Origin of the sequence: Amycolatopsis sp. WAC 01416 (assembly GCF_003947485.1) — a bacterium.
Classification (GTDB): domain Bacteria; phylum Actinomycetota; class Actinomycetes; order Mycobacteriales; family Pseudonocardiaceae; genus Amycolatopsis.
The window spans coordinates 1-115,343 of sequence record NZ_QHHX01000005.1 but is presented as its reverse complement, the minus strand read 5'-3'; the positions used below and the strand labels follow the sequence as shown (position 1 = coordinate 115,343).

97 protein-coding genes, 2 tRNA genes and 2 pseudogenes (1 of these 101 running past the window's edge) are annotated in these 115,343 nt (G+C 67.2%); 58 read left to right on the top strand and 43 right to left on the bottom strand.

Features of this window, described 5'->3' with window-relative positions; genetic code table 11:
• On the bottom strand, nucleotides 1-569 hold the 5' portion of the coding sequence (locus DL990_RS17770; RefSeq protein WP_125799334.1) for a zinc-binding dehydrogenase. Its footprint begins 391 nt before the window's first position; only the first 569 of its 960 coding nucleotides appear in the window; it begins with the start codon at nucleotides 567-569; the stop codon falls past the left edge of the window.
• 99 nt (nucleotides 570-668) lie between these two features.
• Here DL990_RS17770 and DL990_RS17765 point away from each other — a divergent pair, with 99 nt between their 5' ends.
• Nucleotides 669-1,223 (top strand): QsdR family transcriptional regulator, encoded by a 555-nt coding sequence (locus DL990_RS17765; protein ID WP_125799333.1) that lies wholly within the window; start codon nucleotides 669-671, stop codon nucleotides 1,221-1,223.
• On the opposite strand, the gene rsmI is transcribed toward DL990_RS17765, so the two are convergent.
• Entirely contained in the window at nucleotides 1,220-2,056 is an 837-nt protein-coding gene (gene rsmI, locus DL990_RS17760; RefSeq protein ID WP_125782468.1) for a 16S rRNA (cytidine(1402)-2'-O)-methyltransferase, read from the bottom strand. The two genes, DL990_RS17765 and rsmI, sit on opposite strands and share 4 nt — an antisense overlap.
• Before the next feature lie 68 nt (nucleotides 2,057-2,124).
• On the opposite strand from rsmI, the gene DL990_RS17755 reads away from it, so the two are divergent.
• Together DL990_RS17755 and DL990_RS41860 are read left to right on the top strand one after the other, a co-directional pair.
• Nucleotides 2,125-3,696 (top strand): dolichyl-phosphate-mannose--protein mannosyltransferase, encoded by a 1,572-nt coding sequence (locus DL990_RS17755; RefSeq protein ID WP_125799332.1) that lies wholly within the window; start codon nucleotides 2,125-2,127, stop codon nucleotides 3,694-3,696.
• A gap of 114 nt (nucleotides 3,697-3,810) precedes the next feature.
• A complete protein-coding gene (locus tag DL990_RS41860; protein ID WP_233620502.1) occupies nucleotides 3,811-4,380 on the top strand; it encodes a hypothetical protein in 570 nt (189 codons plus the stop codon).
• Between the two features lie 78 nt (nucleotides 4,381-4,458).
• Here the strand turns inward: DL990_RS41860 and DL990_RS17740 are convergent, their stop codons facing one another.
• Entirely contained in the window at nucleotides 4,459-6,231 is a 1,773-nt protein-coding gene (locus DL990_RS17740) for a serine/threonine-protein kinase (protein WP_125782464.1), read from the bottom strand.
• Nucleotides 6,232-6,415: 184 nt separating this feature from the next.
• Between DL990_RS17740 and DL990_RS17735 the strand changes: the two genes are divergently transcribed.
• Nucleotides 6,416-8,287: a propionyl-CoA synthetase gene (locus tag DL990_RS17735; RefSeq protein WP_125799331.1), complete on the top strand. Its 1,872-nt coding sequence runs from the start codon at nucleotides 6,416-6,418 to the stop codon at nucleotides 8,285-8,287.
• Nucleotides 8,288-8,395: 108 nt separating this feature from the next.
• The gene (locus tag DL990_RS17730) at nucleotides 8,396-9,973 is read left to right on the top strand and encodes a beta-N-acetylhexosaminidase (RefSeq protein WP_125799330.1); all 1,578 of its coding nucleotides are present in this window, start codon (nucleotides 8,396-8,398) and stop codon (nucleotides 9,971-9,973) included.
• Between the two features lie 55 nt (nucleotides 9,974-10,028).
• On the opposite strand, the gene DL990_RS17725 is transcribed toward DL990_RS17730, so the two are convergent.
• Together DL990_RS17725 and DL990_RS17720 are read right to left on the bottom strand one after the other, a co-directional pair.
• Entirely contained in the window at nucleotides 10,029-10,640 is a 612-nt protein-coding gene (locus DL990_RS17725; RefSeq protein WP_125782458.1) for a TetR/AcrR family transcriptional regulator, read from the bottom strand.
• Nucleotides 10,630-11,325, bottom strand: coding sequence for an MOSC domain-containing protein (locus tag DL990_RS17720; protein WP_125782456.1), 696 nt, complete (start codon nucleotides 11,323-11,325; stop codon nucleotides 10,630-10,632). Before DL990_RS17720 ends, DL990_RS17725 begins: the two co-directional genes overlap by 11 nt.
• A gap of 40 nt (nucleotides 11,326-11,365) precedes the next feature.
• On the opposite strand from DL990_RS17720, the gene DL990_RS17715 reads away from it, so the two are divergent.
• Nucleotides 11,366-11,938 carry a TIGR03086 family metal-binding protein gene (locus DL990_RS17715; RefSeq protein ID WP_125799329.1) on the top strand — a complete coding sequence of 191 codons (573 nt, stop codon included), beginning with the start codon at nucleotides 11,366-11,368 and terminating at the stop codon, nucleotides 11,936-11,938.
• Here the strand turns inward: DL990_RS17715 and DL990_RS17710 are convergent.
• Together DL990_RS17710 and DL990_RS17705 are read right to left on the bottom strand one after the other, a co-directional pair.
• Nucleotides 11,892-12,275 carry a DUF779 domain-containing protein gene (locus DL990_RS17710; RefSeq protein WP_125782452.1) on the bottom strand — a complete coding sequence of 128 codons (384 nt, stop codon included), beginning with the start codon at nucleotides 12,273-12,275 and terminating at the stop codon, nucleotides 11,892-11,894. The two genes, DL990_RS17715 and DL990_RS17710, sit on opposite strands and share 47 nt — an antisense overlap.
• Nucleotides 12,275-13,798 (bottom strand): aldehyde dehydrogenase family protein, encoded by a 1,524-nt coding sequence (locus DL990_RS17705; RefSeq protein ID WP_125782450.1) that lies wholly within the window; start codon nucleotides 13,796-13,798, stop codon nucleotides 12,275-12,277. The genes DL990_RS17710 and DL990_RS17705 overlap by 1 nt, the downstream gene beginning before the upstream one ends.
• A gap of 105 nt (nucleotides 13,799-13,903) precedes the next feature.
• On the opposite strand from DL990_RS17705, the gene DL990_RS17700 reads away from it, so the two are divergent.
• The 3 genes from DL990_RS17700 (at nucleotide 13,904) to DL990_RS17690 (ending at nucleotide 16,793) form a co-directional block, all read left to right on the top strand.
• Entirely contained in the window at nucleotides 13,904-15,385 is a 1,482-nt protein-coding gene (locus tag DL990_RS17700; RefSeq protein WP_125782448.1) for a helix-turn-helix domain-containing protein, read from the top strand.
• A 68-nt stretch (nucleotides 15,386-15,453) separates the two neighbouring features.
• Nucleotides 15,454-16,254, top strand: a complete 801-nt coding sequence (locus tag DL990_RS17695; RefSeq protein WP_125799328.1) for an SGNH/GDSL hydrolase family protein — start codon at nucleotides 15,454-15,456, stop codon at nucleotides 16,252-16,254.
• On the top strand, nucleotides 16,233-16,793 hold the full coding sequence (locus DL990_RS17690; RefSeq protein ID WP_125782444.1) for a TetR/AcrR family transcriptional regulator: 561 nt from the start codon (nucleotides 16,233-16,235) through the stop codon (nucleotides 16,791-16,793). The genes DL990_RS17695 and DL990_RS17690 overlap by 22 nt, the downstream gene beginning before the upstream one ends.
• On the opposite strand, the gene DL990_RS17685 is transcribed toward DL990_RS17690, so the two are convergent.
• Nucleotides 16,778-18,220: an NAD(P)/FAD-dependent oxidoreductase gene (locus DL990_RS17685; RefSeq protein WP_125799327.1), complete on the bottom strand. Its 1,443-nt coding sequence runs from the start codon at nucleotides 18,218-18,220 to the stop codon at nucleotides 16,778-16,780. The two genes, DL990_RS17690 and DL990_RS17685, sit on opposite strands and share 16 nt — an antisense overlap.
• A 94-nt stretch (nucleotides 18,221-18,314) precedes the next feature.
• On the opposite strand from DL990_RS17685, the gene DL990_RS17680 reads away from it, so the two are divergent.
• On the top strand, nucleotides 18,315-19,049 hold the full coding sequence (locus DL990_RS17680) for a DUF2786 domain-containing protein (RefSeq protein WP_125782440.1): 735 nt from the start codon (nucleotides 18,315-18,317) through the stop codon (nucleotides 19,047-19,049).
• Between the two features lies 1 nt (nucleotide 19,050).
• Here the strand turns inward: DL990_RS17680 and DL990_RS17675 are convergent, their stop codons facing one another.
• The gene (locus DL990_RS17675) at nucleotides 19,051-19,386 is read right to left on the bottom strand and encodes a CPCC family cysteine-rich protein (RefSeq protein ID WP_125799326.1); all 336 of its coding nucleotides are present in this window, start codon (nucleotides 19,384-19,386) and stop codon (nucleotides 19,051-19,053) included.
• 50 nt (nucleotides 19,387-19,436) lie between these two features.
• Between DL990_RS17675 and DL990_RS17670 the strand changes: the two genes are divergently transcribed.
• From DL990_RS17670 to DL990_RS17650, 5 genes are all read left to right on the top strand, one after another.
• Entirely contained in the window at nucleotides 19,437-20,192 is a 756-nt protein-coding gene (locus tag DL990_RS17670) for a GNAT family N-acetyltransferase (RefSeq protein WP_125799325.1), read from the top strand.
• Between the two features lie 28 nt (nucleotides 20,193-20,220).
• Nucleotides 20,221-20,562, top strand: a complete 342-nt coding sequence (locus DL990_RS17665) for a metalloregulator ArsR/SmtB family transcription factor (protein WP_125782434.1) — start codon at nucleotides 20,221-20,223, stop codon at nucleotides 20,560-20,562.
• Nucleotides 20,559-20,828 carry a hypothetical protein gene (locus tag DL990_RS17660; protein WP_125782432.1) on the top strand — a complete coding sequence of 90 codons (270 nt, stop codon included), beginning with the start codon at nucleotides 20,559-20,561 and terminating at the stop codon, nucleotides 20,826-20,828. Before DL990_RS17665 ends, DL990_RS17660 begins: the two co-directional genes overlap by 4 nt.
• Nucleotides 20,829-20,938: 110 nt before the next feature.
• Entirely contained in the window at nucleotides 20,939-23,119 is a 2,181-nt protein-coding gene (locus DL990_RS17655) for an MMPL family transporter (RefSeq protein ID WP_125782430.1), read from the top strand.
• Complete coding sequence (locus DL990_RS17650; RefSeq protein ID WP_125782428.1) at nucleotides 23,112-23,834, top strand: class I SAM-dependent methyltransferase; 723 nt, start codon at nucleotides 23,112-23,114, stop codon at nucleotides 23,832-23,834. The genes DL990_RS17655 and DL990_RS17650 overlap by 8 nt, the downstream gene beginning before the upstream one ends.
• Here DL990_RS17650 and DL990_RS17645 read toward each other — a convergent pair.
• Together DL990_RS17645 and DL990_RS17640 are read right to left on the bottom strand one after the other, a co-directional pair.
• Complete coding sequence (locus tag DL990_RS17645; protein ID WP_125782426.1) at nucleotides 23,831-25,201, bottom strand: UTP--glucose-1-phosphate uridylyltransferase; 1,371 nt, start codon at nucleotides 25,199-25,201, stop codon at nucleotides 23,831-23,833. The two genes, DL990_RS17650 and DL990_RS17645, sit on opposite strands and share 4 nt — an antisense overlap.
• Before the next feature lie 31 nt (nucleotides 25,202-25,232).
• Entirely contained in the window at nucleotides 25,233-25,805 is a 573-nt protein-coding gene (locus tag DL990_RS17640) for a 5-formyltetrahydrofolate cyclo-ligase (RefSeq protein ID WP_125782677.1), read from the bottom strand.
• A gap of 218 nt (nucleotides 25,806-26,023) precedes the next feature.
• On the opposite strand from DL990_RS17640, the gene glp reads away from it, so the two are divergent.
• The 4 genes from glp to DL990_RS17620 all read left to right on the top strand — a co-directional run bounded on the left by glp (nucleotide 26,024) and on the right by DL990_RS17620 (nucleotide 29,084).
• On the top strand, nucleotides 26,024-27,295 hold the full coding sequence (glp, locus tag DL990_RS17635; RefSeq protein WP_005155621.1) for a gephyrin-like molybdotransferase Glp: 1,272 nt from the start codon (nucleotides 26,024-26,026) through the stop codon (nucleotides 27,293-27,295).
• Nucleotides 27,295-27,966: a GNAT family N-acetyltransferase gene (locus DL990_RS17630; RefSeq protein WP_125782424.1), complete on the top strand. Its 672-nt coding sequence runs from the start codon at nucleotides 27,295-27,297 to the stop codon at nucleotides 27,964-27,966. Before glp ends, DL990_RS17630 begins: the two co-directional genes overlap by 1 nt.
• 161 nt (nucleotides 27,967-28,127) lie before the next feature.
• Entirely contained in the window at nucleotides 28,128-28,940 is an 813-nt protein-coding gene (glpR, locus tag DL990_RS17625; RefSeq protein WP_125799324.1) for a gephyrin-like molybdotransferase receptor GlpR, read from the top strand.
• Nucleotides 28,941-29,011: 71 nt separating this feature from the next.
• Nucleotides 29,012-29,084, top strand: a tRNA-Ala gene (locus tag DL990_RS17620).
• A gap of 921 nt (nucleotides 29,085-30,005) precedes the next feature.
• Here DL990_RS17620 and DL990_RS17610 read toward each other — a convergent pair.
• The 4 genes and pseudogenes from DL990_RS17610 to DL990_RS17600 all read right to left on the bottom strand — a co-directional run bounded on the left by DL990_RS17610 (nucleotide 30,006) and on the right by DL990_RS17600 (nucleotide 35,947).
• A complete protein-coding gene (locus DL990_RS17610) occupies nucleotides 30,006-30,476 on the bottom strand; it encodes a hypothetical protein (protein WP_125782420.1) in 471 nt (156 codons plus the stop codon).
• A 70-nt stretch (nucleotides 30,477-30,546) separates the two neighbouring features.
• Entirely contained in the window at nucleotides 30,547-34,500 is a 3,954-nt protein-coding gene (locus DL990_RS17605; protein ID WP_233620501.1) for an ALF repeat-containing protein, read from the bottom strand.
• A gap of 66 nt (nucleotides 34,501-34,566) precedes the next feature.
• Nucleotides 34,567-34,809 (bottom strand): annotated as a pseudogene (locus DL990_RS42410) (ALF repeat-containing protein); the annotation flags it as partial.
• 73 nt (nucleotides 34,810-34,882) lie between these two features.
• Nucleotides 34,883-35,947, bottom strand: a complete 1,065-nt coding sequence (locus DL990_RS17600) for a hypothetical protein (RefSeq protein ID WP_125799323.1) — start codon at nucleotides 35,945-35,947, stop codon at nucleotides 34,883-34,885.
• Between the two features lie 388 nt (nucleotides 35,948-36,335).
• On the opposite strand from DL990_RS17600, the gene DL990_RS17595 reads away from it, so the two are divergent.
• Nucleotides 36,336-38,210: an RICIN domain-containing protein gene (locus DL990_RS17595; protein ID WP_158632633.1), complete on the top strand. Its 1,875-nt coding sequence runs from the start codon at nucleotides 36,336-36,338 to the stop codon at nucleotides 38,208-38,210.
• 1,087 nt (nucleotides 38,211-39,297) lie between these two features.
• Here the strand turns inward: DL990_RS17595 and DL990_RS17585 are convergent.
• Nucleotides 39,298-41,031, bottom strand: coding sequence for an NAD(P)/FAD-dependent oxidoreductase (locus tag DL990_RS17585; RefSeq protein ID WP_125799321.1), 1,734 nt, complete (start codon nucleotides 41,029-41,031; stop codon nucleotides 39,298-39,300).
• Between the two features lie 169 nt (nucleotides 41,032-41,200).
• Here DL990_RS17585 and DL990_RS17580 point away from each other — a divergent pair, with 169 nt between their 5' ends.
• Together DL990_RS17580 and DL990_RS42180 are read left to right on the top strand one after the other, a co-directional pair.
• On the top strand, nucleotides 41,201-41,776 hold the full coding sequence (locus DL990_RS17580) for a TetR/AcrR family transcriptional regulator (protein ID WP_233620500.1): 576 nt from the start codon (nucleotides 41,201-41,203) through the stop codon (nucleotides 41,774-41,776).
• Nucleotides 41,777-42,060: 284 nt separating this feature from the next.
• Entirely contained in the window at nucleotides 42,061-42,192 is a 132-nt protein-coding gene (locus DL990_RS42180) for a hypothetical protein (RefSeq protein WP_255431378.1), read from the top strand.
• A 44-nt stretch (nucleotides 42,193-42,236) separates the two neighbouring features.
• On the opposite strand, the gene DL990_RS17570 is transcribed toward DL990_RS42180, so the two are convergent.
• The 4 genes from DL990_RS17570 to DL990_RS17555 are packed head-to-tail and all read right to left on the bottom strand — an operon-like array spanning nucleotide 42,237 to nucleotide 45,162.
• The gene (locus DL990_RS17570; protein WP_125799320.1) at nucleotides 42,237-43,493 is read right to left on the bottom strand and encodes an MFS transporter; all 1,257 of its coding nucleotides are present in this window, start codon (nucleotides 43,491-43,493) and stop codon (nucleotides 42,237-42,239) included.
• Nucleotides 43,490-43,837: a VOC family protein gene (locus tag DL990_RS17565; protein WP_125782408.1), complete on the bottom strand. Its 348-nt coding sequence runs from the start codon at nucleotides 43,835-43,837 to the stop codon at nucleotides 43,490-43,492. Before DL990_RS17565 ends, DL990_RS17570 begins: the two co-directional genes overlap by 4 nt.
• On the bottom strand, nucleotides 43,834-43,992 hold the full coding sequence (locus DL990_RS17560) for a CopG family transcriptional regulator (protein WP_125782406.1): 159 nt from the start codon (nucleotides 43,990-43,992) through the stop codon (nucleotides 43,834-43,836). Before DL990_RS17560 ends, DL990_RS17565 begins: the two co-directional genes overlap by 4 nt.
• A gap of 9 nt (nucleotides 43,993-44,001) precedes the next feature.
• A complete protein-coding gene (locus DL990_RS17555) occupies nucleotides 44,002-45,162 on the bottom strand; it encodes an MFS transporter (protein ID WP_125782404.1) in 1,161 nt (386 codons plus the stop codon).
• A 77-nt stretch (nucleotides 45,163-45,239) separates the two neighbouring features.
• On the opposite strand from DL990_RS17555, the gene DL990_RS17550 reads away from it, so the two are divergent.
• The gene (locus DL990_RS17550) at nucleotides 45,240-45,797 is read left to right on the top strand and encodes a helix-turn-helix domain-containing protein (protein WP_125782402.1); all 558 of its coding nucleotides are present in this window, start codon (nucleotides 45,240-45,242) and stop codon (nucleotides 45,795-45,797) included.
• A 37-nt stretch (nucleotides 45,798-45,834) separates the two neighbouring features.
• Here DL990_RS17550 and DL990_RS17545 read toward each other — a convergent pair whose 3' ends face one another.
• The 6 genes from DL990_RS17545 to DL990_RS17520 all read right to left on the bottom strand — a co-directional run bounded on the left by DL990_RS17545 (nucleotide 45,835) and on the right by DL990_RS17520 (nucleotide 50,389).
• The gene (locus DL990_RS17545) at nucleotides 45,835-46,242 is read right to left on the bottom strand and encodes a VOC family protein (RefSeq protein ID WP_125799319.1); all 408 of its coding nucleotides are present in this window, start codon (nucleotides 46,240-46,242) and stop codon (nucleotides 45,835-45,837) included.
• Between the two features lie 59 nt (nucleotides 46,243-46,301).
• Nucleotides 46,302-46,589 (bottom strand): DUF1905 domain-containing protein, encoded by a 288-nt coding sequence (locus DL990_RS17540; RefSeq protein ID WP_125782398.1) that lies wholly within the window; start codon nucleotides 46,587-46,589, stop codon nucleotides 46,302-46,304.
• On the bottom strand, nucleotides 46,582-47,964 hold the full coding sequence (locus DL990_RS17535; protein WP_125799318.1) for an aminotransferase class V-fold PLP-dependent enzyme: 1,383 nt from the start codon (nucleotides 47,962-47,964) through the stop codon (nucleotides 46,582-46,584). Before DL990_RS17535 ends, DL990_RS17540 begins: the two co-directional genes overlap by 8 nt.
• Nucleotides 47,965-47,976: 12 nt before the next feature.
• The gene (locus tag DL990_RS17530) at nucleotides 47,977-48,435 is read right to left on the bottom strand and encodes a DUF6463 family protein (RefSeq protein ID WP_125799317.1); all 459 of its coding nucleotides are present in this window, start codon (nucleotides 48,433-48,435) and stop codon (nucleotides 47,977-47,979) included.
• 80 nt (nucleotides 48,436-48,515) lie between these two features.
• Nucleotides 48,516-49,160 (bottom strand): response regulator transcription factor, encoded by a 645-nt coding sequence (locus DL990_RS17525; protein ID WP_125782392.1) that lies wholly within the window; start codon nucleotides 49,158-49,160, stop codon nucleotides 48,516-48,518.
• On the bottom strand, nucleotides 49,157-50,389 hold the full coding sequence (locus tag DL990_RS17520; protein ID WP_125799316.1) for a sensor histidine kinase: 1,233 nt from the start codon (nucleotides 50,387-50,389) through the stop codon (nucleotides 49,157-49,159). Before DL990_RS17520 ends, DL990_RS17525 begins: the two co-directional genes overlap by 4 nt.
• Nucleotides 50,390-50,546: 157 nt before the next feature.
• On the opposite strand from DL990_RS17520, the gene DL990_RS17515 reads away from it, so the two are divergent.
• From DL990_RS17515 to mscL, 3 genes are all read left to right on the top strand, one after another.
• Entirely contained in the window at nucleotides 50,547-50,858 is a 312-nt protein-coding gene (locus DL990_RS17515; RefSeq protein ID WP_125799315.1) for an FmdB family zinc ribbon protein, read from the top strand.
• Nucleotides 50,859-50,973: 115 nt separating this feature from the next.
• Nucleotides 50,974-51,615, top strand: a complete 642-nt coding sequence (locus DL990_RS17510) for an SAF domain-containing protein (RefSeq protein ID WP_125799314.1) — start codon at nucleotides 50,974-50,976, stop codon at nucleotides 51,613-51,615.
• A gap of 91 nt (nucleotides 51,616-51,706) precedes the next feature.
• Nucleotides 51,707-52,111 carry a large-conductance mechanosensitive channel protein MscL gene (gene mscL / locus DL990_RS17505; protein ID WP_125782364.1) on the top strand — a complete coding sequence of 135 codons (405 nt, stop codon included), beginning with the start codon at nucleotides 51,707-51,709 and terminating at the stop codon, nucleotides 52,109-52,111.
• 6 nt (nucleotides 52,112-52,117) lie between these two features.
• Here mscL and DL990_RS17500 read toward each other — a convergent pair whose 3' ends face one another.
• A complete protein-coding gene (locus tag DL990_RS17500) occupies nucleotides 52,118-52,306 on the bottom strand; it encodes a hypothetical protein (RefSeq protein ID WP_199746443.1) in 189 nt (62 codons plus the stop codon).
• Between the two features lie 55 nt (nucleotides 52,307-52,361).
• On the opposite strand from DL990_RS17500, the gene DL990_RS17495 reads away from it, so the two are divergent.
• On the top strand, nucleotides 52,362-52,640 hold the full coding sequence (locus DL990_RS17495) for a hypothetical protein (protein WP_073846255.1): 279 nt from the start codon (nucleotides 52,362-52,364) through the stop codon (nucleotides 52,638-52,640).
• 13 nt (nucleotides 52,641-52,653) lie between these two features.
• Here the strand turns inward: DL990_RS17495 and DL990_RS17490 are convergent, their stop codons facing one another.
• Nucleotides 52,654-53,154 carry a molybdenum cofactor biosynthesis protein B gene (locus DL990_RS17490; RefSeq protein WP_125799312.1) on the bottom strand — a complete coding sequence of 167 codons (501 nt, stop codon included), beginning with the start codon at nucleotides 53,152-53,154 and terminating at the stop codon, nucleotides 52,654-52,656.
• 128 nt (nucleotides 53,155-53,282) lie between these two features.
• Between DL990_RS17490 and DL990_RS17485 the strand changes: the two genes are divergently transcribed.
• Both DL990_RS17485 and DL990_RS17480 read left to right on the top strand, forming a co-directional pair.
• Nucleotides 53,283-54,344 (top strand): NAD-dependent epimerase/dehydratase family protein, encoded by a 1,062-nt coding sequence (locus tag DL990_RS17485; RefSeq protein WP_125799311.1) that lies wholly within the window; start codon nucleotides 53,283-53,285, stop codon nucleotides 54,342-54,344.
• Nucleotides 54,345-54,416: 72 nt separating this feature from the next.
• Nucleotides 54,417-55,220: an MBL fold metallo-hydrolase gene (locus tag DL990_RS17480; RefSeq protein ID WP_125799310.1), complete on the top strand. Its 804-nt coding sequence runs from the start codon at nucleotides 54,417-54,419 to the stop codon at nucleotides 55,218-55,220.
• A 1-nt stretch (nucleotide 55,221) separates the two neighbouring features.
• Here the strand turns inward: DL990_RS17480 and DL990_RS17475 are convergent, their stop codons facing one another.
• From DL990_RS17475 to DL990_RS17460, 4 genes are all read right to left on the bottom strand, one after another.
• The gene (locus DL990_RS17475) at nucleotides 55,222-56,388 is read right to left on the bottom strand and encodes a serine hydrolase (protein ID WP_125799309.1); all 1,167 of its coding nucleotides are present in this window, start codon (nucleotides 56,386-56,388) and stop codon (nucleotides 55,222-55,224) included.
• Between the two features lie 54 nt (nucleotides 56,389-56,442).
• Nucleotides 56,443-57,492, bottom strand: a complete 1,050-nt coding sequence (locus DL990_RS17470; RefSeq protein ID WP_125782355.1) for a sensor histidine kinase KdpD — start codon at nucleotides 57,490-57,492, stop codon at nucleotides 56,443-56,445.
• A complete protein-coding gene (locus tag DL990_RS17465) occupies nucleotides 57,489-58,187 on the bottom strand; it encodes a response regulator transcription factor (RefSeq protein WP_125799308.1) in 699 nt (232 codons plus the stop codon). Before DL990_RS17465 ends, DL990_RS17470 begins: the two co-directional genes overlap by 4 nt.
• Before the next feature lie 186 nt (nucleotides 58,188-58,373).
• Nucleotides 58,374-59,726 (bottom strand): hypothetical protein, encoded by a 1,353-nt coding sequence (locus tag DL990_RS17460; protein WP_125799307.1) that lies wholly within the window; start codon nucleotides 59,724-59,726, stop codon nucleotides 58,374-58,376.
• 131 nt (nucleotides 59,727-59,857) lie between these two features.
• Here DL990_RS17460 and DL990_RS17455 point away from each other — a divergent pair, with 131 nt between their 5' ends.
• The 5 genes from DL990_RS17455 to DL990_RS17435 are packed head-to-tail and all read left to right on the top strand — an operon-like array spanning nucleotide 59,858 to nucleotide 63,234.
• Nucleotides 59,858-60,514: a glycosyltransferase family 2 protein gene (locus tag DL990_RS17455; RefSeq protein WP_125799306.1), complete on the top strand. Its 657-nt coding sequence runs from the start codon at nucleotides 59,858-59,860 to the stop codon at nucleotides 60,512-60,514.
• Nucleotides 60,511-61,155 carry a DUF2064 domain-containing protein gene (locus DL990_RS17450; protein ID WP_125799305.1) on the top strand — a complete coding sequence of 215 codons (645 nt, stop codon included), beginning with the start codon at nucleotides 60,511-60,513 and terminating at the stop codon, nucleotides 61,153-61,155. Before DL990_RS17455 ends, DL990_RS17450 begins: the two co-directional genes overlap by 4 nt.
• Nucleotides 61,152-61,760: a class I SAM-dependent methyltransferase gene (locus DL990_RS17445; RefSeq protein ID WP_125782345.1), complete on the top strand. Its 609-nt coding sequence runs from the start codon at nucleotides 61,152-61,154 to the stop codon at nucleotides 61,758-61,760. The genes DL990_RS17450 and DL990_RS17445 overlap by 4 nt, the downstream gene beginning before the upstream one ends.
• Entirely contained in the window at nucleotides 61,757-62,824 is a 1,068-nt protein-coding gene (locus tag DL990_RS17440) for a molybdopterin-dependent oxidoreductase (RefSeq protein ID WP_125799304.1), read from the top strand. The genes DL990_RS17445 and DL990_RS17440 overlap by 4 nt, the downstream gene beginning before the upstream one ends.
• Nucleotides 62,821-63,234 carry a hypothetical protein gene (locus tag DL990_RS17435; RefSeq protein ID WP_125799303.1) on the top strand — a complete coding sequence of 138 codons (414 nt, stop codon included), beginning with the start codon at nucleotides 62,821-62,823 and terminating at the stop codon, nucleotides 63,232-63,234. The genes DL990_RS17440 and DL990_RS17435 overlap by 4 nt, the downstream gene beginning before the upstream one ends.
• 501 nt (nucleotides 63,235-63,735) lie before the next feature.
• On the opposite strand, the gene DL990_RS17430 is transcribed toward DL990_RS17435, so the two are convergent.
• The 7 genes from DL990_RS17430 to DL990_RS17400 form a co-directional block, all read right to left on the bottom strand.
• Nucleotides 63,736-65,166: a S1C family serine protease gene (locus DL990_RS17430; RefSeq protein WP_125799302.1), complete on the bottom strand. Its 1,431-nt coding sequence runs from the start codon at nucleotides 65,164-65,166 to the stop codon at nucleotides 63,736-63,738.
• Between the two features lie 107 nt (nucleotides 65,167-65,273).
• Nucleotides 65,274-66,074, bottom strand: a complete 801-nt coding sequence (locus DL990_RS17425) for a DeoR/GlpR family DNA-binding transcription regulator (protein WP_125782669.1) — start codon at nucleotides 66,072-66,074, stop codon at nucleotides 65,274-65,276.
• Between the two features lie 131 nt (nucleotides 66,075-66,205).
• Nucleotides 66,206-66,724 carry a signal peptidase II gene (lspA, locus tag DL990_RS17420; RefSeq protein ID WP_125782337.1) on the bottom strand — a complete coding sequence of 173 codons (519 nt, stop codon included), beginning with the start codon at nucleotides 66,722-66,724 and terminating at the stop codon, nucleotides 66,206-66,208.
• 22 nt (nucleotides 66,725-66,746) lie between these two features.
• Nucleotides 66,747-68,171, bottom strand: a complete 1,425-nt coding sequence (locus DL990_RS17415) for a HAMP domain-containing sensor histidine kinase (RefSeq protein WP_199746441.1) — start codon at nucleotides 68,169-68,171, stop codon at nucleotides 66,747-66,749.
• The gene (locus tag DL990_RS17410) at nucleotides 68,168-68,860 is read right to left on the bottom strand and encodes a response regulator transcription factor (RefSeq protein ID WP_037340466.1); all 693 of its coding nucleotides are present in this window, start codon (nucleotides 68,858-68,860) and stop codon (nucleotides 68,168-68,170) included. The genes DL990_RS17415 and DL990_RS17410 overlap by 4 nt, the downstream gene beginning before the upstream one ends.
• Nucleotides 68,861-68,945: 85 nt before the next feature.
• The gene (locus DL990_RS17405; protein WP_125782335.1) at nucleotides 68,946-69,560 is read right to left on the bottom strand and encodes a trimeric intracellular cation channel family protein; all 615 of its coding nucleotides are present in this window, start codon (nucleotides 69,558-69,560) and stop codon (nucleotides 68,946-68,948) included.
• A complete protein-coding gene (locus tag DL990_RS17400) occupies nucleotides 69,560-70,213 on the bottom strand; it encodes a response regulator transcription factor (protein WP_034305786.1) in 654 nt (217 codons plus the stop codon). The genes DL990_RS17405 and DL990_RS17400 overlap by 1 nt, the downstream gene beginning before the upstream one ends.
• 371 nt (nucleotides 70,214-70,584) lie before the next feature.
• Here DL990_RS17400 and DL990_RS17395 point away from each other — a divergent pair.
• The 13 genes from DL990_RS17395 (at nucleotide 70,585) to DL990_RS17340 (ending at nucleotide 97,923) form a co-directional block, all read left to right on the top strand.
• A tRNA-Arg gene (locus tag DL990_RS17395) sits at nucleotides 70,585-70,657 on the top strand.
• Between the two features lie 709 nt (nucleotides 70,658-71,366).
• Nucleotides 71,367-71,741, top strand: coding sequence for a hypothetical protein (locus tag DL990_RS41275; protein ID WP_158632632.1), 375 nt, complete (start codon nucleotides 71,367-71,369; stop codon nucleotides 71,739-71,741).
• A complete protein-coding gene (locus DL990_RS17390) occupies nucleotides 71,738-74,260 on the top strand; it encodes an AAA domain-containing protein (protein WP_158632631.1) in 2,523 nt (840 codons plus the stop codon). The genes DL990_RS41275 and DL990_RS17390 overlap by 4 nt, the downstream gene beginning before the upstream one ends.
• Nucleotides 74,190-75,398 (top strand): DEAD/DEAH box helicase, encoded by a 1,209-nt coding sequence (locus tag DL990_RS17385; RefSeq protein WP_125799300.1) that lies wholly within the window; start codon nucleotides 74,190-74,192, stop codon nucleotides 75,396-75,398. Before DL990_RS17390 ends, DL990_RS17385 begins: the two co-directional genes overlap by 71 nt.
• Nucleotides 75,399-75,412: 14 nt before the next feature.
• Nucleotides 75,413-76,273, top strand: coding sequence for a vWA domain-containing protein (locus DL990_RS17380; protein WP_125799299.1), 861 nt, complete (start codon nucleotides 75,413-75,415; stop codon nucleotides 76,271-76,273).
• Nucleotides 76,274-76,278: 5 nt separating this feature from the next.
• On the top strand, nucleotides 76,279-76,989 hold the full coding sequence (locus DL990_RS17375; protein WP_370451350.1) for a protein phosphatase 2C domain-containing protein: 711 nt from the start codon (nucleotides 76,279-76,281) through the stop codon (nucleotides 76,987-76,989).
• Entirely contained in the window at nucleotides 76,986-78,617 is a 1,632-nt protein-coding gene (locus tag DL990_RS17370; protein WP_125799297.1) for a hypothetical protein, read from the top strand. Before DL990_RS17375 ends, DL990_RS17370 begins: the two co-directional genes overlap by 4 nt.
• An 841-nt stretch (nucleotides 78,618-79,458) precedes the next feature.
• The gene (locus tag DL990_RS17365) at nucleotides 79,459-85,683 is read left to right on the top strand and encodes a protein kinase (protein WP_125799296.1); all 6,225 of its coding nucleotides are present in this window, start codon (nucleotides 79,459-79,461) and stop codon (nucleotides 85,681-85,683) included.
• 24 nt (nucleotides 85,684-85,707) lie between these two features.
• A complete protein-coding gene (locus DL990_RS17360; protein WP_233620499.1) occupies nucleotides 85,708-88,599 on the top strand; it encodes a helicase-related protein in 2,892 nt (963 codons plus the stop codon).
• Nucleotides 88,599-92,738, top strand: a complete 4,140-nt coding sequence (locus DL990_RS17355; RefSeq protein ID WP_125799295.1) for a DNA methyltransferase — start codon at nucleotides 88,599-88,601, stop codon at nucleotides 92,736-92,738. Before DL990_RS17360 ends, DL990_RS17355 begins: the two co-directional genes overlap by 1 nt.
• Complete coding sequence (locus DL990_RS17350; RefSeq protein WP_125799294.1) at nucleotides 92,738-94,576, top strand: DUF4357 domain-containing protein; 1,839 nt, start codon at nucleotides 92,738-92,740, stop codon at nucleotides 94,574-94,576. Before DL990_RS17355 ends, DL990_RS17350 begins: the two co-directional genes overlap by 1 nt.
• Nucleotides 94,573-95,772, top strand: a complete 1,200-nt coding sequence (locus DL990_RS17345; protein ID WP_125799293.1) for an McrC family protein — start codon at nucleotides 94,573-94,575, stop codon at nucleotides 95,770-95,772. The genes DL990_RS17350 and DL990_RS17345 overlap by 4 nt, the downstream gene beginning before the upstream one ends.
• 9 nt (nucleotides 95,773-95,781) lie before the next feature.
• The gene (locus DL990_RS17340) at nucleotides 95,782-97,923 is read left to right on the top strand and encodes a UvrD-helicase domain-containing protein (RefSeq protein ID WP_125799292.1); all 2,142 of its coding nucleotides are present in this window, start codon (nucleotides 95,782-95,784) and stop codon (nucleotides 97,921-97,923) included.
• Here DL990_RS17340 and DL990_RS17335 read toward each other — a convergent pair.
• Nucleotides 97,920-99,551, bottom strand: coding sequence for an N-6 DNA methylase (locus DL990_RS17335; protein ID WP_125799291.1), 1,632 nt, complete (start codon nucleotides 99,549-99,551; stop codon nucleotides 97,920-97,922). The genes DL990_RS17340 and DL990_RS17335 overlap by 4 nt on opposite strands.
• Before the next feature lie 108 nt (nucleotides 99,552-99,659).
• Between DL990_RS17335 and DL990_RS41855 the strand changes: the two genes are divergently transcribed.
• Nucleotides 99,660-99,902: a DUF2399 domain-containing protein gene (locus tag DL990_RS41855; RefSeq protein WP_255431382.1), complete on the top strand. Its 243-nt coding sequence runs from the start codon at nucleotides 99,660-99,662 to the stop codon at nucleotides 99,900-99,902.
• A gap of 4 nt (nucleotides 99,903-99,906) precedes the next feature.
• Nucleotides 99,907-100,104 carry a DUF2399 domain-containing protein gene (locus tag DL990_RS42405; RefSeq protein ID WP_370451349.1) on the top strand — a complete coding sequence of 66 codons (198 nt, stop codon included), beginning with the start codon at nucleotides 99,907-99,909 and terminating at the stop codon, nucleotides 100,102-100,104.
• On the opposite strand, the gene DL990_RS17325 is transcribed toward DL990_RS42405, so the two are convergent.
• The gene (locus tag DL990_RS17325) at nucleotides 100,101-100,487 is read right to left on the bottom strand and encodes a cupin (RefSeq protein ID WP_125799290.1); all 387 of its coding nucleotides are present in this window, start codon (nucleotides 100,485-100,487) and stop codon (nucleotides 100,101-100,103) included. The two genes, DL990_RS42405 and DL990_RS17325, sit on opposite strands and share 4 nt — an antisense overlap.
• 78 nt (nucleotides 100,488-100,565) lie before the next feature.
• Here DL990_RS17325 and DL990_RS17320 point away from each other — a divergent pair, with 78 nt between their 5' ends.
• The 3 genes and pseudogenes from DL990_RS17320 to DL990_RS42175 all read left to right on the top strand — a co-directional run bounded on the left by DL990_RS17320 (nucleotide 100,566) and on the right by DL990_RS42175 (nucleotide 102,400).
• Complete coding sequence (locus tag DL990_RS17320) at nucleotides 100,566-101,144, top strand: TetR/AcrR family transcriptional regulator (protein WP_125782319.1); 579 nt, start codon at nucleotides 100,566-100,568, stop codon at nucleotides 101,142-101,144.
• A 249-nt stretch (nucleotides 101,145-101,393) separates the two neighbouring features.
• Nucleotides 101,394-101,648 carry a hypothetical protein gene (locus DL990_RS41850; protein WP_233620497.1) on the top strand — a complete coding sequence of 85 codons (255 nt, stop codon included), beginning with the start codon at nucleotides 101,394-101,396 and terminating at the stop codon, nucleotides 101,646-101,648.
• 54 nt (nucleotides 101,649-101,702) lie between these two features.
• A pseudogene (locus DL990_RS42175) lies at nucleotides 101,703-102,400 on the top strand (plasmid pRiA4b ORF-3 family protein).
• Between the two features lie 161 nt (nucleotides 102,401-102,561).
• Here the strand turns inward: DL990_RS42175 and msrA are convergent.
• Nucleotides 102,562-103,056: a peptide-methionine (S)-S-oxide reductase MsrA gene (msrA, locus tag DL990_RS17310; protein WP_125782317.1), complete on the bottom strand. Its 495-nt coding sequence runs from the start codon at nucleotides 103,054-103,056 to the stop codon at nucleotides 102,562-102,564.
• A 108-nt stretch (nucleotides 103,057-103,164) separates the two neighbouring features.
• Between msrA and DL990_RS17305 the strand changes: the two genes are divergently transcribed.
• The 5 genes from DL990_RS17305 (at nucleotide 103,165) to DL990_RS17285 (ending at nucleotide 113,394) form a co-directional block, all read left to right on the top strand.
• On the top strand, nucleotides 103,165-103,494 hold the full coding sequence (locus DL990_RS17305; protein WP_125799289.1) for a hypothetical protein: 330 nt from the start codon (nucleotides 103,165-103,167) through the stop codon (nucleotides 103,492-103,494).
• An 88-nt stretch (nucleotides 103,495-103,582) separates the two neighbouring features.
• Nucleotides 103,583-105,076 (top strand): TIGR02677 family protein, encoded by a 1,494-nt coding sequence (locus DL990_RS17300; protein WP_125799288.1) that lies wholly within the window; start codon nucleotides 103,583-103,585, stop codon nucleotides 105,074-105,076.
• Entirely contained in the window at nucleotides 105,073-106,293 is a 1,221-nt protein-coding gene (locus tag DL990_RS17295; RefSeq protein ID WP_125782311.1) for a TIGR02678 family protein, read from the top strand. The genes DL990_RS17300 and DL990_RS17295 overlap by 4 nt, the downstream gene beginning before the upstream one ends.
• A complete protein-coding gene (locus tag DL990_RS17290) occupies nucleotides 106,290-110,285 on the top strand; it encodes a TIGR02680 family protein (RefSeq protein WP_125799287.1) in 3,996 nt (1,331 codons plus the stop codon). The genes DL990_RS17295 and DL990_RS17290 overlap by 4 nt, the downstream gene beginning before the upstream one ends.
• 88 nt (nucleotides 110,286-110,373) lie before the next feature.
• Nucleotides 110,374-113,394, top strand: a complete 3,021-nt coding sequence (locus tag DL990_RS17285) for a tetratricopeptide repeat protein (RefSeq protein WP_233620496.1) — start codon at nucleotides 110,374-110,376, stop codon at nucleotides 113,392-113,394.
• A 1-nt stretch (nucleotide 113,395) separates the two neighbouring features.
• Here the strand turns inward: DL990_RS17285 and DL990_RS17280 are convergent, their stop codons facing one another.
• A complete protein-coding gene (locus DL990_RS17280) occupies nucleotides 113,396-113,824 on the bottom strand; it encodes a hypothetical protein (RefSeq protein ID WP_125782307.1) in 429 nt (142 codons plus the stop codon).
• A 149-nt stretch (nucleotides 113,825-113,973) separates the two neighbouring features.
• On the opposite strand from DL990_RS17280, the gene DL990_RS17275 reads away from it, so the two are divergent.
• Nucleotides 113,974-114,840 carry a DUF4394 domain-containing protein gene (locus DL990_RS17275; protein WP_199746439.1) on the top strand — a complete coding sequence of 289 codons (867 nt, stop codon included), beginning with the start codon at nucleotides 113,974-113,976 and terminating at the stop codon, nucleotides 114,838-114,840.
• The last annotated feature ends 503 nt before the right edge of the window (nucleotides 114,841-115,343 follow it).

Genomic DNA, 115,343 nt, shown 5'->3' with positions numbered 1-115,343 from the left:
TCAGTCATGCTTTCGGCGCGCGAGTCGATGGCGACGTCGGCGCCGAGCTCGAGAGCGAGGGCGCGCTTCTCGTCGCTGCTGGCGGTCGCGATGACCCGGCCCGCTCCCCAGGCTTTCGCGAGCTGCACGGCGATGGAGCCGACCCCGCCGGCGGCCGCGTGCACGACGACGGATTCGCCGGGTTCGAGGTGGGCGGACTTGCGCAGCAGGAGTGAGGCAGTGGTGCCCTGGACGATGAAGGACAGCGCGGTCAGGTCATCGACGCCGTCGGGCACCTCGAAGCTGGTGACCCCGTCGGCCACCGCGCGCTCGGCGTAGCCGCCGCCTCCGTTGAGCAGCGCGACGACACGCTTGCCGTCGGCGGTCCGGCCGACGACCTCGCCACCGGGCACGAGCGGAAGCTTGCTCGGTGCGAGGTAGGAGTTCTCGGCCTGGTGCGTGTCGGCGTAGTTGACGCCGATCCGGTCGACCTCCACCAGCAGCTGGCCCGGGCCGGGGACGGGATCGGGCAGATCGACGAGGTTGAGCACCTCGGGCCCGCCGAATTCGGTCACCTGTACTGCGCGCATCCGCATCCTCCTCATCGAGATGAGACATTCTTGCATATGTCTCATACCTGAGACATGGCGTGATATGTTTCACTCATCGAAACCGCACTAGAACGCCAGTTGACTTCGCCGCGCCCAGACGCTCTGCGCGCGTTCACGATCGCGCGCGCCCGGTTCCTGGAAGGGCGCCGGGTGGACATGGGCGACCTCGCGGGCGAGCTGGGGATCAGCCGCGCCACGCTGCACCGGTGGGTCGGCGGCCGGGATCAGCTGCTCGGCGAGATCCTCTGGTCGATGACCGTGGAGGTCTTCGAAGCCCGGGCCTCGGGCAAACTCGGACGCGGCGCGGAAGGGATCGCGGAGCTCGTCGGCACCTTCGTCCGGACCGTGAACGGCTCGAAACCGTTCCGGGAGTTCCTGCGCAACGAGCCCGAGCGAGCGCTGCGGATCCTGACGACGAAGGCCAGCGTGGTGCAGAGTCGCGCGATCGCGAAAATGCGCGAGTTCCTGGACGAAGAGGTCGAGGCCGGACGACTCACCCCTCCCTTGCCGGTCGAGGACCTCGCGTACCTGCTGGTGCGGATCGGCGAGTCGTTCATCTACACCGACGTCATCACCGGCGCGGAGCCCGATGCCGCGAAGGCGTATGCGGCCGTGACGGCCTTGCTGTCCTAGCTCTTACGGGAGGCGAGCACGGCGTCGTAAAGCTCCTTCTTCGACACACCTGTCGCTTCGGCGACTTCGGCGGCGGCGGACTTGAGGCGTTCACCGGCAGCGACCCGCGACGAGACTTCGGGAACCAGGTCCTCGACGCTGACCGAACGGGGCGGCGCACCCGAGAGAACGACGGTGATCTCGCCCTTCACTCCGTCGGCGGCCCAGGCGGCCAACTCCGGCAGATTGCCGCGTTTGACCTCTTCATAGGTTTTGGTCAGTTCGCGGCACACGGCGGCTCGACGGTCGGGACCCAGGACCTCGGCAGCGTCGGCGAGCGTGCTCGCCAGGCGGTGCGGAGACTCGAAGAACACTGCCGTGCGGGGCTCGTCCTTCAGCGAACCGAGCCATTTCGCGCGTTCACCGGGTTTGCGCGGGGCGAAACCTTCGAAACAGAAACGGTCACACGGCAGGCCGGACAGCGCGAGCGCCGTGGTCACCGCGGACGGACCGGGAAGGCAGGTCACCGGCACGTCCGCTTCGACACAGGCCGCCACCAGCCGGAATCCGGGATCCGAGACGCTCGGCATGCCGGCGTCGGTCACCAAGACCACCGTCTCGCCCGACTTGAGCGATTCGAGCAGTTTCGGCAGGCGAGCGGTCTCGACGTCCTCATAGAAGCTGACCACGCGGCCGACCGGCGAAACGTCGAGGGCGGCGGTGAGGGAGCGCAGGCGCCGGGTGTCCTCCGCGGCGATCACGTCGGCCGTCGCGAGAGCTTCGGACAGGCGCGGCGAAGCGTCACGGACGTCTCCGAGCGGGGTGGCTGCCAGCACGAGGCGTCCTTCGGTCATTCCCGAAGGTTAACCGGTTCGCAGATCCGGACACCGAGTTCACTCTTCCGCCCGTAGGATCATGCCCCGTGACCGCACTGCTGACCCGTGACAACGAGAGCGTGCGGCCGGATCCGGTCGACGCGCTCCGGCCACCGAGCGATCGGGAGGCCTCACTCCTCGGCCGCGGCATGCCGACCGATCGCCTGCGGGGCTGGGTCGTCACGCTGGTGCTGACGCTCATCGGCGGCATCGTCCGGATCCAGAATCTGGGAACGCCCACGGACAAGGGCACGCCGGTCTTCGACGAGAAGCACTACGTCCCGCAGGCGTGGCAGATGCTGCGCAACGGCGGTTACGAAGACAACTACGGCTACGAACTGATCGTGCACCCGCCGCTGGCGAAACATCTCATCGCGATCGGCGAGTGGCTGTTCGGCTACAACGCCTGGGGCTGGCGGATCATGCCCGCGCTGGCGGGCACGCTGATCGTGTTCCTCGTCATCCGGATCGCCCGGCGGCTCACCCGTTCCACCCTGCTCGGCGCGGTCGCCGGGATCCTGGTGATCAGCGACGGCGTCCTGCACCTGCAGTCACGCATGGGCATGCTCGACATCTTCATCGCGTTGTTCGTGCTCGCCGCGTTCGCCTGCGTGCTGTGCGACCGCGACCAGGTGCGGCAGCGGCTCGCCGTGGCCGTCCGCGAAGGCTGGATCGACGAATCCCGGTTCGGCCCGAAGCTGGGTTTCCGGTGGTGGCGGTTCGCCGGCGGCCTGATGATCGGGCTGACCTTCGGCGTCAAATGGTCGGCGCTCTACTACATCGCCGCCTTCGGGCTGCTCACCGTGTTCTTCGACGTGGCCGCGCGCCGGGCCGCCGGCGTGCAGCGACCCTGGGTCGGCACGCTGCGCCGCGACGTGCTGCCCGCGCTGTGGGCGATCGTCGTCATCCCGATCCTGGTGTACTTCGCCTGTTACTGGGCCTGGTTCGCGAGCGAGACCGCGACCGACCGCAACTACGTGGCGATCAAGGACATCGATCCGGGTTTCTGGGCGTGGATGCCGCCCGCGTTGCGGTCGCTCGGCGACTATTCGATGAACGTCCTCGACTTCCACGCGAACCTGGTGACGCCCAAGGACAAACCGCATCCATGGGAGTCGAAGCCGTGGACCTGGCCGATGGGGCTGCGGCCGATGCTCTACGCGTACGCGGGCGGCACCGACGCGACCGGATGCGGCGAGTCGACCTGCGTGCGGGCGACGATGCTGATCGGGACGCCGGCGATGTGGTGGCTGGCGCTGCCGATGCTCGGCTGGAGCGTGTGGCGGTCGTTCTTCCGCGCGGACTGGCGCTACGCCGCTGTGCTCGTCGGCTATCTGGCCGGGTTCCTGCCCTGGTTCACCAACCTCGACCGCCAGATGTACTACTTCTACGCGACGCCGCTGGCGCCGTTCCTGATACTCGGGTTGACGCTGATCCTCGGGCACATCCTCGGCGGCGCGAAACGCGGCTTCGAACGGCGGGGCACCGGCATGCTCGTCGTCGCCCTCTACGTGGGGCTCGTCGTGGCCAACTTCGCCTGGTTGTGGCCGATCCTCAACGGCAACGCGATCACCAACGAGCACTGGAACGCCGAACTGTGGCTGCCGTCCTGGAAGTGACCACCTGATCCTCAGCTGACATGGCGGCCTGGATCGACTTTCCCGATTCAAGTGTGACACTTCGACGAGAGTTGTTACTCTCCCCTGGTCAACAGCAGTCCGACAGGGGGCATCATGACGATCCGACCGCTCGGAGCGGCCTGCGCGGCCGCGGCCTTGTTCTTGATCGCGGGCTGCGAAGAGCAGACACCGGGGACCGCGTCACCACAGACTTCGGCCGTTCCGAGCACTTCCGAAGCGCCGAGTAGCAGCTCGAGCGCGCCTACATCGACTACGCGCTCCAGCACTACAGCCCCGTCGGCGACCGCCGGGACGGTCACCAAGCCCGCCACCGGCGGGGCGGTGGCGCATACGCCGGACGGCGCCGCGAGCGTGATGGAGGAGTTCCATCACGCGCTGGGCGCCAAGGACCTGGACACCGTGTGCCGGATTTCGGCGCCCGCCTACGACGGCGGGATGAAGGAGTGCCGCAGCCTCACGCCGATGCTGTTCGAGATGTTCACGCCCGCGGATCTGAAGAACCTGAAAGCCACCCGGGTCGACCGCGCGAAGGTGCAGAGCAAGGGGCCCGACCAGGTGACCATCCCGCCCAACGCGATCGCGCCGAAGGCGACGATCATGGACGGGGATCCCAAGATCTTCACCATGGGCTGGCGCGGCGGGACCTGGGTCATCATCGAGTAAGAGAGCAAGGGACCTTTGCCAGCGTTGGTTAGCGTACTAACGAACGCTAGCAAAGGTCCCTTGCTCTCTTTTCGCAGGTCAGCGCGGGTGACGCTGAGGCTGCGGCTGCTGATGGGGCTGCGGTTGCGACTGCGGAGGGCGGCGCGGGACGATCTGGGTGACCGGGCCGTCCGGCGATTTGCCCGCGCGAGCGAGCCAGCCTTCGACGTCGCGCCGCACGGCGCTGAGCGTCGGGCGGCGGCGGGGTTCCTGGTCAAGCGAAGCGATGAGGATCCGCGCGTGCGCGCTGCGGTTCGGCAGCTTCGACACCGGTTCGGCACGGGCGGCGGCCATCAGCGCGGCCATCGGGGTCTCCCGGGTGCCGCGCGGAGGCTGGCCTGACAGCGCGTAGCTGACCGTCGCGGCGAGCTGCCAAGCGTCCGAAGCCGGGCTCGCCGGCGAGCCCATCGCCTGCTCGGGAGCGACGAAGTCCGGCGTGCCGATCATCATCCCGGTCGCGGTCATCTTCGAGTCGCCCTGGCTGCGGGCGATACCGAAGTCGATGAGATGAGCGAGCCCGTTGCGGTCGAGGATGATGTTCGACGGCTTCAGGTCCCGGTGCAGCACACCTTTCTCGTGCGCCGCGGCGAGCGCGCCCGCCATGGTCGACCAGAGCCGTCCGGCGGAGATGTCGTCGAGCGGGCCCTGCGAGTCGACGATCTCGGCCAGCGAGCGCCCTTCGAGGTACTCCATGACCAGCGCGAGACCGTCGGGCTCCTCGACGAGGTCGTACACGCGGACGCAGTTGGGGTGGTTCACCACGGCCAGCGCACGGGCCTCGCGCTGCATCCGCTCTTCGGTGTCGCGGTCCGGCGCGTGCGCGATCTTCAGCGCGACAGTGCGGTTCAGCTGCGTGTCGACGGCTTCCCACACGGTGCCGAAGCCGCCGTGGCCGAGCCGCCGGACGCGCTGGTAGCGGCCGCCGCCGGAGTTGCGGGAACCCGGAGGTGGCGGGACCGGGCCGGGGACCGCGGCCAGCGCGGGAGGTTCGGGCGCCTGTGCCAGCGCCGTCGCCGGGTACTGCTTGGCGGGCGGGGGCGGCAGCTGCTGCTGCGGTTTCGGAGCGGGCGGCTCCGGGCGGTACGGCTCGACCTTCTGCCGGGGCTGCGGGTCCGGTCGGTTGATCACCGACCACGGCGGCGGGCCCACCAGCGCGACCGGGATCAGCCCCAGCACGCTGAACGGCAGGAACCCGAGCCAGAAGTGCACGGCGGTGTTCGCGCCCATGCCGATACTCGCCAGCACCATCAGCACGAACGGGATCCAGAAGAACCGCGAAGGCCACTTCGGTCCGCGGCGGAACGCGGTCCGTGCCTGCAACATCACGAAGAGCAGCGACAGCGCAGGCAACCCGACCAGCAGGATCAGATAGAAGATGTAGCTCAGCTGCATCCCGCTCGGATAGAACAGGACCTCGTACACGTTCTGGCCGCGACCGAGGTACTCGCTCTGCGCGCCGATCAGCGGGCTGTAGTCGGAGTTGAAGGTCGACAGATCGCTGCCGGAAAAGCCGGACTTACCGCCCGCCTTCGACGACGCGGCCTCCTGGTAGACCTGCGAAACACCGGTGGCCAGCAGCCACGGCAGCAGGAAGACGGCGACGACGCCGATCCCGCCGAAGATGGACAGGGTCACCACGTCGTAGCGATTGCCGGTGCCTTTGCGGATGATCGCGACGACCATCGCTCCCAGTGCGGGCAGCAGCGCGACCAGCGCTCCCGCGGTGCTCGTCGCCCACACCCAGTCCCCTGGCCAGATCCCTGGCCCGAACAGGCTGTGCGCGAACGAAAGCAGCGCGCTCGCTAGTCCCATGGACCCTGCTCCCCTCGCTCGTCGAGGCCGTTTCCGGCCTTTTTGCCCCTAGTCCAGCTTAGGACGCTCCATGCCAGCACAGGGTTGCCGGGTTGTCGCGGGCGTCTCCCCGCCGTTATCACCGGGCATCGAGGTGACCGGAAGTCCATGATGGGTCCGGTACCCGAGCGCGAAGGAGCATTCGATGCACGCCGAGACGTATCTGCGGAGCCTCGAAGACCCGGAGGGTTTCTGGCTCGAAGCCGCACAGGCGATCGACTGGACCCGTCCGCCGACGCAGGCCCTCGACGCGTCGAAGGCGCCCTTCTACCGCTGGTTCCCGGACGGGGAGCTGAACACTGCGTTCAACGCGCTCGACCGGCATGTCCGCGACGGCCGCGGCGAGCAGACCGCGCTGATCTGGGATTCTCCCGTCACCGATTCGGTACGCCGGTTCACCTACGCGGAACTGCTGGACGACGTGGCGCGCTTCGCCGGCGCGCTCGCGTCTCTCGGTGTCGGGAAGGGCGACCGCGTCATCGTGTACATGCCGATGGTCCCCGAGGCCGCGGTCGCGATGCTCGCGTGCGCCCGGCTCGGCGCGGTGCACTCGGTGGTGTTCGGCGGGTTCGCGCCCAAGGAGCTGGCGGCGCGGATCGAGGACGCGAAACCCAAAGTCATCGTGGCCGCCTCGTGCGGGATCGAGCCGACGCGGGTCGTCGAATACAAGCCGATCATCGACGAGGCGCTCGCGGGTACCGCCCATCAGCCGGACAAGGTCGTGGTGTTGCAGCGGGAGCGTGCTCGCGCCGAGATGGGAGCACGCGACGCGGACTGGACCGAACTGGTCTCGAAGGCATCCCCCGCCGACCCGGCGCCGGTCGCCGCCACCGATCCGCTGTACATCCTGTACACCTCCGGCACCACGGGGAAACCGAAGGGCGTCGTGCGCGACACCGGCGGGCACGCGGTCGCGCTGGCCTGGTCGATGGGCGCGATCTACGACATCCGGCCCGGTGACGTGTGGTGGACGGCGTCCGACGTCGGCTGGGTCGTCGGCCATTCCTACATCGTGTACGCGCCGCTCCTCATCGGCGCGACATCGGTCATGTACGAGGGCAAACCGGTCGGGACCCCGGACGCCGGCGCGTTCTGGCGAGTCATCGCCGACCACGGAGTGAAGGCGTTGTTCACCGCGCCGACGGCGTTGCGGGCGATCAAGAAGGTCGACCCTGACGCGGCCGAAATCGAGAAATACCAGCTCAGCGAGTTCAAAACGTTGTTCATGGCCGGTGAACGGCTCGATCCGGAGACCTATCACTGGGCGCACGACAAGCTCGGCGTGCCGGTGATCGACCACTGGTGGCAGACCGAGACCGGCTGGCCGATCGCGGCGAACCCGCGCGGGCTGGAGCCGATGCCGGTCAAACCCGGTTCCGCGACGAAACCGGTGCCGGGGTGGGACGTACGGATCCTGGACCAGGCGGGCGAGCCGGTCCCGGCCGGCCGGGAAGGCGCCATCGCCATCAAGCTGCCACTCCCGCCGGGATCGCTGCCCACGTTGTGGCAGGACGACGAGCGGTATCGCGAGGCGTACCTTTCGCGGTACGACGGCCACTACCTGACGGGTGACTCCGGATACGTCGACGAAGACGGCTACCTGTTCGTCATGGGCCGCACCGACGACGTCATCAACGTCGCGGGCCACCGGCTTTCGACCGGTTCGATGGAGGCCGTGCTGGCTTCACACCCCGCCGTCGCCGAATGCGCGGTGATCGGCGTCCGGGACCAGCTCAAGGGGCAGCTTCCGCGCGGGTTCGTGGTGCTGAAGTCTGGCGTGGACTTCGACGCCGAAACACTCAAGGCCGAATTGGTCGCGCTGGTGCGGCGCGACATCGGGCCGGTCGCTGCGTTCCGTGACGTGTCCATTGTGGACGCGTTGCCGAAGACGCGCTCCGGGAAGATCCTGCGCAAGACCATGCGCGGGATCGCCGACAACCGCGACGAGCAGGTGCCTTCGACCATCGAAGACGCGAGTGTTCTCGACGCCTTGAAAGCGGTTCTGCGCGGCGGGTGACCGGTGATCGGCACGGTGTACTGGTCCGATCGGGTGTTGTCGTGTTTGCCCTATTGGTCTATACCTCTATGAGCAGAGAGTCTCCAGGTACCCGACCGGAGGTGCTCCATGAGTAAACGCCTGTCCAGAACCGTGCTCGGCGTGGCCGTCCTGAGTCTCGTGACGTTCGGCCTGCCCACGACGGCGAGCGCGGGACAGCACGCGAAAGCCGAACGGACCGTCGCCGAGGTCGTTCCCGCGCCTGTCGACGCGAAGCCCGATCCTCGCGCGAACTTCCGGCTCAACCCCGCCACCGTCATCCGCACCGACCGCGAAGGCAAGCAGGTCGCCGAGTACCTGGCCGGACTGCTCCGGCCCGCCACCGGCTACCGGTTGCCCGTCGTCACCGGCCACCGCGGCGGCCCGGCCATCTCCCTCGAAACCGGTCGCGCGAGCGACCGGGTCGGCACCGAGGGCTACCAGCTCAAGGTCTCCTCTTCCGGCGTGACACTGAAGGCGAACACCGACGAGGGCCTGTTCCTCGGAGTGCAGACACTGCGCCAGCTGTTCCCGTCGGCGATCGAGGCGAAGACCGTCCAGAAGCGGTCATGGGTGGTTTCGGGCGGCACAGTGCTCGACTATCCGCGCTTCGGCTACCGCGGCGCGATGCTCGACGTCGCCCGGCACTTCTTCACGCCGGCGCAGGTCAAGCTCTACATCGACCAGATCGCGCAGTACAAGATCAACACGCTCCACCTGCACCTGAGCGACGACCAGGGCTGGCGGATCGAGATCAAGAGCTGGCCGAAGCTGGCGACCGTGGGCGGGCAGACGGCCGTCGGCGGCGCCCCCGGCGGGTACTACACGCAGGAGCAGTACAAGGACCTGGTGCGCTACGCGGCTTCGCGGCACATCACGATCGTTCCCGAAATCGACATGCCGGGGCACACGAACGCGGCCCAGCACTCCTACGCCGAACTGAACTGCGACGGGGTCGCGGTGCCGCCGCGCACCGACATCGAGGTCGGCTACAGCTCGCTGTGCATCAACAAGGACATCACCTACAAGTTCGTCGACGACGTCATCCGCGAACTGTCGGCGATCACCCCCGGGAAGTACATCAACATCGGCGGCGACGAGGCCCACTCGACCACCCCGGCGGACTACCAGACCTTCGCCACGAAGGTGCATCCGATCGTCGCGAAGTACGGCAAGACGATCACCGGCTGGCACGACATCGCCAAGACGAAACCGCCGGTTTCGGCCGTTCCGCAGTTCTGGGGCACGACCGGCACGGACGCCAACGTGGCCGAGGCCGCGGCACGCGGCAACAAGATCCTGATGTCGCCCGCGAACAAGGCGTACCTGGACATGAAGTACCACCCGGGGACGCCGCTCGGCCTGGACTGGGCCGCGCTGATCGAGGTCAAGGACGGCTACGACTGGGATCCGGCCACGTATCTGCAGGGCGTGTCGGAGAAGAACGTCATCGGCGTCGAGGCGCCGCTGTGGTCGGAAACGCTGATCACCAGTGACAACATCGAGTTCATGGCGTTCCCGAGGCTGCCGGGGCACGCCGAGATCGGCTGGTCACCGAAAGCTTCCCGGACTTGGGACGCGTACCGGCTCCGGCTGGCGAAGCAGAGCCCGCGGTGGGTTCAGCAGGGCATCGACTTCTACCGGTCCACGCAGGTCGACTGGAAGTAGCGCTCAAGTGCAATGAAAGGCTCCTTCATTGCGAAATTTGCAATGAAGGAGCCTTTCATTGCACGGCCGCGGCGTCGAGGCGGGCGGTGATGGCGGCGCGGGCCAGCGCGTAAGGCTCCGTGCCGCCGAACATCACCGAATCGGCGTTCGCGGCCCGGCCGAGCGCGTGCAGTTCGAAGGCCAGCCGGTTCACATCGACGGACTCCAGCAGGTGCCCGGCCTTCCGCGCCTCGACGACGGTGGACCGGATGAACTGGGCGAAGCCCCGGCTCGCCTTCGCGACCGCGTCGTGGACCCGGCCGGTCCGCGCGTCGAACTCGGCGCCGGCGTTGAAGAAGAAACAGCCGCCCGGGAAGACGCGGCGTTCCGAGTAGTCGAGCCAGTTCGCGCAGAGCGCGCGCAGCCGGGCGATGCCCTGCTCGGCCTCCAGTGTCGGCTCGACGACGTTCTCCGCGAAGATCGCGCTCGCCGTCTCGACCGCCGCGAGCTGCAATTCCTCCTTGGAACCGAACAGTGCGAACACCCCGGATTTGCTCAGTTCCAGCTCGGTGGCGAGCCTGCCGAGGGACAACCCGTCGAGTCCTTCGACGGACGCGATGTCGACGGCGCGCCGGAGCACGATCCGCCTCGTCGCGTCGCCGCGGGCCACCCGGCCGTCAACCGGCATTCCGTTCCTCTCGCCGCCGTTTCGCCGATTCCAGGCCGTCACGGTACTGCCGGGAAAGCGCCGGCGCCGCGAGCACCCGGTCCAGCAGCGCCCAGTACGCGTCCCGGCGGCCCTCGTCCAGCTGGGCGACATTGGTGAACGACGCGACGTACACCTCGGCGATCGTCGGGTTCACCGGATCGCGTTCTTCGAGCGTCATCCGTCCCGAGGTGGGGACCTCACCCGTCCGGAGCACCCGCAGGTACCAGCCACTGCGGCCGGAGTCGATCATCGCCGGGATGACGTCCTTGCGGCCGGTCTTCATCGCGAGTTTGAAGCACGGCGTCCGCGGCTGCGAGACCTGGACCAGCGCCTCTCCCCAAGCCCAGACATCGCCGACACGCACGTCGTACTCATCGGCGCCGGTCACCGACGCGTTCTCCCCGAAGTCGCCCGCGACCACCGGAAAACCCTGCTCCGACCAGGCCGCGTAGTGCGTCGCGGGGTAGACGTAGACCGCTTTGTCGACGCCACCGTGGACACTCCGGTCCGCCTGATCGTCACCGGCCAGATTGATCTCGTCCAGCTTCAAGAACGGCGCCTCCACCCGCGATTTCGCGATGGCGCTGTACACCGGTACGTCGCGCTTCGTTCCCAGCACGGACGGCCGCCCGACGAAGACCTCGTTCACCTCGAGTGTGCTCACACCCTAGAATATAGCACGATCGTTCGTATACTTTGACCCCATGGACTTCCTCGCACTGACGACCCGGGCACATCACGCCACCGGAACCACGATCGCCGGAATCGGCGCGGACGACTGGGACCGCTCGACCCCCTGCGCCGAATGGACCGTCCGCGACATCGTGAAACACCTGATCGACAACAACGAGCACCGCGCCGCGCAGGCGGCAGGCCTTCCCAGGAAAACCCGGCCGACAGCGGACGACGACCTCGCCACGTCCTATGAAGAGAGTTCCGCCGAGTTCCTCGCGGCCTTCGGCGCCCAGGCGCTCGAAAAGACCTTCGACTTCGGGAACTTCGGCCCGCTCCCCGGCAAGAACGCCTTGGCCGTGCTGTTCGTCGACACGCTCACCCACGACTGGGACCTCAATACCGCCCTCGGCCGTGAACACCGTTGGGACGACGAGCTCGCGGCGGCCGCGTTGAGGGTGGCGAGCCGCTACCCCGACGTGATGCCGGTGCGCGGGCCCGGCGGCGCCTTCGACCACGCTGTCGAGGCACCGCCGGGCGCCGCGCCGGGCGACCGGCTCATCGCGTTGCTCGGCCGTTCAGCTCAGCCGACTCTTCGTCGCTGAACAGCCGGGATCGGACCAGGAAGCGGACTCCTTCGGGCGCCTCCAAGGAGAATCCGCTGCCCCGGCCCGGAACGACGTCGATGGTCAGATGCGTGTGCTTCCAGTACTCGAATTGGGGGCCCGACATCCACACCGGAACGTCGTCGATGCCCTCGACGCTCAGGTCACCAAGGTGGACATCGGACGCCCCGGTGCGGAATTCGCCTGCCGGGTAACACATCGGGGCGCTCCCGTCGCAGCATCCGCCGGACTGGTGGAACATCACCGGCCCGTGGAGTGACACCAACCGCCGCAGAAGATCCGCGGCGGCCGGTGTCAAGCCGACCCGCTCGGCCATCAGAAGAACCCGAGCGCACTGTCCGAATAGGACACGAGCATGTTCTTGGTCTGCTGGTAGTGGTCCAGCATCATCTTGTGGTTCTCGCGCCCGATCCCGGACGCCTTGTAGCCGCCGAAGGCCGCGTGCGCCGGGTAGGCGTGGTAGTTGTTGACCCACACCCGGCCCGCCTGGATGTCGCGCCCGGCGCGGTAGGCGGTGTTGCCGTCACGCGACCAGACACCGGCGCCGAGGCCGTACAGCGTGTCGTTGGCGATCTTCAGCGCGTCGGCGTAGTCGTCGAACCTGGCCACCGAGACGACCGGGCCGAAGATCTCCTCCTGGAAGATCCGCATCTTGTTGTCGCCTTCGAACACCGTCGGCTGCACGTAGTACCCGCCGGACAGTTCGCCGCCGAGGTCGCTGCGCTCGCCGCCGGTGAGGATCTTCGCGCCTTCCTTCTGGCCGATGTCGATGTAGGAAAGGATCTTCTCCAGCTGGTCGTTGGAGGCCTGCGCGCCGATCTGCGTCTCGGTGTCGAGCGGATGGCCCTGCTTGATCTTCTTGACCCGCTCGACGGCGTCGCCGAGGAACCGGTCGTAGATGCCGGACTGGATCAGCGCCCGCGATGGGCAGGTGCAGACCTCGCCCTGGTTCAGCGCGAAGAGCGCGAAACCTTCCTGCGCCTTGTCGTAGAACGCGTCGTTGGCCGCGGCGACGTCGTCGAAGAAGATGTTCGGGCTCTTGCCGCCGAGTTCGACGGTGACCGGGATGATGTTCTCGCTGGCGTACTGCAGGATCAGCCGTCCGGTGGTGGTCTCGCCGGTGAACGCGACCTTCCGCACGCGGTTGCTCGACGCGAGCGGCTTGCCCGCCTCGACGCCGAAACCGTTGACGATGTTCAGCACGCCAGGCGGGATCAGGTCGCCGATGAGCGACATCAGCAGGTGGATCGACGCCGGGGTCTGCTCGGCGGGTTTGAGCACGATCGCGTTGCCCGCGGCGAGCGCGGGCGCGAGCTTCCAGACCGCCATGAGCAGCGGGAAGTTCCACGGGATGATCTGGGCGACGACGCCGAGCGGTTCGTGGAAGTGGTAGGCGACGGTGTTGTCGTCGATCTGGGAAATGCCGCCCTCCTGAGCGCGCAGGGCGCCGGCGAAGTAGCGGAAGTGGTCGATCGCGAGGGGGATGTCGGCGGCGAGGGTCTCGCGGACCGGTTTGCCGTTCTCCCACGATTCGGCGACGGCGATCGCTTCGAGGTTCTGTTCCATCCGGTCGGCGATCCGCAGCAGCACGTTCGACCGCTCGTCCACCGACGTCCGGCCCCAAGCCGCGGCCGCGCCTTCCGCCGCGTCGAGCGCGCGGTCGATGTCGGCGGCGGTGCCGCGGGCGATCTCGGTGAACACCTGTCCGGTCACCGGGGTCGGGTTCTCGAAGTACTGACCGCTCGCGGGCGGTACGTACTCGCCTCCGATGTAGTGGTCGTAGCGCGACTCGTAGCTGACGACGCTGCCTTCGGTGTTCGGTGCCGCGTACTTGGCCATCTTTCCTGCCTCATCGCTAGGGGTGACGGATGGCGGCGAAGCTAGGCCGGGTGAGGTTGCACGCACGTTGCAACGAAGTGAGCGCGGTCACCTATCCTCGGAAACGTGGCGGAGCTGCCCGGAGGTGAAGCGTCGCCGCGTGACCCTCAGGCGTACGCGCGGCTGCTGAAGGACGTCCACGACGCCGTCCTCTCCGGTGTTCCCGCGCCGCGTTCCCCCAGGTCGATCGTGTCGGCTTCGTGGAATCGCTCGCTCGCCGCGCGTGTCGACCCGGACAAGGGCGTCGCGCCATTGGTCTACGACTCCGGCGAAGTGCACGGGCTGCGCGACGAGCATCCGCTGGCGCCGGTGCTGCCGATCCTGCGGCAGACGCTGGTGAGCATCGCCGACGACGCCGAGCACATGATGATCGTGACCGATGCGGCCGGGCACATCCTGTGGCGTGAGGGTGCGGCGGGTGTGCTGCGGCGCGCGGACGGCGTGATGCTCGCCGAAGGCACCCGGTGGAGTGAAGACGTCATCGGGACGAACGCGATGGGCACCACGCTCGCCACCGGGGAACCGGTGCAGATCTACTCGGCCGAACATCTGGTGCGGACCTATCACGGCTGGACCTGCGCGGCGGCGCCCGTGCGCGATCCGGAGACCGGTGCGCTGCTCGGGTCGATCGACGTCAGCGGTCCGCTGCGGACGGTCCATCCCGCGATGCTCGCGCTGGTGACGGCGGCCGCGCAGCTCGCCGAAGGCCAGTTGCGGGCGCGGCTCGCGATGCGTGACGAACGGCTGCGGGCCGCGAACATGACTCACCTGGAAGCGTTACGCGGCGCGCCGGGAGCCCTGCTGTCGGCGAAGGGTCGCGTGCTGGCGGCCGAAGCCTGTGGCGATCTTCCCTCCACTGTGGACATCCGGCCCGGCGGCGGCGCGGTCACCCTGCCCGACGGACGGCTCGGCACGGTGGAGCCGTTGACCGAGGGCTACCTGCTGCGCCTCCGGAACCGGGCTCCGTCGAGGCGTCCCCGGCTCGCGCTGGAGTTCCTCACCGATGGGTTTCCATCGACCACAGTGGACGGCCGCGAGGTGCCGTTCACCTTGCGGCACGCGGAGATCCTCACTCTGCTCGCCCTGCATCCGGGCGGCCTTTCGGCGGAGCGACTGGCCTTGCTGCTCTACGGCGAGAGCGGCAACCCGGTGACCGTGCGCGCGGAGATCCACCGGCTGCGGACACAGCTCGGATCGGACATCGTGCAGACGCGGCCGTACCGGCTTTCCGCCGAGGTGGACGCCGACTTCCTGCGGGTCCGCGCGGCGCTCAGGACGGGCGACGTCCTCGGCGCCGCGAAAGCGTTCCGCGGTCCGCTGCTGCCCGAATCGGAGTCGCCCGCCGTGCGCGAGGAGCGCGAGTCGGTCACCGCGTCGGTCCGCCGCGTCGCGCTCGGCAGCGGGGACGCGGCGGCGCTGTGGTCGTACTGGGAGACGCCGTGCGGGGCCGACGACCTGGAGATCGTCGACGCGCTGTGCCGGGTGCTCCCGGACGGCGATCCGCGGCGCGCCGTCGCCTTCACCCATCGTGCTCGCCTGGAGCACTGAGTAGACAGCGTCTACATCAGTTTGATAGACAGTGTCTACAAGGTGAACTCGCGGTTACGGAGATCTGGATGGGCTACCAACGTTTCGTCGCGCTCGGCGACAGCTGCGCCGAAGGGCTGGCCGATCCGCATCCGTCGGGTGGTTTCTACCGCGGCTGGGCCGACTTCGTCGCGGCACGTCTCGCCGAGGAAGAGCCCGTTTTCCGCTACGCCAATCTCGCGGTCCGCGGCCGCAGGCTCGACCAGATCCACGCCGAGCAGACCCCGGCGGCGACCAGGCTCCGGCCGGATCTGATCGCGTTGTTCGGCGGCGGCAACGACGTGATGAGCCGCGGCTGGGACGCGCGCACGGTCGCCCGCCGCGTCGACACGGCCATCCGCGCCTGCACCGAGATCGCGCCGATGGTCGTCACCTTCACCCTCAGCGACATCTCCCACCGCATGCCGATGGGTCACCGCATGCGCCCGCGCCTCACCGCGCTGAACGACGCCGTCCGCGAGGCGTCCGTCAGCTACGGAGCGACCCTCGTCGACCTGTGGCCGGACGACGCCGCGCACGATTCTCGCTATTTCGGGCCGGATCGGCTGCATCTGTCCGAGCAGGGCCACCGACGCCTGGCCGGGCACGTGCTCGGCAAACTCGGCGTCAGCCACGACCCGGCCTGGCTCGCGCCGCTGCCCGGTTCGGCCGGGCGCCCCGGCCTGCGCGCGGATCTGCGGTGGCTGACGCGGGAGGTCCTCCCGGTCGCGGTCACCCGTTTCCGCAACCGGCTCGTCGGCCGCCAGCCGGGCGACGGTTTCCTGCCGAAACGCCCCGACCTCCTGCCCGTCCACGAGGAGACCCGGTCGTGGGCGCCCGAACCCGCCTGATCGACACCGCGGCGAACCTGCTGGCCGAAGAGGGCGTCGGCGCCGTGACGCTGCGCGGGATCGCCAAGGCCGCCGGCGTTTCGCACGGCGCGCCGCTGCGTCATTTCCCCGGCCGCGCCGCCCTGCTCTCGGCGGTCGCCACCCGCGGCTACACCGAACTGCTCGATCGCGGCGCCGGGCTGCCGGACGGGACACCACGCGAACGGCTCATCGCGGCCTGCCACGGCTACCTCGATTTCGCGCTGGCCAATCCGGCGATGTTCGAGCTGATGTTCCGCCGCGATCTGATCGACGCGGACGATCCCGAGCTCACGCGGGTGAGCAGCGCGGTGTTCGACTTCTTCGCCGCGATGGTCGCCGAACTGCAGGAAGGCGGCTGGCATCCCTCGACCGATCCTCGGCTGCTCGCGTCCTCGCTGTGGGCGTCGCTGCACGGTCTCGCCCAGCTGTGGCTGTGGGGCGGGCTGGCAGGCGCGAGCTTCGCGCCGACACCGGAACGAGCGCTGGCCGTCACGCTGGACGCCTACCTCGGGTCGTGAACCAGACGCTCGAAATCCTTGCCCAGCACGGATTTCGCGGCATGCCAGCCGCCCATTCCGTGCACGCCGGGCCCCGGCGCCGTCGCTGCCGAACACAGGAAGACGCCGCCGAGCGGGGTCCGATGTGGATTCCAGCGCGGGACCGGCCGTCCGAGCATCTGCCGCAGGTCCACCGCTCCGGCGGCGATGTCACCGCCGGGATAGTTCGCGTTGTAGGCCTCGAGTTCCGGCGCGGTGACACAGCGGCCCGCCAGGATCGTGTCGGTGAACCCCGGCGCGAACCGTTCGATCCGCCGCCGGACGAGTTCGGTGACGTCTCGCGGATCCCCGTGCGGCACATGGCAATACGCCCAAACCGGCCGTTTGCCCGGCAACCCGCGGGACGGGTCGATCGCCATCGGATCGGACACGAGCACGAACCGGTCTTCCGGATCTTCCCCGCGCAGGATGGCGTTTTCGGCGGCGTACACCTGGTCGCGCGTTCCGCCGAGATGGACGGTGCCCGCCTTGCCGACCTCCGGTACCGCCCACGGAACCGGTTCGGACACCAGGAAATCGACCTTCGCCACGCCGGGACCGTAGCGGTAGGACTCCAGCGCCTTCCGGTATCGCGGCGGCAGCAGGTCGCGGGCCATTTCGAGGAAACCACGCGGGGCGATGTCGAGGATCACCGTGCGCGACTTCGCCAGCTGCCGCAGATCCGTGATCCGGCTGCCGGTGTGGATCCGGCCACCGTGCGCGCGGACGTCGGCGGCGAGAGCCTCGGTGATCGCTTGGCTTCCGCCGCGGACGATCGGCCAGCCCGTCGAATGCGCGAGATGGCCGAGCAGGAGCGTCGCGCCCGCGGCGGCGAGCGAAGGCTGACGGCTCATCACATGCGCGGAAACACCGGAGAGCAGCGCGGGCGCTTCGGGACCGGTGAACAGGCGCCGCTCCAACCCGGAAGCGAGCATCGCCATCCGGGCCGGGAGAAGGGCGGCGACCCGAGGGTCGCGGGGCGGCCGGCGCAGGTCCCCGAGCAGCAGATCGGCCAGTTCACGGCTGTGCCGGGCCAGCGGTCCCAGCAAGCGGCGCCACCGCGGGCCGTCCGTACCAAGGGCATCACAGGTCCGGTCGAGATCTTCATAGGCGAGTCCGGCCCGGTTACCGTCGAGCGGATGCGCGTACGCGATCTCCGGCCGCAGGAGGTCGACTCCGTGCCCGGCGAGACCGAACCAGCGGAAGAAAGGCGACGCCGCCGCCAGCGGATGTCCGGTGGCGCAGATGTCGTGACGGACTTCGTCGTCGAACAGCGACGCCGTCCTCGTTCCGCCGCCGATCTCGTCCGCCGCTTCGTGCACTTCGACCGACAGGCCCGCCCTGACCAGCAAGACCGCCGCCGCGAGCCCATTCGGGCCCGCACCGACCACCGACACGTCGATCGACATACCGCCCCCTTGCCGGGATGCGGACATCCCGCCCGAATATTGTCGGACCTCTCTCCTAGATTGATCCGCTCCAACCCAATCAGGAAGGAGGGCCATGCCCGACCATGACACGCTGCTCGCGCGCGTCCGGAAACTCCTCGCGAAGGCGGAGGACCCGGCGGTCACCGAGGCCGAAGCCGAGTCGTACAACACCAAGGCCGCCGAACTGATCGCCAGGTACGGCATCGATCAGGCGTTGCTGGCCGCCTCCGGGGCGACGGCGGACGAGATCACCCAGATCATGATCCCGCTCGACAACCCGTACAGCCGGGACAAGGCGGGACTGCTCACGAACATCGCGCATCCGCTGCGCTGCCGGGCCCTGCTCCACCGGCTCGGCCAGTCGGTCACCGCGGTGACGGTGTTCGGCTTCCGCTCCGATCTGGAACGGACGGAACTGCTGTACACGAGCCTGCTGCTGCAGGCGACCACCCAGCTGACCCGGGTCCGCCCGGAGAACCGGGTGTTCGCTGGCGAATCCCTGGCCGCGTACCGGCGCACCTGGCTGCACGGATTCTCCGGCGCGGTCTACGAACGGCTCCGCAACAGTGAAGACACCGCGGCCCGCACCCACACCACCGCGGCAGGCCATCGCTCCGCCGAACTGGTCATCCAGGACCGGACGGCGATGGTCAAACAGGCGTACGACGAGCAATACGGAGACCTGCGCTCGGCACCGCCGAGGCGGTTGTCCGGCAGCGGCTACCTCGACGGTCACTCCGCCGGCGAGCGCGCCAACCTCAACACCACCGGCATCACCGGACGGCGCCGCGCGCTGCCCGTACGCTAGTTCAGTACCGCATCCGCTTCACCCGCTTGACCTTCGCGTCTTCGGGCAGCGGACGAGCGCTCCCGCCGGGAGGAATCTCGTCCGGTTCCGGAGGACGGACATTGTGGATATGCGCCTCTTCGCAGGCACCGTGAAGATCGAAGTCGAGCCGAGCCACCGTGAGCGACAGGCGCCCGTTGGGCCCGCCTCGGACGACGTTCGCGTCGTGATCATCCTGCCCGTCGTCCTCCCAGAAGCAGACAGGGCAGATCTCGTACACGCCGCGCTCGCCCACCGTGAGATAGCCACAGCAAGGACAGGCGTGCACCCCGCCGCCTGGTCCGCACTCGGCTCGCATGGCTGAAATCCACCTCGTGAGAATCGCGTGTCCTCGGCTCTACTGAGGACATGATCGTAATCGAAGACCTGGCCACCCGGCCCGACCTGCGCGAGCCCGCGCTCGCCCTCGGCGGTGTCGGCGGTGAATTCCTCCGGCACGACCTGGCCGGTCTGCTGGCGAAGTCGTCCCACCTCGCCGCCCGCTGGCCGGAATACTTCCTCGTGCTGCTGAAAGACGATGTCCCGGTGGCGAGAGCGGCCGCCGTCCCGGTCGGCTTTCCGACGCCCGAACGCCCGGAACTGCCGGACCACGGCTGGGACGCCGCCTTGATCTGGGCCGCGGAAGATCTGCTGAGCACCCGTGAGACGAAGACGCTGATCGCACTCGAAGTAATGGTCGCGCCAGGCCGTCGTGGCGGCGGCCTGGCCACAAAAGCGTTGGAGGCATTGAAAAAGCGCGCCTCGGAAACAGGTATGCGCAAGCTCGTCGTGCCGGTCCGCCCGGCCGGGAAGGAGAATGCGCCAGGACTGTCCTTTGAGGACTACATCGCGCGCCGTCGCGCGGACGGGCTGCCGGAAGATCCGTGGCTGCGCACTCATGAACGGGTCGGCGCCCGGTTCGTGAAGGTGGCGCCGTTCGCGATGACGGTCACCGGCATCTTCGCCCAATGGAAGGCGTGGACCGGCGTCGACCTCCGGGACGGTCTCACGGCCGTGCCGGGCGGGATCGCGCCGGTGCTCGCCTCCTCGGCACTGGACCTCGGCGTCTACGTGGAGCCGAACGTCTGGCTGGAGTACCTGGTAGATCAACCCGGCACCTGCTAGATTTCTTTGGCATGTGCAGGAGCGCGGCATGACCGCCACCGGACCGTCCGGCGACGAGCTGCTGCGACTGCTGGGGGCGCTGGCGAATCCACACCGGCTGCGGATCGTGGCGGCGCTGCGTGCGGAGCGCGCGTATGTGAGCCAACTGGCGCGAGCGCTCGGCATCAGCCGCGCGCTGTTGCAGCTCCACCTGCGCAAACTGGAGGCGGCCGGGCTCGTGTCGGCCGCACTGGAGCTGTCGGAGGACGGGAAAGCGATGAAGTTCTACGAGGTGAATCCGTTCTTGATCGAGCTGAGCCCGGACACCATCGCCGCCGCGGCGCCGACGCTGAGCACACCGGCACCGGGTGACGAGGGGGAACGACCGTGAAGTGGCATCAATGGCAGGAGGTCGCCGGGCTGATCGGCATCTTCGTGTTCCTCACCGTGGTGATCACGGTGGTCGTGTGGCAATTCGGCGCGACCATCCGGGCCAAGGGCGCCCTCGCCCGCGAGCACGAATACCGCAGGCTCGCCGAAAAAGCCGTCCAGGCGCAGGAAGAGACCGAACGCAAACTCACCGAACTCGACGGACGCCTCGCCGATCTACGGAAGAGCGTCGGCACGGTCGAGCGGATCCTCAAGGAGGTCGACTGACCACCGGTGAAAGACCCTGGGCCGCCGAGCGGCAACTCGACGGCCCAGGAAAGAAGAAGCAAAAACCTCGCCCGAGGCATCTCACTCCTTCACGCAAAGGACTGTAGTTCATGCTGCCCGAAAAGATCGCCGCCTGGTCTCTGCGGCACCGCGCAGTCACCCTCGTCGGCTGGGTCGCCCTCGTGGTCCTCGCCCTGCTGTCGGGAATGCTGCTGGACGGCGAAAGCCGTCGAAGCACCGATCCCGGCGAGTCCGGTCGCGCACAGACCGCTTTGAATGCCCAGGACACTTTCGAACCGTTACGCGAGAACGTTCTCGTCCAGGCGAATGAACCCGGCTCGCGACCGTTCGCCACCGACGAGGAACTCCGGCGAGCGACCGAAGACCTGGTGACGACACTCACCCGATCCGGCTCCGTCACCGACGTCCGCTCACCGCTGGCCACCGACGGTGCCGAGCGGATCTCGGCCGACGGCTCGTCCGGCCTCGTCGGCTTTTCGATCGCGGGCGGGGAGAAGGACATCCGCCCGAACTTCGAAACCGCGTCCGCACTGGTCGACAAGGTCGCTTCCCGGCATCCGTCCGTCCGGCTGGGCCAGTCCGGGGATCTCAGCCTGTCGACCGTGGTCGACAAGGGCATCCGGGAGGACGTGAAGCGTTCGGAACTCCTTTCGCTGCCGCTGACGCTGGTGATCCTGCTGATCGTTTTCGGCGCGCTGGTCGCGGCGTCGGTGCCGTTGTTGCTCGCGGGCACGACCGTCGCGGCGACATTCGGCTTCCTGTCCGTCGTCGACGACTTCACCCCGATCAACGGCGCGACCACGGTGATCACGCTGCTCATCGGGATGGCGGTCGGCGTCGACTATTCGCTGTTCTTCCTGAGGCGGCAACGAGAAGAACGCGCGCGCGGCCACTCCGTCGACGACGCGATCCGCATCGCGGCGCGGACCTCCGGGCACGTCGTGGTCGTCTCCGGCGTCACGGTGGTCCTGTGCGTGAGCGGGCTGGTGTTCACCGGACTCGACAACTTCACCGGCCTCGCGATCAGCACGGCGTTCGTGGTCGGGCTGGCCGTGCTCGGCGCGGTCACCGTCCTCCCGGCGCTGCTCTCGCTGCTGGGCGGCAAGGTCGATCGCGGCCGGATTCCCTGGCTGGGCAAGCGCCGCACCGCCGCGGAGAAGTCACGGTTCTGGTCCGCGACGGCCCGCGTCGTCACCCGGCGGCCGTCGCTGTGGGGCGGACTCGCGGTGGCGCTGCTGATCCTGCTCACGCTCCCCGCCCTCGGCATGCGGCTGCAGGATCCGACACCGGCGGAGAGCCTGCCGCGGTCGGTCGCGACGATCGACGTCGCCGTCCGCACCCAGGAAGCCTTCCCGGGAGCCGTCTACCCCGCGACGGTGGTGCTGACGGCCGAAACCGGCGGCCCGGTCGACAGCCCGGCGCTGCGGTCGGCGATCACGGATCTCGACCGGCGGATCGGGGAGACCTCCGGCGTGCTCAACAAACCCGTCACGGTGGCGAACGTCGACGACGCCGTGGTCGTCCGGGTCCCGCTGTCCGGCGCGGGCCGCGACGCGGAAGCCGATGCGGCGCTGGCGAAACTGCGCAACGAGGTACTCCCGCAGACGATCGGCGAGGTGGACGGAGTCGAGTTCGCGGTTTCGGGGCGCACGGCGAGCGCCCGCGACTTCGCCGACCGAGTGGTCGAGCGGATGCCGCTGGTGTTCGGGTTCGTCCTGCTGGCGGCGTTCGTGTTGCTGCTGCTGGCTTTCCGGTCCGTGGCGGTGGCGCTCGGGTCGATCTTGCTGAACCTGTTGTCGATCGGCGCGGCGTATGGCGTGCTCACCTGGATCTTCCAGGACGGCCATTTCGCTTCCCTGCTGGGATTCACCCCGTACGGCGGGGTCGTCGGCTGGCTGCCGATGTTCATGTTCGTCCTGCTGTTCGGGCTGAGCATGGACTACCACATCTTCATCCTGAGCAGGATCCGCGAACACCGGGCCGAAGGCGCCGTCACCGCGATCGTCCGCGGCACCGGCACCAGCGCGGGGGTGATCAGCGGTGCGGCGGTGATCATGGTCGGCGTGTTCAGCGTCTTCATCACACTGAGCGCGATCGAGTACAAGATGATGGGCGTCGGGATGGCGGTCGCCGTGCTGATCGACGCCACGCTGGTCCGCGGTGTGCTGCTGCCCGCTCTCCTGACCACGCTGGGAGAACGGGCCTGGCGGCGCGACGGTAAATCCGTGGCCCTCGAACGCGTCCCGGAACTATCGTCGCCGAATGCCTGACGCGCTCTTCGCCCACGCCCGGCTCGCGCCGATCTACGACGCCTTCGACGGCGCTCGCGACGACCTGGACCACTACCTCGCCATCATCGGCGAGCTCGGGGCGAAGAGAGTGCTCGACGTCGGCTGCGGCACCGGCTGTCTGGCGGTTCTCCTGGCCGGTCGCGGGATCGAGGTCGTGGGGGTCGATCCGGCCGAGGCGTCGTTGGAGATCGCGAGGGCCAAGGACCCTCAGGGGAAGATCACCTGGGTCCACGGTGACGCGAAGGCCGTGGGCGCGGCGGGCGCCGAGCTCGCGGTGATGACCGGGAACGTGGCACAGGTCTTCCTGTCCGACGGCGAATGGCGCCGGACGCTCGAAGGCGTCCGCACCGCGTTGGTGCCCGGTGGTCACCTGGTGTTCGAGATCCGGCGCCCCGGTCGCCGCGTGTGGGAGGACTGGGCCGCGGACACCGCGCACGACATCATCGACGTTCCCGGCGTCGGCGAGGTCGAGCAATGGCGTGAGGTCACCGAGGTGGACCTCCCGTTCGTGTCGTTCCGGTACAGCTACCGGTTCGCCGACGGCGAGGTCGTCACCTCGGACTCGAAGCTGTGGTTCCGCGAACGTGAAGATCTCGAATCCTTGCTGGCCGAACACGGCTTTCGCGTCCTGGACGTCCGGGACGCCCCCGACCGTCCAGGACGCGAGTACGTGTTCATCACCCAGCGGGACTAGAGGACTTCGCCGTCCGGAACGGTTTTCGGCCCGGTGATCTTCACGTCGCCGCGGACGACGACGTTCTTCCCGAAGGTGACGTCGCCGTCCACCGAGAGGCTCGTGCACTCCTTCAGCGAAGGGGCGGAAGGGATACGCGCGTCGAAGTCCGGCAGGAGCTTGTAGAACTCCTTGCTCAGCGACACGACCGGCGGGGCGGTGAACTCCGGGATCATCTCCCCGCCCTCGTCGAGCACGTACGCGTCGGACCGGACGACGAGCAGGTCGTCGGTGGTCTTCACCGGCGCGAAGCGGCTCCGCGGGATCTCGATGGCCCGCGCGCCCTCGACCGAGCCGATCGCCGCGCCCATCGCCGTCTCGAGCTGGATCACCGGCGTACTGGCCGAATCGGCCGGATCGACGGTCTTCCGGTTCACGATCAGCGGCAATTGCGGCGCGGCCGGGTCGGCGTCCTGCAGGGCTTTCAGCCGTTCGAGGTCGACCCAGATGTTGTTGGTGTTGTAGAAACGCCATTTGCCGACATCGCCGAACGAGTCGTCGCCGTCGGGGACCTGCGCGGATTCACGCAGGACGATCCGGCCCGCGCGCCGCGCGAGGTGCCCGCCCTTGCGGTCGGCAGCGGTGCCGAGCACGGTCTCCATCGCGAACGGGACGTTCTCGCTCGCGAGCCACGCGGCGATCCGCGCGTCCGGCAGCGCGCCGAGGTTGTCGGCGTTGGACACGAAACACCAGCGGATGCCCTCCGCCAGCAGCGTTTCGAGCATCCCGCTCACCGCGAGCGCGATGTAGATGTCGCCGTGTCCCGGCGGGCACCATTCGAGTTCCGGGTTCGCGGGCCATTCGGCGGGCCGCCCGTCGGCGGTGATCTTCGGTTCGCGGCCCTGCAGGAAGTCGGCCGGGATGACGTCGTCGGCGAGATCGGGGTACTTCTTCAGCAGTTCAAGCGAAGGTTCGCGGGTGCCCGCCGAATTCATCAGGATCAGCGGAAGCCGCGCGTTGTACTTCTCGCGGGTCGAAAGCACCTGCATGGCGATGACGTCGAGGAACGTCTTCCCCGGCTTGATCTCCAGCAGCGACTTCGGACCGGTGAGCCCCATGCTCGTGCCCAGCCCGCCGTTGAGCTTCAGGACGGCGGTGCGGTCCAGCACCCGGCGCGCTTCTTCGGCGTCCGGCTCTGGCAGGTCGACGAGCCTGCTGATGTCTTCGAGGGGTTCGAGTTCGTTTCCCGGCAATTGACCGGCGCCGGGTTCGGACAGCTGCTCGAGACGCCTTCGCAGGGCGGCCAGCTCCATGGCGTGGGCCCCCGCGGAACGCATTTTCGACAGCGTTTCGGCGAACTGATCGGACAGGTGCGCGTCAGAGCTCATTGTGCCCTTTCTGAACCACTGCGTCGGGGCGTCAGTCTATTACCGGTCGCGGCGCCAGGCCGTGCTCCGGGGTCAGTACCCCGGTCATGCGGACGTCATGCGGTTCCGCGGGCAACTCACGCACGAGTTCGGTGTCGCGGACTACCGCGATCAGCGCCGCACCGGGCGCGGCGAAGGCGAGCGACCGGTCGTAGTAGCCGGCACCCCGGCCCAGCCGGACGCCTTGATCGTCGACGGCGAGTGCGGGGATCAGCACCAGATCCGCCGTCCCCAGCGTGTCGGGACCGAGGCGGCGCCCCGTCGGTTCGAGCAGCCCCCGCAGCCGGCCGGGCCCGAGGCTCGGCGGGCCTTCGTAGACGGCCCACTCCAGCGGCCCCGGCGCTTCGGGGACGACTGGCAGCAGCACACGTTTCCCCAGGTCGAGAAGTTGATCAAGCAGTCCCGTCGAGCCGGGTTCGGTACCGAACGGGACGTAGGCGCAGACGACCTCGCCCGGCAGCCGAGCGGCCGCGACGGTGAGCGCCGCGGCCTCCCGCAGCCGCTCTTCCGCCACCTGCGAACGTCGTTCGGCGGTTATCCGGGAACGCCACTCCGCTTTGCTCAGGTGTTCATTGCCGGGCTCGACCACGCGGTCAGGTTAGGCTTCACGCCTATGACAGGCGCAGCGACCACCCCGGCGGCACGGACCACGAGGAGCTTGCCCGATCGGGCGATTTCCGCGGCTTCGGACCGCATCACTCCTGGTAACGGTGGTGAACTTCAGTTCACCGACGGGCCTTCATCGCGTGCCTGGTCGAACGAACGGATCGAGATCCCCCAGTCATGACGGAGCCCATCGCCGAAGCGGCAGAGACCGAAGACGCGGGACAGTTCCGTTCCGTCGAGGATCAGATCGCGCTGACCCTGGACGCCGCGGTACGCCCGCGTCCGGTCCGGGTCGCCATCTCCGAGGCCCAAGGCCTCCTGTGCGCCGAAGAGGTCGTCGCCGAACACGCGCTGCCCGGTTTCGACCAGGCTGCCGTCGACGGCTACGCGGTACGAAGCGTCGATGTCCGCACCGCGGGCCAAGAGCCGGTGCAGCTGCCGGTGGTCGGCGAGATCGCGGCCGGTTCCCGCCAGCCGCGGCGGCTACAGCCGGGCCAGGCCGTGCGGGTCGACACCGGCGCGCCGCTGCCGACACTCGCCGACGCCGTCGTCCCGACCGCCTACACCGACGGTCACCAGGCCAAGGTCACCGTGCACAAGTCCGTGCCGTCCGCGGGCTACGTGCGCAGGACCGGCGAGGACGTGCAGATCGGCGACGTCGCCGTACGCAAGGGCGACACCATCGGCTCGGCCCAGGTCGGCCTGCTCGCCGCGGTCGGCCGGGCGAAGGTCCTGGTCTACCCGCGGCCGCGGGTTTCGATCGTGTCGGTCGGCGACGAACTGGTCGACATCGACCGCACGCCGTCGGTCGGGCAGGTCTACGACGTCAACTCCTACGCGCTGTCCGCCGCCGCGCGCGACGCGGGCGCCGAGGTGAGCCGCGTCGGCATCGTCCCCGGCGATCCGAAACGGCTGCGCGAGATCGTCGAAGGCCGCCTGCTGATGTCGGAGATCGTCGTCGTCGCGGGCGGCGCCGGCGGAAGCGCGGGCGACGAGGTGCACGCGGCACTGTCCGACCTCGGCCACATCGACATGACCCGCGTCGCCATGCATCCCGGTTCGGTGCAGGGCTTCGGCAGGCTCGGCCCCGATTCGGTGCCGACGTTCCTGATCCCCGGCAACCCGATGAGCGCGCTGGTCGTGTTCGAGGTCCTGGTCCGCCCGCTGATCCGCGCCGCGCGCGGCACCCGCAACCCGCACCGCCGGATCGTCGGCGCGCGGCTGCTCTCCCCGATCACCTCGACCAAGGGCCGCAAGGGTTTCCTGCGCGGGCAACTCCTGCGTGACGAGGGCAACGGCGAGTACCTGGTGCAGCCGCTCGGCACCTCCGGCGCGCATCTGCTGGCGTCACTGGCCGAGGCGAACTGCCTGATCAACATCGACGAAGACCTCACCGAGGTCGCCGCGGGCGAGCAGGTCAAGGTGACCTTCCTGGCCCAGCGGGCGTAATGGGCGCACCGATTTCCGGCGTCGCGTATCCGATCGAGAGCAGGCATCCGGGCTGGCCCGCGAAGCTGGGGCCGCTCCGGGTGCCCGCCGGGATCCTCGCCGTCCGGCCGATCCGGCTACGGGACGCCGGCGAGTGGAGCCGCGTCCGGCTGCGGGATCGCGAACACCTCGAAATGTGGGAACCGACCGGTGTCGGGCCGTGGCCGGACCGCAACGCGTACTGGTCGTGGCCGTCGCAATGGCTGGCCCTGCGCGGGCTGGCCCGGCGCGGGCAATGTCTCCCGTTCACCATCACGGTGGATGGACGCTTCGCCGGGCAGATCACTGTGGGTAACGTCATCCGGGCGTCGCTCCGGTCCGCCTGGATCGGCTACTGGGTGTCATCGGACATCGTCCGCGGCGGCGTCGCGACCGGCGCCGTCGCCCTCGTCACCGACCACGTCTTCGACTTCGGCGGGCTACACCGGCTCGAGGCCACCGTCCGTCCCGAAAACACCCCCAGCCTGCGGGTTCTCGCCAAAGCGGGGTATCGCCAAGAGGGCCTTTTCGAGCGATATCTCGACGTCGCGGGCGGCTGGCGCGACCACTTCTGCTACGCCGTCACCAAGGAGGAAACCGGTGACGGACTGGTGTCGCGGCTCGTCGCGAAGGGCCACGCGGAGCGCGTTTGACCCCGTCACCGGGTCGTTTCGGTGACCGCGTTACCACATGCTGTGAGATTCACCTAATTTGGTGATGCATTTTCCGTGATCGAAACCGGCGAGTCTGCGCGGCGTGTGTGACTGTTGTGGCTAGCGTGACTACAGCAGTGGATCGGGGGAGGTGACGGGAGATGCCCAGTTCGGTGATCATCGTCGCGCTCGCAGCGGCATGGCTCGTCGTTCTCGTGCCCATGGTCGCCCGCAAGCGCCAGCAGGTCGCACGGACGACGGACTCGGCCTTGGCGGCGCGAGTCGTGCGGAGCGGGAGCACACGCCACGAGGGACCGGAGGAGTTCGCGATGGCGGAGAACACGGAACCATCGGTAGAAGACGACCTGGCCGAACTCGAGGCGGAGCTCGACGCCGACCTCGAAGACGAGGAGCCGGAAGCCGAACCGCTTCCCCAGCCCTCGCACGCGGCCCGTCCCGAAAGAGAACGCCAAGGCGCCGGCTACCGGCCGGGCCGGGGCGGATTCGACCCGGAGGCGGCGGACATGGCCGCCCGCGCCAAATACGCGTTCCGGCAGCGGGTCGTCATCGCGCTCCTGGTGCTGGTCGTCACCACCGCGGCCGTCGCAGGCTTCCTGACCCCGACGGTCTGGTGGGCGAACGGTGTCGTCGACGCGGGCCTCATCGGCTACCTCGCGTACCTGCGCCGCCAGGTGCGCATCGAAAACGAGATCCGGCAGCGCCGCCTCGCCCGCTTCAACAACACCCGCGCCCCGCGCCGCCCGGCGAACGCGGGCGACGACGAGTCCCATGAGTCCCACGAGGACGTCGAGGTCGTCGCCGCCGAACGCCCGGCCGTCGTGGAGCGCAAACCGTCCCCGATGTCCCGCCTCCGGCGCCAAGCCGTCGTCGTCGACCTCGACGACGAGGATCCGGCCTTCCACGAGCTCGATGAGCCCGGGACCAGGCCTTTCCGCCGGGCCGCAGGAGAGTGACCCCCGGATTTTGGGGCTCCATGAGCCACTGATAGGCTCATGGAGCTCCAAATGAGGGGCAAGCTTCACCAGGGGCTGTAGCGCAGTTGGTAGCGCGTCTCGTTCGCATCGAGAAGGTCAGGGGTTCGATTCCCCTCAGCTCCACCGAAAGTTCGATTTTCGCGGTTTGACCTGCGGGTTTGCATGCCACAGTACCCTCTCGCTCATGGCACGAGCGAGAGGGTTTTCGCTGTTCAGGACATGTTTGGTGTTTTAGTCCAGTACTGTGCGGGCCTGGTGGGCTGACGTTGTTCAGGTCACAGCGTGGCGGGCCACAGCTCATGGTTGGTGATGCGGTCGTCGGCGAGGGGAGCCGACGGAAGAGCATGCGTTTGAGTAGTCGCTGGTGGTTCTCGGTGCAGCCTTGGTAAGCCTAAGCCAGTATCACGAAGCTATCGACGGCATGAACTGACTGTTCCGTGGCTCACCTCGCCAAGCGCCGAAGAAGGTGCCGCACCGGCGGAGGTCCAGACTGGCCGCGAGCCTGCTTGCCGATCTTGTCGTGTTCAAGCAAGGAGATCAATTGGAGCGGACCGTCGGCGACAGGTCGCCGATCGGCACCACAAACTCAGCGGTAGGCAGTCTCGTTCGAACGGGCTTCCGTACTGCGCTACAGGTCCGCCGTCAGTTTCGCGTTGCGTCCCTGACCAGCACCATCCCGCCCTGGTGGCGATCCCATGCCGCCTCGTCGCGCCCGGCGAGGCGTAGGTTGGACGCCTCCAGTGCGCGTTGCACCGCCCAGCCGGGGCGAGCTGAGCGAAATGCCGTACTCGTCGTTGCCCGCGTAGCCGTCATAGCCGAACCGCAGGCCTTATACGCGGCGAGCAGGCGATCGGTGGCACGCGTATCGAGCCCCTAGTCGCCGTCGGCGATTATCGTGCTCATGCCCGCCACGATGCGTGCGACGGTCTAATCCAGCGTTTCGCTCATCCGGCAACCTCTCTTGGTGAATCCCCGAACGGCAGCGACTTTCGGCGAGCCGGCCCGTCAACCGTATCGGGTTCTTGATCTTGCGTTGGCGGGAAGTCACAGGCCCTCGGCTTCCTCCTGCGTGATCGGTATGAGATCGCCGCCCATGCTGTCGCGTTCGAGCTTGCTGCGGACGTAGCTGCGCCGCCAGCCGGACGAAGTGTGCGTCTCCTCCAGGTTGTACCCCTGAGGACTGATCCACGTCCGGATCGCCAGAACCGTCCTGCCGAGCTCCACGAGCTTGAAGTACTCGTACTTTCCGTCAACTGGGTCGAACATGTGGACACGGGCGTACTGGATGGCCTCGAACCCGAGCCCAGCCTCCTCGGTGATCGGGCGAATCTCAGCGCTTCCATCGGCCTCGACATCGCTTAGTTCCCTCGAAGGCTCCCAGGCGAGCTCGTCGGTGAAAGCCTCCTCATGCAGGACGCCCTGCGCGTCAACCCATCGACGGCAGACCAGCGCAGGTTCCTCAACACGAGGGAAGGCAGTTGTCATGATCGCGTAGTACAGATACTGCCATTCCATAGGATCCTCGTTCCGCAACGAGCCGCGCCCCTGGCTGTGGCCACCAGGGGCGCGTCCGTTGTGACTGTCGTTAAGGTTTGGTGGGCGAGATGTTGATCGCGCCCACGGGTGTCTCGACCGGACCGAAGATGAGCGCGGACTGCCGCTCGAATTCTTCGATCTCCTCCAGGATCCTGATGCGCACTGCCGCTCGCTCACGTTCAGGGTACTGGTTGAAGTCGACCGCTTCGAGCGCTCGCTTCTGCTCGTAGCCCCAGTGCTCGACTCTGTCCTTGGCGTGGAAACTCTCCGGCGTGTGGAACTGGACCTCGAACAGCTGTCCGTCCTTCGTCCTGTACGTGACGTTGATGCCGGGATAGTTGCCCTGGCCCGCTTCCTTCTTCACCCAGAAGTTCTTGACCTTGACCTCTTCGAAGTGCTTGGCGAACTCCCACAGCGCGTTCTGGGCGCCGAGCGCGTAGGTGCCCTTGGGGAAGTTGATCGTGTACCGGACAGCGTCGTTCATCTTGTCCGCGACCTGGTCCGGCGATCGCTTCGGCGGCGTCGGATCTCCGGGCTTGTCCGCCTTCGGGTTCATCTCGTCGAACAGCTTGCGCTTGTACGAAGGGTAGGGGGCCTGCCCCTTGTCCTTCAGCTCGTAGCTTTGGCCCACGCGCTCCGCCGTCGGGATCTTCTTCGCGACCTCGTCGACCTTGGCCGTGATCGCCGGCTCCCGGGCTTTGGCTTCGTCCATCTTTCGGTTGGCCCAGGCGTTGTCCTCGGGCGAGAGCCGGACCTTCAGCGCACCCAGCGACGTACCGGCTTGGTATCCAAGGTCAATGTCGTGCTCGTAGGAATTGTCCGGGTTGGTCTTCGGTCCCTCATTTTTTCCGCAACCCGCAGAGGCCACCGCCATGGCAGCGACTGGACAGTACTTCGGTGGCTCGACCTTCAGCTTGGCGCCGTCGAGTCTCGCCAGGCCGTTCTCGATCCGCAGCGTGCCGCCTTCGAGGCGGATGATCGCCCCGTCAACGAGATTCGGCGAGCCCTCCGGCCGGACCGTGAACGGCTCCATCCGGTACAACCGCTCGTCGACGACCGCGATGGCGCCGTCGAACTTGGCATCTCCGTTGTCGAAACGCGCCTTCAGGTTGAGGAGCTCACCGACCGCATTCGGCAACTTGTCGCGGACGGACTCGTGCAGCTTGACCGCATAACGCTCCAGATCGGCCAACTGCTTCGACAGCGGGCCGGAGCCGCCGTCGATCTTCTTGGAAAGTGTTCGGACGGTCTTCCACGCCGCACCGCCACTGCCACCAGCGTAAATGGTGGCTACGGTGGCGGTGATGTCGAACGCGAGCCCGCCGAACGCCTTGCCGGGGTTGGTCTGCCACTCAGGCAGATTGATCCACATGTACGGGTTCTCGATGGCGTAGATGGCGCCGTCGAGGATCTCCTTGCACTTTGACCAGTTACCCGTGTCCACGCCGGAGATGACGCAGCCGCCGACCTCCCACACGGTGACGAACGGGCTGACTGCAGCTGCGGCGAAACCCTTGATCGCTTCCCAGGAGAATTCGAGGGCCTTCTTCGTTTTCTCGTGATATCGCGTGCAGGCGTCCGCATCGACGCCGGACGAGCACCAGAACCAGTCTTCGATGTAGTTGCCCAGGGCTTCAAGATCCGCCCCGATCCGCTCCTTGATCTTGCCCAGCAGCTCCTGGCATTTCGGATCCAACGTGTCGGACTTGCACTTGATGGCCGTCATCAGGGTGTCGAACGTCAGCTTGTTCAGCTCTTGCCGCTTGCGCTCGGCCTCCCCCGCGGCCAGGCGCACAGCTTCGTCGTACCGCTTGCGGATGTCGATGACCTGCTTCAGGCGGTCGCTGACCGACTGCTCGAAGGCGTCGAAGCCCTTGGTGACTTCCAGCGCGGCGCTGCGGATCCTCTCCGCCGCTCCCGCTGCTTGGCCCGCCGCCGCTGCGGCCGAAGATGCGGCGTTGGCGGACTGGCTTGCCAGTGTCGCGTCGGACCGGGCCGAGTTCGCCCACTGCGCGGCCGTGGCCGCCGAGCCCGACGCAGCAGTCGCGTGCTGCGCCGCCGTGTTCGCCGCGTCGTTGGCGGTGAGTGCGTCCTGTGCGGCCGCGTTCGCCGCGGCGACGGCGCGGGCGGCCGCCTCATAGGCCGGTTTGATGTCGGCGACGGCCTCGTCGGCCGCTTTCTGCGCACGGACCGCGGCCGCTGCCGCTTCTGTCGCCTTCCCCCGTGCCAGACGGGATTGTTCCTCGCTGATGAGCAGTGCTTCGGCGGCGCTCGCCAGCGCTCTGCGGGCGTCGGCGTTGATCCCGGCGAACGGCTTGAGGATGCTTTCCGCCGCCCGCACGGGATCGATGACCAGTTCGGCGGATGCTGCCGCAGCTGCTGCCGCTCGGTCCGCGATCATGGACTGGTACACGGACTGGTTGGCCTCACGCACTGCGGACTCGGCCTCGCGCTGCACCATCTCGGCCGCGTTGTTGGAGGCGACTGCCGCGTTCGCGGCCTCCAGCGCGAGGCGGTGCGTTTCGTCCGCAGCACGGCGTGCCGTCACCGCTTCCTGGTTCGCGCGCATCGCCGCCTGGTGCGCCGCGTTCGCCGCGTTCGTCGCCTTCTGCGCCTCGGCACGCGCGGTGGCCGCAGCGGCCCTGGCCCGGCTCGCCCACGCCTCCGACTGGGCGGCGGCGGCCTTGGCCTTGTTGGCCTCGGCCTCGATACGCCGGTACTCGTCCCAGGCCTCGCCACCGAGCTGCTCGGCCTTCCTGAGCGCGTCCAGCAGCTTCGGCTCGTACTCGTGGTAGAGCGCGGCGTACTGGCCGTAGACGGTCTCCGCGTCCTTGAGCTCTTGCCCGAGCTGCGCGGCCTTCTGGACTGTCGCGTCCATGTCGGCCTTGTACTGGACAGCGTTGTTGTAGGCGGTCGTGGCGTCCTTGGACTTGGCGATAGCGTTCTTGGCCGCGCTTTGCGCGTTCGCCCGGGCGGTGCGGGCGTTCGCGGCGTGCTGCTTGGCCTGCGCCGCCTTTTGGGCGGCAAGGTTCTTCTGCTGTTCGGCGCGGTCGCGGGCTGCGAGGGCGATGTCACGCTGAACCCTCGCCGCCGCGGCCAGGTCGAGTGCCCGCTGCGCCTGGCGTTCGGCTTCCGCGCGGTACTTGTGAGCGTTGTTCGCGTGCTCCTGCGCGTTGCGGTCCGCATCGAGCGCGCGGCTGTCGGCCAGCGTCGCCTCGATCGCGTGCTGTGAGGTCTCCGCAGCGAACGCGGTCGCCTCGACGGCATGACTGATGCCGATGGTGACCTTGGCCCAGTCCAGGCCGTTGGTCAGACCTGCCTCGACGAGGCGGGCCGCGGCGTTGTGGACCTGGGTGTTGATACCCCGGGCTTCCCCGGCGACGCGGCCGCCTCGCGCGGCGTACTCCGTCGCCTCGGCACGCAACGCGTCGATGTCCTGGTTTCGCCCCTTGGCACCGTTCACCCGGCCGGGCTTATCTTCCTGGAAGATCTTGTCGGCCTTGTGCGCCGCCTTCACGGCCATCTGCATCGCGAACAGGCCGTCTTCCATGACCTTGACGGCGTTGATGTTCGCACGCATGATCTCGGCCCGTGCGTCCGCCGCCGCTTCCGCGCGTCGCGCCAAGGCGTTGAGCTCGGTGATCGCCTTGTTGCGATCCTCCAGCGCCTTCTCGATGACCTGCTGGAAATCGTGATCGCGCTGGTTCGCCTCGGCGTAACCGGTCAGGTAGAACTCACGGATGCGGGCGTAGTCGCCGGTCAGCAGGATCGCTTCGCCCTCGACCTGCACTTGTGGTCCACCCTGCGCGACCATGTCCCGCACGCGCCCGGTGATGCGATCCTGTTCGGCCTTCGAGTCTTCGGCGTCCTTCTGGTCCTGCTTCTCGGCGATTTCCTTGCCGTAGGCGACGAAGTCGGCGATCACCTTGTCGTCGCCGGAGTCGAGTGCTGTCTGCGCCCCGGCCCGGACGTGCGGTCCGCCGGTCTGCGCCCAGCCCTGCACCAGTTCCCGGTTCTTCGCCGCAGTGACACGTTTACGTTCCGCCGCCTTGGCCTTGGCCTCCGCCTCGCCGTAGTCGAGGAACCAGATGATCCTCGCCGGATCGTTCGAGTCCAGCGCCGCCTGCGCGGCCTCCCGGACCTCGATGTCGGGCGCGTGCTTGGCGATGTCCTCGACCAGCTCACGGTTGAACTGGTCCTCGTCGTCCAGGGGAGGGGGATCCTCCGACACGACGGTCGTGGCCGCGACAGCAGGCGCCGTCGCGGGCGCCGCAGCGGCCTGGGCGGGGACAAGGCCGCCCAGCAAAGCCATGATCATCGTGAGGACTACGGCCGTCACCGGTCTGCGCCACAGCGCGGCGCCAGTAGATGTCTTGTTCATGCGGTTACTGATCCCCTCGGTCCCGCTCGGTGGCCGCTGTGGCGTTCGCTCGTGCTTGTGCGGCGATCGCCTGCCAAGCGCTTGCCTGCTGGATGGCCCACTCGGCCTCATCGGCCCACGACGTGTTGCCCTGCTCGGCGCGGGCGAGGACACTTGCCCAGTCCTGTCCGGTCGTCGCGGCACGGGCGTGCGCGGCGACCTCGGCCCACGCCGCGGCCTGAGAAGCCGCCTTGTCCCGTTCGGCCGTCCAGTCCACAGACGACTGACTTGCTTGGTCGTCGATCGAACGCCACGCCGCGATCGCGTCGGCGCGCGCCTTCCGCGCGAGCTCACCGCTCGACTCACGCTCGGCCTTCTCAGCAGCAAGCGCGGCCTCGGTCAGCAGCCGGATCTTGCTGTGCCACAGGGCGTTCAGATCCGCCGCGGTGCGACGGAAGGCCTCGTCGTCCAGCTTCGCGGCGCTCGCCCAGTAGTACTTGAAGAACAAGCCGATCGCGACATCGTCACCGACCGACAATGCGCGCCCCGCGGCGGCCCGTACCTGCGGGCCGGGATCGTGCGCGGCGAGCTCAGCGACGTAGTCGCGATCAGCCCGTGCCTGCGCGGCGATCTTCTCCTCGTACCTGTTGTCGTTGATCTGGTCCAGTTCTTGCGCTTTCGCGAGGCCGCTCTGGACATAGTCGACTTTTTCACTGTCCGAGCCCAGCAGAACGCGGGAAGACGTAGCACGCACCGCGCTCCCGGGAATCGAAAACCTGTTGACATCCAAAATGTATCGGGTATTACGGGCGACTGTCTCCGCTGCCCGGTTCTTCGCTTTCTGATATCCGAAATCCAGGAATTCCCTTATCGCCTCGGCTCCCCTGGAGCTGAGTATCGCGTGCCAGGCCTCAGCCGTTACTTCCGGCCGGTAATCCCGCGTCGCTATCCGCCGGACACGACTGCGTTCCACCTGTTCCACCTGGTCAGCCGCATCGGCGACGGCGATGACGTCTCCGTCTGCCGCTGCGGGCGAGCCGGCCGAAACGATACCTCCGGCAGCGATTGCCGCGACCAGTGCCGTGCGCATGAGTACATGACGGCCCAATTTGTTCCCCCTAATGAATCCCCCGAACAAACAGCCTGGCGAGCAAGAATGCTCGCCTAAGTCTTAGCACGCCTCGAACGCAGGCGATCAGTGATCTAGACCACTCGTGGTTGCTGGCCCCGTGTGAGTCATGTCAATGTTCAAGAAACATTGACCAATGGTGTCACGACACTACTTACGACATAGTCCATATGGGCGTATTGCATTGGTCTCAGAGGGGGAGAATTCTTTGTCCAGATTCAGTCTGGTCCGCTGCGGCGTGCGCGGAATAGCCGCGCTATCCATCGCTGCGACGCTGGCCGGTGGCGTCGCAGCGGCTCCGGCACAAGCGACCGAGCCCACTCCGTCTTCGGCGGCGTCCACGCAGGCCGTGCCGGAGTCGACCACCGACGAAAAGGCCGCGGCCGCGCGTGAGCTCAACCTCCTCCTCACGCCCGAAATGGCGGTGATGAGCGATAAGAACTTCGTGATCACGTTGTGGCAGAAAGCCCGCGAGGGCAGTCAGGTCAAGTCCGCCGCGCTCAAGGCGTTCACAGACACGACTGACGAGAACGCCTGCTACACGTTCATCAAGACCGGCATTTTCGAGGCCGTCCGGCTGGACCAGATCGAGCTGGCGAAGAAGGCAGAGCGCGACCGTCAGCGGCTTGCGGCCGCTGCCGAGATCGGCTGGGTCACCGTGCCGCAGGCGCAATTGGACGGTTCGCTGGAGAACTTCGTCTTCAAGCTGTGGGAGATGTCGGAAGAGGGCAGCGATGTCAAGAAGGGGGCCGCGGCTGTCCTGAAGACGGGTTCTACGGACGACCAGCGCCAGGAGTTCGTGGTCACGGGGATCTACACTGCGTCTGCAGCCGACAAGAAGCGCAAGATCGAGGAAGCCGAACGTCTCGAACGCGAACATCTCGAGCGCCAGGCGAACCGGACGGCGAAGGAACGCGCCTGGGCGGCCGCGACGAAGTCGACGGCCACCGAAGAACTCAAGAACCTGCCTGATCACGAGTTCATCTACGAGGTGATCAAGCGCGCCATCGGCCCCAAGGTGAAGGCGGCGGCGCAGGTTGCCTACGACAGTCGTGACGCGGCGGCGTGGAAGGCGTTCATCTTCACCGGTGTGCACGAGGCACACCAGGCGGACATCAAAGAGCAGGAACGGCTCGACGCAATCGAGGCCGAACGTCAGATCCGGGTTATCCTCGACAGGGCCGAACGCGACGGCTATCAGCCGAACCTGGTCGCCGCAGCCCGCGCCGCCCTCGCAGGCACCACCGCCCAGCGCAACGAGTTCCTCCTCACCGGCCAGCACGCCGCGGCCAAACTCGACCTGATCAAGCCGGCCGACAAGCGGGTCGTCGAACTGCAGGGCATCCAGTCCGGCCGCTGTCTTTCGGTCGCCGGCCCGTGGGACACACCGGGCCGGGGCGCGCTCGCCGCCGGCGCAAGCGGCGAGCTCTGGGACTGTGCCCGCAGCCCGAAGCAGGTCTGGGAGCTGCAGGCCACCGGCGGCAGTCAGTACCGTCTGCAGAACCTCGCGTCCAAGATGTGCTTGGACATCAGCGGCGACAACGTGATCCAGAACCCATGCAACGACCACCCGAACCAGCGATGGGAATTCCTGGAAAACGCCGACGGCACGTTCCAGCTGAAGAACGTCGGCTCCGGCCGATTCGCCACCGCGGCCGACTCGGGTACCGGCAACGCGACCTTGATCGTGCAGTACACCAACACCAACTCGATTGACCAGCGGTGGCGCCTCATCGATCCGACCCACGTCTCGTGGACCGTCGAGATGCGACTTGGCACCATTCAGATCAAGGGTGTTCACTCCGGCCGGTGCGTCCAGGTTGCGGGTGTCTGGGGCACGCCGAATCAGGGCGCCAATGCCGACCTCGCCGGCACCGAACTCTGGGACTGCGCTGGCGGAGTCAAGCAGGTCTGGGAACTGGTCCCCTTGGGCGACAAGAAGTACGGCTTGAAGAACAAGAACTCCGGAAAGTGCCTCGACGTGCGCTACGGCGAGGTCGCCAACGGCACACCGCTGATCCAGTTCGGCTGCCACTACGGCGGCGCCCAGCAGTGGGTGTTCGTCCAAGGTGACAACAACACCCTCGGCCTCGCCAGCGCCCTGACCGGCAAGTTCGCCGACGTCACCGGTTGGCAGACCGGAAACGGTGCGGGCATTTCCCAGTACGACGGCACCGGCAGTGCCAACCAGCGCTGGACGATCATCCAAATGACCACCGCGTAACCGACGGTATCTCTTCGAAGGCCGCCATCAGTGAGAGCGTTCCTGGTGGCGGCCTTCACTATTCGGCTGATCACTGCTTTCGGAGCGGCCTTGGCCGAAGGGCCCAGTACTCCCACGGCAGATAGAGCCGGGACAGCGCACTCGCGATGGCAGCGAATGATCTAGGGGAGATGCCATGCGCGATCAGCACTACGCCAGTCGCGAGCACAGCGATGAACGAGTCAGTTCGGAGGTTTCCACTGCACGCGCACAGCGTGGCGCATCGGTGCCGCCGCTGTTACCGAGCATGTTTGCCTGCTGTCGTCGAATGGCTTCGAACCCGGACAGTCGCCCATCGTTGCCGAGGCAGGCGGGGCCGCCCGTGAGTGTCATGGGTCGGGCCACCGCGCTCCCGCAACCTAGTCAAGACCGTCGCATGGTCGACGTTAAGGTGTTCTCCGACTCGAGCCAGGGACCAGCCGAGATTGTAAAGATGGATCGCTTCATCGACCTGCTCAGGTGACAACCCCCGTCGGCGTATCTGCACACCATTGCGATGAAGAATGTCGCTGACCGTTCGACGATCGATGCCAAACCGGGCGCCCAGATCGTAGGTCGTGGCCCCCTCGAGATAGCCATCGATCAGCGCTTGGATCTGGACCGCGTCGAGTTGCCGCGCCCGCCTCGGTTTCGACCGGTCGACAGACGACGCAGCGAACTCCGACGGGTCAGGAAGCTTCCGAAGCAAGGTCTCCATGGCTTCTACCTGGGGTTTTGTGTTGTAGCAAGCTCCCCCAGGGTCCACCCTAGAGTTCTTACTAGAACAATTGCCTGAATGAATGCGCAGCGGGCTGGTCGGCGTTCGCGGTTTCGAGCCCCCCGCTTTCGGCGCTCGCTCGCGACGTCGCGGAGCTTCTCGACTTCGGTCCGAGAAAGAATGCTGTCCGCTCGCGCAACCGGCGTGCGCACTTTTCTGATCACCGATTACGGCACGACCTGGTCGCGCATTTCGGGGCTGAAGCGAATCGCCGTGTAGTGCGGCCCTGCCGGCGCGGCCCAGGAGAGGTTGCCGATCTCGTCGGCGTGGCGCCGGACCGCCCGGGCTGCTCTAGCGGACGGGGGCCTTCCCGGTAGAAGTGCGGCGGGTGCGGGTGGCGAGTGACTTGACGGTGGCGAGGGTGTCGAACTCGCCCGGCGGGTCGGCGGGGATCCGGGCGGGGTCGCCGAGAACGGAGCCGCTGAACACCTCGGCGGCGATGTCCCTGCCGAGGACGGTGCCCGCGGCGTGCAGGCCGGACAACGCGGCACCGGTGACGCCGGGGCCCCAGGCGGTGCTGACGCCCGCGATGAACAGCCCGGGGATCTCGGTGCGGGGGCGTGGCCGGAACGGGCCGAACTGGCCGACCGAGCATTCGATGCCGTAGGGGGTTCCGTCACTGACCCGGGTGTAGCGGGTCTGGGTCATCGGGGTGGCCGCCTCCACCCAGCGGATGTGGTCCTCGATTCCGGGAAAGGTCTCCGCGACCCGCGCCACCATGGCATCGGTGGCGAGCTGCTTCATCTCGCGATAGGTCTCGCGGTCGCCGTAGGCACCGTCGTCGGCCGAGTCCAGACCCCAGAACTCCGGGTCGGCGGGCACCATGCTCATCGCCTCGATCACCGATCCACCGCGCGGCGCGTACCGCGTGCTGTGCGGGTCCTTGGTCGTGGTGACGGTGATGAAGGCCGGCAGCCGCCGGTGTGCCTGCCGGGCTCGTTCCTGCCGGTCGTAGCCACCGGCGTTCTCACCGAGATCGCGGATCAGCGCGCCGACGTCCTCGCCGGTCGGGCAGGCGAAGTAGTTGGTGTTGGGCATCCGGTCGGCCAGATCGATGTCGACCCCGAGATAGACGTTGAAGAACGGCATCGACATCCGATACGCGCGGATCCTGCGCAGTGTCCGCGCGCGCAGGTGCTCCTCGCCGACCAGATCCAGGTAGGTGCGTTTGATGTCGGCGGTGGACACGACCACCGGTGCGCGCAGCGTCTGGCCGCCGGCCAGGCGCACGCCGGCCGTCCTGCCGTTCTCGATCAGGATGCGGTCCACCTCGGCGCGGGTGCGGATCTCGCCGCCGTGGGCGACGATCGCCTGCGCGAGGCGTGCGGAGAGCACCTGGCCGCCGCCGCGCGGGTACCAGCCGCCGCTGCTCAGGAAGTACTGCAGGAAAGCGGCGTGCAGCACTACCGGCGTGCGGCTGGGCGGGGAACCGTACGCACCGCAGTGCACCGACAGCACCGCACGCAGCTTCGGGCTCAGCCGGTGGACGTCGAAGAGCCGGGCCAGTGGCACCATCGCCCAGGGTGCGTACCGGCCGCAGCGGGCGGCGAACCTGGCGATCTCGGTGAGCGAGGACGGGGTGGCGCTGAGGTCGACCTGCCGCCCGATCCGCTCGAACACGCGGACGATCCGGGTGATCTTCCTTGCCTCATCGGGGAAGGCGTCGATCAGGTTGCGCCGGTACCCGTCCCAGCCCCGGGGGACGCGCACGGTGAGATCGGGGAAGGTGATCGTGTCGAACCCGTCCGAGTCCATCGGCAGGAACTCGACCCGCCCGGCCTGGCCGAGTCCGTTGAGCAGCATCGGCAGTTTGCCGCCGGGCAGGCAGTCGCCGAGGTAGTGAACGCCGACGTCGAATTCCCACTTGCCCGCCCGGCGGAAGACGTGGGTGTTCCCGCCGATCACGTCGTAGGACTCGAGGACGAGTACCCGCTTTCCGCTCACGGCCAGGTATCCGGCCGCGGTGAGCCCGCTCATGCCCGAACCGATCACGAGCGCGTCCCAGCCGTTCTCCGCTACATCCATGACAACCTCCACCCTTGCTTCCTGTTACCGGAAGTCATAGTTACTTATGACGGTCGGTATAGTCAATGCCAGCGTGAGGAACACGCGAACCGGATGAATCGAGCGAAGTAGCAGGTCTCATGCATGAGCGCGACCCAGAAGGTATGCCGAGCGATATAGGATGTCGGCTATGGCAGACCCTGACTCGGCGCGCGAGCGCATGATCGGCGGCGCGATCGACCTGTTCCGCCGGCGTGGCGTCGCCGCGACCTCGCTGGCCGACATCGTGGCGCACTCCGGCGCGCCACGCGGATCCGTGTACCACTACTTCCCAGACGGGAAGACCCAGCTCGCGAGCGAGGCGACCGAACACGCCGGGCGGGTGATGGGGGCGGCGATCAGCGGGCTGGTCAACACCAAGGGGCCGGTCGCGGCGCTGGACAGCTTCGTGGCGTTCTACCGGGACCAGCTCGTGTCGAGCGAGTTCACCTCAGGCTGTCCGGTCGTCGCCGGCGCGCTCGGAGCCGGTGAGTCCGACGGCGTCCGCGCGGCGGCGGACGCGGCCTTCACGTCATGGGAGGAGACGCTCACCGCGGCACTGTGGCAGCAGGGACTGCCCACGCAGCGAGCGGGCAGTCTGGCCACCCTGGCGATCTCGGCCATCGAAGGCGCCTTGGTGCTGGCCAGGGCCCAGCGATCGACGCGTCCGCTGGATCGCGTCGGCGAGGAACTGGCCGCACTCGTAGGCGACCTACTCGGCCGGTGACCGCGGTCAAGGTCAGCCGACCGGTCGGAGGAGACGTGCCGATTCACCGTGTGAAGGCGTGGTGGATGCCGGTATCTCGATCGCCAGGGTCTGCACGTCGACCACGCCGGACGGCCGAGTCCGGCAGGGCACGGGACACTGCCGCGCCGGGCTGATCGCGTTCGCTGTCCGAACAGCCGTGTTGTAGGAGTGTGAACAACCTTCGATCGGGCCGAAACCCGACGAAGGTGAGCGCTCATGCCCGAACAAGTGCCCTCCGATCCCCGTTCTCCCGACGTTCGCTGTTGCGCGCCGACGGTGGTCTCGCCGGGCCGGCTTCGGCCGCGGTGCCGACGTCCAAGCGTTTCGACCTCACCAAGCCGTCCTACGACGAGTTCCGCGGCAAGATCCTGCAACGGCAGGACCGGGCACGCTGATGGGCAGGCGGTCGAGCCGCGGCGCCATCTTCGGGCCAGCTGACTCATTCCCGGCGCGCCGCGGCGTAGGTGGCGGCCGCCAGCGCGGCCGCGAAAAGTGTGTACGAGGCGAGCAAACCGGTGCCGGAGGAGCTCAGTGCGCCGCCGATGGCCCGGCCAAGCAGCTGCCCGACGCATTCGGCTGTGATGACGGCGGTCGCCAGCTCCGCCGCGGTGAAACCGCTCGCGTCCGCGGTCGTCGCTCTGAGGTAAAGGCCGGGATAGGCGAGTCCGACGCCGATTCCGGCGACGGTCCAGGCGACGAGGGCCACGGTGAAGGAACTTCCGAAGGCAACAACAGCGGTGCCGAGGGCGGTCAGGCCCAAGCCCACGACGGGAAAGCGCGCCGAGGTGATCTTCGCGGCCACCAGGCTGGTCACCGCCCAGCCGAGCGGGGCGGCGCTCAGGACGATCGCCGCCTGCCCGAGGCTCACCTCGAGCTCGCTCGTCAGAAGCACGGTGATCAGGCTGTCCGCGCCGAAATAGCCGATCGCGAACAGCACCATCGCGCCGAGCGCGGCGGGGGTTCCGGACCGCAGCCGTGCGGTGCCTGGAGGCAGGATCGCGATCATTCCGGCGACGGCGATCACCGCCCCGGCGAGCGCGAGCGGCCAGAAGCCCTTGCCGAACACGACAAGCGCCGCTCCGAGCGGCACCGACAACGTCCGCAGCAAGGGCCGGGGCGCGTCGTCGCGTGTGTCGTCGCGGGCAGCGCGTACGACCAGCAACCGTCCGAAAAGGACGAACGGCACCGGCAGCAGCAGAGTCCATCGCCAGCCGACGAGCCGTTCCAAGCCGAGGGTCGCCGCCGGGCCTGCCAGGGCGGGCACGATCCACATCGCCGAGGACGCCGCGATCACGCGGATCCGCAGCCGGTCATCGAGATGCCGGATCGCCGAGCTGACACCGAAGATCGCCAGCAGGCCACTGGCGAGCCCGGCGGAGAACTGGCCGAGGGCGAACATCCACGCCGCCTGCGCCATCGCGGCCAGGAAGAGACCGCCGAGGTAGGCGATCATCCCGATGGCGAGAGTGCCGCGCGGCCCCAGGCGGGCGAGAACCCGGCTCGCCAAGGGAAGTGCGACGAAGAGTCCCAGCGTCGAGCCGGCGATCAGGAGCCCGAGGTCGCTCCGCGCGCCGAGATCGCCGGCGACGACGGGCAACAGGGTGGAGGCGACGAATCCGGTGACGGCCGCGGCGAACTCGAGCGCGACGATGCCGACCGCGAGGAACAACGGGCTCGCGCGCCGGGTTCCGATCACGTGTAGAGGTCTCGGTCGTACAAGTTGAGCTGCACCCAGACACCGTCGGGATCCTGGACGCGCATCGAATGCCCGAAGCCTTCGTCCATCGGCGGACCCGGCTCGAATCCGGCGGCCCTCAAGCGCTCCGCGACGTCCTCCAGGGGTTCGTCGACTTCGAAGGCCAGTTCGCATCGGCCCACGTCGTCGCCGGAAGACCGGTGGACGGCCAGCATCCCGCCCTCAGCGGGCATCTCGACCCAGCCGCCGGGGCGCGACACCGGCCCGACCCGCAGGCCGAGTACCTCGTAGAACCGCGTCATGGCCTCGACGTCCGAGCTGTACCGGATCGGCATAACCTTCATCGTGCGCGTTCCTCACTGGTCCGCAGGTACTCCTCCAGCACCCGTTCGACGAACGACGAAAGCGATTCGTCGGCGTCGACGGACGCGTGTTTCACCCGCTTGATGAGGTCGTTCGGCAGATAGACGTTGAATTGCCGTTTGGCGACCTGGGTCATGCTCGCATGCTAGCAAGTGAGCATGCGGTCATGCGAGCGATCGCGGAGCACCAGCGGGACCGTGGCCAGCGCCAGTGCGGCGCCGATCCAAGGGATGGCGGTCAGCGAAGCTCCCAGGTTCAGTGCCCCGGCGGCGAAGGCCGGGGTGAGGCTGATGCCCAGCTGGAAAGCCGAGACCGTGGTCGCTCCGGCGAGGGTCGGGGCGGAAGAGGCGATGGTGAACACCCGCCCGTAGAGCGCCGGGTTGAGCACGAAGGCCGCGACTCCCAGCAGGAACACCGTAGGCACGACAACCCAGGCGGAATCGGCGAAGAAGGCGAGCAGCGCCGAAAAGACCGCGATGCCGACGGCGCCGCCGAGCAGGGCGTCGTGCGGGCGCCTGTCGGAGATCCGGCCGCCGAGGGACAGCCCGGCGAAAGCACCGATTCCGAACAACGCGAGGACCGCGGGGATCCAGACCGCCGGAAGGACGTCCGCCAGCATCGCCGCCAGGTAGTTGAAGGACACCATGTACGCGGCGGTGCTCAGGATCGTGATCGCGTAGATGCCCCAGAGGCGTGGCGTCCGCATGGCGAGCAGTTCCCCCGAAAGGCTCGGCGCGGCGGACGCGGTGGCGGGCAGGCCGACGGCGCACGCGACCACGCCCAGCACGGTGAGCATTACGACGCCCCAAAAGCCGCCGGTCCAGTCGGTGAGGTTGCTCAGCAGGGTGCCCGCCGGTCCCCCGGCCACCATGGCGACGCTGAGTCCGGCGACGACGACGCCGGAGGCGCGGGCGTTGCGGTCGGGAGTCACCAGGCTGATCGCCGTCACGGCCGCGACCGCGAAGAAGCCGGCGTAGGCCAGACCGGCGACGAACCTGGTGACCAGCAGGATCCAGTAGTCGTCGGCGAGCAGGCCGGTCGCGATGGCGGCGGCGAAGACGGCCTGCGTGGTCATCAATGCCGTTCGCCGCGGCCACTTCAAGCTCAGCACGGCGAACGGCGGGCCGCCCAGCACGACGCCGAGGGCGAACGCGGTGATGAGCGCGCCCGCGGAGGACAGGGAGACGCCGAGATCGGCGGCGGCCGAGGGCAGGACCCCGGCCATCAGGAACTCGGCGCTCCCCATCGCGAACAGGCTGAAAGCAAGGAGATAGACCCCGAGGGGGAGGCGTTTGGTCTCGATCATGGCGCCAGCATCGGCGGCTTCTGGCTGTTTCGGCAAAGAACTTTGCCGGAACCGGGACGACCTGCTGTGCTGGCGATATGGAGAGCGACCCCACTGTCACCGCGGCGATCGAACTGATCGCGCCCCGGCTGCGCCGCGCCCGGGAGAAGAAGGGCACGACGCTGATGGAGCTCAGCCGCGCCACCGGCATCTCCACCAGCACCCTGTCCCGGCTCGAATCCGGACAACGCAAGCCGAGTCTCGAACTGCTGCTGCCGGTGATCGCCGCGCTGGGCCTGCGCGTCGACGAGATCGTCTCGTCACCGAGAGTGCTCGAACCGCCCTCGGACGGCCGTGTTCTCATCCCGCTCACGCGGCACGAGAACGGGCCGCGCGCCTACAAGATGACGATCCCGGCGGGCGACGACGAGCCCCGGCCGCGAACGCACGCCGGCCGCGAATGGCTTTACGTGCTGCGGGGAAGGCTCCGGCTCGTCCTCGGCGACCAGGAGGTCGTGCTCGGTCCCGGCGAGGCCGCCGAGTTCGACTGCCGGACGCCGCACTGGTTCGGCGCCACCGGCCGCGGGCGGGTCGAGGTGCTCAGCCTGTTCGGCGAACAGGGCGAACGGGTCCACGTCCGCGCCCGCACCCGGTGATGTCAGTGCCTTTGGTGGAACCCGCGACTACCAGCGCTCAGACGCGCTGCTGGATACGGATCAGGTTTCCGGACGGGTCGCGGACGGCGCCGTCACGCAGGCCGTACGGCTGATCGGTGGGCTCCTGGATGACCTCGGCGCCCGCCTCTTGGAGGTGTTTGAAGAGGCCGTCGAGGTCGTCGGAGGAGAACAGGATGCTCGCGTAGGTGCCCTTGGCCATCATCTCGCCGATGACGCGGCGCTCGTCCTCGGTGATACCCGGGTCGACGGCCGGCGGGTGCAGCACGATCGACACGGGCTGCCCCGGCGGGCCGACGGTGATCCAGCGCATGCCGTCGTAGCCGACGTCGTTGCGCACCTCGAAGCCGAGGGTGTCGCGGTAGAACGTCAGTGCGGCTTCGGGGTCGGTCTGCGGGAGGAAACTCCCGTGAATGGCGATGTCCATGACGGTCACGCTAGGTGAGACCGGTTCGCCGCGCTTCTCGATTCCTGATCGGTCCTCGGCTAGGAGATCCGCTTGGTCAGATGCACGGTGACCCGGTCGCCGATGTCCTTCTTGATGATCTTCCGGAACGGCTTGCGCAGCGGCATCATGTGCACTCCGCCACCGATGGGCAGCATGCTCACCTCGTAGTCGTGGCCGTCCACGGTGCCACTGACCTTGACGGCCTTGCCGGTACCGAAGAACTCCGCGGAGTCCGGCATGTTCACGCACGGCCAGCCGCTGTTCGAGTCGGGGATGACCTCGGCGGTGAACGTCACGTCGATCGCCCGCGGTGTCGTGTCAGCCATGCTTTTCACTCTTCCTTGCCGCCTGGATCGCGGCGACAGCGCGGTCGACGTCGGCTTCGGTGGTGCTCCAGTTGGACACGGAGATGCGCATCAGGCGCCTCCCGTGCCAGGTGGTCGCGCCCATCCAGCACTCGCCGGAACGCTGGACGGCTTCGACGATCCTGTCCGTTTCGTCGCCGAAGCCGACGAGGACCTGGTTCAGCACCACGTCGTTCACGACGGTGATGCCTTCGCTCGCTTCGAGTTTCTCGGCGAACCTCCTTGCCAGCGCGCAGCATCGTTCGACCATCTCGGCGATCCCGGCGCGGCCCAGCTCGCCGAGCGCCGCCCACGTGGCGAACCCGCGGGCCCGGCGGGAGGACTCCGGCACGAAGTCGCTCGGCGCTCGCACCCCGCCGTCTCCCTGGCCGGTCAAGTACGCGGCCGTGAGCGCCATCGCGGCCCTGTGCGACTCGGGATGGGCACAGAAGGCGTAACCGCTGTCGTAGGGGACGTTGAGCCACTTGTGCCCGTCGACCGCCCACGAGTCGGCCGTTTCCAACCCCGCGGTCAACTTCCTGAGCGAGGGGGCGGCGGCAGCCCAGAGCCCGAAAGCGCCGTCGACGTGGACCCAGGCTCCGTGCCGGTGGGCGATCTCCGTCGCGGCGGCGAAATCGTCGAAAGCGCCGGTGTTCACGTTTCCGGCCTGGAGGCAAACGATTGCGGGCCCGTCGAGCGCCTTCGCGAGGTCCGCGATGTCGATGGCGCCTTGGCCGTCCGCGCGCACCGGCTTGACGGCGTCGGTGCCCAAGCCGAGCAAGCGGAGGGACCGGTCGATCGTCGCGTGCCGCTCTTCACTGGCGATGACCCGCAGCGGCGGCGCCCCGTGCAATCCACGGCGTTCGACGTCCCAGCCGGCCCGCGCCAGCACGTGATGCCGGGCGGCGGCCAGGCCGACCGTGTTCGCGCCCTGCCCGCCGGTCACGAACCCGAAAGAGGCACCGGACGGGAGGCCGAGAACGTCCTTGAGCCATTCGCCCGCCACTTCCTCGACGATCGCGGCGGCAGGCGAGGTGACCTTGTTGAACGCGGGCTGATCCCAACCGGTCGCCAGCATGTCGGCCGCCGTCGCCGCTTCGAGCGCTCCCCCGGTGACGAACCCGAAGTACCGCGGCCCGGTGTTCGCCACCAGCGCCGGCTCGACGGCGTCGGCCAGCCGCCGGATCACGTCGGCGGGTGGGACCGGTTTCTCGGGCAGGTCACCGAGCTTTTCCCGGACACCCGTCGTGTCGTGCGGGAAGACCGGGCCGTCGGCGACGCTTTCGCGGTAGCCCGCCACGCGGGCGGCGACCTCGGCCAGCAGACCGCGTAACTCTTCTTTGCCGCGGGGCTTCATTCGCTCATGCTTTCACGACCGCGGCCGTGAGGGCTCCTTCTTGAACCAGGCACCGGCCAGGAACAGAGCGCCGATGAGCAGCAGGATGATCGTTCCGGCGTCGAAACCACCCAGCAGTCCGAGCAGGACCGCCCACGCGACGACGCCGCAGCCCAGCCAGCCGGGCACGCGTTCGCCGCGCCGGGTCGACCGGACCACCAGAGCGCCGAGCAGCAGCAACGGCACCCCGAAACTGCCCGGGCTGAGCCAGAACGCCTCGGCCATGGGGAGCCGGTCGGGCGAAGGGTCCAACGTGACCGTGTTGAAGAATCCTTCGTCGAAGATCTGCGCCCAGACTTCCTGGCGCATCGTAGCGGCGACCACGGTGTGGAAGAGGCCACCGCCCAGCGCGAGAATCCCGCCCCAGGTGGCAGGGTCGCGCCACCGGACGCGGATGGTGGTCGCTTCGGTCGTCTTGTCGATTGTCGTCATACGCATCAGGCTGCTCGCCTGCTCGACGGGAATCCTCGGCCCGAGGTCGCCGGTGCCTCCACCGAAATGATGAGATCGGCTCAGCTCGGACGCACGAGTCCGTTCTCGTACGCGAAGATCACCGCCTGCACCCGGTCACGGACCCCGAGCTTCGCGAGGACGTGGCCGACGTGCGTTTTCACCGTGGCTTCGGAGAGGAAGAGCCGCTTCGCGGTCTCGGCGTTGGAGTATCCCTGCGCGATCTCCAGCAATACGTCGCGTTCGCGCCCGGTGAGCCGGTTCAGCAACGGAGAAGTTTCGCGTGCGACCGCGAGCTGGTCCAGCATGCGACGGGTCGTGGAGCGCGCGATCACGGCATCGCCCGCATGGACGGCGCGGATGGCGTGCAGTACTTCGTCGGCCGACGCGTCCTTGAGCAGGAAACCGCTCGCGCCGGCGCGCAGGCCGGCGATGGCGTACTCGTCGAGGTCGAACGTCGTCAGCAGGATCACTTTGGGCGCGTTCTCGCGGGCAGCGACCACTCCGGTGGCCTCGACCCCGTCCATGCGCGGCATCTGGACATCCATCAGCACGACGTCGACCCGTGTCTCGGCGAGCTTCGCGACCGCCTCCACCCCGTCTGCGGCCTGGAGGACGATCCGGATGTCGTCGGTCGCGTCGACGACCATGGCCAAGCCGGTCCGGACCAGTTCCTGGTCGTCGACCAGTGCGACGTCGATCGTCATCCCGAAGCTCCTTGTTCGCCGACGCGGAACTCCGCGCGCACCCTGAAACCGCCGTCGACGGGACCGGCCTCGAACGTACCGCCCGCGGCTCGCACGCGTTCCCGGACACCGTTCAGGCCGGCGCCCGTGCCGGGAAGCGACGGCCGCTCGCCGGCACCTGCTCCGTCGTCCTCCACGACGAACACCGACGCGTTCGGGGTGTGCGTGATCGTGACCGCGACAACCGTGCACGGGCCCGCGTGTTTGACGCTGTTGGTCAAGCCTTCCTGGACGAGCCGGAACGCCGCCATGGCCGCGCTCGCCGTCAGCACGCCGGGCCTGCCCTGTTCGGTCAGCCGGACATCGACGCCCGTCGCGCGGACACGCTCCACCAAGGCCGGGATCCCGGCGAGCGAAGGCCGCGACTCGGTCTCCCGCAACACCCGCAACGTGTTCCGCATGTCGGCCAGTGCCTCGCGGGCGGTCCCGGCGATGACGGAAAGCGCCTGTGCCGCGCGGTCCGGCGACTTGGAGGCGATGGCGGAGCCGCCTTCGGCCTGGCGCACGATGACCGCCAGGGAGTGGGCGACGATGTCGTGCATGTCGCGAGCGATGCGCTGACGTTCGCCTGCCGCGGCACGCTCGGCGGTTTCCGCGGCCTCGTCGGCAAGGCGTCGTCGCCGGTCGAACCGGAAACGGCCAACGGCCCAGGTGCCCGCCACCGCCGCGACCAGGGCGAGAACGGCCAGCAGCAGGGTGAGCCACCCCGTGGGGAGCGCGCCGTAGGCCGTCGCCGTCCGAGCCGTGCACAGCAACGCTCCGAGCACGCTGATCTCGAGGGCGAGCAGGCTTTCGCGCAGCGGCCGTCGTGCGGCGACGGCGTACAGAAGCACCAGGTACGCCGCCGACGTCGGGAGAAAGAACAGCGGGATCTCCATGCTGTCGCTCGCGCTCGCCAGCCCCAGTGGCGCGGGCCGGACCGTCGTGTTCGGCAGCGCGACGGTCACCGCCATCCCGAGTCCGGCGGAGATGAACGCGGCTTGGGTGGCGATCCTCCGCAACGCGACGGTGGCCAGCACCGTGAACCCGCAGAGGCCCGCCACCCACAGCGTCCAGGCCGGGGAGTCGGCCACCAGGAGGATGTCGAGCGAAGGCGGCCCCAGCAGTGCGGCGATGGCCACGGCGAAAAGGGCGTCCAGAACGGTCGGGTGTGTCCGCGTCCACCGGTCCACGCGGTCGGTCCACGTCACGGCCACGATCGTAGACACCGCTCACCGCGCGGTACAGATCGCTGACCAGGCGGGGATGTGACGTTGGGAAACCTTGTTTGACCTGCGCCGGAATGCCCCGGTACCGTGTTGTGTTAGCACTCTTGTCGGCTGAGTGCCAGTGCACGAAGGAGCAGCAGTGCCCACCTACCAATACGCCTGCAAGGAATGCGACCACGCTTTCGAGGCCGTGCAGTCGTTCTCCGACGCGAGCTTGACCGTGTGCCCGCAGTGCTCGGGCCCGCTTCGCAAGGTCTTCAGCTCGGTCGGTGTGGTCTTCAAGGGCAGCGGTTTCTACCGCAATGATTCACGCGACTCGAAGGCCAACACGACCACGGCTCCGGCCAAGACCGAGACCAAGCCGGAGTCGAAGACCGAGTCGAAGTCGGAGACCAAGAGCGCGGCATCCTCCTCCACGGGTACGACGAAAACGGCCGCCGCCGCTTCCTGACGCCCCGAGTTGTCCACAGGCCCCCGGTTATCCACAACCGGGGGTTTTCGTTCTTCCAGGGCACCTCACCGGCCCCTAGCGTCGTGATCATCACCGATCGACGAGGGGGAATCCCGTGCTCCACCATCTGCCCGTCCTGCGAAGACTCCACGGCAGGCCCGCGCGGCTGCTCCGCCGCTGGCTCGCCCTGTCCCTGCTGCTCAGTGGCGTGGTCACGCTGTTCCTGCCCGCCTCCGCCCGCGGCACGCCCGGCACCGCGACCGTGGCCTCCGCGCGTGACCTCCCGGCCGGGACGGTGCTGCGCGCCGGGGATCTCAAGCTCGTCGACCTCCCGGACGACGTCCGTCCACAGGGCGCCCTTGGCCGGTCCGACTCCGCGGAAGGGCGGATGCTCATCGGTGCGGCACGGGCGGGTGAGCCGCTGACGGACGTCCGCTTGGTGGACGCGGCCATCCCCGGATCGGGTGATCCGGAGAGTTCGACTGTCCCGGTGAGGCTCGCCGACGCCGGGGTCGCGGAACTGCTCAGGCCGGGTCAGCGGGTCGACGTCGTCGCGGCCGCCGAAGCCGGGCGAGAGGCGTCTGTGCTGGCCAGCATGGCTGTCGTGGCGGCGGTCGGCGAGCAGGACGACCGCGAGCCGAAGACCTCCGGTGCCGGGAGCAGGGGACCTTTGGTGCTGCTTTCCCTGCCCTCCGCGATCGCGACACGGGTCGCTGCCACTTCGCTGGAGCGGTCCATAGCGGTTACCCTCCGCTAGCTCGCGCCCTGCCCTGTGGAGGCGGGCGCCTGCGTCCCCCCGGTATGGAAGGGACGGTCGGCCAACCGTCCCAGGTGAAGAGGAGAGCGTCTTGATCAAGGGCTTCAAGGACTTCCTGATGCGCGGGAACGTCGTCGACCTGGCGGTCGCGGTGGTCATCGGCGCCGCGTTCACAGCGATCGTCACGGCCTTCACGAACGGCCTGATCAAACCACTGATCAACGCCATCGGCGGTTCGGACGCCGCCAAGGGGCTGGGGTTCAACATCCTCAGCGCGAACGACTCGACGTTCATGGACTTCGGTGGCGTGATCAACGCGGCGATCAACTTCGTGATCGTCGCCGCCGTCGTCTACTTCGTGATCGTGCTGCCGGTCAAGCACATCCAGGAGCGGCGCAAGCGCGGTGAAGAGGCGGGCCCGGCGGAGCCGACCGACGTCGAACTGCTCACCGAGATCCGCGACCTGCTGCGCGCGCAGCAGAACCGCGCGAGCTGATCCGGATCACCGGTCGTGATGAGGCGGCCGGTTCTCCAGGAACCACGAGTCGGAGTCCCGGGGACGCTGCCCCGGCTCTCGCTCGTCGGAGGTGGTGTCCGGCAGGACGTCGCCGAAGATCTCGTCGACCCGGCGCTGTTTCTCCGCGCGAGAGGCCGTCGCGGCGGGGCGCTTGTCTTCGTCTTCACCTGGCATGACGTCCATTTTCGCACCGGTCGCGGGGTAGGCCGCCCGGTGGGACCATCAGCGCATGAGCATTGTCGACAAAGCGAAGGGGCTGGCCGCGCAGGCCATCCACAAAGCGGAAGAGGTCGCGGGCGAAGTCCGCGAGAAGGCCGGGCCGCTGGCCGAGAAGGCCGGCGACGTCGCGGCCAAGGGTGTCTCGGCGGCGTCGGCCGGGGCGAACAAGGTCACCGGCGGCCGGTTCGAGGACAAGATCGGCCACGTCACCGAGAAGGTGGAAGGGGTGTTGCATCAGGACAAAAAGGGCGAGCCCGGGACAGAGCCCGGACCCGCTCCCAAGAACTAGGCCCTCACAAGAACTAGGCCTCTTCGAGACCGGACAGCTCGTCGATCACGTACGGCACCAGCGACGAGAGCGTCGCCATGCCGTCGCGGACGGCCGCGCGTGAACCAGCCAGGTTGACCACCAGCGTGCTGCCGGAGACGCCGACGAGCCCGCGGGAGATGCCCGCGTCCACCACGCCGGCGGCGAGACCGGAGGCGCGCAGTGCCTCACCGATGCCCGGGATCGGGCGGTCGAGCACACCGGCCGTCGCGTCCGGCGTGCGGTCGCGCGGGGAGACCCCGGTGCCGCCGACGGTGATCACCAGGTCGGCGCCGCCGATCACGGCGGTGTTGAGCGCGTTGCGGATCGCGGCCGTCTCGGCCTCGACCACCACGACACCGTCGACGATGAATCCGGCCTCTTCGAGCAGCTCTGTGACCAGCGGTCCCGTGTTGTCCTCGTGTTCGCCGTGGGCGACCCTGTCGTCCACGATGACCACCAGTGCGCGGCCCAGCCGTTGTGCGCTCCGTTCCATAGGCACACCGTATCCGGTTTCGGCTGATCTTCGCTCCCGTGGTGCCGCGGGCCACGAGTTGTGACGATTCCCTGACGTGAGCCGGGGATCCGGCACCGCCGTCGCGGATCGCCCCTAGCGTCGGGAAGGTGCGAACACTGGTAACCGGCGGGGCCGGGTTCATCGGCTCCCACATCGCCGATCTGCTGTCCGATCAAGGTCACGAGGTCGTCGTCCTCGACACCCTCCTGCGCACCGCCCACGCTTCGTCGCGTCCGCCCGCGTACACCGGCCGCCACCGGTTCCTACGTGGCGATGTCACCGACGCGGAGCTGGTCGCCGAGTCGCTGGACGGTGTCGAGGCGGTCTGTCACCAGGCTGCCGTCGTCGGGCACGGCATCGATCCGTCCGACGCGCCGTCGTACACGCTGAACAACGACTACGGGACAGCCGTGCTGCTGGCCGGGATGCACCGCGCCGGGGTTCGGAAACTGGTGCTCGCCTCGTCGATGGTCGTCTACGGCGAGGGCCGCTACGAATGCCTCGGCCACGGGATCGTCCCGCCGTCGCCGCGGAAACAGTCCGATGTGGACGCCGGACGCTTCGAGCCGACGTGCGCGACGTGCGGCGCGGAACTCGAGTGGCGGCTCGTCCCCGAGGACGCGCCACTTCGGCCGCGAAGCACCTACGCGGCCACCAAACTCGCGCAGGAACATCTGGCGGCGGCGTGGGCCCGGCAGACCGGCGGGACGGTCTGGGCGATGCGCTATCACAACGTCTACGGGCCCCGGATGCCGCAGAACACCCCGTACGCGGGCGTCGCGTCGCTGTTCCGGTCCTCGCTCCTGCGCGGTGAGGCGCCGATCGTGCTGGAGGACGGGAAACAGCAGCGCGACTTCGTGCACGTCCATGACGTGGCGAGGGCGAACGTCCTGGCGCTGTGCACTGACGGGCCCGAAGGTGACCTGACCCCGCTGAACATCTGTTCCGGGCAACCGCACTCGGTCGGTGAACTCGCCGAAGAACTCGCGAAGGCCTGCGACGGACCGGCTCCGAAGGTCGCCGGCGGCGCCCGTCCCGCCGACGTCCGGCACGTCGTCGCCGATCCCGCCCGCGCCGAACGACTGCTCGGCTTCACCGCGCGAACCGGTTTCGCCGAAGGCATCGCCGGTTTCGCCACCGCTGAGCTGCGGGAACCGGTCGGTCTCTGAAACCGGGAACAGACCCGGCCTCCACCGGGTTGTCGTTCCCGGCAACGGAAATCGACTTTTTTGGGGGTTTTGGTGGGCATCACCGTCGGAGACATCGAGATCGAAGCGCTCGGGGACGGCCTGATCAGGTTGCCGCTCGCGTTCTTCCCGGGTCTCGACCCCGAAGCCCACCCGGACGTCTTCGACGAGGACGGCACCGTGCACGTCCCCACCGGCGCGTACCTGATCCGAGGCAACGGCCGCACGATCCTCGTCGACACCGGCCTCGGCCCGCGCGAATTCGCCTTCCCGCCGGGGATGACGCCCGCCAAGGGCGACCCCACCCCGCCGATGGGCACGGGTGGTGACCTCGCGGCCGCGCTGGACAAGGCAGGCTGCCCCATCGACGAGATCGACACCGTCTTCCTCACCCACCTGCACAACGACCACATCGGCTGGATCGCCCCCGAAGGCGACCTGACCTTCCCTGGTGCTCAGGTCGTCTTCGGGCAACTGGACTGGGACGCCCTCATCGCGCCCGCCGGGACGGGCGAATGGAGCCGTGTCGGCATGGAGACCGCTCGCGCCGCGGGGCTGACCGAGGCGATCAGCGGCGACGACGTCGAGATCGCGCCAGGGATCGTGGCGCGGCACGCCCCCGGTCACACGCCCGGCCACTACGTCCTCGACATCACCGCGGACGACGAGCGCCTGCTGCTGCTCGGCGACGTCCTGCACACGCCCGCCCAGCTGACGGACACGCGGGTGAGCTTCCTCGGCGACGTCGACCCGGATCTCGCGCTCCGCACGCGGCAGCGTTTCCTCGCCGAAGCGGAAGAGACCGGCGCGATCATCGCGCCTGCCCACTTCCCGGACATGGGTTTCCTGCGGCTCTGAACTACTTTCCGCAGAGCACCTTGTCGGTGAGCAGCTGATCCGCCTTGAAGTAAGCCTGCCCAAGGTCGGCCGCGGAGTCCCCGTAGGTCATGGACAGCTCGTATGTCCTGCTGCCATCCGGGGTACTGGCCATCAGCGTCCCGTAGCCGTGGAAGCCGCCCATGCCCTTGAGGACGGTGCCGCAGCTCGCTTCCTGGACGTACACGCCCAGGCCGTAGCCGCCCTTCGGGTGCGGTTTGCGCATCTCGGCGAGCAGCGGGGCGGGCAGGAGTTTTCCGCCCAGCAGCGCGGAAAAGAACGTGTGGAGGTCCTTCGTGGTCGAGATCAGTTCACCGGCGCTGGACGCCCACGACGGGTTCTGGTTCGTGATGTCGACCGTCTTCCACTGCCCGGGCTTCTCCTCGTAGCGGTAGTAGCCGTGCGCGTGCGACCCGGGGATCCCCGGCCACGTGCCCGGTACGACGGTGTCCCGCAGTCCGAGCGGCCGCAGGATCCGACGCTGGAGTTCGTCGCCGTAGGGGCGGCCGGCGACCTTCTCGATCACCAGTCCGGCCAGGACGTAGTTGATGTTCGTGTAGGTCCAGTCCGTTCCCGGCTCGAACAGCGGCGTCTTGGACAGCCCGAACCGCACCAGCTCCTCCGGCCGGTACGTGTGATAGCGGTTGTCCAGGAATTCCTTGCCCACCAGGGAAATTCCCGGTACGACGGTGCCGTCCGGCCGGATCGCGCCGGTGTAGTCCACCAGACCGCTGGTGTGCTGCAACAGCATCCGCACCGTGATCCGCCGGTCGAGGCCGAACTCGGGCAGGTAGCCCGCCACCGGCGCGTCCAGGCCCACCTTGCCCTCCCCCACCAGCTGCAGGACGACGGTGGACACGAAGGTCTTGGTGTTGCTGCCGATCCGGAACCGCCCGTTCGTCGGCGGCTTGGCGGCCGAGCCCAGCTCGCGCACCCCCGCGCTGCCGGTCCAGTCGCCTCGCGCGTCGTGCACCCGCAGCTGCGCCCCGGCGAACCCGGAGGCCGCGATCTCCTGAACCATCGCTCGCAGATCCGGGCGATCCCGTCCGCTGTCCGCGGCGGCCACTCCAGGGATGGCCCCGGCCAGTAGCGCGGCCGCCACCGCGGTGATCCCGGCCCGCCGGAAGAATGTGCTCGCTGAAGTCGTCATGGCGGCAACGATCGCCGTCCGCGCTGACACCGCGGTGACACGCCGCTGACACGGTCAGGGCATGGACAGCGGCAGCCGGACTTCGAACCGGCAGCCGGGACCGTGGTTGCGGACGCCGATGCGGCCGCGATGGGCTTCGACGAGGCCTTTCGCGATCGCCAGCCCGAGTCCGCCGCCGCTCGCCAGTCCGCCGCGTTCGGGGGTGCGCGCCGTCGTCCCGCGGAACGCGACGTCGAAGACCCTGCCGATCTCGTCGTCGGGGATCCCGCCGCAACCGTCGGAGACCGCCAGCAGCGCCTCGCCGCCTTCGATGCCGATCTGGACCGCGACCGTTCCGTCCGGCGGGGTGTGCCGCACGGCGTTGGACACCAGGTTGCGCACGATCCGCGCCAGTTCCGGGTCGCTGCCGGAGACGACGGGCCACACGTCGGCGTATTCGATCATCCGCACGCGTTTCTGCTCGGCGAGCGGCACCTGCGCGGCGACGGCGTCGCTCACGACGTCGCGCAGCGGCACGGCGGCCATGGTCAGCCGCAGCGCGCCCGCGGTGATCCGCGACAGTTCGAACAGGTCGCCGACCATGCCGGACAGCCGCATGGTCTCGCCGCTGATCCGCCGCGCGTAGCCGGTGATTTCGACCGGTTCGGCGACGACGCCGTCCGCGACCGCCTCGGCCATCGCCTGGATCCCGGCCAACGGGCTCCGCAGATCGTGGCTGATCCAGGCGACCAGTTCGCGCCGCGACGCCTCGGCCGCGCGCTCCCGTTCCCGCGCTTCCCGTTCCCAGACGCTGCGGCGCGCGATCGCGCGGCCGAGCACGAGCGCCGCGGGCACGGTCACCAGCGCGACCAGCAGGCAGACCAGTGTCATCGTGGTCAGCGCGGGGGTGAACATGAACCCGCTGATCCCGAGCACCGCGATCAGCGTCGCGAGTACCGGGATCAGCACGAGGATCGTCATGGTGCTGGCCAGCGAACCGCGCCTGAGCAGGTACAGCGCCAGAACGCCGAGCAGCACCACCGGCACCGCGAACATCAGCGCGAACGGCAGGATGTGCCAGGCGTGCGCCAGCATCTCGCCGAAGGACTCACCTGAGCCGATCATCGCCGCACCGGGTCGTATCGGTAGCCGACGCCCCATACGGTGGCGACGCGGACGGGTTTCGCGGGGTTCTTCTCGATCTTCTCGCGCAACCGTCTCACGTGGACGGTCACTGTGGACTGATCGCCGAAGTCCCAGCCCCAGACCTTCTCCAGGAGATCGGCGCGGGAGAACGCCATGCCGGGATGGGTGAGGAAGAACGCGAGCAGGTCGAATTCCCGGCTCGTCAACGGAAGTTCCACGCCGCCGATGGCCGCCTGCCGGGCGCTCATCTGCAACGCGAGGTCGCCGTCGGTGATCACACGTGCCGCCGGTTCGGGCCTCGGCATCCGTGCCCGCCGCAGGACCGACGCCACGCGCAACGCGAGTTCCTTGGGGCTGAACGGTTTCGTGACGTAGTCGTCGGCGCCGAGCTGGAGCCCGGCGATGCGGTTCTCCTCCTCGCCGAGCGCGGTCAGCATCACGACGGGCACCTGGCTCACCTGTCGCAGGCGGCGGCACACCTCGAGTCCGTTGAGGCCGGGCATCATGACGTCGAGGACCACGAGATCGGGCCCGGTCGCGGAGAACAGCCGCAACCCCTCGGTGCCGTCACCGGCGACGTCGACGTCGAAGCCCGCGACCTCCAGGTACCGCCGGACGACGTCCCGTACGGTCTCGTCGTCGTCAACGACGAGCACCCGTCCTTGCTCTGTCATGTCGTCCACCTCATTGTCTGTCAGTGCACCCGCGGCCGCGATCGACGTCGGCAGGACGCTGCCTGGTCGACCGACTCACGTCGGGTCGCAAGGGCGCCCTGCCACCGCGATAGCGGGGCCTTCGGCCGGGCGGGTTCACACGTATCGTCACCTTTCCGAATTCGTCGCAGCTCCGCCACCAGGTACTCACCAGCTCGTCAGCACCAGATGGTTCACCACCAGCGCCGTCGCCGCCGACGCGGCGAGCCACCACCGCCGTCCCTTCGGCGGCAGCAGCGCCACCGCGGGCAGCAGCCACACCTCGAACGGTAGCCAAATGCGTTCGACCTCCGCCTTCGACAGGCCGGACAGGTCGGCGAAAGCGATCGTGAGCACCGCGGCCGACACGATCAGGGCGACCGGCTCGCGGAACGACCGTCTCGGCTCGGCGAGGAACTCCGCGCCCGCCCGCCTTGTCCCGGCGATCACGGCCGGGCCGACCGCGATGAGCACGGCCGCGATATCCGCCCACACCCAGTAGGAGTACGGGCGCAGGGTCGCGATCCCCTGGTAGTAGCGCTCGACCACCAGGTGATAGCCGTCGAGCCACCAGAACCCGGCCAGCGCGAACGCCACGACGACCATGGTCACGCCTGCCGTGGCGAGCAGCAGGATCCGCCACTGACGGGTCAGCAGGACGACAGCGAGCACGATCACGCCCAGCAGCACGAGGCCGTAGGAGAGAAACAGGCCGAACCCGAGCAGCAGACCGCCGGGGAGCGCGAGGATCCGCCGCCGTGTGGCGAGCGCAAGCAGCGCGATGCCGGTCGCGGTGACACCCGCGAAGAGACCGTCTGCGGACACGCCGATCCAGATCGCGCCCGGGGTCAGGACGGCGAACGGCAGGACCGTCCTCGCGGCGTCCTGCCTGCCCAGCGCGGAGAGCGTCACCGGCACCGCGACCACGGCCAGGCAGCCGATCAGCACGACCAGCGTCGACGCCCATGCCCCGCCGTGCAGGCCGAGCCGGTCGAGCCAGACGAAGACCAGCGTCGCGCCCGGCGGATGCCCGGAGACGTGCGTCGTCCACGAATCCGGCTGGAAATCCAGGATGCGCGAGGAGAACTCGTTCAGCATCTTCGGGATGTCGGTGATCTCGGGAACCTCGTGCAGGTACTCGTGTTCCGTGGTGAGCCTGCCGGTGAACCCCCGCGTCCAGCCGTCGACCATCGCCAGCGAGAACGTCCAGAGCAGCGCCGTCACGTAGCCGAGCGCGAGCAGCGGACGCCAGCGCAGCCGCGCGGCGAGCAAGGGACCTTTGGTGACGACCAGGAGCGCGAGGACGACCGCCGCGACCGAACCCGGCCCCACATGCGGCAGCCACAAGCCGAACAGCGGAGGCGCGAAGGCATAGATCACCACCCCGGAACCGGGACGGTTGTAGTGGAGGCCGACCGCGATCGCGGCGGCGACCACGAGCATCGCCAGCCCGACGGCGATCAGATCGGCCCGGCGGCCGGTACGGGAAGGGGCGGTGACGGTGGACATCACCGGCACCATAACCGCGTTCCCACTCTCCGGCGGACCGGAAAAAGATACCGTCAGAACTCGGTAAGAACTCCGCCGACGTCAGAATTCGGTAAGCAGCACAAGGGTTTTCGCCCGTCCAACCCGGACTTAACGTGCTGTGCGTGAACGATGACCAGGTTGACGTCGTGCTCCCCTGTCTCGACGAGGCCGGTGCCCTCCCCGGCGTACTGGCAACCCTGCCCGAGCGATATCGGGCGATCGTGGTCGACAACGGCTCCGCGGACGGTTCCGCCGAAATCGCGGCCGGGCTCGGGGCGAAGGTCGTCCACGAACCCCGGCGCGGCTACGGCGCCGCGGTGCACACCGGGCTGGAGGCGGCCACGGCGGACGTCGTCTGTTTCGCCGACGCCGACGGTTCCCTCGACCTAGCCGAACTCCCGAAGCTGGTCGACGGCCTCGCTGACGCCGAACTGACGGTCGGCCGGCGCGTGCCGACCGGCCCCGGCGTCTGGCCGTGGCACGCGAGAGCCGGCAACGTGCTGATCTCGTCCCTCTTGCGGCACAAGGGATTGCCGGTCCGCGACATCGCGCCGCTGCGCGCCGTCCGACGGCAGGCGCTGCTCGACCTCGACGTCACCGATCGCGCCTTCGGCTACCCGCTCGAACTCCTGATCAAGGCGAGCCGCGCGGGCTGGCGGGTCGCCGAGTTCGACGTGTCCTACCGCGAACGCGCCAAGGGCACGAAGTCGAAGGTCTCCGGCTCGCTGCGGGGAACCCTGCGGGCAGCCCGGGATTTCGGGCGGGTGCTGAGCCGATGACCTTCTGCCTGTTGATCGTCGCCAAAGCACCCGTGCCCGGTTTCGCGAAGACGCGGCTCTGCCCGCCCGCGACGCCGGAGCAGGCCGCCGAGATCGCGGCCGCCTCGCTGCTCGACACTCTCGAAACCGCCCTGCTGACCCCGAAGGCGCGAGTGGTCGTCGCCATGACCGGCGAACTCGCCCACGCCGCCCGCGGCACGGAAATCGCCGCCGTACTCCGGAAAACGGAGGTGCTCCCCCAACGCGGGGAAGGTTTCGACCTGCGGCTCGTCAACGCCCACGCCGACGCGCCCCGTCCCGGCGAGCCGGTGCTGCAAATCGGGATGGACACCCCGCAGGTCACCCCGGCGCTCCTGGCCGAAGCCGCGAACCGGCCCGAAGATTCCGTCCTCGGACCTGCCGAGGACGGCGGCTGGTGGGCGCTGGGACTCAAGGACCCGTTACACGCCAAGGCACTCGCCGGGGTCCCGATGTCGTGCGACGACACCGGACGGCAGACGCTGCGCGCGCTGGCCGACATCGGGCTGCGACCCGGCATCCTGTCCACACTGTCCGATGTGGACACGATCACGGACGCGCGCCGGGTCGCTTTGGCGGCACCCCGCGGCCGGTTCGCCCGAGCGGTGGCCGAAGTCCGGTGACCGCCTTCGACCGCGGCCTGCTCGGCCACCGCTGCTGGCTGGAACTGGCGACCGGTGAACGTGTCGACCTGCCGGTGGACCGCTGGACGGCCATCCCCTGCGACGGCGACGACGTCCTCCTCGGTGCCTGTGACGGTCCGACGCTGGACGTCGGCTGCGGCCCCGGCAGGCTCACCGCCGCGCTGTCCGAACGCGGTGTCGCGTCGCTCGGCGTCGACATTTCGGCCACCGCCGTACGGCTCACCCACGCCAGGGGCGCCGCCGCGCTCCACCGGGACGTCTTCGACCGGCTCCCCGGCGAAGGGCGCTGGCGGCATGTCCTGCTCGCCGACGGGAACATCGGCATCGGCGGCGATCCGCACCGCCTCCTCACGCGGATGGCGGAACTGATCGGTGACGGCGGGACGGTGCTCGTCGAACTCGACCCGCCGGGCCGCGGCCTCCGCCAGGACCGGGTCCGGCTGCGCCCCGACGACGGCGCCTGGTTCACCTGGGCTTGGGTCGGCGTCGAAGCGATCGCGGACCTCGCCGCCCGCACCGCGTTCCGGGTCGCGTGGGCCACCAGCCACGGCCACCGCTGGTTCGCCTGCCTGGAGAAAGCATGAACACACCTTCGGAGCGCGTGACGTCCCGGATCGGCCTCGCGCTCGCCGTCACGTTCACCCTGTGCTTCGTCACCGGCCTGATCAGCCATCTCATCCAGCATCCGCCGTCGTGGTTCGGCTGGCCGAGCCGCCCCGTCTGGCTGTACCGGGTCACGCAGGGCACGCACGTGCTCTCCGGGATCGCGTCGATTCCCTTGCTGCTGGCGAAACTCTGGAGCGTCTACCCGAAACTGTTCGAGCGCCCGGTGCTCCGTTCGCTGCCGCACGCGCTCGAACGCCTGTCGATCCTGGTGCTGTCCGCGGCCGCCTTCTTCGAACTCGTCACCGGCCTGTTCAACGTCGCCCAGAACTATCCGTGGACGTTCTACTTCCCGCAGCTGCACTACGCGGTCGCGTGGGTGGCGATCGGCTCGATCCTGGTGCACATCGCGGTGAAACTCCCGATCGTCCGCCGCAGCGTCACCAGGCCACCCGAACCTTCACGCCGCGCCTTCCTCCGCACGACCTGGCTGGCCGCGGGCGTCGCCGTCGTCGCGACGGCCGGGGCGACGGTTCCGTTGCTGCGTACCGTTTCCGGCCTGTCCTGGCGGAGCGGCAAGGGACCGCAGGGGCTGCCGGTGAACCGGACAGCCGCGGCGGCAGGCGTACTGGACACGGCGAACGACCCGGCCTGGCGGCTTTCAGTGGTGACCCCGAACGGCACGAAGACCTATTCGCTGGAAGAACTCCGCGCGCTGCCGAGGACTTCGGCCGAGCTGCCGATCGCCTGCGTCGAAGGCTGGAGCGAGTCCGCGCGGTGGAGCGGTGTCTCGCTGCCGGAGTTGCTGCGGCACGCCGGAAGCACACCGGGCACGCCGGTCCGCGTGTTCTCACTGGAGAAGGCCGGCCCGTACGGGATCAGCGAACTCCCCGGCGAGCACACCGCGGACGAGCTCACCCTGCTGGCGCTGGAACTCAACGGCGAAGTCCTCGACGCCGACCACGGCTTCCCGTGCCGGATCATCGCCCCGAACCGGCCAGGCGTCCTGCAGACGAAATGGGTCGCCCGGTTGGAGACGCTGTGAAGACGTTGCGACTGCTGCTGTTCCTGCCCGGCCTCGGCGCCCTCGCGTGGGGCGCGGTGCTGTTCTCCAAGTACGCCTTCCCGCTGCGGCCGGACGTTTTCGGGACGCTCGGCTGGCTCGTCGGCGGTCCGCTGGTGCACGACGTGCTGCTCGCGCCAGTGGTCGGTGCCGTGGGATTCGCGCTGAGCAGGTTCCTCCCGGAACGCGCACAGACTCCGGTGAAGACGGGCGCGGTGCTCACGGGTGTGCTGACACTGGTCGCGCTTCCGTTGCTGTGGCGGCCTTTCGGCGGAGCCGCGAACCCCGGCCTGCACGACGCCGACACCGTCACCGGCCTGCTTGTCAGTCTCGCGGTCGTCTGGCTCGGCGTACTCGTGGCTGTGCTCCTCCGCCGAAAAGCACGTTATTGAGGGGGTAACGCAAAGGTGCCGGGTCGCGGGCATTCACTCGCGGCCGTGGGGCGACCGTGCCGCGAAAGCCCCCTCCTCGCCACCGCACCCCTGCACCCGACGTTGCGAAAGCCACTTTCGCAACGTTGAACGTTGCCAACGTGGCTTTCGCAACCTCCCAACTTTGCCCCTACCCCTCAGAAACTCGCGTGTTTGGACGCCGGACACCCGAGTGCGGCATCCAATCACGCGAGTTACGTGTCCAAGCACGCGAGTCACGGCTTAGCTCCGCCCGCCCCCGGGACGAACGGGCTCGCACCGCAGACCAAGGGCGAAGGCGTCCTTCACCTCACCGCCGGCCCCACCCCACGACCACGCCATATTTGCCTTACCCCTCAATAAAAAGGGCCACGCGCGACCGGGATTGGCAGCCGGTCGCGCGTGGCCTCTGGTTCCGGCCCGCTGGGGGTTCGAGCCGGGGTTTGGTCTCGGCCGCGCACTGCGGCCGAGCGTTGGGGAGTGCTAGTTCGGCGTGACCGGCTGGCCGCCGAGGGTCACCTCGATCACCTTGCCGTCGGCGAGGGTGAACTTGACCTTGTCGTTCGGTGCCCTGGTGCGGATCTCGGCGACGAGCGCGTCCGCGTTGGGGATCGACCGGTCGTCCAGCTTCGTCACGACGTCACCGGATTTGAGGCCCGCCTTCTCCGCGGGGCTGCCCGGCGTGATCTCACCGAGCTGCGCGCCGCCGGTCGGCGCGGTCTGCACTCGTGCGCCGATGAAGGTCTGCTTCGCCTGGCCGGTGTTGATGATGTCGTCGGCGGTGCGGCGTGCCTGGTCGATCGGGATCGCGAAACCGATGCCGACGTTGCCGCCGCTCTCGCCGCCCTGGCCCTGCGCGGACTTCGGGCTGTAGATCGCCGAGTTGATGCCGATGACCTGGCCCGCCATATTCGCGAGCGGGCCGCCGGAGTTACCCGGGTTGATCGCCGCGTCGGTCTGCACCGCCGACATCACCGTGGTCTGGTCGCCACCGCCACCGGCGCTCACCGGCCGGTTCAGCGCGCTGACGATGCCCGACGTGACCGTGCCCGTCAGTTCGAACGGCGATCCGATGGCCACCACCGGCTGCCCGACCCGGAGGTCGTCGGACCGGCCGAGCTCCACCGGGGTCAGCCCGCTGACGCCGCTGACCTTCACCACGGCGATGTCCGTCGTGGGGTCGCGGCCGACGACGGTCGCCGTGCCCTTCTTGCCGTCCTGGAACACCGCCTGGATCTGCCCGCCACCGGCGGCGACCTCGACGACGTGGTTGTTGGTCAGCACGTAGCCGTCGGTGCTGAGCACGAAGCCGGAGCCCTCGCCCGCACCCGACCGCCCGGACACCTGGAGCTCGACGACGCTCGGCGACAGCTTCTGCGCCACCGCCTCGACCGAACCGGCGGGCAGATTGCCCGTCTGCTGGGCGGGCTTCGGCGCGTCGAGCGCGTTCACGGAAGAGCCGCCGGACGCGTCACCGGTCAGATAGCCGACCGTGCCGCCCGCGACCCCGCCGACGACCACGGCGATCGCCGCGACACCGGCGAGCAGCTTGCCCGAAGTGGACTTCGAGGCCTGGCGCTGCTGCGGCACCGCGTACACCGACGGACCCTGCTGCGTGTACGGCGTCTGGTGGCCCGGCACCTGCTGGCCCTGGGTGTACTGGCCCTGCGTCTGGTGCTCCTGTGCGGGCGCCTGCTGTGCCTGGGTGTGGGGCGACCACGGGTTGTACTGCTGTTCCGGGGTGTAGGCCTGCTGCGCTCCGGTGTGCGGAGTGGCATGGCCGCCGAGCCCGGTCGCGTCAGTCTGCTGCGGGGCGGGCTGCGCCGCCCAGCTCGCGCTCTGCTCCGCGTCCGGCTGAGCGCCGGCGGGCCGCGCCTTCTCGGCGTCGTGGCCGCTGGGGTCGTTCTCGGTCATGTCTTCACCTTGCGGGATGGTCCTGAGAAGTTCCTGAGCCAAAGCTGTGCATCGCACATGAGTATGGCCCTGTCAGCGGGTGGCGCGCAGTCTGTCGGCGGCCGGCTTCACGCTTCTTCGGCCTCAGCCGTCTCCGCCGTTTCGGCGATCATCAGCTCACCCGCCTGCTCGGTGAGCGTTTCCCTTGCGCTGTCGGACAAACCGTCGTCCGAGACGACGACGTCGGCCTCTTCGAGCCCGGCGATGGTGGAGATGCCGACAATGCCCCACTTGGTGTGATCGGCGAGCACCACCAGTTTGCGGCCCGCTTCGACGAGCGCGCGGTCGGTCTCGGATTCGGTGAGGTTCGGCGTGGTGAAACCGGGACCGTCGGCCATTCCGTGCACGCCGAGGAAGACGACGTCCAGGTGCAGCGATCGCAGGCTCTGCACGGCGACCGGCCCGACCAGCGCGTCCGACGGGGTGCGGACGCCGCCGGTGAGGACCACCGTCCGATCGGGCTGGTTCGCGCCGCGCAGCACGTCGGCGACCTGGATGGAGTTCGTGACGATCGTCAGGCCGGGGACCTCGTCGAGCGCCCTGGCCAGCGTCCACGTGGTGGTGCCCGCGGAGATGCCGATCGCGGTGCCCGGCCGGACCAGTCCGGCGGCGAGGGCGGCGATGGCCTCCTTCTGCGCTCGCTGGCGCACGGATTTGGCTTCGAAACCGGGTTCGTCGGTGCTCTTGCCCACGACGGAAGTGGCTCCGCCGTAGACCTTCTCGACCAGTCCTCGGCCCGCGAGCACGTCGAGGTCGCGGCGCACCGTCATATCCGAAACGCCGAGCCTCGCGACGAGATCGCTGACCCGGACCGCCCCGGTACGGCGCGCCTCCTCGAGGATCACCGCCTGTCGCTGCCGCGCGAGCACGAAGCCTCCGATAACTACACTGGATCAACTACACAAAATCCTACACGATCAAACATGGCGCGACGAGCGAATCAGCCTGCCGCCATGAGGCGTCGTGCTCGCGGATCCGGAAGGAAACGAGTTCTGCCTCGTTACTCCGACGCCGTCTCCTTGACGCCGTCGATCGGGACGCCGCGGAAACTCAGCACGAAAAGCGAAACGGCACCGAAGAACAGTGCGATGTCGGCGACGTTCCCGACGAACCAGCCGTTGTAGTCGATGAAGTCCACGACGTGACCGCGCGCGAAACCGGGCTCGCGGAACAGGCGGTCTCCCAGATGCGTCGTCGCGCCGCCGAGCAGCAAACCGAGCGAGATCGCCCAGCCCGCCGAACGGACCTTGCGCGAGATCCACAGCAGCGCGACCACCGCGGCCGCGGCCAGGATCGCGAAGATCCAGGTGGAGCCGGCGCCCAGCGAGAACGCCGCGCCCGGGTTGTAGAGCAGCCGGAACCGGATGAAGTCGCCGATCACCGGGATCGGCGCGCGGTCGGTGAGGGCGTCGACCGCCCACCATTTGGTCAGCTGGTCGGCCACCAGCAGCACCGCGGCCACCAGCAGTGTCCACAGCAGACGACGGGGCGGCAGCTCAGGCTCGTTCTCGGTGCTCATCACCCGTCAGAGTAATCACCTGTCAGGCAGGGGCTCCCGGGAGCCGCAGGGTCATCAGCGCGCCGCCTTCGGGAGCTCGTCCCGCGTAGACGTCTCCGCCGTGCCGCTGCGCCGCGTGCTGGACGATGGCCAGGCCGAGCCCCGAACCGGGCAGTGTCCGCGCCTCCGACGAACGGTAGAAGCGGTCGAACACCTTCGGCAGGTCCTCGTCGGCGATCCCCGGCCCCGCGTCCTCGACCTCGAGCACCGCGGTGCCGTCGCCGACCGGGTACAGCCGGACCCCGACCGTCGAACCCTCCGGCGAGAACTTCACCGCGTTGTCCAGCAGGTTCAGCACCGCGCGTTCCAGCGCGGTGGTGTCACCGGTCAGCACCCACGGCTGGAGCGAGACGTCGAACTCGATCTCGCCCGCGCGACGGCGCGCCCTGTCGAGCGCGCGCTCGACGACGTCGACCATCTCGACCCGTTCGTGCTCGATCCGCGGCTCGTCCTGGCGCGCGAGTTCGACGAGGTCGCCGATCAGCTGGGTCAGCTCGTCGAGCTGGCCGCGGATGTCGGCCTCGATGTCACTGCGGTCCTCGTCGGACAGCGTCCGCGCCCCCGGCCTGCTCGCCGAAAGCAGCAGCTCCAGGTTCGTGCGGAGCGACGTCAGCGGGGTCCGGAGTTCGTGCCCGGCGTCCGCGACGAGCTGCCGCTGCCGTTCCTGCGATTCGGCGACCGTGCCCAGCATCGTGTTGAAACTCTGGGTGAGGCGGGCGAGTTCGTCGTCGCCGCTGACCGGGATCGGCCGCAGGTCACCCGTGGTGGCGACGCGTTCCGCCGCCGACGTCAGCCTGTCGACCGGCCGCAGGCCGGCTCTCGCGACGGCCGTCCCCGCGGCAGCGGCGACCAGGATCCCGGCGCCACCGATCAGGAACAAGACCACGGAAAGCTCGTTCAGGGTGCGCTTGGTCGGGCCGAGCGACTGGGCGAGCACCATCGCCTGCCCCGCCCCCTGCGGGAGGGCGACGACCCGGCTGTCGGTCTTCGGGTCGGTGCGCAGGGAGAACGGCGACTCCCCGGTGGCGACCGCGATCTCGTCATGGCCGTAGGGCGGGCGGCTGCCGGACTGCGGGAAGGTCAGCCGGATCTTCTCCCCGACCGTCAGCTGGCCGATCTGCAGGTCCGCGCTGGCCAGGAAGGCGCCGGGCACCTGCTGCAGCTCGGTCTGCACCTGCGGCGAGTCGACCGCGGCCTGCGCGCGGGCGAGCAGATTGTCGTCCACCTGCTGATAAAGGTTGTCCTTCACGACGAGATACGCGCCGAGGGACACCAGCGCCACCGCGCCCGCCACCGAAGCGGCCGCGAGCAGCGTCACCCGGCCGCGGAGCGAGAAGCGCCGCGTGCTCCAGCGGTCGCCGCGCGGATCCTTTTCGGACACGTCGACGACCGGGACCGCGTCCGTCACGGCGGGGTTTCCCTCAGCACGTAGCCCACTCCCCGGACCGTGTGGATCAGCCTCGGTTCGTTCCCAGCCTCGGTCTTTCGGCGCAAGTAACCGACGTAGACCTCCAGCGCGTTGCCCGACGTCGGGAAGTCGTATCCCCACACTTCCTCCAGGATCCGGCTGCGGGTCAGAACGTGCTTCGGGTACGAGAGGAACAGCTCCAGCAACGCGAATTCGGTCCTGGTGAGACTGATCTCCCGGCCCGCCCGGCGCACCTCGCGCGTCCCCGGGTCCAAGGTGAGGTCCGCGAACGAGAGGACCTCGGCGTTCTGTCCGGCCTGCGGATCCGGGATGGCCCGGCGCAGAAGCGCGCGAAGGCGAGCGAGAAGCTCTTCGAGCGCGAAGGGCTTCGGCAGGTAATCGTCGGCACCGGCGTCGAGACCGGACACCCGGTCGGAAACGGTGTCCCGCGCCGTCAGCACGAGAATGGGCAGGTCGTCACCGGTGCTTCGCAGGCGTCGAGCGACCTCCAGGCCGTCGAGCCGCGGCATCATCACGTCGAGGACCATCGCGTCGGGTCTGTTGGCGATGATCGCTTCCAGGGCCTGCGCGCCGTCCCCGGCCAGTTCCACCTGGTAGCCGTTGAACTCAAGGGATCGCCTGAGTGATTCACGGACGGCCCTGTCGTCGTCCACTACGAGGATGCGCATGGCGACAGTCTTACGCAGAGTGCTGAGACTCGCCTAAGAACACACACAGAACCAACAAAGGAAATCCGGCAGTCCAGAAGACGTTTCAGCCGGTCTCGGGCCCTTTCGCAACGGGTGCGTTCCATCTGCGCCACAAAGCGAGCATCCGGACCCCCACCACCGCCGCGGCTGCTACGGCGGTCACCGGGCCCGGCGGCAGTCGCAGAGCGTGACCGAGCACAACCAGCACGGCCCCTGCGAGCGCGGCGACCGCATAGATCTCCTTCCGCAGCACGAGCGGGATTTCCCGGAGGAGGAGGTCACGCACCGCGCCGCCACCGATACCCGTCGTCATCCCGATCAGGCACGCCGCGTAGGGAGTCGCCCCCGCGTTCAACGCGATAGTGGTCCCCGCCGTCGCGAACACCCCGAGCCCGAGCGCGTCGGCCAGCAGCACGGCGCGCCGCAACTTCGCGATCTGCGGATGGAAGACGAACACGACCAGCGCCGTCCCGCCGCAGACCGCGAGATACGGCCAGGTCCGCAGGCTCGTGGGCGGCGTGATCCCGAGCAGGACGTCACGGATGATCCCACCGCCGAGCGCGGTCGTGAGCCCGACGACGACCACCCCGAAGACGTCCAACCTGGACCGAACCGCCGCGAGCGCCCCAGAAGCCGCGAACGCGATCAAGCCGAGGAACTCGAGCGCGGTGAGGATCATTACTGGTCGAGCAGGCCACCGCGGTAGGCCAGCAGCGCGGCCTGCACCCGGTTCGCCGCGCCGATCTTGGACAGGACGGCCGAGACGTAACCCTTGACCGTGGCCTCGGACAGGTGCAGGCGTCCGCCGATCTCCGCGTTGGACAGCCCCTGCCCGATCAACCCGACGACCTCGCGCTCCCGATCGGACAGCGACGCGAGCAGCTTGCGCGCCGGCTGCGCGGCCCGCTGCTCGTCCCGATGCGACTGGACCATGCGCGCCGCGACCCCAGGGTCGAGCACCGCGCCTCCCCTGGCGAGGTCTCTCACTGCCCGGAGGAGAGCCGCCGGGTCGATGTCCTTGAGCAGGAAGCCGTTGGCCCCGAGCCTGAGCGCGAGACTGACGTAGTCGTCGATGTCGAACGTGGTCAACATGGCCACGGTCGGCGGATCCGGCAGGGCGAGAATGGCCCTCAGCGCGCGAATACCGTCGTCAGGCGCCCGCATCTTGATGTCGAGCAACGCGACGTCAGGGTGGTACCGCCGGGCGACCTCGACCGCTGATCTCCCGTCGCTCGCCTCGCCCACGATCTCGATGTCGGCAGCGCCCGACATCATGGCACGCAGGCCCGAACGGACCAGTTCCTCGTCGTCGGCGAACATGAGCTTGATCAACGAAGCCCTCCGGCAGCCGGGGGAGCGGCGTCTCGCGTCCCGTTAACGAAGATTACCTACTGTTGTTCAGGGTTTCGAAACCAGACACGTACGAGTGACCCTCGCGGGTCATCTGTGTCGATCTAGGCGTCGATTCAGACCCTGGTGTGCTGGTGCAGAGTGTGGCTGCTCCTGGGCGGATCCGCAGGTCGAGTGTCACTGGACGGCCAGTGGCGCTGTCCGGCCACTTCCTCCTTCTCGCGCTTGCACACAACCGCCGTTCGGGGGTTTCGCGGTGTTCACCTCGCCGGCCGCTCGGCGCGCTCCGATGTGACGACGCCCTCCCGTGCTCGTTCGCGTGGCTACACGGTAGGCTGCGCGTGGCAGTACATGCCCTCGTAGCTCAGGGGATAGAGCACCGCTCTCCTAAAGCGGGTGTCGCAGGTTCGAATCCTGCCGGGGGCACTCTCACCGGTTTCCTGCACTTGAGTCTCCAAAGCGTTCGGTCTCTCCAGCAAGAGGAACGAGCCGCTTAGCGAACCTTACGCAAAGTCCCCGCGTCGGCTGCATAACGAGCACTGCGACGCCGCCACCGTGACTGCCCGCTGTGCCGCGCCGGTCCACGCGTACCGGCCTCTGCCGCTTGCGGGTAGGTCAGATCCCGAGGTCCGCGCGGATCTTCCAAACCAAGGTTCAGCGGGCCTCGACGCATTGATCCCCAGCCGCCGACGGTAAGCGGATGCTTCTCCTGCAGCCAGAGTGTCGGCGGCTTCGAACTGGATCGCGCCACGGGCGAGGAACGAACAATGCAGATAAGGAGTCCCGGGCGGTCGCACCGCCCGGTTTGGCATCAGCCGGGCGCGTGCATCAGGTATGCACGAACTGCTCAAGAACGCGCACGACTGACACTGGGCACCACGAGAATCCGGCTGGCCCCGATCGTGACGTTGGTACCGAGCCCGTCGCCGATGGCCCCGCATGCGAAACGGGCGACCCGACCGAGGCAGCCGATTCAACTGGAGTCGAAATATGGCCATACGGTTTGTTCGGTGTTGAACACTACCCAAGGCCGCAACCACTTCCAGGACCCGAATACACTCGGACGGGTGACCTGAGTATGGTTTATCGTCACAGTCAAAATTGGGATGGTTGACAGTCAGCCCGAGGGGGGCCGATGAGCGACTCCGAACCAACGCTGGAGCTACGCGTTCACCGCGGCGGAAACGCGGTCCTGACGGAACGACTCACTCGCGAGCTATACGCCGAGCTCAACGAGTTCGAAGACGTCGTCATGCGATACGCCCCGCCTGCACCACCTGGAGAAAACTCGAAGAGCGCCGTCGCCGATGCAGTAACGCTGTGGGCCTTCCTGAGCACGGCGGCCACCGTTACCGGAACAGTGCTGGTTCAGGCAATCAAGACCTGGGCAGAGGCGAAACGCTGCACAGTTCGCCTGACCATAGGAGACGCGGAGATCGAGCTCCCGCAGGGCCTCGACGACGCGCAGGAACGCGTCATTGTGAAACTCTTGGAAGAGCGCCGCTCGTGACGACGCGGGGTCGCAAGTGCGCCCTGCTCGTCGGAATCGGGACCTACCAGTCTGGCGACTTCACCGCGCTCCCGTTCGCGACAATGGACACCGCCGCGCTGCGGCGCGTCCTCGCCGACCCGGCGATCGGACAGTTCGACGACGTTCAGGTCGTCGACGACCCGGACTCGACGCAAATGCGCGAGAGGATAAGCCTGTTTCTCGATGACCTCGCCGAAGAAGACCTAGGCCTGCTCTACGTGAGCGGTCACGGCTATCGGCACGTGCAGGCCACTAGCGAGTTCTTTTTCGTCGCCTCGGATACCGCCCTGCCCACGATCGACCGAACCGGGGTAAGCGCCACCTTTGTCAACGAACAACTCGAGGAAAGCCTGGCGGGCCGGAAAGTAGCAATATTCGACTGCTGTTTCAGTGGCGGCTTCAGCCTTGGGTTCCGTACAACAGCCGCGAAATCCGCTGGACGTCCGGCCGGACCACCTCAACCCCGCGGCGTCTACGTGATGTCATCGAGCGGGATGACAGAAGCATCCTGGGCCGACCCACGTATGACTTCGGCGCCCAGATTGTCCCTTTTCACCGCAGAGCTGGTAGAAGCGCTACGTACCGGGAAAGGAGATACCGGCGGAGACGGGATCGTCTCGGCGGACGAGCTGTTCCATTATGTCAACGATCGCGTTCGCCAAATACCGGTAGGAGACCAGCAACAGGACTATCAGGTGCCGGTGAGCTCATCGGACAAGGTGAACAGCCGGATCGATCTGGCCAGGAGCACTGCAGGCTTGCCTCTGCAACCCGTCAGGCCGCCGTCGCAGCCTGGAGTACCACCGAGCCGCCGGGAGTCGGCCGGAATGATGTCTCCAGATCCGTGGGGTTCTCTACTCGACTACTACCGTGAGTGTCTCGAGCTCGGATCGATACGTATGCCATTACTGGGGATCAACGAAGTTCACGAAAGCTATGTCTGCATTCCCGGCGAGGAACGTTTACTATCTCACGACCTGGACACCTCTGGGTCGATCCCACTCGATGCCGACGCCTCCGACCTCATCGAACGATCCGAAGACGAGAACACCCAGCTTTGGTATGGATACCCGGCCGTCGTGTTACTGAAGGATCGGTCGGGCAGCAGCTACCGCAACCCACGTTTCGCGCCCCTCTTCATCCGCCGAGTCGAAGTTGTCACCGATGAAGCGGGAGATCGGCTCGAACCCTACGGCGAAGTGGTGCCTCATCCGCAGCTGGTTCGCGAGCTACTGCCTTCCGCGCAGGCGGAGACGCTGCTCAACACCTACCGGTCGAGCTGGCAGGCCGGGATGCACAGTCAAATGGTTGCTGAAATTCGGCACTTTCTTCGCGAAGACTTTGGCCTGGACGCCGTCCAGGAGTTACGTCCGGGAACACTGACACCCACGATCGACGCCCGAACCCCCAACTCCGGGGCTCGCAACGCAGCCGTGCTCTTTCTCGTCACCCCAGGCAATAACGCCAACGCACAATTGCTGAAGGATCTCGAACACATAGCCGGCTCGAACGGAAGGTTCAGCGATACAGCGCTGTCCGCATTGACGGGTGCGACCGGACCAGCCGACACGCGGGCCTGGCAACCGGTAGCACCGCTAGCACTGAACGACGCCCAGCGCACCGTCCTCGAATCGGCGATGAGCCTGCCGTTGACAGTAGCCACCGGTCCACCGGGAACCGGGAAGAGCCAGCTGGTGGCGAATGTCGTCGCCACAGCGGTGGCGAATGGCCAGTCCGTTCTCGTTACGTCAACCAACAATCGCGCGGTCGACGAGGTCTGGGAACGCTGCGAACGGCTCGTGCCGGGCGCACTCATCCGCACAGGCAGTAAAGGTGATCCAAGGCGAGGCAGGAAAAACTACCGCGCAGAAGAACAGCAGTCGATCCAAAGCCTCATGGCCGATTCCCCGCCCACGTTGAATGAGCAGACCGCGAGAGCCACCCTCTGGCGAGCAACGAAGGAACTTGACCAATTTCTTGAAGTTGTCACCGAGAAGGCCGAACAAGAACGTAATCTGGTCCGGATCGCCGGAGATCGGCAGAGGCACGCGTCTGACCTTGGACACGAACCAAACCAGCTGCGTAGCCTTTTCGCCGAAGCGAATCTGATCGAATTGGCTGCTCGCGCACATCGAGTAAGCAGGGCAAGATTATTCGGTTCGCAGCGACGGAAGCGATTCTGCCGACAGATTTCGTGGCAAGGCGACCACTCGGCGAATACCTGTGCCGCGCTTGGCGCATGGGCACGACAGGAAGCGGCGTGGGACAACGCGCGGGCAGCCTTGGCGAACAGTCATGACGACACCACGATCGAAACATCATTGGCAGCACTTACGAACAAGGTCCGTTCGCAGTCGAAACAGCTGCTGGAAGCCACCGTCCGGACGGCCGCCCATAATGGCCGGAATACCATTGAAGCACTGACGCGTGCCACCTTCGACGGTGGCCGGGATTCGATCCCTCCCGCATCTGCGCGCTTGGGCGGTCACCAACCATAGCATCAGGCGATTTCCGACCGCGCCAGGGCTGTTCGACCTGGTCATCGTGGACGAGGCAAGCCAGTGCTCGATTCCTCAGGTCATTCCGGCCCTTTATCGTGCAAGACGAGCGCTGATCATCGGCGACGCGATGCAGCTGTCCCCTGTGATCACGGCGACGCCCGCGCGAGAAGCATCCATCCGGCGTGCCCATAGGCTGGACGCGGCCTGGCTGGAGGCCCGGCAAATGAGTTACCACCGGCATTCCGCATTCGACGCGCTCTCGGCCGCGACCAGCGGCGAACTGCTGCTCGACGAGCACTACCGGTGCCATCCTGATATCGCAGCTGTCGTCAACGAGCGATACTACTTCGGTCGGCTCACCGTACTTACGGATGTGCGGCAGCTCCGCCGCCGCCAGAGCGAGGCCATAACGTGGTCACACGTCAAAGGTTCCGCGGTCCGGGATGCTCGCGGCTCGTGGCGCAATCCCACCGAAGCCGAGCAGGTGACACGAGAAGTCTCGGCATTGCTTCAGCAGTTGCCATCGGACGGCGATATCGGTGTGGTGACGCCATTCGCGTCCCAAGCCGCACTGTTGGCGAAGCGCTGGGCCCAGGAGCCACGTGTCCGAGTCGGCACAGTGCATACGTTTCAAGGCGGGGAACGCGACGCCATCGTCCTGTCGCTTGTAGCCGACGGAAATATGCCGGCCAGCACCCGATCCTGGCTCGGCAGGCAACGGAACCTGTGGAACGTCGCCATCACCCGGGCGCGGTCAACTCTGGTCCTGGTGGGTGATCGCGACGTCTGGCAGGGTATCGGCGAAATCGACGACGTCCTCGATGCGGCCGACACCAAGGCATCGAATCGGCGCTCCGCATCGGATCTCGACGATCTCCCGCTCCGCCTGTACAGCTGGTTGACCCGCGACCCAGCGAATCAGGTCGCACTCTCCGTGAGCCGCGACGGATACCACGCCGACGCGGTCGTCCGGCACGGGACCGACGAAGCCGTCATCCTTCTCGACCGCGGCGCGGCCGCTGACGCTTCACCGAGCCATCACCTACGACTCCAACTCGCTCGAACACGGCTGCTCGGCCCGAAGGCTCGCCGGGTTCCAGCCTGGCAGCTATTCAATGACGTGGATGCCTACTGAAAGAAGGACTTGAGATGTACTCGGCAGAGGTCAACCGTGCGCAACCCGCTTGCCTGCTCTTGCTCATCGATCAGTCATTCTCGATGTCAGACCCTTGGTCGGGGACGGACACCTCCAAAGCTCAAGCACTCGCACTCGCAGTCAACAAGATTCTGTCCACCGCCGTAGTCTTGTGCAGCAAGGGTGATGATCGCATACTTGACTACTTCCACGTCGGCGTGCTCGGGTACGGCTCCGAAGTAACCGCAGAACTCGACGGCACGAGTATTTCGAGCCCCTTGCTTCCAGTCAGCCTCGTGAATGATGCCAAGAAGCGCGTCGATCGGATCACGAAGAAGATGCCTGACGGTGCAGGCGGCGTGTTCGAGGCACAAGTGCACATGGCGATCTGGGTGGACGCGGTACACAACGGCCGGACCGCGATGGTCCAAGCCTTCACGACAGCGGAGAAGGCCCTGGCCGATTGGTGCGCCAAGAACCCCAGCAGCTTCCCTCCGATACTCATCAATATCACCGACGGCGTCAGCACCGACGGTGATCCCAGCCCGGTCACCGAGCGTATCCGCAAGATCGAGACCAGGGACGGTCAGGCGCTGGTGTTCAACCTCCATATTTCGGGCGCGGCGAACGGTGGCATCTGCTTTCCCAGCACGGCGGATGGGATGCCGGACGAGTACGCATCGTTGCTGTTCGGCATGTCGAGCGCACTCCCGCCGTCAATGGCCGAAGCCGCGTCGAGTTTGAACTACGCGATCAAGCCTGGTGCCCGCGGATTCCTGTACAACGCCGACGCGGCGAGCGTCATCGAGTTCCTCGACATCGGTACTCGAGCGGTCACGCCCGGCGGCCTCAAGGAAATCACCGACGGGAATTGACAAACGTGACTGCGTCCCCCCGCGATCGGCTGCGTCTGACCGTGTCAAAGCACACGGCAGTCAAGTATGGCCGAAGCGAGGACGAGAACGAAGACAGCGTGACTGTCAACAAGGCAGCTGGCCGCTTCGCGATATCCGACGGCGCCTCGACTGCCGCACGGCCAGAAGTCTGGAGCAGGGTCCTTACCGAGGCCTACGCCACCGAACTTCTCGATCCTTTCGACCAGGCCGTGCTACGCGAGTTGCGGCATCGGTGGCGCCACGAGGTGCTCAAGCCTGATCTTCCTTGGTTCGCACAAGCGAAACTCGCCCAGGGGAGTGCGGCCACGTTCACCGGGCTCCAGGTATCCGAATTCAGGTTCAGTGTCATCGCAATCGGCGATTCATGCCTGCTGCATTTACGCGACGGCGAAATGCTGTTTTCGGCACCGCTCTCAAATGCGGATGAATTCTCGAGGTTTCCAGTACTCGTCCGCACTCTCGACGAAACGCCGCCGGCTCAGGAAATCTGGTCCGGCGGCGGCCAGCACCAGGCTGGGGACGTCTTCATACTCGCCACCGACGCTATCGCGAAGTATCTTATTCAAAACCACATTTACCTGTCCTTGTTCTGCCGTGAGCCGATCGTGGATGCGTGGTTTGGCGACTTCGTGACCGAACACCGAGGCCAGGGACTCGCCAACGATGACACGACAGTCTGTGTGGTGCGGACATGAAGCTGCCGACTCTCGACGACTATCAAACCGCGATTCAGGTACCGGGCCACACGCTCCTCGATCCCGTTCTGCATGCCGGGAAAGTCGAGATCAACTCACAGAGCATGCCTTCGGTGGTCTCCGGCGGGTTCGCCCTGACCTACAGCATCACCGCAGGCAGCCGGCGGTTCGCGGTACGTTGCTTTCACAAGCCGGGAAATCGCCTTGACGAACGCTACGCTCACATCTCGCGCTTCATACGGGGCCGACCGGATCTCCGATTCCTGATCGACGTCGATTACGTCGCCGAGGGCATTCTTGTCAACGGCCGACGGCTACCCATCGTACGGATGCCATGGGTGACGGGCACCCGGTTGAACTACTGGATCGAGGACAACCTCGACACGACCGGAGCGCTGGAGAAGGTCCGGCGCGCCATCGCTTCCGCGACGGAGAGCATGAGCCAGGCAGGCATCGCGCATGGCGACCTGCAGCATGGCAACATTCTCGTCGAGCCGACCGGAAAAATCAGTCTTGTCGACTACGATGGCATGTTTCTTCCAGAGCTTCGCCCACTCGGCACCATCGAATCCGGACACCGAAACTATCAGCACCCGGAACGGGTGGAGGACTACAACAGTTCACTGGACATCTTCAGCGCATTCGCCATCGATCTCGCTATCGACGCCCTCAAGCTGAACAAGACATTGTGGGCAAAGTTCAGCAACGGTGAGAACATCCTCTTCACATCGGACGATTTCGCATTTCCGGATTCATCCGATTTGCTCGCCCGACTGGAGCAGATGAGCCCGCTCGCGGACCGGGCACGAAGGCTGCGGATCGCCTGCGCGGCATCACTCGCGGACGTACCCACAATTCTCGCAGGGCAAGCATCGACGACTACGCGATCCGGCAGGGTAACTCCCCGGCAAGTGCGGAGGGCACTGAGCATCGACGCCCTCGACACGGCAACCCTGTTCGCACATCAAGGCGACGAAGCCTCTGTTTTCGGGCAGATCACCTACATCAAGGTCTTGAAAACGAGATATGGCCAGAGGATGACCCTCATCAACATCGGCGATTACAACAACTCAGGGTTCATCATCGTCGCCTTCGAGAAGGCGACCAACGAGCTGATCGCAAAATTTGGCCCCGACCTCAAGAAAATATGGAAGGCCAATGTCTCCTTGACCGGCCTGTTGACCAAATATCAGAACCCGAATCGCAAGAAGCCGAATCCGCAGATTGAGATGCAGCGGGCGGCTTCCCTGCAAATTCTGTCCAGCGATCAGCTTCGAGCGTTGAAGACGTCGGCAACGGAAGCGACGGCACCTCCACCAGTCAAGCCTCGACACCCGGCCCAGAGCGCTCCCAAGATCCAGCCACGCCGAGCGATGTCAGTCGATGAGCGGATAGACAGCTTCTTCGCACCGAAATACACCGGCCACAAAAACCTTTCCTCACCGCCGAAACAGGCGCCGCCACCCCCTGCGAATCCCAGCCCTGCGCCCATTCCGGCGCGTCGCGTCACACCGACACCACCCACGCCGCCTCTGCCCCCGCCACAGCCGCCGTTGTGGGCACCGCCACCCACACAGCGCCGCCCCAGCCTCGCCGAACGCATCTCCGCCTGGTGGCGAAACCTCTAGAAGTTGTGCCACGGACAACCTGGGCGGCGGCTGGGGCGAACAACTGTGGTCTTCGAGCGACGTACCGATCGTTGCGCCGCATCCAGCGGACCATTTGTCGGACGACGACGCAGCTGCAAAGGGGAGGAACGCTCGTGAGCACGACGGAACCGACGCAAGGCCACCGCTCCGCAGCCTCCAGCGCGCCAGCCATCGATATTTCGGCACTGGTGCCGGCGCGACGCTCGAGCGTGTCCACCCATTCACCCAGCGAGCCGCGGACCTGCTGCGCGCCTCCGAGTGGCTACGTGAACGCGCGCCTCAGCAAGTCGGCATACTTGCTGATCAAGAGGCTCATGCAGTACCGCGAGCCCGTCGGATCACTGATCTCTGGAACCTCACGGGCACCGGCGTCCGGCTCGGCGCACTCACATTCTTGTCGTCTACCCCGCCAGCGTGCAGATCAACCACTCGGTGATCCGGCCGCGTTCGACCGCCCACCCACGCGTGAAGTCTTCCGCAACGGGCAGAGTCAGGAACGAAACGACATACAGAACGACGATGAGCCTGATCGGAACCGCCTAAGCGCGAGGACGGGCCCCCGGCAGGCCGGCCGTCTCCCACCCGGCGTCGGCAGTGCACTCTCGTTGGAGTCGGGCCGCAGGGAACCGGCGATCGGCAGGCCTCAACGCCCACGACGCGACGGCGAACATCAGCGGCCCACGACCAAGACATGCGTTGACTCTGTCAACGCATTACCTCGGTCCCAAATTTAGATCCTCGTGTACCATGTTGCACAAAGCACGTTCCCGGCGACGTACAGCGTGCGGGAACTTGTCGATCACCGCGCAGGAGGACGGAAGTGCCAGCGAACCCCGATGCCGTCGCAGGCCGGTTCAAGCTGCTCAGCCCCATCGGCAGGGGCAACATGGGCGAAGTCCACCGAGCCGCGGATCTGAACGCCGATGGTGACGACGAGGTCGCGGTGAAGCTCATCTTGCGTAGCCGCTCAGGCACGACAATCGACTCGACGGCTGTCGGCAAAGCGACTGAGCGCTTCGCCCGCGAGGTTCTCATCATGCGCAGGTTGGACCACCCCAACCTTCCTCGCCTCATCGATGGGGGTGTGGACGTCACCGGGCTCCCGTATCTCGCCATGGAGCTCCTTGACGGGCGGTCTCTGCGGGATCTCGGCGTCGAGCATCCGCAACTGCCGATCTCATGGGCCGCCGCATTGGGCGCACAGATCGCGGACGCGTTGTCCGCGGCACATGCCCACAAGGTCGTCCATCGCGACCTCAAGCCGGCCAACGTCATGGTGCTGAACGGAGGCGCCGTCAAGGTCCTCGACTTCGGCATGGGCCGGATCATCAACAGCACCGAGGACGACAGGATCACCAGCACCGGCGTCACGGTCGGCACGGCCCGCTACATGGCTCCCGAACAATTTCGAGCCTCCACCGTCGGTCAGGCGGCCGATCTCTATGCCCTCGGGTGCGTGCTGTTCGAGCTCCTCACCGGGGTGCCACCGTTTCACAGCGCGTCTTCGCACGAACTCGGGCAGAAGCACCTCGACGAAGTGGCTCCGTCGGTCAAGCTCATTCGCAGCGATGTGCCTGATGAACTGGCACGGCTGATCACGAGACTGCTGGCGAAGACACCGGCCGATCGCCCAGACGACGCCGTCGCAGTGCGCGAGGAACTGCTGCCTTTCGCCGTGGGGTCGGATCCCGTGCAAGGTTGGGAAGCCTTCAACCCGGTCAACTGGCTGACCCAAGGCCACACGGCGAAGCCAGTCACTTTGCCAGACGTCTCCGTTGCCCGTCCGAGCACTTCGAGCATGGACGTCTTCGGCGTGCACCGGAAGCTCATCGAGGACTACCGCGACTTCACCGAGGGTGGGACCATCATCCGCGACGAGCGGATCAAGGAGTTCGTCGAAAGCGATCTGGACGCGAAATCGCAGTGGCCGGACCCCTGGCTTTCGCTGAACCCGTTCTTCGCCTCGGGTGGAACTCTTCTCGAGCTTACGGCCGACGGGGTATTGCACAGCGAGTGTGCCCGAATCTTCCAGGCGGGCAAGACCGAAGGCAGCGCGGTGTGCGACGGACGTCCGCTCACACTCCACCGCCACCAGCGTGAGGCGATCGACGTCGCACAGTCCGGCGCGTCATATGTCCTCACCACGGGTACAGGGTCTGGAAAGTCTCTTTCGTACATCGTGCCGATTGTCGACAAGGTATTGAAGGACCGCGAACGGGGTGGTCCTCAAGCCCGCAAGCGTGTCCGCGCGATCATCGTGTACCCGATGAACGCCCTCGCCAACAGCCAACTCAAAGAACTCGACAAATTCCTTCTCGATGGCTACGGCAAGGGACGCGAGCCAGTCAGCTACGCGCGCTACACGGGGCAGGAAAGCGACGAGCGGCGCAAGGAGATCCGCGATAATCCACCGGACATTCTGCTCACCAACTACGTGATGCTCGAACTGATGCTGACCCGGCCCGACGACCGGCGCTCGCTGATCAAGATGGCAAAGGGCCTGGAGTTTCTTGTCTTCGACGAACTCCACACTTACCGTGGCCGTCAAGGCGCGGATGTGGCCCTGCTCATCCGCCGGGTACGCGAAGCCTGCCAGGCCGAGCATGTGCAGTGCGTGGGTACTTCCGCCACGATGTCCAGCGAGAACACTTTCGAGGATCAGAAAAAGGTCGTCGCGTCGGTAGCGACCACCCTCTTCGGCACCGACGTGAGCCCGGACAACGTCATCGGCGAGACGCTCGTGCGCGCCACGAACGAAGCACCCGCCACCATCCCGATCGAACGGCTCAGCACTCTCGAAGCCCCACAGGCCTACGCGGATCTGGTGGCGGATCCGCTCGCGCGCTGGATTGAGACACGTTTCGGCCTCGCTACCGACGAGTCGGGCCATTTGGTCCGGCGGAAGCCCGCTAAGATCGAGCAGGCCGCGACCGAGCTCGGGCAGGAAAGCGGACTGTCGGAGGACGTCTGCGTAGAAGCCATCCGCCGCACCTTGAAGGCAGGTTCGGAGGCACGGAACCCCACCACTGAGCGCCCGCTCTTCGCCTTCCGGCTGCATCAGTTCCTATCCAAAGGCGACACGGTTTACGTCACCTTGGAGGACAAGGAGACGCGGCATCACACGCGTGACTACCAGCGCGTCCAGCCGGGCTCGAACGGCAAGATCCTGCTGCCCCTCGCGTTCTGCCGCGAGTGCGGCCAGGAGTACCTGACCGTTTGGCGCAAAGAGAAGGACGGTGGCTTCCATTACGAACCACGCCGGGATACGACCGCGACCGGTGGACGCGCCGGCGACGGCTACCTGTACCTCGACACGGACCGCCCATGGCCGAAACGACCCGATGAGGCAATCGCGGACCGCCGGCTCCCCGAATCCTGGCTGGACATCGACGACCACGGGCAGGAAGTCGTCCGGGACTCGTTCCAGAACCGGCTTCCCCTCGCGGTCACGGTGGATCCATACGGCAACGAGGGCCTCGGCGAACTGGCCGCGGCGTTCATCCCGGCACCGTTTCTGTTCTGCCTGCACTGCAACGTGAGTTACGAACAGACCCGCGGCAAGGACTTCGCCAAGCTCGCCACTCTCGACCAGGAAGGACGCTCGTCGGCGACTTCACTGGTCTCCACGTCGATCGTCCGCTCACTCAAGGAAGTTCCCGCCGAGGCCCTCGACAAGAAGGCGCGCAAGCTTCTCACCTTCGTCGACAATCGCCAGGACGCATCCCTTCAAGCAGGTCACTTCAACGATTTCGTCCAGATCACCCAGTTACGGGCCGCTCTCTATCGTGCAGTGGTCGAGGCAGGCGAAGACGGTATTCGCCATGAGGAGCTCGCATCGCGGGTCTCGGACGCGCTTGGCTTGGAAATCTCCGACTTCGCGCGCACCGAGAGCTTGAGCCCGGGCCTGAGGCGCAATGCCGCCAAGACGCTCCAGGATGTCATCGCGTTCCGGCTCTACACCGATCTGCAGCGGGGCTGGCGGATCACCATGCCCAACCTGGAGCAGACCGGCCTCCTCGAAATCCACTACGAGGATCTCGATTGGCTCGCCAACGAGGACGACCGATGGGCCAAGACCCAGGTGAGCCTGCGCGGCGCCGACCCTGGGCAACGCTCGGAGATCATGCAGGTGCTGCTTGACCATATGCGCCGCGGGCTCGCCATCGATGTACAGCATTTCCGGGATGATTTCGACAACCTTCAACGAGCCAGCGAAGAACGCCTCATCGACCCCTGGGTGCTGTCGTCACACAGCGATCGTCCCCAGGTCGGCACCACCTATCCGAGGGGTTCCAAACCCGGGATGGACCGCGCCGGTCTCTTCGTTTCCGGCCGCGGCAAGTTCGGCAAATACCTCCGCCGCGTGCACTTCAGGGAGCTGTCGACCGACGACACTCAACAGGCGATTGCGGATCTCCTCAAGGTACTGAAGGACGCGGGACTGCTGGCGGAGGTGGAGGCGGCACCGCAGCGCGCCCGTCGATTCCAGCGTTCAGCGGACTCGACCGTCACCGGCTACCGCGTCTCCGCCGGAAGCATCATCTGGAAAGCGGGGACTGGAGAAACCGGTGCGCACGACCCGCTGACACGGACCTACGCCAGTGGTGACGGACCGCGGGTCAACACCTTCTTCCGCGACCTCTACCGGAGCGCCGCCGGCGCGCTGGGTGGACTCGCCGCCCGGGAGCACACCGCGCAGGTCGATCCGCTGGAACGAGAACGCCGGGAAGACGCCTTTCGCAAGGGCGATCTCAAGCTGCTCTACTGCTCTCCGACGATGGAGCTGGGGGTCGATATCGCCGAGCTCAACGCAGTCATGATGCGGAATGTGCCACCCACGCCCGCCAACTACGCGCAGCGCAGCGGTCGGGCGGGCCGGTCCGGTCAGCCTGCCCTGGTCACCACCTACTGTGCCACCGGGAACAGTCACGACCAGTACTACTTCCGCCGCTCAGACCGGATGGTCGCCGGTATCATCACCCGGCCGCGCCTTGACCTCACCAACGAGGACCTGGTGCGCTCGCACGTCCAAGCCATCTGGCTGGCCGAGTCGGGCCTCAAGTTGGGGCGCGCCATCCCCGAGATCATCGACGTCAGCTACGACGAAGACGCGCGGATGCCCGACCCGGCCCTTCCACTGCACGAGCACATCGATGTGACCCGGCGTGACCCGGAGGCGCAACGGCGCGCCGCAGCGGCCGCACGGGAGGTATTCGGCAAGTTGCGGACTGATTTCGCGGATACGACGTGGTGGCACGACCAATGGCTTGAAGACACCGCTCGTGGTGCGGCTGAGCAGTTCGACCGGGGATTCGGGCGCTGGCGCAAGTTGTTCAAGGCCGCGTTGCGGGACCAAGCCGAACAGAACCGCCGGGTGCTGGACCACACTCTTTCCGAGCGTGACCGCAGAATCGCCGTCGGTCGCCGACGGGAAGCCGAGACTCAGCTCAATCTGCTCAAGAACGAGAGTGTCGACAGCAATTCCGTGTTGTCCGATTTCAACCCGTACCGCTATCTCGCCAGTGAAGGTTTTCTGCCCGGCTACTCCTTCCCACGGCTGCCGCTGGCCGCTTACATCCCTATGTCCGGCCGCCGCTTCGGCGATGGCGACTATCTCCAACGCCCACGTTTTCTCGCTATCCGCGAGTTCGGGCCCGGTGCGCTGATCTACCACGAGGGCGCCCGATACCAGGTCACCCGCATCCAGCTGCCCCCGGACGCCACCGGCGATGTGGTCACCACCAGCGCCAGGCGCTGTGTTGCATGTGGATACCACCACGATGAGCGTGAGAACGCCGACAACTGCCAGATGTGCAACGAACCGTTGCGCGAGCGCACGATCGGGCTGCTGCAGCTGCACACGGTCTACACCAGGAAACGAGAGCGGATCTCCTCCGACGAAGAGGAACGCCGGCGCGCGGGGTTCCGGTTGGTCACGTCCTACCGGTTCCACGACCACGGTGCTCGGCCTGGGCGGCGAGACGCCTCGATCACCGATGACGACGGCAAGCTTGCCACCGTGACCTACGGCGACTCGGCGACGGTGCGGATCACCAACGTCGGCCGCTTACGCGCGAAAGAGGACGAACCGGACGGATTCTGGCTCGACCCGGCGGACGGCCGCTGGATGAACGAACGCGACGCCGCCGACGCGTCCGGCGACTCGAGTGAAATGCCGGTCATCGATGCCGACGACAACAAGTCGCGCCGGAAGAAGCGCGTGCTTCCCTACGTCGAAGACCGCCGCAACATCCTCGTGGTCAAGCTAGCTGATCCGTTGGATGAGCCCGTCGCGCTCTCACTCATGTACGCACTCGAGCGCGGCGTCGAAGCGGCCTTCGAGCTGGAGGACTCCGAGCTGACCAGCGAGCTGCTGCCGCCCGACGACGGCCCTCGCGACAGGCTTCTGTTCACCGAAGCCGCCGAGGGCGGTGCAGGCGTACTGCGTCTCTTGCAATCCGACCATGATGCACTGAGCAAGGCCGCCGCTGTCGCACTTGACATCTGTCACTTCGAGCCCGATGGCACCGACCGCGGCGGCCCGCACCCTGACCGGCTCTGCGCACGAGGCTGCTACGAGTGTCTGCTCACTTACGGGAACCAAGCCAGCCACGGAGCAATCGACCGGCACTCTGTTCGCGAACTACTGGTGCGGCTCGCCGGGGCGCGTGCCATCACGACGGGCCGCGGCGAATCCCGTTCGGAGCAGCTGACGCGGCTGGCCGGTCAGGCGGAAACCCGGCTCGAACGCACCCTCGTCGAATGGCTCAAGGAACACGGCCTGCGGCTGCCCGATGAGGCACAGACCTTCGTACCCGAGGCTTTGGCCCGGCCTGATTACATCTATCGGCTTGACGGCGGCCCTATCGCGGTCTTCGTTGACGGTCCGGTGCACGAAGATTCCGTGATTGCACAACGTGATCAGGACGCGGAAGAACGTTTGTACGACAAAGGCTGGGATGTGGTGCGGTTCCCGCACAACGGCGACTGGTCAGCGGTCGCCAAGCAGTACCAGCGTGTCTTCGGGCCCGGCGTGGGCGTCTGAGTAGCGAAAGAGACCATGACACTGATGACCACCTACACCGCAGGTTCCCTGGTATCGGCTCGCGGACGCGACTGGGTAGTCCTGCCGGAGAGTGACGCTGACATGCTCGTCTTGCGACCATTGGGCGGAGCGGACGACGACATCGCGGCGGTCTTTCCGGCGTTCGAGGAAGTCCGCAGTGCCGAGTTCGAGCCGCCGTCCGCCGACGACCTCGGTGACGCCCTCGCAGCGGGCCTGCTTCGCTCAGCGCTGCGCATCGGCTTTCGCTCCGGCGCCGGGCCGTTCCGTTCGCTGGCCAGGATCGCCGTCGAGCCGCGGGCCTACCAGCTCGTCCCGTTGATGATGGCTTTGCGTCAACGAGTCGTGCGACTGCTGATCTCGGATGACGTGGGCATCGGCAAGACCGTCGAGGCCGGGCTGATCGCGAGCGAGCTACTCGCCCAGGGAAGCGCACGAGGACTTGCGGTGCTGTGCTCTCCCGCATTGGCAGAGCAATGGCAGGAGGAACTGCGCACCAAATTCGGCATCGACGCAGAGCTGGTACTGGCTTCCACAGTGTCCAAACTGGAACGCGGGCTCGATCTGGGGCAGTCGCTGTTCGACAAGCATCCGCACGTGGTGGTCTCCACGGATTTCATCAAGTCGACCCGGCATCGGGACGACTTCGTGAAGCATTGCCCGGACCTGGTCATCGTCGACGAGGCACACACGTGCGTCGTCGCCGACGACAGCACTTCGACCCAGAACCAGCTCCGCTATGAGTTGCTTCAGAAGGTCGCGGCCGACGCCGAGCGACACCTGCTCCTCGTCACCGCGACTCCTCACAGTGGCAAGGAAAGCGCCTTTCGCGCACTGCTCGGCCTGGTCAAACCACAGCTCGCGGCGGCCCAGTTGGACACCGACGCAGGTCGTCGAGTGCTTGCGGCGCACTTCGTGCAGCGTAAACGAGCCGACGTTCGCCAGTTCCTCACGACGCACGACGGCCTGGCTGACGACAGCCTGCGTGAGGACACCACGTTCCCGTCCGACCGCTACTTCAAGGACGAGACTTACAAACTGTCACCTGCCTACCGGGCGTTGCTCGACGACGCGATCGCCTACGCGGGCGAGCGCGTGACCGCCGCCGGCGACCGAGGCAAACGTGAGGCAAGGATCGCCTGGTGGTCGGCGATCGCGTTGCTGCGGTCCCTGGTGTCGTCACCGCGGGCCGCCACCCAAACGCTGCGGACCCGGTCGGCGACAGCGACGGCGGCCACCGCCGAAGAGGCCGACCGGCTGGGCGCCCCGCTGACCCGCGACTCGTCCGATGCCGACGCGTTGGAAGGTCTCGACGTCGCTCCCGGGGCCGAGACGGAGGACGCCGGAGCCCGACTCGCCGAATTGGCGGAACGCGCAGCCCTGCTGGAGGGCACCGACGAGGATCGGAAACTTGCCGCACTGATCAAGCACCTCAAGGCGCTCCTCGCCGACGGATATCACCCGATCGTCTTCTGCCGGTACATCCCGACCGCTGAATACGTCGCCGAACATCTTGAGGGCAAGCTCGGCCGAAAGACCGTCGTGCACGCCGTGACCGGCACTCTGTCTCCACAGCAGCGCCTCCAGCGCATCGAGGAACTGGCCGAGGAGGCAGGCGAGGACGCCGCCGCTCGTCGCGTGCTGGTGGCGACTGACTGCCTGTCCGAAGGAGTGAACCTCCAGCATCACTTCGACGCCGTCGTCCACTACGACCTGGCCTGGAACCCGACGCGACACGACCAGCGGGAAGGCCGCGTCGACCGGTATGGCCAGAAACGGGACACCGTCAAGGTCATCACCCTGTACGGCAATGACAACGGCATCGACGGCAAGGTCCTCGAAGTCCTGATCAAGAAGCACCGGCAGATTCGCAAGGACCTGGGAATCTCGGTTTCGGTCCCCGACGCGGCGTCTTCCGGTGTCACCGACGCGATCGTCGAGTGGCTGCTGATGCGCAACGAACGCTCCGAGCAGGCGAGCCTGTTCGACGTCGAGACGATCAGCGAGAGGGCCGTAGCGCTGGAGGCGGACTGGAAATCGGCCGCCGAAAGGGAAACGACTTCGCGTTCGCGCTTCGCCCAGCGCACGATCCGTCCCGACGAAGTCGCCAAGGAGGTCGTGGCGATCCGGGAGACCCTCGGGCGCGCGGACGAGGTCCGTGATTTCACCCGGCAGACTCTGACCGCACTGGAAGCCGTCCTGCGGGACGACGACAATGGCTTCACAGCGGACATGAGCGGTACGCCCATCGGCTTGCGAGACGCCCTCGCGCCGGTGGTCGGCGGCAACGCCATCGAACGAGGGCGTCCAGTGCCCTTCCGAGCCACCGCAGCGGTGGCGCGCGGCGAAGCTGCCTTGGTGCGCACCGATCCGGTGGTCGGCGCGATCGCGGGCCACGTCCTCAACGCCGCACTGGACGACAAGGTTGGCGGTCCCCGCCCAGCTCGTCGATGTGGCGTGATTCGCACGAAGGGCGTCGAGACCCGCACTACGCTGCTACTCGCGCGCTTTCGCTTCCATCTCACGCTGCCTTCCAGAGCGGGTGAGCGACAGCTGGTCGCCGAGGACGCTCGGCTGGTCGCTTTCCAGGGAGCGCCGACCGCGGCGACCTGGCTCACCACGGAGGACGCGCTCGCGTTGCTCAACCTGTCCGCTGACGAGAACACCGACCGCGAATTCGGTGTCCGCACCATGCGTCGGGTGCTGGACGCGATCGACGCCACCAAGCCGCATCTGGAGGCTTACGGGGACGAACTCGCGGCCGAGCTTCTCGCATCGCATCGTCGAGTCCGAAGCGCCTCGGGCGAGATCGTCCGAGGCGTGAACGTCATCGCGCAGAAGCCGGCCGACATCCTCGGCGCCTACGTGTACTTGCCGGTCTCTGGAGGAGTCGCCTGATGTCCGCCGTCGCCCGAAACCAGGTCTTCTCCGCAGTCCACACCATCGGCGGCCTGCTGCCCGCCGACATGCTGGTGCGCATCTCCGAAGGCAAGGACGTCCAGGGATGCCAACCGGCTGACTACCGCGTCATCGGCTCGCGCTCGGTTCGTGACGACGCTGAACGCCACTGGGACTATCTCAAATCGATCTGGGCCGACCTGCGCGAGCAACTCCCCGCAGCACCGGAGGCCGACACGCCGGCGGACCCCACGGGGTTGGCTGCCGCGCAGTGGCTCCTGCCGCTGTTCCACGAGTTCGGTTTCGGCGAGCTGATAACGCTCGGATCCGGGGGCATCACGTCCGACGACGACACCAAGACGTTCGCGGTCAGCCACCGCTGGAATCACGTGCCTGTCCACCTGACAGCATGGAGCGCTTCGCTGGACAAACGTCCAGGAGGCGCCGGGACCGTGCCACCCCAGTCGCTGGTCCAGGAACTCCTGAACCGCACGGATTCTCATCTATGGGGTGTGCTCACGAACGGCCGCCAGCTGCGGCTGCTTCGCGACTCCAGTGCGCTCGCCACAGCTTCGTACGTCGAGTTCGATCTGGAAGCGATCTTCGACGGAGAGCTGTTCAGCGAGTTCGTCCTGCTATACCGGCTGTTGCACGTCACCAGGTTCGCCGTCGCCGAAGGAGCGGCGCCGTCGACGTGCTGGCTCGAGAAATGGCGCATCGACGCCATCGCTTCGGGAACGCGTGCGCTCAACCATCTTCGCGACGGAGTTCAGCAGGCGATCACCACCTTGGGCACCGGTTTTCTGAAGCATCCGGACAACGCTCAGCTTCGAGAGACCCTCGACGTCCACACTTTCCATGCTGCGCTCCTGCGCCTCGTCTACCGTTTGATCTTTCTGTTCGTCGCGGAGGATCGCGGTATGCTCCATCCTCCCGAGACGACCGAACAGACTCGTCGGCGCTACGCGACCTACTTCTCCTCAGCTCGACTGCGCCGGCAAGCAAACTACAGGCGCGGCACAGCACACACCGACCTCCATCAGGCGCTGCAGATCGTTCTGGATGCGCTGGGCCGGGAGAGCGGACGTCCGGAGCTCGGTTTGCCCGGACTCGGTGGTCTGTTCGACCAGAGCGATGCCGACGCTCCGCTGCAAGGGATGTCCTTGGCCAATAGCTATTTGCTTGAGGCCGTACGCCACCTGTCCCGGGTTCGCGACGACACCCGCTGGCGCGCGGTCAACTACCGCGGAATCGGAGCCGAGGAACTTGGCTCGGTCTACGAATCCCTGCTTGAGCTAGTACCTAAGCACAGCGCCGTGGACAGCAGATTCGAACTGATCAGCCGCATGGGCAACGACCGGAAGAAGACCGGCTCTTACTACACGCCGGCATCGCTGATCGAGACGCTGCTAGACGCGACTCTGGATCCGGTCATCGACGACGCACAGAAACTCGGCGAGCAGAAGGCATCAGCCGCCGGTTTCGCCGACCCCGCCGAAAGCATTGTCGCCGAACTGCTTTCGCTCACTGTCTGCGACCCGGCCTGCGGCTCCGGCCACTTCCTCGTCGCGGCCGCCCGCCGGATCGCCAAGCGCGTAGCCGCAGTACGTGAGGGTAACCCGGAACCGACAATCGAGGCGGTCGAGCACGCACTGCGCGAGGTCGTCGCGCGCTGCATTTACGGCGTCGACCTGAACCCGATGGCCGTCGAACTCGCCAAGATCGCGCTCTGGCTGGAGTCGCTGGAGGCCGGGAAGGCCCTTGGCTTCCTCGACGCTCACATCAAGCGCGGCAATGGGCTGATCGGCGCGACACCGGCTTTACTCCGAAGCGGCATCCCCAGTACTGCGTTCAAGCCGGTCGAAGGTGATGATAAGTCTTATGCTGGAGCCCTCGGCAAGCAGAACGATCAGGAGCGGCTGGGTCAGCACAGCCTGTTCGACCTGACCTCCGGCACCAAAGTGGCCAACGCGACCTTCGCCAGCAGTCTGCGCAGGATCACCGCAGGGCCCTCGGACACACTGGCGGAGATTCACCGGCAGGAAGATGCGTACCGCGGATGGGAAAGCTCAGCCGAGTACAGCCATGCTCGTCACGTGGCTGATGCCTGGTGTGCGGCGTTCATGTGGCACAAGACCAAGACCGCGCCACCCGCGATCACCCATGACGTCTTCCGTGCTCTGCAGGACCCCGACGGGTCTGCTGCTCTACAAGCCACCCACGACGAGATCGTGCGACTACGGGAGCAGTATCAGTTCTTTCACTGGCATCTGGCTTTTCCCGATGTCTTCACCGTTACGGACGACGGCTCAGCGGTGGACACCAGTACCGGCTGGACGGGTGGTTTCTCCTGCGCCCTTGGCAATCCGCCGTGGGATCGACTTGAATTCGAAGATAAGAAATACTTCAGTGTTGCTGAGCCGTCCATTGCCGAGATCTCCGGAATAGCCCGAGAGCGACGCATAGAAAAATGGGAATCGGACAACCCTGAAGCGGGGGATCAGTATAGGGTTGAGCGACGCAAACTAAAGGCCACTTCATTCTTTGCGGCAGCCTCCGGCACCTTTTCACTTTGCGCAAGAGGCCTCAGCGCGGGCGGCGTCACGAAGCTCCAAGTAGACCAACTATTTGTCGAACAATTCTGCTCGATCACCAGATCAGATGGTCGCATTGGGTGCATTATCCCGACCGCCATTGCAACTAGCGCAGGCGCCCAGTATCTGTTCGCCGACTTCACTCGACGTGGCGCCGTAAAACTACTCTACGACTTCGAGAATCGAAGTAAAATTTTCGAGAGCGTCCACTCGAGCCAAAAGTTCTGCCTGCTTTCATTGACTGGCATCGAAATTCGCGAACCCGAGGCTGAATTCGCCTTCTTCCTTTCAGACACTAGCGATCTCGACGATCCCAGCCGCGTTTTCACGCTAGCACCCGAGGAGATTCATCTACTCAGCCCTAATACAGGGTCACTTCCCATCTTCCGCAGTCGCAGGGACGCCGAGCTCACCATCGCCATTTATCGAATCCTTCCAGTTCTAAGCGACGATAAACTGATAAACGGAGGGCTTTGGAACGTTGATTTCAAGTACCTCTTCCGGAATGCCAACGACGGCGACCTTCTCTTTACACGAGAGCAACTGATCAGCGAAGGCTGGGAACTTCACCACAGCACCTTCATGCGAGGCAGCGACCAAATGCTCCCGCTGTACGAGGCAAAGATGGTCGACTTTTTCAATCATAGAGCCGCTGATGTTATCAAGAGTCCAACAGCGGTAAATCGGCAGAATCAGCCGCGATATCTAACCGCGGACGAACTGCGCGACCCGAGTAAATTTGTCACCGCAATCAACTGGGTCGACGCCAGCGACCACATTAAAACTCGCCGAAAAGGCAAAAACGTTGAAGTTCCAGGCATTGGCCCAAGACTAAGAGAAGTGAAATGGGAACATGATTGGCTTTGCGGGTGGTGCGATGTCACCGCATCTACCAATGAGCGCACTTCGATCCCTGCCTTCATACCGCGCACAGCTGTTGTACACACGTTCCCACTCATGTTTCCGCATGTGCCGCCCACCCTCGTGGCTACCCTAGTCGCGGCACAGAGTTCACTGGTCTTCGACTACGTGAGCCGCCAGAAGATCGGTGGCATTCATATGGCGCTGATGACCTGGAAGCAGCTTCCTGTACCGACCCCGGAGATGATGGAGCCGCACACATCGTTCATCACTCCGCGAGTTCTCGAGCTCGTCTACACCGCCTACGACATGTCCGGACTCGCTCGCGATCTCGGCGACGAGGACGCCCCCTTCCAATGGATTGAAGAGCGTCGCGTACAGATGCGAGCCGAGCTGGATGCCTATTTCTTCCACCTCTATGGCATCGACGAACCCGACGTGGACTACATCCTGGAGACCTTCCAGTCCGACTCGGGAGGCGGGCTCAAGAACAACGAGATCGCCAAGTACGGCAGCTACCGCACCAAGGACCTGATCCTCGCCGAGTACGACCGGATGTCGGCGGCTGGACTCACCCTCACCAGCCCACTCGTCGACGGCGAGAACTACACCTCCACTCTTACCCCGCCGCCCGGCCATGGTCCCCGCCATCCCGCTGCAACCATCACCGGCGAGGAGACCTGATGACCGAGGCCTATCCAGAGTTCCAGCTCCGTCTGCCCCGCGGCGGCCCGATCGCGCGGGGGGAGCTGCTCGAAGACAAGGGCACCAACGGCAGCCAGAAGTTCTTGGTACGCACCGGTTCCCCGGCTCGGCGTGATGTGGTGCCTTCGTTCCAGGTCCACATGTCCTCTTCTCACGGGCTCCGCGAGCAGCTCATTGCCGATGGCCGGATCACCGAATCGAGCAGCTGGCCTGACTACCTCGAGACTACGAAGGACATCACCTGCAACTCCCCATCGGCCGCCGCCGAGATCCTGCTCGGACGAAGCGCGAACGGCTGGCTCGAATGGAAGACGGCCGAAGGACACCCGCTTGCCGACTTCCTCCAGACGCAGCCGCAGGGCGCCAACCGGACATGGCTCGTTCGGGGGTCCAATGTGGCCGGTTTCGACCTGGTTCAGCGGCTGTGGCTGCCAAAAGACCTGGTCAGCATCGCGGCCACTCGCCTGCGCGATGACATCGGGCACGACCTTACCAAGGACCAGCTGCGCACCCTCGTCGATGAAGACTACGAGTCGACGTTGACCTACGGCCAGCGGCTGACACTCGTCGACGAGCTGCACGCGTTCTTGTCCAAGATGAAGCCAGGCGACACGGTCTGCACCATTTCCAACGGCGTTCTGTACGTCGGGGAAGTTACCGGCAAAGCCAGCCAGGTCACTTCGGACGGTGGACGATCAAACCTCCAGCGGCCGGCCGAATGGCAAAGCGTCGGCTATCCGTACGACGAGCTGCCCGAGGAACTGCAGCAGAAGCTCTCGATCCAGCAGGACGTCGTCGACCTCACGACGGTAGCGGCGCTGGTCGCCGGGCTCGGCCGCAGCGACCAGGAGCTCGCAGAGGAAGCCAAGGAGTCGGGGAGCGAATCCAGCATGGATGTCGCTGCTTTGGTGGCCAGACGAGAGCTGGAACTACCCGAACCCACGCTCGGCCTCGCCAACGACGTTCTGGCGCACGACATCGAGTGGTTGCGGGAAGTCCGGGACCTGCTCTGGGACGATCGCCAGCTCATCTTCTACGGACCACCGGGGACCGGGAAGACCTACCTGGCGCTCAAGCTGGCCGAGTTCTTCGGCGGCGGCCCGGAACAGGTCAAGCTCGTCCAGTTCCATCCCTCGTATGCCTATGAGGACTTCTTCGAAGGCTTCCGCCCTCAGGAGGACTCGAAGACCCGCGAGGTCGCCTTCCGGATCACAGCCGGACCATTGCGCGAGCTCGCCGACATCGCGTCACGCGAAGGCAACCGGCACGTGCCGCACTTTCTCGTCATCGACGAGATCAACCGGGCCAACCTCGCGAAGGTGTTCGGTGAACTGTACTTCCTACTGGAATATCGCAACAAATCAGTCCGGCTCACCTACTCGGGTGACAATTTCGCCCTGCCACCCAACCTTTTCGTCATCGGCACCATGAACACGGCCGACCGTTCCATCGCGCTGGTGGATGCCGCGATGCGCCGGCGTTTCTCCTTCGTCGAGTTGTCCCCACGGCTCGAGCCCACAAGCGGGTTGCTACGCCGCTGGCTCGCGCACGAAGGCCGGGACGCCGAGCCTGCAGACCTTCTCGACGCACTGAACGCCCGTATTACCGACCCTGACTTCAGGGTCGGCCCGTCCTACCTTATGAAGCGGAGTGTCTACCGCGACGGTGGCTTGGAACGCACCTGGCGCACGAAGGTTCTTCCGCTCCTCGAAGAACATCACTACGGCGAGGACGTCAATATCGAACGCCGGTACGGTCTACACGCACTGCGTTCAGCCATCACACCCCCGCCCGACGCCGATCCGGCACCATCGTGACGTTCCTTGAGCTCGACGAGTACGGCGCCGCGATCTCGGTGCCACTCAGCGACGCCGAGGGACGCGCATTGACCCTGTCACGCGTAGTCGAAGCCGCACCGGACCCCTTCACCCCCGGACAGTGGCGCATTCGGGCTGAGGGCAAGGTCGGGGCGGCAAAGGTGCACCTGCCGGACGGCGGCACGATCTCCCTCCGGATCTCTCCCAAGATTCCGGTCGCCAGGCTGCTTTTCCTACTGGGCTTCAGCCGGAGCGGAAAAGGATGGCGTACCGAGAACGTACAGGTGAGCGAGGATCGAGGCCTGTTGCCCGCGCTCGCCCGGCTGTTTGCCACGCAAGCCGACAAGGCGCTACGCCAGGGCTTTCTCAAGGGCTACCGCAGTATCGACGAGACCGCCATCGTGATGCGTGGCCGGGTCCGGATGACCGAACAGTCCCGCCGGCATCACGGAAGACTGGTCCCGCTGGAACTCACGCGCGACGAGTTCACCGACGACATCGCCGAAAATCGGTTGATCCTGGCCGCCTGCGAAAGGCTGCTCCGGCTGCCGGACGGGATTCCTGCCGCCGCCCGGGGACAACTACTCAGGTTACGCGCCCGGCTGAGCGGGATCACACCGCTCCAGCGCGGCGGCAAGCCGCCGACGTGGTATGCCAGCCGGCTCAATGCCCGATATCACCGGGCGCTCCGGCTGGCTGACATCGTTCTTCGCGGAGCATCAGTTGAACACCACCCCGGCGATGTGACGGTGAGTGGGTTCATTTTCGACATGGCACGAGTATTCGAAGACTTCGTCACTGCGGCACTTCGCGAGGCACTGGCCGAACGCCAAGGCTATTGTGTACTCCAAGCCCGGCACTTCCTCGACGAACACAAGGCTGTCCGCATCATTCCCGACTTCGTCCGTTATTCCGCCGATGGCACACCGCTCGCCGTGGCCGACGCCAAGTACAAGGCCGAGCGGCCAGCCGGCTTTCCCGACGCCGATTTGTATCAGATGCTGGCCTACTGCACGGCACTCGATCTGCCGACCGGCCATCTCATCTACGCCAAAGGCAACGGTGCCCGCGCGTCGCACCGGATCCGGCATTCAGGCATCACCGTCCATCAGCACGCCCTCGACCTCGACCAGTCACCCGCGGAGCTGCGCCGCTCGATCGAAACCCTGGCCCGGTTCCTGACCTCGGAGATATGATCCCCGACCATGCCACAACTTGCCTTCGCCAACAGCTTCTGGGATACCTACGACCAGCTGGAAAAGCAAGTCAAATCCGGCGCTCGCAAGGCAATGGCGAAGTTTCAGCAGCTGACGGTCGCCGAGCTGTACGCGGACAAGGGACTACATCTGGAGTCGGTCGACAAGGCACGTGATCCGCGGATGCGTACCATCCGTATCACGGACTTCTGGCGTGGCATTGTGCTGGCACCTGATGACGGGAGCGATATTTTTCTCCTGCTCAGCGTCGTGCCACATGACGATGCGTACACGTGGGCGGCCAAACGCGTGTACACGGTCAACACGGCGACCCGCGCCCTCGAAGTGCGGAACGTCGTGGCGATCGAGCAGCTCACCCCACCGTTGGAACAGGCCGCGACCGAAGCACCGGCCCACTTGTTCGCCAAACATTCCGACCGGGTACTGCGCGATCTCGGCATCGACGACCAGGTACTCCGGGCTGCGCGAGCGATCACCGACAAGGCTCAACTGGAGGCATTCGGCGGTTTGCTCCCCGAGGACCAGTTCGAAGTCCTGCAGTTCCTTGTCGAAGGTTTCACGCCCGAAGAGGTCTATCGCGACGTCGTTGTCGTACGCCGGCCCGCAGACGTCGCCGACGAAACCACGGACAGCCTCGCGCGGGCGATCATCAACACCACCAGCCGTATCACGCTGGTCACAAGCCCCGACGAACTCGCCGAGATCCTGGACAAACCGTTCGCGGCCTGGCGCGTCTTCCTGCACCCGTCACAACGGCGCGTCGCCTACCGCGTCTCGTTCAACGGGCCTGCCCAGGTGACCGGTGGACCGGGTACAGGAAAGACCGTGGTGGCACTGCATCGCGTGAAGCATCTGCTTTCCCGATCACCGAAGACCCGCGTGCTATTGACCACTTTCACCAACGCGCTTGCCAGGACGCTGCGTGAGAATCTGGCGCTGCTACTCGACGACGACAAGCTATTGGCCCGAGTGCAGGTAACCACTGTCGACGCCTTCGCGAATCGAGTCGTCCGCGACCGGACGGGACAACCGCTGTCCCCTCTCACCGACATCGACGAACGTCAGATCTGGCGTCGGCTCACCCGCCGGCTCGACCTGCCGTGGTCCGAGCAGTTCCTGATGCAGGAGTTCCGCCACGTGGTACTCGCGCAACGCGTGAAGACCAAGGACGATTACCTGCAGGTCGAGCGTCGGGGACGTGGTTCGGCACTCCGTACGGTTCACCGAGAACAGCTGTGGCAGGCAGTGGAAGCCTTTCTCGCAGAGCTACGGTCGGCAGGAACCACAACACACCTGCAGATCTGCGATCAGGCGGCTGAGCTTCTACACACCTCCGACGAGTACCGTTTCGATCACGTGGTCGTTGACGAGGCCCAGGACCTTCACCCCGCGCAGTGGCGGGTTCTCCGGGCCGCGGTCCCGATCGGAGCGGACGACCTGTTCATCACCGGCGATCCGCATCAGCGGATCTACGACGCACGCGTCTCACTCCGCGCGGTCGGCATTTCGGTCACGGGGCGCAGCAGCCGGCTACGCATCAACTACCGCAGCACCGCCGAAATCCTCGCGTGGTCGACCAGCGTGATCGACGGGACAGCCATCGAAGAGCTCGGCGGCGACGGCAACGACAACCTCGCCGGCTATCGCTCTCTGCTGCACGGCAAACGGCCGCGGAGCTCAGGCTATCCCTCCGAGCAGGCCGAAGTGGCAGCCCTGTCGGCACGCGTGCGAGATTGGCTCGGCCAAGGTGTACTTCCGAGTGAGATCGCCGTCTGCGCCAGATTCAACTTGATGTTGGACAAGGTGCACGATCAGCTCGCGGCCGACGGCGTGCTCTCGATCCGAGTCAGGGACCAGCCCGGCTCGAAAGGCGACGGCGTCCGACTGGCGAGCATGCATGCCATGAAAGGGCTGGAATTCCGCTGCGTCGCGGTAGTCGGTGTGACCGAAAAAGCCATGCCGTTCGCGAAGGAGATCACCCCCGCCGAGGTTGATCGCCGGCAGCACGAAAGCGACACGCTGAAGGAACGCTGTCTGTTGTTCGTGGCGTGCACCCGAGCCCGCGACGCACTGGAAGTTTCCTGGAGCGGCACGCCCAGCTCGTTTCTGCCCACCCGGGAAGGCCGCTAGCTTTCCGACTCAGGCAGGAGAGTGCCTTGGGTCAAGCCGTCGCGGGCGAGCGAAGCAGCCAGTCCGCCTAGCTTCGCCAAATCTCTCAGGCACAGCTCGAACTCGTCGATCGTCTGAAAGGCGGAGCCATACCTGCGCTGGTCGTCGATACTCATCTGAGGAACGCGTGAGCCGCGAACATCAATCTGGAAAGTGCCGCTCCTACTAGTAGCTCGTTTGACATTCGCGGCACTCCGCAGGAAGCCGTTCAGGTAGCCGGTGTCGAGCTGGTCACTGGCAGACTTGACTGTTCCCTCGGAAATTTCGACAAGTCCGGCCCGCACCAGATCGGCTATCCGCACGGACACGCCGTCCAGCGTCCCCGGCCCGGAATCGAGAGGCGGGAGCAGGTTCTGCAGTTCCTGAAGCCTGCGACTCAACGCTTCGCAGGTTGCGATGTACTCAGCCAACTGGTCGGTACTTGACGGGACAATATGACGGCCAGGTGTGAAATCCACCTCTTCGTCGAGTAGATCGACCAAGGGCACGTCCACGACCTGGCTCGGGTTCGGCTCGAAGGGGCCGTCCGGACTGTTGTCCGCCAGGTCGATCATACGCACGGAAGCGCTACCCAAGTTCGGCTTGACCGGCCGCGCCAACAGCCACAAGTGCACGGGCTGCGTATGCGAAATGGCCATCCCGGCAGGCAAAGCGATAACATGTGTGAGGACTCCGCGACGAATCAGTTCTGCACGGATCCTTCGACCGGCCTTACGGTATGCGACGGACGGCGGCATCACGACGATCGCCCTTCCGCCAGGAGCAACGTGGGCATAGCAATGCTGCAACCAAGCCAGCTCACCTTCCGCGCGAGTCGGTACACCGAATTCCCAGCGAGGATCGAGGAGCAGGCCCTCACGGCCCCAGTCCGGGACGGCGACCGGCGGGTCGCAAACGACGAGCGCCGCACGAAGCCCCGGCCAGTGATCTTCACGAAGCGAATCGCCCACCTCGATCTTCGCGCCGACCGCCCTGTCGAGCGCCGCCCGTGCCGATGCGAACCTTGTGGCCTCAGGATTGACCTCCTGTCCAGCCAGTGTCACACCCGGCCGGTCCCCGACCGAGAAGAGCAGTGAGCCGATTCCGCAGGCTGGATCGAAAACGACACCCGTGATCTCACCTGCGAAGTGGCGGATCGCCTGAACCAGGCGTGCCGATGTTCCCTGTTCTACGCCCGCTCGGCCTGGAGAACCGAGAAATCGCTCGATGAGCCCGGCGACAACGTCGGCTTCTGAGCTCTCCTCGGCGAGGCCAAGCACCAACGTCCGAAGGTCCGGCCCAACCACAGTGGAGCCACCCGACACGAGCAGCTCTGTGACGTCGGCGAGGCCCGTGAGAATCTCGTCGCCGTATTGATCACGCACCGCCTGCCAAACGAGCACCTCGGCTGAGACGTCGTCGCGTTTGCCGTGCGTGCCCAGCCAAAGGTCGATCTCGGACAACGCATATAGAGCCCGCCCGCCCGCGCCGCTCGCGGGCTCGGGGAAATCCGGATATCGCTTACGCCAATTGGACACGGCAGCACGCGTCACGCCAGCCAGCTTGGCGATCTCCGCTGCAGTTACCAGCGCTGAAGTGTCCGAGCCCATACCCGCAACGGTACACGTCGACGCATACTGATCACATCAATGGACTGTTAGCGCTGTCAACGTCTCACTCCAGTTCGGTAACGGCTCGCCTCCGGCGAACCGTGTGTCCTGACGCTACGCCAGCTGACCACCGCGTGGCTCGGTGTCGGAGCCGGGATGGTGTCGGTCTGCGAGAACCCGATCGTCCTGGCGTCGGCGGCCGATGAGCTGGGCCCCGGCTGTCCTCCGCTCGTCTGCGTGAACGGCCAGCCCTCGGCCGCGGTGTGGCGGCTGCTCGATCTCCTCGCGGCGAAGGGAGCCGGTTTCAGGTATCACGGCGACTTCGATTTGGGGCGGTATCCGGATCGGTAATACCTTGCGAGACCGGATTTCCTGGCAACCGTGGCGATTCGATGCCGCGACGTACACCGCAACGACCGCGGCGGGCGGTCCGCTGACGGGAAAGCCGGCGGACGCCGCCTGGGATCCGGACCTGAGACCGGCGATGGAGGGGCGCGGGGTACGCATAGAGGAGGAACTCGTCCTCCCTGCCTTATTGGCGGATCTTCGCTAAGCCTCGTGGAAATCGCCGAGGCGATGGGCTTCGGCTGACGCTTCCGTGGCGGCCAGCCAATGCGGATAGGTCACGTACACCAGTTCCGTGTCCTCATCGGCCACGTAGACGACCTCGGTCCCTGCCCGCAGGTAGATCACCTCACCCGCCCGAGCCGTCACCGACCCCGAAGGTCCCTCGACGGTGAAAGTGCCGGAAGTGATGACGAGGGCCTCGTCGTAGGTCATCTTCCACGGGTTCTTCTCGCCCTTCCCGTAGCGGGCGAAGCCGACCGACATCGACGCGCCACTGTCTTGCGCGAGGACGTCGGCGAGGAAGATCTGCTGGTCGAGGCGTTGGAACCAGGTCGAAGCGTCGTCGCTCGTGAAGTGTTCGACAGACATCCGAGTCTCCTTAAGTGGAAGTTTCTCCGCTTAGTTAACTGGAGAAAGTTCCACTTGTCCACCGGTTAGGCTCACGAGGTGCTTCCCATCGCAGGAGCCGGGACTCCAGAGCGGGCGGACGCGGCTCGCAACCGGCAGAAGATCGTCCAGGCGGCGGCCAGGCTTGTGGCGGCCAAAGGGATCGACGGACTCGCGTTGGACGAGGTCGCGGCGGAGGCGGGCGTCGGGATCGGAACCGTGTATCGGCGGTTCCCGGACAAGGGCGCGTTGGCGCAGGCGTTGCTCGACGAGAACGAGCGCGAGTTCCAGGAGGCGTTCATCAGCGGGCCGCCACCGCTCGGGCCCGGAGCGCCACCAAAAGAACGACTCAGGGCGTTCCTGGAAGCGTACGTCGATAGGCTTGAGACGCATGGCGAGTTGCTCATGGTCGCGGAGACGGAGACGCCGATGGCGCGGTTCGTCACGGGCGCGTACCGGCTGCACCACAGTCATCTGGTCGCGCTGATCAGCGAGATCGAGCCGGAAGCGAACGCGCATTTCAAGGCCGACGCGCTGCTCGCGCCACTGGCGGCGGCGCAGTATGGCTATCAGCGGCGAGGCATGACGCCGGAGCAGATCAAAGCGGGTTTGAGCGACCTGTGCCGGCTGGATGACTAAGCCTGGAAGGGGTGGCATGGATCTCGCGGTGAAATCCGAACTGGTCGAGCAGGTGCGCGCGTTCACCGAATAGGTGGGCGCGGGGCGCAAACTCACTCAGACCGGGCGGCTTACCATGGCTGACGCCAGGGCACTGGTGCCCTTACTGGGCACTGGCGACGTGCTCGACCAGGCCATCGGCGACCGCGTGTACAAACCAGGTCGAGCGAGGAGCTGCTCGACCTGACGCTCGTCGTGGAGTGCGCCAAGGTGGCGCAGCTGGTCCGCAAGACGGGCCAACGACTGGTGCAGGTGAAGAAGAACCAGGCACTCCTCGGGGACCCACAAAAGCTGTGGCTCGCGCTGTTCACCGAGTTCGACAAGCTGGGCGAGGCGTTCCTGCGCTCGGGATTCGGCGAGTCACTGCTGCGCCCGGAGTTCGCGCACGGCAGCCGCGCCGCGTTGGCGGCGTTGTACAACACCGACGGTGCCGTCGGCATCGGGAGCTTGCGCGCGATCGTGTAGGATGTCGTCAGCGCGCCTTGGGTCTTGGACGATCTCACCGAACTACAGTTCGAGATGTTGCGACGCTCGAATGACCGCGACACCAAGGAGACGCTCGAGGTCCTGCAGCGATTGGGAGCGGTGACCCTCCGGGGCGAATCGGCTGAGCTGACCGAACTCGGCCGGTTCGGCATGCGGCGGATCTTGGGCGAGCCGGAAGCAGGCGATCCGATCTACCAGGTGAAGATCACCTTGCTGGAGATCGAAGGCCTTCCGGTGTGGCGACGGGTATTGGTTCCGGCGGCCATCCCGCTCGACCGGCTGCACGTCGTCATCCAGGCCGCGATGGGCTGGGAGAACTACCACCTGCACTACTTCCTCGACGGGCAGACCTACTACGGCGAGGCCGAGCCTGAGCTGCAATACCGCGACGAACGGGAACTGCGGCTCGATGACTTGGTGAAGCCAGGTGACCGCCTCGAGTACAACTACGATTTCGGCGACAGCTGGGACCACGAGATTCTGATCGAGAAAGCCACGGTCGCCACGTCCGATGGGGTTATACGCGGTGTATCGCGGGTCAAGCGGCGTGCCCGCCGGAGGACGTCGGCGGTACCGGCGGTTACGCGAGGTTGATCCAGATACTCGGCGAGCCCGGCCACGAGGAACACCACGACGTACTCGGCTGGCTCGGCCTCGATGACCCTGGCCGGTTCGACGCCGCGCGCTTTGACGTCGACGAAGCCAACCAGCGTCTCGCCGCAAGGGCATAGGCAGGCTCGGCTTGGAGAAACCCGGCGTCCTGAAGGGTCCCTTTGAGACCTTCAACGTCTCAAAGGGACCCTTCAGGACACGCCACGTCTCATGTTCGCCTACCGCCACCTTAAGATCCCGACCTGCCCTGAGGCCGGCTCAAGGCTGGTCGGGTCCGGTATCAGCGCTCGCCCAGTTGCCATTCCGGCCGCACGTAGTGGCAGGTGTAGCCGTTGGGGATGCGCTCCAGGTAGTCCTGGTGTTCGGGCTCGGCTTCCCAGAAGTCACCGGCCTGGGTCACCTCGGTGACGACCTTGCCGGGCCATTTGCCGGAGGCGTCGACGTCGGCGATCGTCTGTTCGGCGACCTGCTTCTGCGTGTCGTCGGTGTAGTAGATCGCCGACCGGTAGCTGGTGCCGATGTCGTTGCCCTGGCGGTCGCGCGTCGTCGGGTCGTGGATCTGGAAGAAGAATTCCAGGATCTGGCGGTACGAGAGCTGCGCCGGGTCGAAGACGATCTCGATGCCTTCGGCGTGCGAGCCGTGGTTGCGGTAGGTCGCGTTCGGCACGTCGCCGCCGGTGTAGCCGACCCTGGTGGAGACGACCCCGGGGTGCCGGCGGAACAGGTCCTGCATGCCCCAGAAGCAGCCGCCCGCGAGAACAGCTTTTTCCGTCACGATTGATCTCCTCTGGTCGTTGACATCCAGTACAACGTGCCGGACCGCGCCTGTCATCCCCGTCCGGGTGTGACGGAACGCTTACGTCCGCCGTGCGTCTCACGCTAGGTGAAAACCACCCTGCTGGCGGTCCTCGCCCTCCTCCTGGCCGGTTGCGCGGCGACACCGGATACCCCGAAACCCGAGGACGCCTTCCGGTTCGGCGGGATCTCGATGCCGGCGAGCGGGAAGGTGCTGGAGACGAAGTACGACCGGGGCATCGACTCGAGGTACCAGGTCGTCCTCACCCTTCCGGCGGAGGACGTGCCCAAGCTGCTCGAGGCCTCGGACTTCGCGCCCGGAGTGATGAACGACGACCGGATGGTCGACGGCCGCCGCGTGGTCCGGAAGGTCACCGTCGAGGGGACCACCGTGCGCCTTGAGCTGTTCACGACCTGAGCACTCTGCGTGAAAAAAGACGGTCCGTTCGGACTCGTCTGGGTGACCCCCTAACGTGTAGCCCCACGCACCATCCGCCGGAGGACGCATGGATCCGCTCCGTGTTCCGCCCGAACTGTTCCGTTTCACCGACGGCAGCAGATCAGGGCTTTCCCTGGCGATCCTGCACGCCTTCGGTGAGGCGAACGAGCGGCTCGTGACGGCGCTCGGCATCGACGACGTCCGCACGAGGCTGCGGGAAGTCGGCTGGCTGGAGACGCTCGACGACGAAGACCTGGTCAAGGCGCTGGATCAGCTGAGGAGCCAAGGCCACCTCGACGTCGTCCAGAACCACGCGGGCGACTACCGGACGGCGTCCGAGTACGAGCGGCGCAATCTCCAGTACTCGCTCACTCGGCAAGGCGAAGCGGCGTACGCGGGTGTGGTCCGCGCGAACGAGGTGCTCAACGCGACCGGCGCCCTCCAGACCGCGACGCTCGAAGCGCTGGGTGAGCGGCTCGGTGAGCTCGCGAAGCAGCTCGAAGACGGCACCGACAGGCGCGTGTTCAGCACGCTCGCCGAAGTCGAGAGCCACCTCGAGGCGTTCCGCGACAACACGAAGCGCTTCAACGGCGACCTCCAGCGCCTGCTGCACGCCGAAGCCGACCTCGCGACATTCCACGAGGTCAAGGCATCGACGGTCGCGTATCTGCAGGAGTTCCTGAACGACCTCGAGCATCACACCCACACCATCGCCACCCGCATCAAGGAGATCGACGACCACGGCGTGGAGCGGGTGCACCGGCGCGCGCTCAACGGCGCCGCCCTGCCGAGCCCGGATCAGCGGTGGCTGGAGCTCCGCAAAGCCCGCTGGGACGGGCTTCGCGCGTGGTTCCTGCCCGAAGACGGGGCGACGCCGCGGGTCGAGGAGCTCCACAAGGTCGCGCGGCGGGCGATCATCACGTTGCTCCAGGTGCTGGACCGGATCACCGAATCCCGGCGGCGCGCGAGCAGCGCGGTCGCCGATTTCCGTGAGCTGGCGCGGTGGTTCACCGTCGTCCCGGCACAGGAGGACCTGCATCGCCTGTGGTCCACGATGTTCGGGCTCAGTTCCGCGCGGCACGCGCACCTCGCCCACGCGGATCCGGAAGTGGTCAGTACGACGGCGTCGTGGCTCGACGCGCCGCCCGTCGAAGTGTCGGAGCTGCTCCGGTCGGCGGGCCGCACCGAGCGGTTCACCCGGACCGGGCGCGTTCGCGACGTCACCGAGATCCGGGCGGCACGGGTCCGGCAGGCGATCGCGGAACGCGCCGAACTCGAGTCGGCGTGGAGCATGCTCGACACCGGCGGGGTCGTGCGGCTTTCGGCGTTCGAGAAGCTGGACCATACCGTTTTCGAGCGGCTGCTGGACCTGCTGGGCCAAGCGCTGGGCAGCAGCCCCGGCGCGGACGGCACCCGGCGGAGCACAACGTCCGACGGCCAGATCGAGATCGTCCTGAGGCCGTCGCGAAACGGCGCTGTCGCACGACTGACCACCACGAGCGGTGTCTTCCGCGGCCCCGACTACGAGATCGAGATCAGTACGGCCGGAGGCGGTGCGTGAGCCTCACGAACCAACTGGTGATCGCGGAGCGCGAAGAAGTCGCGCGCGGGATCCGGGCGCTGCTGGCCACCCCGCTGATCGGCGAGCGCGGCTCCCCCGAGACCTTCGACCTCATCCGGCGCCGCCGCGAACCCATCCGGCAGTGGTTCGACTACTACTGCGGCTGGACGCTCACCGTCGAACCACGGCTCGGCTACGCCCGGCTGGTCAAGATCCGCGCGGCCGCCGATCCCACCCGCCCGGCGCGACGGGTCCGTTCCGGGCGCGCGGCGTTCGACCGCCGTCGCTACGTCCTGCTGTGCGTGGTGGCGGCCGAACTGCTCACGGTGCCGGTGACCACGATCGGCCTGCTCGCCGGCCGGGTCGCGAAAGCGAGCGCCGCCGATGACCTCGTGACCACCTTCGACGTCGCCACCAGGGCGGAACGTCTCGCGTTCGTGGACGTCCTGAAACTGCTGGAGTCCTTCGGCGTCCTCGAAACCGCCGACGGCGACCCGGAGTCCTTTGTGGACGAAACCACCGCGAAGGTGCTGTTCCGGGTCGACGCGACCCTGTTGCTGCGGATGCTCGCCGCGCCGGTCGGGCCGTCGCAGCTGGCCGTGCTCACCGACGACGTCGCGCTGCGGTTCGAGGAGCTGCTGGAGGCGGTGTCGTACGAGCAGCGCTACGGCCTCTCGTCGGGCCGCCACGAGGACACGCCGAGCGCGTCGGACGTCCAGCGGAACCTGTGGCTGCGCCATACGGTCTTCCGCCGTCTCGTCGACGACCCCGTGCTGTACTTCGCCGAACTGACCGCGGAGGAGCGCGCGTACCTCGGTTCGCCGACCGGGCGCCAGCTGCTGCGGCGTGCCGCGGAGCAGGGCGGTTTCGTCCTCGAAGAACGCGCGGAGGGCGTGCTGCTCGTCGACGTCGACGGGCTGGCCACCGACGAGCGCTTCCCGGACGACGGCAGCAACGCCAAGGTCGCCGCGCTCCTGCTGCTCGACGCGCTCGACGAGCCGCGGACGACCGACTACCTGCGCAACGCCACCGCGAAACTGCTGAAACGGTTCCCGCGCTGGGCCAAGACGTACCGGGGCAAGGACGGCGTGCGACGGCTGACCGTCGACGCGCTCGCGGTGCTGACCGGCTTCGGCCTGATCCGCACCGAAGGCGAACTCGTCCGGCCACTCCCGGCCGCCGCGAGGTACACCGACCGAAACGAGGAGGCGCCGTGACCGTGACGAGGTGGATCCCGTCCCGTGCGGGCATCCTCAACATCTGGCGCTACTACGACGAGATCTTCGAGTTCCACGACGGGCGGCTGCTGCTGCGCGGCCCCAACGGGAGCGGGAAGTCGAAGGCGCTGGAGCTGCTGCTTCCGTTCCTGTTCGACGCGAGCCTGCGCGCCAACCGGCTGTCGACCTTCGGCACCAGTGAACGCAGCATGCACTGGAACCTGATGGGCGAAGGCGCTTCCGGCGCCACGCGCGTCGGATACGTGTGGCTCGAATTCGGCATGGCCGGGGACAAGTGGTTCACCTGCGGCGCGCGGCTTCAGGCGAGTACGCACACCAGCACGGTGCACGCCGACTTCTTCACCACCGGCCTGCGGGTGGGCGACGGCTTGCCGCTGGTCAACGAGGCAGGCCAGCCGCTGACCAAGAACGCACTGGAGGAAGCCCTCGGCGAGCACGGGACGGTGCACGCCGGCGCGGCCGAATACCGCGCGGAGATCCGCGCGAAACTGTTCCCCACCTTGAGCGAACAGCGGTACGACGCGCTGATCACCGCGCTGCTCCAGCTGCGGATGCCCAAACTCTCGCAGCGGCTCGACCCGAGCCTGCTGTCCAACCTGCTCTCCCGCGCGCTTCCGCCGTTGGGGCAGCAGGAGATCGCGGACCTCGCCGAGGGATTCGAGCGGCTCGACGCGCAGCGCGAACGGCTTGGCTCGTTGGAGACCGAGGTCGACGCGACCCGCGCGCTGGCCGCGCGGCAGAAGACCTACGCCCAGCGTGTGCTGCGCGCGGGCGCCGCGAACCTCATCGCCGCGACCACCGAACTCGACGAACTCGCCGCGGCAGCCCGTCGTTCGGCCGAGGAGTACGACGAGGTCGCCGCGAAGAAGGAAGCCGCCGAGGCACGGGCGGCGAAGCTCGAAAAGGACGTCGAAGAGGCCGAAGCCCGCCTCGCCGGGCTGACCGAATCCGACTCGTACCGAAAAGGCCAGGAACTCGACAAGCTGCGGCAACGGACGCTGTCCACGCGCGAAAAGGCGGAAACGCTGCGCGCGGACGCGGATCGGCTCCGCGCCGAGGCGGACGCCGACGAGGAGCGGTCGCGGGCGGCGAAGCAGGTCGCGAAACGGCAGGCCGACCTCGTCCGCTCGATGGAGACCGAGGTCCGTGCCGCCGCGACCCGCGCGAATCTGGCCGGGGTGCACGACGAACTCGTCTCCGGGCTGAAGGAATCGGAACCCGCCCGGCTCCGTCCGTTGCTGCAGGCCGCCGTCCGCGGCAAACGTGACCAGGTCGAGAGCGTCGGCCGGGCACTGGACACCCGCGATCGCGCCGTCGGCCGCCGTCACCAGGCGGAAGCGGATCTCGACCGGGCGAGGTCGGATTTCTCGGCCGCGCGGGAAAGGGTGGACCTCACGACGGCGACCCGGGAGCTCGCGCTGAGCGATCTGCGCACCCGGCTCGCCGAATGGGCCATCGGTTGCCGTGAGCTGCGATTCCCCGACGTGGAAGCGCTCGTCCGGGACGCCGAGGCCGAAGTCTCGTTGCTGGGCAGGATCAGCGCGGTCGCCGAGACCGTGCTGGAGGACATCATCAGGCGGGAGGCGGCGACCGGTGCCGCGCTGGCCGCGGCGCGCGCCGAGCACGACGAACTCCTCGTCGAGGCCGGTGTGCTCGAAACGGAGGACGTCCTCGCGCCCGAGGCGCCGCGCACCCGCACGGCGGACCGCGCGGAGATGAGCGGCGCGCCGCTATGGCGGCTGGTCGATTTCGCCGGCTCGGTCCCGGAGAGCACGCACGCGGGGATCGAGGCCGCGCTCGAAGGCGCCGGGCTGCTGGACGCCTGGGTGAACTCCCACGGTGTCGTCGAAGGACACGACGTCCTCGCGGAGACCGGGACGCTGCCGGTGGTGGCCTCCGGCCGTTCGCTCGCCGACGTCCTCGTGCCGGAGCCCGACGCGGAACTCTCCCCGGCGAAGATCCGCCGGATCCTCGAAGTGATCGCCTTCGACGACGTGCTTCCCGCCGGCCCCGCCGCGATCGGCGCGGACGGCGCCTGGCGGATGGGCGGCCTGTCGGGCAGCTGGACGAAGGAAGCCCCGGCGTACATCGGTGCCGCCGCCCGCCTGCGCGCCAGGGAGCGCCGGATCGCCGAGCTGCGGGACGAGATTTCCCTCCGTGAAAAGACGATCGCCGAACTGGACGGCGAGCTGGCCGCGTCGCGCGGCAGGCGCGAGCTGATCAAGATCGAACGCGCCGCCCGCCCCGGCCACGATGATCTCTTTGCCGCGACCGGGGAATCGACCGCGGCCGAGGCGGAGCTGACCGCCGCCGACGCGGCCGTCCGGCACGGGGAGACAGCCGTCTCCGCGCTGGAGATCGAGGCCAAGACCTCCCTGCACGAGCTGACCGCGCAGGCTTCGGAGAGCGGGCTGCCGACCGAACGGGCGCCGCTGACCGCGCTCGCCACGGCCCTGCGCACCTACTCCGACCAGGGCGAGAACTGGTTGTACGAGCACGGAAACCTGGTCACCGCGCAGCAGCGGGCGGAGCTGTGCGCCGAGCAGGCGGACCGGTCGGAGGCGAACGCCGCCCGGCGTGAGGACGAGGCTTCCGAAGCCGAGGCCGAACGCACCAAGCTCACCGCGATGCTCGACGCGATCGAGGGCAGCGTCGGCACCGGCCAGCGCGAGGTGCTCGCCGAAATCGACGGCCTGCGCACGAAACTGCGGGAACTCGCCGTCGAACTCCGCGCCGCGAATGCCGAAGCCAAGGAACTCGCGGTCCGCCTCGGCGCGCTCGGGGTCCGGCGCACGACCGACGCGGCCGCCCGCGAGGACGCCACCAAGAAGCAGGACGCCGCCGCGCTCCGGTTCCGGAAGCTCGCCACCGGCGTCTTCCCCGCGGACGGCGGGATCGAGGACCTGCCGAAGTTCCAGGCAACCCTGTCCGCCTCCGACGGCGTGCGGTCGGCGCTCGACACGGCCCGGCTGGTGGCCGCGGCGTGGCCGTCCGTGCCGCATGCGCCGAGCAACCTCGGCGAGGCGCTGCACCGGCTGTCCGAGGCCGTGCACACCTGCCGGAACACGCTCAGCTCGCGGGCGGAACTCGATCTGGAGACCGACGAGGACGTCCAGATCTTCACCGCCGTCGTCGACGGACTCCGGGTCGGCGCGGCAGAACTGCTGAAGATCCTTTACGCCGAAGCGGAACAGAGCAGGCACGAGATCACCGATCGCGAAAGCGACCTGTTCGACAAGACGCTGACCGGTGACACCCGCCGTCATCTGGCGGCGCGTATCCGGCAGGCCAACGACCTCGTCGACGGCATGAACGCGCGCCTCGAACGCGTGCGGACCGCGTCCAGGGTGGCCGTCCGGCTGGTCTGGCAGGTCTCCCCCGATCTGCCGCCGGGTACCAAGACCGCGCGGGACCTGCTGCTGAAGGATCCGGACCAGCTGACCGCCGAAGACCGCGTGTCACTGCACAAGTTCTTCCGCGAGCGCGTCGAACAGGCGAAGGCGGACGACACGGCGACCAGCTGGGAACAGCAGCTCGCGCAGGTCTTCGACTACACGTCCTGGCACCGGTTCGTGGTCAAGGTCGACCGCGCGAACGGGGCGGGCTGGCAGCTGCTGACCAAGAAGCTGCACGGCGCGCTTTCCGGTGGGGAGAAGGCGATCGCGTTGCATCTGCCGCTGTTCGCCGCCGTCGCCGCGCACTACCAGGCCGCGCCCGAGGCGCCGAGGGTGATCCTGCTCGACGAGGTGTTCGTCGGTGTCGACACCACCAACCGGGGGCAGGTGTTCGGCCTGCTGTCCGCGCTCGACCTCGACCTGATGCTGACGTCGGACCACGAATGGTGCACCTACGCCGAACTCGGCGGCGTCGGCATCCACCAGCTCATCACCGGCGGTGACGGCGACGACGCGGTGACCACGGCGCGGTTCACCTGGAACGGGCACGACCTCCTGCCCGCCGAACCGCGTTAGCCTGAGCGGACCCAAAGCCGGGCGCAGCGGGGCCCTTTCCGGCGTTCGTCCTTGTGCGACGGCGGAAGGTGCGATTACGTTCCCACCGGTGGCGCCGACGGCCGTACGGATCCAGGTGCTGGGGTCGCTGCGCGTATGGCTCGACGGGACGGAAGTCGACCTCGGCCCGCCGGGCCGCCGCGCCGTGCTGGGACTGCTGGCGCTCGCCGGCGGCGAGGCGATGGCCAAGCAGGACCTGGTGGACGCGCTCTGGGGCGAACGGCCGCCACGCAGCGCGGTGAACGTCCTCCAGACCCACGTCAAACATCTGCGGCGGCTGCTGGAACCCGGCCGCCCGCCACGGTCCGGCAGCGAGGTCCTGCCGCATGTCGGCGGCGGTTACGCCTTGCGCTGGGACGCCGTCGAGATCGACCTGCCGCACGTCCGGGGTCTCGTCGCCGAAGGCACCGACGCCCAGCGTGACGGCGAGACGGGCCGCGCCGCCGCCTTGTTCGGCGAGGCCCTGCGCTGGTGGCACGGTAAACCGCTGGCCGATATCCCTTTGCTGGCAACGCATCCGAAGGTCGTGTCACTGGTCGCGGAACGCCGTTCGCTGCTCGCCCGGTACGGCGACGCGATGCTCGCCCTCGGCGCCGCGGAAGAGGTGCTGACGGAGCTCGTCGAGGCCGCCGCGGACCAGCCGCTGGACGAACCCGCGCAAGCGCGGCTGATCCGCGCCTATCACGGTTCCGGGCAGCGGGCCACGGCTTTCCTTCTGTACCAACGGGTTCGTGAACGGCTCATCGAGGAACTGGGCGTCGAACCCGGGCCCGAACTGCTCGCCGCGCACGCCGCCCTCCTCGACGACGGCGAGCCGATCGGGATCGTCGAGGCCGGCCCGGCGAAGCGGATCCCCCGGCAGCTACCCGCCGAACCGCACTGGTTCACCGGCCGGGCCACCGAACTGTCCATTTTAGACGAACTGCTGCCGCGTCCCGGCGGACACGGCGGCACAGTGGCGATCGCGGCCGTCTCGGGGAGCGCGGGGGCCGGAAAGACCGCGCTGGCCGTGCACTGGGCGCACCGCGTCTCCGACCGGTTCCCCGACGGGCAGTTCTACGCGAATCTACGCGGCCATTCGGCGGGCCCGCCCGCGTCCGCGCTCGAAGTACTCAGCCGGTTCCTGTCCGCGCTGGAGATCCCCGCCGAACGCGTACCCGCCGACACGGAAACCGCGTCGGCGCTGTACCGGACGCTGATGACCGACCGGAAAGCCTTGGTAGTACTGGACAACGTCGCCGGCGCCGATCAGGTCCGGCCACTGCTGCCTGCCGGCCCCGGCTGTCTGGTGCTGGTGACCGGCCGCGACCGGATGACCGGGCTGATCGCCCTGCACGGCGCCCGGCGGCTCACGCTGGACATGCTCGATCCCGGTGCGGCACTGGAGTTGCTGGGCCGGGTCATCGGCACGGAACGAATCCGGGCCGAACACGAGGCGGCCGCCGAAGTCGCCGGACTCTGCGCGTATCTGCCACTGGCGCTGCGGATCGCGGCGGCCAATCTCGCCGACAACCCCGGTTACGGCCTGGAGGACTACGCCATCGAGTTGCGCAAGGGCAATCTTCTCGCCGCGCTCAGTGTGCCGGGCGACGAACAGATCGCGGTCCGGACCGCCTTCGACCTCTCTTATGCGGCCCTGCCCGCCGAAACGCGGCGTCTGTTCCGGTTGCTGAGCCTGATACCGGGCAACGACATCGGCGTCGAACCGGTCGAAGTCCTCACCGGTCTGCGTGAAGCACGACCGATGCTGGACACACTCGCGGGGGCGCATCTGGTCGAGCAGCATGCTCCGGATCGGTATCACTTCCATGACCTGCTTCGCCGCTATGCCGCAGATCGCCTGGAGGCGGAGGAAACCCGGGCCGAACGTGAAGCCGCCCGGCGGCGGTTGCACGAGTGGTACCTGCGTGCGGTCGACCGCGCGGCCCGGCTGGTGTACCCGCACATGTTCCGCGGCCATCCGGTCGTACCCGACGGCCGGATCCCCAGCACCGTCACGGAAACACCGGCGGCCTGGCTGGAGACGGAACTGGGCGCCATCGTCGCCGTCGTCCAGGATGCCGCCAGGTCCGGGCCACCCGCGGTGGCCTGGTCGCTGTCCGATGCCCTGCGCGGCTATTTCTGGATGTCGTTGCGCCAGGTGGAATGGCGGGCCGCCGCCGAAGCCGCGCTGTCCGCCGCCGACGAGGACGGCGATCTCCACGCTCGCGCGTCCGCCCGGTTCAGCCTGGCCGACCTGAGTTTCCGCCAGGGCCGGTACCGGCAGGCCGTCCGGCGCTACACGGGCGCGCTCGCCCTGGCCCGGCGGGCGAAATGGGTGGAGGCGCAGGCGGCGGTGCTGGGCAATCTCGGCTGCGTGTATTGGCAGTCCGGACGGCTTCCCGCCGCCGCGGCGCGGTTCTCGCGAGGCCTGGAACTGAGCAGGAGCAGCGGCAGGCCTGCCGGTGAGGCGGTCGCGCTCGGCAATCTCGGGCTCGTCCAGTGGGAGATGGGCGATCTGCCGCGTGCGGCCGAGCATTACGCGCAGGCGCTGCGCCGGTATCGGCGGCTCGGCTCGCGCTACGGCGTGGCGATCAACCTGAGCAATCTCGGGCAGGTGCAGCACGCTCGCGGCTTCATCACCGAGGCGGGAGGGCTGCTCGCCAAGGCGCTCACCCTGCATCGCGACGCCGGGAACCGGGCGGGCGAAGCGGAAACGCTCGGCAGGCTCGCGTCCGTGTACCGCGATCTCGGCAGGCTCACCGACGCCCTCGACCACGCGCGCGACGGCCTGCGGCTGGCGCGGGAGACCGGCGAACCGCGTGGCGAAGGCGAAGCCCTCGTCGCGCTCGCCGGCGTGCATCACCGCGCGGGGCGGCACCAGGACGCCGCGCGCCGCTATCGGCAGGCTTTGGCCCTGCTGAGGGAAACCGGCGACCGGTATCCCGAGGTCGACGCGCTCATCGGCCTCGCGACCGCCACCGGGGACATCGGCAAGGCCCGGCAAGCTCTCGCGCTGGCCGAGCGGGCGGGTTACCGGGCGCTGCGAAGACGGGCGGCGCTCGTCGTCGACGCCATCCTCCGAGCCTGAGTCACGTCGCTTCGATGCCGCTTCGAGTGTCGTACGCGCCGACCGGGGCGAACGTGACGACGACCCACGGATTCACGCCGTGTTCCTTGCCGTCACTGGCCAAGCAGGAGAACTCGCTCATGTCGAACGCGCTCCACCCCGGACCGCCCGGCACCGGGTTCACCGCTTCCTCGATCCGGCCGGCCCACCGGCAAGCGGTATCGAGCACCCGAGGGGTCACCGACGCCTCGGCCCAGCCGATCGTCCCGCCGTCCGCGCACCAGGAAAGCCCGTAGGTGTAGGTCCACCTCCCGGGGTCTTCGAGGACGACGGGCTTGATGGTCTTGACGCCGGAAGCGCAGTCGCGCGCCGCGTTCGCCTCACCTTCGGCGACGAACGTGAGCCCCGCGCAGAGGAGCACCGAACCGGCCACGGCATTCCTGATCGTCATCGTTCCCCCTCGTTCCGTTGTCCTCCCACTGTTCCGCCGGCCCCGTCCGTCCGCAATCCGCCGTACGCCGGGTCCAATCGACGTCCAATCGGTGTCCAGTGCCGCCGATTAGCTTGTGGCCGCACAGTTTCCGTTGAGGGGAGCAGGAGATGAAGACAGGACTCAAGAAGGCCATGGTCGCGGCGGCCACCACGGTGACCGTCGCGGCGGCGCTCGTCGTCGGGACCGCCGGCGGGAGTTCGGCACAGGTCGCCGGGCTGAAGACGTACGCGATCTCCACGGACGGCAGGCTCATGGCGATGTTCTCCACCGACAGACCCGACGTGCTCGACTGGGTGCGGCTCGTCAACGGACTCGTCTGCGGGGAGACGAACCTGATCGGGATCGACTTCCGCGTCCAGAACGGCGTGATGTACGGGGTGGGGAACAAGGGCTGCATCTACACGATCCAGACCCCGCCCGCGACCCCCGACGTCGTCGTCACGAAGGTCTCGCAACTGAGCGTTCCGTTGTACGGCACGTACTTCGGCGTCGACTTCAACCCGGCGGCCGACCGGCTGCGCGTCATCAGCGACAACGGCCAGAACCTCCGCCACAACCTCGCCACCCACAGCACCACCGAAGACTCGACCCTGACCACCCCGCCGCTCACGGCCCCGGCCAAGGGCGTCACGGCCGCCGCGTACACCAACAACGACCTCGACCCCGACAGCGCGACCACGCTGTTCGACATCGGCACCGGCAGCGACCAGGTGCTCATCCAGTCGCCCGCCAACAACGGGCTGCTGGCCCCGACCGGCGCGCTCGGCGTCGACGCCGGCCCGAACGCGGGCTTCGACATCTACAGCGACCTGAACGGCGGCAAGGCGACGGCGGTAACCGGGTTCGCCGTGCTGAACCCGGCGAGCGGCGGCTCGGCGTTCTACACCGTCAACCTGCTGAACGGAGCGGCGACCAAGGTGGGTGACTTCCCACTGCCACTGGGCGACATCGCGGTCGCGCTCGACACCAACTGAGCGAAAACCCGGCTGTTCGGTTGTTCGGTGTTCGGTGTTCGGTCCGAACACCGAACAATCGCGAAGGCATGTTGCCGGAAATCGTCGATGCCGACGTCGATGCGACGAGGACCCGATGAGTCGCGCGGTGGAGGCGGCTATCGGGCTGCTTCGGAACGGTCGGTCGTCCGCGATGCGATGTGCGGCGGGCTTGCTTTGGGCCGCTGTCGCCGAGATGTGACGACAGCGGTCTGGGCTTCATTGCCGGAAATCGGCAATGCCCCAGAGTGGCTTCGTGATCCGGATTGTCGGTGGCCGGTCGTATGGTCGTGGGGTGGACATGCACAGATCCGGGCCGGTGGCGCTACTCGGGAAACTCGCCGATCGGAGCGCTTTGGAGTCGGTGAATGCTTCGATAGGTTTGTTGGACGACAATGATTCCGTCGCTGTCGCGTAAGCGGCGTCGGTGGGGATCGCCCGGCTTGAGGCGGTCCGGTTCCGGGCGCTGGCCCGGCTGAACCGGC

What these genes read in the sequence shown, in the direction of transcription:
- DL990_RS17430 (WP_125799302.1), bottom strand. Translation starts at nt 65,166, where the DNA reads ATGACCGAGAACGACCCCAGCGGCCACGACGCCGAGAAGGCGCGGCCC.
- DL990_RS17340 (WP_125799292.1), top strand. Translation starts at nt 95,782, where the DNA reads ATGCCACAACTTGCCTTCGCCAACAGCTTCTGGGATACCTACGACCAG.
- DL990_RS17735 (WP_125799331.1), top strand. Translation starts at nt 6,416, where the DNA reads ATGCACGCCGAGACGTATCTGCGGAGCCTCGAAGACCCGGAGGGTTTC.
- glpR (WP_125799324.1), top strand. Translation starts at nt 28,128, where the DNA reads ATGCCCAGTTCGGTGATCATCGTCGCGCTCGCAGCGGCATGGCTCGTC.
- DL990_RS41275 (WP_158632632.1), top strand. Translation starts at nt 71,367, where the DNA reads ATGAGCGACTCCGAACCAACGCTGGAGCTACGCGTTCACCGCGGCGGA.
- DL990_RS17350 (WP_125799294.1), top strand. Translation starts at nt 92,738, where the DNA reads ATGACCGAGGCCTATCCAGAGTTCCAGCTCCGTCTGCCCCGCGGCGGC.
- rsmI (WP_125782468.1), bottom strand. Translation starts at nt 2,056, where the DNA reads ATGACCGAAGGACGCCTCGTGCTGGCAGCCACCCCGCTCGGAGACGTC.
- DL990_RS17580 (WP_233620500.1), top strand. Translation starts at nt 41,201, where the DNA reads ATGGCAGACCCTGACTCGGCGCGCGAGCGCATGATCGGCGGCGCGATC.
- DL990_RS17610 (WP_125782420.1), bottom strand. Translation starts at nt 30,476, where the DNA reads ATGGAATGGCAGTATCTGTACTACGCGATCATGACAACTGCCTTCCCT.
- DL990_RS17730 (WP_125799330.1), top strand. Translation starts at nt 8,396, where the DNA reads ATGAGTAAACGCCTGTCCAGAACCGTGCTCGGCGTGGCCGTCCTGAGT.
- DL990_RS17530 (WP_125799317.1), bottom strand. Translation starts at nt 48,435, where the DNA reads ATGACGACAATCGACAAGACGACCGAAGCGACCACCATCCGCGTCCGG.
- DL990_RS17715 (WP_125799329.1), top strand. Translation starts at nt 11,366, where the DNA reads ATGGACTTCCTCGCACTGACGACCCGGGCACATCACGCCACCGGAACC.
- DL990_RS17475 (WP_125799309.1), bottom strand. Translation starts at nt 56,388, where the DNA reads ATGACGACTTCAGCGAGCACATTCTTCCGGCGGGCCGGGATCACCGCG.
- DL990_RS17630 (WP_125782424.1), top strand. Translation starts at nt 27,295, where the DNA reads ATGGGCGCACCGATTTCCGGCGTCGCGTATCCGATCGAGAGCAGGCAT.
- DL990_RS17555 (WP_125782404.1), bottom strand. Translation starts at nt 45,162, where the DNA reads ATGATCGAGACCAAACGCCTCCCCCTCGGGGTCTATCTCCTTGCTTTC.
- DL990_RS17280 (WP_125782307.1), bottom strand. Translation starts at nt 113,824, where the DNA reads ATGACGATCAGGAATGCCGTGGCCGGTTCGGTGCTCCTCTGCGCGGGG.
- DL990_RS17705 (WP_125782450.1), bottom strand. Translation starts at nt 13,798, where the DNA reads ATGGCCAAGTACGCGGCACCGAACACCGAAGGCAGCGTCGTCAGCTAC.
- DL990_RS17710 (WP_125782452.1), bottom strand. Translation starts at nt 12,275, where the DNA reads ATGGCCGAGCGGGTCGGCTTGACACCGGCCGCCGCGGATCTTCTGCGG.
- DL990_RS17585 (WP_125799321.1), bottom strand. Translation starts at nt 41,031, where the DNA reads ATGGATGTAGCGGAGAACGGCTGGGACGCGCTCGTGATCGGTTCGGGC.
- DL990_RS17525 (WP_125782392.1), bottom strand. Translation starts at nt 49,160, where the DNA reads ATGACGATCGACGTCGCACTGGTCGACGACCAGGAACTGGTCCGGACC.
- DL990_RS17545 (WP_125799319.1), bottom strand. Translation starts at nt 46,242, where the DNA reads ATGGACATCGCCATTCACGGGAGTTTCCTCCCGCAGACCGACCCCGAA.
- DL990_RS17370 (WP_125799297.1), top strand. Translation starts at nt 76,986, where the DNA reads ATGAAGCTGCCGACTCTCGACGACTATCAAACCGCGATTCAGGTACCG.
- DL990_RS17380 (WP_125799299.1), top strand. Translation starts at nt 75,413, where the DNA reads ATGTACTCGGCAGAGGTCAACCGTGCGCAACCCGCTTGCCTGCTCTTG.
- DL990_RS17440 (WP_125799304.1), top strand. Translation starts at nt 61,757, where the DNA reads ATGAACACACCTTCGGAGCGCGTGACGTCCCGGATCGGCCTCGCGCTC.
- DL990_RS17675 (WP_125799326.1), bottom strand. Translation starts at nt 19,386, where the DNA reads ATGCGAGCCGAGTGCGGACCAGGCGGCGGGGTGCACGCCTGTCCTTGC.
- DL990_RS17645 (WP_125782426.1), bottom strand. Translation starts at nt 25,201, where the DNA reads ATGAGCTCTGACGCGCACCTGTCCGATCAGTTCGCCGAAACGCTGTCG.
- DL990_RS17560 (WP_125782406.1), bottom strand. Translation starts at nt 43,992, where the DNA reads ATGACCCAGGTCGCCAAACGGCAATTCAACGTCTATCTGCCGAACGAC.
- DL990_RS17695 (WP_125799328.1), top strand. Translation starts at nt 15,454, where the DNA reads ATGGGCTACCAACGTTTCGTCGCGCTCGGCGACAGCTGCGCCGAAGGG.
- DL990_RS17470 (WP_125782355.1), bottom strand. Translation starts at nt 57,492, where the DNA reads ATGATCGGCTCAGGTGAGTCCTTCGGCGAGATGCTGGCGCACGCCTGG.
- DL990_RS17460 (WP_125799307.1), bottom strand. Translation starts at nt 59,726, where the DNA reads ATGGTGCCGGTGATGTCCACCGTCACCGCCCCTTCCCGTACCGGCCGC.
- DL990_RS17450 (WP_125799305.1), top strand. Translation starts at nt 60,511, where the DNA reads ATGACCTTCTGCCTGTTGATCGTCGCCAAAGCACCCGTGCCCGGTTTC.
- DL990_RS17655 (WP_125782430.1), top strand. Translation starts at nt 20,939, where the DNA reads ATGCTGCCCGAAAAGATCGCCGCCTGGTCTCTGCGGCACCGCGCAGTC.
- lspA (WP_125782337.1), bottom strand. Translation starts at nt 66,724, where the DNA reads ATGAGCACCGAGAACGAGCCTGAGCTGCCGCCCCGTCGTCTGCTGTGG.
- DL990_RS41860 (WP_233620502.1), top strand. Translation starts at nt 3,811, where the DNA reads ATGACGATCCGACCGCTCGGAGCGGCCTGCGCGGCCGCGGCCTTGTTC.
- DL990_RS17565 (WP_125782408.1), bottom strand. Translation starts at nt 43,837, where the DNA reads ATGAAGGTTATGCCGATCCGGTACAGCTCGGACGTCGAGGCCATGACG.
- DL990_RS17335 (WP_125799291.1), bottom strand. Translation starts at nt 99,551, where the DNA reads ATGGGCTCGGACACTTCAGCGCTGGTAACTGCAGCGGAGATCGCCAAG.
- DL990_RS17540 (WP_125782398.1), bottom strand. Translation starts at nt 46,589, where the DNA reads ATGGCTGACACGACACCGCGGGCGATCGACGTGACGTTCACCGCCGAG.
- DL990_RS17670 (WP_125799325.1), top strand. Translation starts at nt 19,437, where the DNA reads ATGATCGTAATCGAAGACCTGGCCACCCGGCCCGACCTGCGCGAGCCC.
- DL990_RS17300 (WP_125799288.1), top strand. Translation starts at nt 103,583, where the DNA reads ATGGATCCGCTCCGTGTTCCGCCCGAACTGTTCCGTTTCACCGACGGC.
- DL990_RS17405 (WP_125782335.1), bottom strand. Translation starts at nt 69,560, where the DNA reads ATGATCCTCACCGCGCTCGAGTTCCTCGGCTTGATCGCGTTCGCGGCT.
- DL990_RS17325 (WP_125799290.1), bottom strand. Translation starts at nt 100,487, where the DNA reads ATGTCTGTCGAACACTTCACGAGCGACGACGCTTCGACCTGGTTCCAA.
- DL990_RS17355 (WP_125799295.1), top strand. Translation starts at nt 88,599, where the DNA reads ATGTCCGCCGTCGCCCGAAACCAGGTCTTCTCCGCAGTCCACACCATC.
- DL990_RS17535 (WP_125799318.1), bottom strand. Translation starts at nt 47,964, where the DNA reads ATGAAGCCCCGCGGCAAAGAAGAGTTACGCGGTCTGCTGGCCGAGGTC.
- DL990_RS17665 (WP_125782434.1), top strand. Translation starts at nt 20,221, where the DNA reads ATGACCGCCACCGGACCGTCCGGCGACGAGCTGCTGCGACTGCTGGGG.
- DL990_RS17500 (WP_199746443.1), bottom strand. Translation starts at nt 52,306, where the DNA reads ATGCCAGGTGAAGACGAAGACAAGCGCCCCGCCGCGACGGCCTCTCGC.
- DL990_RS17725 (WP_125782458.1), bottom strand. Translation starts at nt 10,640, where the DNA reads ATGCCGGTTGACGGCCGGGTGGCCCGCGGCGACGCGACGAGGCGGATC.
- DL990_RS17680 (WP_125782440.1), top strand. Translation starts at nt 18,315, where the DNA reads ATGCCCGACCATGACACGCTGCTCGCGCGCGTCCGGAAACTCCTCGCG.
- DL990_RS17650 (WP_125782428.1), top strand. Translation starts at nt 23,112, where the DNA reads ATGCCTGACGCGCTCTTCGCCCACGCCCGGCTCGCGCCGATCTACGAC.
- DL990_RS17600 (WP_125799323.1), bottom strand. Translation starts at nt 35,947, where the DNA reads ATGCGCACGGCACTGGTCGCGGCAATCGCTGCCGGAGGTATCGTTTCG.
- DL990_RS17275 (WP_199746439.1), top strand. Translation starts at nt 113,974, where the DNA reads ATGAAGACAGGACTCAAGAAGGCCATGGTCGCGGCGGCCACCACGGTG.
- DL990_RS17465 (WP_125799308.1), bottom strand. Translation starts at nt 58,187, where the DNA reads ATGACAGAGCAAGGACGGGTGCTCGTCGTTGACGACGACGAGACCGTA.
- DL990_RS17360 (WP_233620499.1), top strand. Translation starts at nt 85,708, where the DNA reads ATGACCACCTACACCGCAGGTTCCCTGGTATCGGCTCGCGGACGCGAC.
- DL990_RS17740 (WP_125782464.1), bottom strand. Translation starts at nt 6,231, where the DNA reads ATGGGACTAGCGAGCGCGCTGCTTTCGTTCGCGCACAGCCTGTTCGGG.
- DL990_RS17685 (WP_125799327.1), bottom strand. Translation starts at nt 18,220, where the DNA reads ATGTCGATCGACGTGTCGGTGGTCGGTGCGGGCCCGAATGGGCTCGCG.
- glp (WP_005155621.1), top strand. Translation starts at nt 26,024, where the DNA reads ATGACGGAGCCCATCGCCGAAGCGGCAGAGACCGAAGACGCGGGACAG.
- DL990_RS17410 (WP_037340466.1), bottom strand. Translation starts at nt 68,860, where the DNA reads ATGCGCATCCTCGTAGTGGACGACGACAGGGCCGTCCGTGAATCACTC.
- DL990_RS17490 (WP_125799312.1), bottom strand. Translation starts at nt 53,154, where the DNA reads ATGGAACGGAGCGCACAACGGCTGGGCCGCGCACTGGTGGTCATCGTG.
- DL990_RS17495 (WP_073846255.1), top strand. Translation starts at nt 52,362, where the DNA reads ATGAGCATTGTCGACAAAGCGAAGGGGCTGGCCGCGCAGGCCATCCAC.
- DL990_RS17550 (WP_125782402.1), top strand. Translation starts at nt 45,240, where the DNA reads ATGGAGAGCGACCCCACTGTCACCGCGGCGATCGAACTGATCGCGCCC.